Source organism: Actinokineospora auranticolor (genome assembly GCF_002934265.1).
Classification (GTDB): domain Bacteria; phylum Actinomycetota; class Actinomycetes; order Mycobacteriales; family Pseudonocardiaceae; genus Actinokineospora; species Actinokineospora auranticolor.
In genome coordinates, this window is the sequence record NZ_PTIX01000002.1 from 224741 (window position 1) to 340083 (window position 115343).

At 71.1% G+C, this 115343-nt stretch carries 106 protein-coding genes, 3 tRNA genes and 1 riboswitch (2 of these 110 running past the window's edge); of the genes, 37 read left to right on the forward strand and 72 right to left on the reverse strand.

Features of this window, described 5'->3' with window-relative positions; translation table 11 throughout:
- The 5 genes from CLV40_RS04445 to mfd form a co-directional block, all read right to left on the reverse strand.
- On the reverse strand, window positions 1-297 hold the 5' portion of the coding sequence (locus tag CLV40_RS04445; protein ID WP_104477201.1) for a S41 family peptidase. It extends 2910 nt beyond the left edge of the window; the window shows 297 of its 3207 coding nt (coding positions 1-297); the start codon lies at window positions 295-297; its stop codon lies off the left edge, out of view.
- A 211-nt stretch (window positions 298-508) separates the two neighbouring features.
- A complete protein-coding gene (locus CLV40_RS04450) occupies window positions 509-1459 on the reverse strand; it encodes a nucleoside triphosphate pyrophosphohydrolase (RefSeq protein WP_219823920.1) in 951 nt (316 codons plus the stop codon).
- A gap of 35 nt (window positions 1460-1494) precedes the next feature.
- Window positions 1495-2499 carry a SurA N-terminal domain-containing protein gene (locus CLV40_RS04455; RefSeq protein ID WP_181043323.1) on the reverse strand — a complete coding sequence of 335 codons (1005 nt, stop codon included), beginning with the start codon at window positions 2497-2499 and terminating at the stop codon, window positions 1495-1497.
- Between the two features lie 152 nt (window positions 2500-2651).
- Window positions 2652-3461 carry an ESX secretion-associated protein EspG gene (locus tag CLV40_RS04460; protein ID WP_181043324.1) on the reverse strand — a complete coding sequence of 270 codons (810 nt, stop codon included), beginning with the start codon at window positions 3459-3461 and terminating at the stop codon, window positions 2652-2654.
- Window positions 3462-3903: 442 nt separating this feature from the next.
- Complete coding sequence (gene mfd, locus CLV40_RS04465) at window positions 3904-7458, reverse strand: transcription-repair coupling factor (protein WP_104477787.1); 3555 nt, start codon at window positions 7456-7458, stop codon at window positions 3904-3906.
- A 122-nt stretch (window positions 7459-7580) separates the two neighbouring features.
- Here mfd and CLV40_RS04470 point away from each other — a divergent pair, with 122 nt between their 5' ends.
- On the forward strand, window positions 7581-8195 hold the full coding sequence (locus CLV40_RS04470) for an HD domain-containing protein (protein ID WP_104477209.1): 615 nt from the start codon (window positions 7581-7583) through the stop codon (window positions 8193-8195).
- A gap of 258 nt (window positions 8196-8453) precedes the next feature.
- Here the strand turns inward: CLV40_RS04470 and CLV40_RS04475 are convergent, their stop codons facing one another.
- Window positions 8454-9224 carry an enoyl-CoA hydratase/isomerase family protein gene (locus tag CLV40_RS04475; protein WP_104477211.1) on the reverse strand — a complete coding sequence of 257 codons (771 nt, stop codon included), beginning with the start codon at window positions 9222-9224 and terminating at the stop codon, window positions 8454-8456.
- Between the two features lie 112 nt (window positions 9225-9336).
- On the opposite strand from CLV40_RS04475, the gene CLV40_RS04480 reads away from it, so the two are divergent.
- Complete coding sequence (locus CLV40_RS04480) at window positions 9337-10512, forward strand: PQQ-dependent sugar dehydrogenase (RefSeq protein ID WP_104477213.1); 1176 nt, start codon at window positions 9337-9339, stop codon at window positions 10510-10512.
- A 121-nt stretch (window positions 10513-10633) separates the two neighbouring features.
- Here the strand turns inward: CLV40_RS04480 and CLV40_RS04485 are convergent, their stop codons facing one another.
- Together CLV40_RS04485 and CLV40_RS04490 are read right to left on the reverse strand one after the other, a co-directional pair.
- Window positions 10634-11233: a TetR/AcrR family transcriptional regulator gene (locus tag CLV40_RS04485; protein ID WP_104477789.1), complete on the reverse strand. Its 600-nt coding sequence runs from the start codon at window positions 11231-11233 to the stop codon at window positions 10634-10636.
- Between the two features lie 103 nt (window positions 11234-11336).
- Entirely contained in the window at window positions 11337-12287 is a 951-nt protein-coding gene (locus CLV40_RS04490; RefSeq protein WP_104477215.1) for an acyl-CoA desaturase, read from the reverse strand.
- A gap of 332 nt (window positions 12288-12619) precedes the next feature.
- Between CLV40_RS04490 and CLV40_RS04495 the strand changes: the two genes are divergently transcribed.
- From CLV40_RS04495 to CLV40_RS04525, 7 genes are all read left to right on the forward strand, one after another.
- Window positions 12620-12690, forward strand: a tRNA-Gln gene (locus CLV40_RS04495).
- 102 nt (window positions 12691-12792) lie between these two features.
- Window positions 12793-14613 carry a GGDEF domain-containing protein gene (locus CLV40_RS04500; RefSeq protein ID WP_104477217.1) on the forward strand — a complete coding sequence of 607 codons (1821 nt, stop codon included), beginning with the start codon at window positions 12793-12795 and terminating at the stop codon, window positions 14611-14613.
- Window positions 14614-14723: 110 nt separating this feature from the next.
- Window positions 14724-16250, forward strand: coding sequence for a bifunctional UDP-N-acetylglucosamine diphosphorylase/glucosamine-1-phosphate N-acetyltransferase GlmU (glmU, locus tag CLV40_RS04505; protein ID WP_104477219.1), 1527 nt, complete (start codon window positions 14724-14726; stop codon window positions 16248-16250).
- On the forward strand, window positions 16247-17227 hold the full coding sequence (locus tag CLV40_RS04510) for a ribose-phosphate diphosphokinase (protein ID WP_104477221.1): 981 nt from the start codon (window positions 16247-16249) through the stop codon (window positions 17225-17227). The genes glmU and CLV40_RS04510 overlap by 4 nt, the downstream gene beginning before the upstream one ends.
- 370 nt (window positions 17228-17597) lie before the next feature.
- Window positions 17598-18215 (forward strand): 50S ribosomal protein L25/general stress protein Ctc, encoded by a 618-nt coding sequence (locus CLV40_RS04515; protein ID WP_104477223.1) that lies wholly within the window; start codon window positions 17598-17600, stop codon window positions 18213-18215.
- Between the two features lie 73 nt (window positions 18216-18288).
- Window positions 18289-18870, forward strand: a complete 582-nt coding sequence (gene pth, locus CLV40_RS04520; RefSeq protein ID WP_104477225.1) for an aminoacyl-tRNA hydrolase — start codon at window positions 18289-18291, stop codon at window positions 18868-18870.
- A gap of 11 nt (window positions 18871-18881) precedes the next feature.
- On the forward strand, window positions 18882-19415 hold the full coding sequence (locus CLV40_RS04525; RefSeq protein ID WP_104477227.1) for a DivIVA domain-containing protein: 534 nt from the start codon (window positions 18882-18884) through the stop codon (window positions 19413-19415).
- 914 nt (window positions 19416-20329) lie between these two features.
- Here the strand turns inward: CLV40_RS04525 and CLV40_RS04530 are convergent.
- Both CLV40_RS04530 and CLV40_RS04535 read right to left on the reverse strand, forming a co-directional pair.
- Complete coding sequence (locus tag CLV40_RS04530; protein ID WP_104477229.1) at window positions 20330-21982, reverse strand: fatty acyl-AMP ligase; 1653 nt, start codon at window positions 21980-21982, stop codon at window positions 20330-20332.
- A gap of 23 nt (window positions 21983-22005) precedes the next feature.
- Window positions 22006-23778, reverse strand: coding sequence for an ABC-F family ATP-binding cassette domain-containing protein (locus CLV40_RS04535; protein ID WP_104477231.1), 1773 nt, complete (start codon window positions 23776-23778; stop codon window positions 22006-22008).
- A 268-nt stretch (window positions 23779-24046) separates the two neighbouring features.
- On the opposite strand from CLV40_RS04535, the gene CLV40_RS04540 reads away from it, so the two are divergent.
- Window positions 24047-24577, forward strand: coding sequence for a hypothetical protein (locus tag CLV40_RS04540; RefSeq protein WP_146107928.1), 531 nt, complete (start codon window positions 24047-24049; stop codon window positions 24575-24577).
- 129 nt (window positions 24578-24706) lie between these two features.
- On the opposite strand, the gene CLV40_RS04545 is transcribed toward CLV40_RS04540, so the two are convergent.
- The 6 genes from CLV40_RS04545 to metG form a co-directional block, all read right to left on the reverse strand.
- Window positions 24707-25672, reverse strand: a complete 966-nt coding sequence (locus CLV40_RS04545; protein ID WP_104477235.1) for a 4-(cytidine 5'-diphospho)-2-C-methyl-D-erythritol kinase — start codon at window positions 25670-25672, stop codon at window positions 24707-24709.
- Between the two features lie 217 nt (window positions 25673-25889).
- Window positions 25890-26903 carry a methionine ABC transporter ATP-binding protein gene (locus tag CLV40_RS04550; protein WP_104477237.1) on the reverse strand — a complete coding sequence of 338 codons (1014 nt, stop codon included), beginning with the start codon at window positions 26901-26903 and terminating at the stop codon, window positions 25890-25892.
- A gap of 207 nt (window positions 26904-27110) precedes the next feature.
- Window positions 27111-27200, reverse strand: a riboswitch (SAM riboswitch).
- Window positions 27201-27308: 108 nt separating this feature from the next.
- Window positions 27309-28166 (reverse strand): 16S rRNA (adenine(1518)-N(6)/adenine(1519)-N(6))-dimethyltransferase RsmA, encoded by an 858-nt coding sequence (rsmA, locus tag CLV40_RS04555; RefSeq protein WP_104477239.1) that lies wholly within the window; start codon window positions 28164-28166, stop codon window positions 27309-27311.
- A 184-nt stretch (window positions 28167-28350) separates the two neighbouring features.
- Window positions 28351-29898: a resuscitation-promoting factor gene (locus CLV40_RS40205; RefSeq protein ID WP_104477241.1), complete on the reverse strand. Its 1548-nt coding sequence runs from the start codon at window positions 29896-29898 to the stop codon at window positions 28351-28353.
- Between the two features lie 310 nt (window positions 29899-30208).
- Complete coding sequence (locus CLV40_RS04565) at window positions 30209-31060, reverse strand: TatD family hydrolase (protein WP_104477243.1); 852 nt, start codon at window positions 31058-31060, stop codon at window positions 30209-30211.
- Window positions 31057-32847 carry a methionine--tRNA ligase gene (gene metG / locus CLV40_RS04570; protein WP_104477245.1) on the reverse strand — a complete coding sequence of 597 codons (1791 nt, stop codon included), beginning with the start codon at window positions 32845-32847 and terminating at the stop codon, window positions 31057-31059. Before metG ends, CLV40_RS04565 begins: the two co-directional genes overlap by 4 nt.
- A gap of 187 nt (window positions 32848-33034) precedes the next feature.
- Between metG and CLV40_RS04575 the strand changes: the two genes are divergently transcribed.
- From CLV40_RS04575 to CLV40_RS04585, 3 genes are all read left to right on the forward strand, one after another.
- Window positions 33035-33607 (forward strand): PadR family transcriptional regulator, encoded by a 573-nt coding sequence (locus CLV40_RS04575; RefSeq protein WP_104477247.1) that lies wholly within the window; start codon window positions 33035-33037, stop codon window positions 33605-33607.
- A gap of 63 nt (window positions 33608-33670) precedes the next feature.
- Window positions 33671-34654 (forward strand): ATP-binding cassette domain-containing protein, encoded by a 984-nt coding sequence (locus CLV40_RS04580; protein WP_104477249.1) that lies wholly within the window; start codon window positions 33671-33673, stop codon window positions 34652-34654.
- Window positions 34644-35411 carry an ABC transporter permease gene (locus CLV40_RS04585; RefSeq protein ID WP_104477251.1) on the forward strand — a complete coding sequence of 256 codons (768 nt, stop codon included), beginning with the start codon at window positions 34644-34646 and terminating at the stop codon, window positions 35409-35411. The genes CLV40_RS04580 and CLV40_RS04585 overlap by 11 nt, the downstream gene beginning before the upstream one ends.
- On the opposite strand, the gene CLV40_RS04590 is transcribed toward CLV40_RS04585, so the two are convergent.
- From CLV40_RS04590 to CLV40_RS04605, 4 genes are read right to left on the reverse strand one after another with little or no spacing between them, the layout of a single operon-like run.
- Window positions 35383-36393 carry a glycoside hydrolase family 183 protein gene (locus CLV40_RS04590; protein WP_104477253.1) on the reverse strand — a complete coding sequence of 337 codons (1011 nt, stop codon included), beginning with the start codon at window positions 36391-36393 and terminating at the stop codon, window positions 35383-35385. The genes CLV40_RS04585 and CLV40_RS04590 overlap by 29 nt on opposite strands.
- Window positions 36394-36405: 12 nt before the next feature.
- Complete coding sequence (gene rsmI, locus CLV40_RS04595; RefSeq protein ID WP_104477255.1) at window positions 36406-37233, reverse strand: 16S rRNA (cytidine(1402)-2'-O)-methyltransferase; 828 nt, start codon at window positions 37231-37233, stop codon at window positions 36406-36408.
- Window positions 37230-37715: a hypothetical protein gene (locus tag CLV40_RS04600; protein ID WP_146107929.1), complete on the reverse strand. Its 486-nt coding sequence runs from the start codon at window positions 37713-37715 to the stop codon at window positions 37230-37232. The genes rsmI and CLV40_RS04600 overlap by 4 nt, the downstream gene beginning before the upstream one ends.
- A 52-nt stretch (window positions 37716-37767) precedes the next feature.
- Window positions 37768-38607 (reverse strand): helix-turn-helix domain-containing protein, encoded by an 840-nt coding sequence (locus CLV40_RS04605; protein WP_146107930.1) that lies wholly within the window; start codon window positions 38605-38607, stop codon window positions 37768-37770.
- 189 nt (window positions 38608-38796) lie between these two features.
- Between CLV40_RS04605 and CLV40_RS04610 the strand changes: the two genes are divergently transcribed.
- Window positions 38797-40365: a dolichyl-phosphate-mannose--protein mannosyltransferase gene (locus CLV40_RS04610; RefSeq protein WP_104477261.1), complete on the forward strand. Its 1569-nt coding sequence runs from the start codon at window positions 38797-38799 to the stop codon at window positions 40363-40365.
- Here CLV40_RS04610 and CLV40_RS37065 read toward each other — a convergent pair.
- Window positions 40316-40573, reverse strand: a complete 258-nt coding sequence (locus CLV40_RS37065) for a hypothetical protein (RefSeq protein WP_146107931.1) — start codon at window positions 40571-40573, stop codon at window positions 40316-40318. The two genes, CLV40_RS04610 and CLV40_RS37065, sit on opposite strands and share 50 nt — an antisense overlap.
- A gap of 86 nt (window positions 40574-40659) precedes the next feature.
- Between CLV40_RS37065 and CLV40_RS04620 the strand changes: the two genes are divergently transcribed.
- From CLV40_RS04620 to CLV40_RS04630, 3 genes are read left to right on the forward strand one after another with little or no spacing between them, the layout of a single operon-like run.
- Complete coding sequence (locus CLV40_RS04620; RefSeq protein WP_104477265.1) at window positions 40660-41616, forward strand: GlxA family transcriptional regulator; 957 nt, start codon at window positions 40660-40662, stop codon at window positions 41614-41616.
- 31 nt (window positions 41617-41647) lie between these two features.
- Window positions 41648-42040, forward strand: a complete 393-nt coding sequence (locus tag CLV40_RS04625; RefSeq protein WP_104477267.1) for an effector-associated constant component EACC1 — start codon at window positions 41648-41650, stop codon at window positions 42038-42040.
- On the forward strand, window positions 42027-43352 hold the full coding sequence (locus tag CLV40_RS04630; protein ID WP_104477268.1) for a caspase family protein: 1326 nt from the start codon (window positions 42027-42029) through the stop codon (window positions 43350-43352). Before CLV40_RS04625 ends, CLV40_RS04630 begins: the two co-directional genes overlap by 14 nt.
- On the opposite strand, the gene CLV40_RS04635 is transcribed toward CLV40_RS04630, so the two are convergent.
- Together CLV40_RS04635 and CLV40_RS04640 are read right to left on the reverse strand one after the other, a co-directional pair.
- Window positions 43332-44015, reverse strand: coding sequence for a hypothetical protein (locus CLV40_RS04635; protein ID WP_181043326.1), 684 nt, complete (start codon window positions 44013-44015; stop codon window positions 43332-43334). The two genes, CLV40_RS04630 and CLV40_RS04635, sit on opposite strands and share 21 nt — an antisense overlap.
- Window positions 44016-44027: 12 nt before the next feature.
- Window positions 44028-46001 carry a serine/threonine-protein kinase gene (locus tag CLV40_RS04640; RefSeq protein ID WP_104477272.1) on the reverse strand — a complete coding sequence of 658 codons (1974 nt, stop codon included), beginning with the start codon at window positions 45999-46001 and terminating at the stop codon, window positions 44028-44030.
- 256 nt (window positions 46002-46257) lie between these two features.
- Between CLV40_RS04640 and CLV40_RS04645 the strand changes: the two genes are divergently transcribed.
- Complete coding sequence (locus CLV40_RS04645) at window positions 46258-46470, forward strand: KTSC domain-containing protein (RefSeq protein WP_104477273.1); 213 nt, start codon at window positions 46258-46260, stop codon at window positions 46468-46470.
- Between the two features lie 48 nt (window positions 46471-46518).
- Here CLV40_RS04645 and trxA read toward each other — a convergent pair whose 3' ends face one another.
- Complete coding sequence (trxA, locus tag CLV40_RS04650) at window positions 46519-46893, reverse strand: thioredoxin (RefSeq protein ID WP_104477275.1); 375 nt, start codon at window positions 46891-46893, stop codon at window positions 46519-46521.
- A gap of 78 nt (window positions 46894-46971) precedes the next feature.
- Window positions 46972-47565, reverse strand: coding sequence for a TetR/AcrR family transcriptional regulator (locus CLV40_RS04655; RefSeq protein ID WP_245931064.1), 594 nt, complete (start codon window positions 47563-47565; stop codon window positions 46972-46974).
- A 107-nt stretch (window positions 47566-47672) separates the two neighbouring features.
- Here CLV40_RS04655 and CLV40_RS04660 point away from each other — a divergent pair, with 107 nt between their 5' ends.
- Entirely contained in the window at window positions 47673-48239 is a 567-nt protein-coding gene (locus tag CLV40_RS04660) for a TIGR03086 family metal-binding protein (RefSeq protein ID WP_181043327.1), read from the forward strand.
- Here the strand turns inward: CLV40_RS04660 and CLV40_RS04665 are convergent.
- The 6 genes from CLV40_RS04665 to CLV40_RS04690 all read right to left on the reverse strand — a co-directional run bounded on the left by CLV40_RS04665 (window position 48196) and on the right by CLV40_RS04690 (window position 54181).
- Window positions 48196-49035 (reverse strand): putative RNA methyltransferase, encoded by an 840-nt coding sequence (locus CLV40_RS04665; RefSeq protein WP_104477279.1) that lies wholly within the window; start codon window positions 49033-49035, stop codon window positions 48196-48198. The two genes, CLV40_RS04660 and CLV40_RS04665, sit on opposite strands and share 44 nt — an antisense overlap.
- A gap of 1 nt (window position 49036) precedes the next feature.
- The gene (locus tag CLV40_RS04670) at window positions 49037-50398 is read right to left on the reverse strand and encodes a dihydrolipoyl dehydrogenase family protein (RefSeq protein WP_342752246.1); all 1362 of its coding nucleotides are present in this window, start codon (window positions 50396-50398) and stop codon (window positions 49037-49039) included.
- 26 nt (window positions 50399-50424) lie between these two features.
- Entirely contained in the window at window positions 50425-51597 is a 1173-nt protein-coding gene (locus CLV40_RS04675; RefSeq protein ID WP_245931066.1) for a glycosyltransferase 87 family protein, read from the reverse strand.
- Window positions 51598-51620: 23 nt separating this feature from the next.
- Window positions 51621-52526, reverse strand: a complete 906-nt coding sequence (locus tag CLV40_RS04680) for a M48 family metalloprotease (RefSeq protein WP_245931068.1) — start codon at window positions 52524-52526, stop codon at window positions 51621-51623.
- Window positions 52527-52608: 82 nt separating this feature from the next.
- Window positions 52609-53466, reverse strand: a complete 858-nt coding sequence (locus CLV40_RS04685; protein ID WP_104477283.1) for a hypothetical protein — start codon at window positions 53464-53466, stop codon at window positions 52609-52611.
- A 7-nt stretch (window positions 53467-53473) separates the two neighbouring features.
- Window positions 53474-54181, reverse strand: a complete 708-nt coding sequence (locus tag CLV40_RS04690; RefSeq protein WP_245931071.1) for a glycerophosphodiester phosphodiesterase family protein — start codon at window positions 54179-54181, stop codon at window positions 53474-53476.
- A gap of 94 nt (window positions 54182-54275) precedes the next feature.
- Between CLV40_RS04690 and CLV40_RS04695 the strand changes: the two genes are divergently transcribed.
- Window positions 54276-55058 carry a maleylpyruvate isomerase family mycothiol-dependent enzyme gene (locus CLV40_RS04695; RefSeq protein WP_104477285.1) on the forward strand — a complete coding sequence of 261 codons (783 nt, stop codon included), beginning with the start codon at window positions 54276-54278 and terminating at the stop codon, window positions 55056-55058.
- A gap of 597 nt (window positions 55059-55655) precedes the next feature.
- Here the strand turns inward: CLV40_RS04695 and CLV40_RS04700 are convergent.
- The 5 genes from CLV40_RS04700 to CLV40_RS04720 form a co-directional block, all read right to left on the reverse strand.
- A tRNA-Ala gene (locus CLV40_RS04700) sits at window positions 55656-55728 on the reverse strand.
- Window positions 55729-55786: 58 nt separating this feature from the next.
- Entirely contained in the window at window positions 55787-56494 is a 708-nt protein-coding gene (gene sepX, locus CLV40_RS04705; RefSeq protein ID WP_104477287.1) for a divisome protein SepX/GlpR, read from the reverse strand.
- A 178-nt stretch (window positions 56495-56672) separates the two neighbouring features.
- Complete coding sequence (locus CLV40_RS04710) at window positions 56673-57326, reverse strand: GNAT family N-acetyltransferase (protein ID WP_181043328.1); 654 nt, start codon at window positions 57324-57326, stop codon at window positions 56673-56675.
- Between the two features lie 3 nt (window positions 57327-57329).
- The gene (glp, locus tag CLV40_RS04715) at window positions 57330-58553 is read right to left on the reverse strand and encodes a molybdotransferase-like divisome protein Glp (protein WP_104477289.1); all 1224 of its coding nucleotides are present in this window, start codon (window positions 58551-58553) and stop codon (window positions 57330-57332) included.
- Window positions 58554-58617: 64 nt separating this feature from the next.
- Window positions 58618-59505 carry a UTP--glucose-1-phosphate uridylyltransferase gene (locus CLV40_RS04720; RefSeq protein WP_104477291.1) on the reverse strand — a complete coding sequence of 296 codons (888 nt, stop codon included), beginning with the start codon at window positions 59503-59505 and terminating at the stop codon, window positions 58618-58620.
- Between the two features lie 24 nt (window positions 59506-59529).
- On the opposite strand from CLV40_RS04720, the gene CLV40_RS04725 reads away from it, so the two are divergent.
- The 3 genes from CLV40_RS04725 (at window position 59530) to CLV40_RS04735 (ending at window position 61267) form a co-directional block, all read left to right on the forward strand.
- Window positions 59530-60138 (forward strand): 5-formyltetrahydrofolate cyclo-ligase, encoded by a 609-nt coding sequence (locus CLV40_RS04725; RefSeq protein WP_104477294.1) that lies wholly within the window; start codon window positions 59530-59532, stop codon window positions 60136-60138.
- 115 nt (window positions 60139-60253) lie between these two features.
- Complete coding sequence (locus tag CLV40_RS04730) at window positions 60254-60586, forward strand: FmdB family zinc ribbon protein (RefSeq protein WP_104477296.1); 333 nt, start codon at window positions 60254-60256, stop codon at window positions 60584-60586.
- Window positions 60587-60694: 108 nt separating this feature from the next.
- Window positions 60695-61267 (forward strand): SAF domain-containing protein, encoded by a 573-nt coding sequence (locus CLV40_RS04735; protein WP_181043329.1) that lies wholly within the window; start codon window positions 60695-60697, stop codon window positions 61265-61267.
- Between the two features lie 61 nt (window positions 61268-61328).
- On the opposite strand, the gene mscL is transcribed toward CLV40_RS04735, so the two are convergent.
- Window positions 61329-61730, reverse strand: coding sequence for a large-conductance mechanosensitive channel protein MscL (mscL, locus tag CLV40_RS04740; protein WP_104477300.1), 402 nt, complete (start codon window positions 61728-61730; stop codon window positions 61329-61331).
- A gap of 991 nt (window positions 61731-62721) precedes the next feature.
- Here mscL and CLV40_RS04745 point away from each other — a divergent pair.
- Window positions 62722-63591 (forward strand): AraC family transcriptional regulator, encoded by an 870-nt coding sequence (locus CLV40_RS04745; protein WP_104477302.1) that lies wholly within the window; start codon window positions 62722-62724, stop codon window positions 63589-63591.
- Window positions 63592-63663: 72 nt separating this feature from the next.
- On the opposite strand, the gene CLV40_RS37785 is transcribed toward CLV40_RS04745, so the two are convergent.
- From CLV40_RS37785 to CLV40_RS04795, 11 genes are all read right to left on the reverse strand, one after another.
- The gene (locus CLV40_RS37785; protein ID WP_181043330.1) at window positions 63664-63834 is read right to left on the reverse strand and encodes a hypothetical protein; all 171 of its coding nucleotides are present in this window, start codon (window positions 63832-63834) and stop codon (window positions 63664-63666) included.
- Window positions 63824-64324 (reverse strand): MogA/MoaB family molybdenum cofactor biosynthesis protein, encoded by a 501-nt coding sequence (locus tag CLV40_RS04750; protein WP_104477303.1) that lies wholly within the window; start codon window positions 64322-64324, stop codon window positions 63824-63826. Before CLV40_RS04750 ends, CLV40_RS37785 begins: the two co-directional genes overlap by 11 nt.
- 420 nt (window positions 64325-64744) lie before the next feature.
- Window positions 64745-65056 carry a hypothetical protein gene (locus tag CLV40_RS04755; protein WP_104477305.1) on the reverse strand — a complete coding sequence of 104 codons (312 nt, stop codon included), beginning with the start codon at window positions 65054-65056 and terminating at the stop codon, window positions 64745-64747.
- 924 nt (window positions 65057-65980) lie between these two features.
- The gene (locus CLV40_RS04760; protein WP_104477307.1) at window positions 65981-67147 is read right to left on the reverse strand and encodes a S1C family serine protease; all 1167 of its coding nucleotides are present in this window, start codon (window positions 67145-67147) and stop codon (window positions 65981-65983) included.
- Between the two features lie 433 nt (window positions 67148-67580).
- Window positions 67581-68654 carry a galactose-1-phosphate uridylyltransferase gene (gene galT, locus CLV40_RS04765; protein ID WP_104477308.1) on the reverse strand — a complete coding sequence of 358 codons (1074 nt, stop codon included), beginning with the start codon at window positions 68652-68654 and terminating at the stop codon, window positions 67581-67583.
- Entirely contained in the window at window positions 68651-69448 is a 798-nt protein-coding gene (locus tag CLV40_RS04770; RefSeq protein ID WP_104477310.1) for a DeoR/GlpR family DNA-binding transcription regulator, read from the reverse strand. The genes galT and CLV40_RS04770 overlap by 4 nt, the downstream gene beginning before the upstream one ends.
- A gap of 36 nt (window positions 69449-69484) precedes the next feature.
- Complete coding sequence (locus CLV40_RS04775; protein WP_104477312.1) at window positions 69485-70900, reverse strand: sensor histidine kinase; 1416 nt, start codon at window positions 70898-70900, stop codon at window positions 69485-69487.
- A complete protein-coding gene (locus CLV40_RS04780) occupies window positions 70900-71607 on the reverse strand; it encodes a response regulator transcription factor (protein ID WP_104477314.1) in 708 nt (235 codons plus the stop codon). Before CLV40_RS04780 ends, CLV40_RS04775 begins: the two co-directional genes overlap by 1 nt.
- A gap of 67 nt (window positions 71608-71674) precedes the next feature.
- Complete coding sequence (locus CLV40_RS04785; RefSeq protein WP_104477316.1) at window positions 71675-72286, reverse strand: trimeric intracellular cation channel family protein; 612 nt, start codon at window positions 72284-72286, stop codon at window positions 71675-71677.
- Window positions 72287-72336: 50 nt separating this feature from the next.
- Window positions 72337-73464, reverse strand: a complete 1128-nt coding sequence (locus tag CLV40_RS04790; RefSeq protein WP_245931073.1) for a GNAT family N-acetyltransferase — start codon at window positions 73462-73464, stop codon at window positions 72337-72339.
- Window positions 73458-74303: a 3-hydroxyacyl-CoA dehydrogenase family protein gene (locus tag CLV40_RS04795; RefSeq protein WP_104477318.1), complete on the reverse strand. Its 846-nt coding sequence runs from the start codon at window positions 74301-74303 to the stop codon at window positions 73458-73460. Before CLV40_RS04795 ends, CLV40_RS04790 begins: the two co-directional genes overlap by 7 nt.
- Window positions 74304-74430: 127 nt before the next feature.
- Here CLV40_RS04795 and CLV40_RS04800 point away from each other — a divergent pair, with 127 nt between their 5' ends.
- The gene (locus tag CLV40_RS04800; RefSeq protein WP_104477320.1) at window positions 74431-75072 is read left to right on the forward strand and encodes a histidine phosphatase family protein; all 642 of its coding nucleotides are present in this window, start codon (window positions 74431-74433) and stop codon (window positions 75070-75072) included.
- 101 nt (window positions 75073-75173) lie between these two features.
- Window positions 75174-76730 carry a GGDEF domain-containing protein gene (locus CLV40_RS04805; RefSeq protein WP_245931075.1) on the forward strand — a complete coding sequence of 519 codons (1557 nt, stop codon included), beginning with the start codon at window positions 75174-75176 and terminating at the stop codon, window positions 76728-76730.
- Here CLV40_RS04805 and CLV40_RS04810 read toward each other — a convergent pair.
- From CLV40_RS04810 to CLV40_RS04820, 3 genes are all read right to left on the reverse strand, one after another.
- Entirely contained in the window at window positions 76720-77367 is a 648-nt protein-coding gene (locus tag CLV40_RS04810) for a response regulator transcription factor (RefSeq protein ID WP_104477805.1), read from the reverse strand. The genes CLV40_RS04805 and CLV40_RS04810 overlap by 11 nt on opposite strands.
- 137 nt (window positions 77368-77504) lie before the next feature.
- Window positions 77505-78686 carry an ABC transporter permease gene (locus tag CLV40_RS04815; RefSeq protein ID WP_104477807.1) on the reverse strand — a complete coding sequence of 394 codons (1182 nt, stop codon included), beginning with the start codon at window positions 78684-78686 and terminating at the stop codon, window positions 77505-77507.
- Between the two features lie 20 nt (window positions 78687-78706).
- The gene (locus tag CLV40_RS04820; RefSeq protein WP_181043348.1) at window positions 78707-79627 is read right to left on the reverse strand and encodes an ABC transporter ATP-binding protein; all 921 of its coding nucleotides are present in this window, start codon (window positions 79625-79627) and stop codon (window positions 78707-78709) included.
- A gap of 172 nt (window positions 79628-79799) precedes the next feature.
- Between CLV40_RS04820 and CLV40_RS04825 the strand changes: the two genes are divergently transcribed.
- Window positions 79800-79872 (forward strand) — tRNA-Arg (locus CLV40_RS04825).
- Window positions 79873-80135: 263 nt separating this feature from the next.
- On the opposite strand, the gene CLV40_RS04830 is transcribed toward CLV40_RS04825, so the two are convergent.
- The 3 genes from CLV40_RS04830 to CLV40_RS04840 all read right to left on the reverse strand — a co-directional run bounded on the left by CLV40_RS04830 (window position 80136) and on the right by CLV40_RS04840 (window position 82626).
- The gene (locus tag CLV40_RS04830) at window positions 80136-80732 is read right to left on the reverse strand and encodes a hypothetical protein (protein WP_104477322.1); all 597 of its coding nucleotides are present in this window, start codon (window positions 80730-80732) and stop codon (window positions 80136-80138) included.
- An 11-nt stretch (window positions 80733-80743) separates the two neighbouring features.
- Complete coding sequence (locus tag CLV40_RS04835; protein WP_104477323.1) at window positions 80744-81895, reverse strand: sensor histidine kinase; 1152 nt, start codon at window positions 81893-81895, stop codon at window positions 80744-80746.
- 65 nt (window positions 81896-81960) lie between these two features.
- Window positions 81961-82626: a helix-turn-helix transcriptional regulator gene (locus tag CLV40_RS04840; protein ID WP_104477325.1), complete on the reverse strand. Its 666-nt coding sequence runs from the start codon at window positions 82624-82626 to the stop codon at window positions 81961-81963.
- A 413-nt stretch (window positions 82627-83039) separates the two neighbouring features.
- On the opposite strand from CLV40_RS04840, the gene CLV40_RS04845 reads away from it, so the two are divergent.
- The 5 genes from CLV40_RS04845 (at window position 83040) to CLV40_RS04865 (ending at window position 89462) form a co-directional block, all read left to right on the forward strand.
- The gene (locus CLV40_RS04845) at window positions 83040-83759 is read left to right on the forward strand and encodes a Crp/Fnr family transcriptional regulator (RefSeq protein WP_146107932.1); all 720 of its coding nucleotides are present in this window, start codon (window positions 83040-83042) and stop codon (window positions 83757-83759) included.
- A 94-nt stretch (window positions 83760-83853) separates the two neighbouring features.
- Window positions 83854-84585: a hypothetical protein gene (locus CLV40_RS04850; protein ID WP_104477329.1), complete on the forward strand. Its 732-nt coding sequence runs from the start codon at window positions 83854-83856 to the stop codon at window positions 84583-84585.
- Window positions 84582-86639, forward strand: coding sequence for a hypothetical protein (locus tag CLV40_RS04855; RefSeq protein ID WP_104477331.1), 2058 nt, complete (start codon window positions 84582-84584; stop codon window positions 86637-86639). The genes CLV40_RS04850 and CLV40_RS04855 overlap by 4 nt, the downstream gene beginning before the upstream one ends.
- A 13-nt stretch (window positions 86640-86652) precedes the next feature.
- A complete protein-coding gene (locus tag CLV40_RS04860; RefSeq protein ID WP_104477333.1) occupies window positions 86653-88128 on the forward strand; it encodes a coiled-coil domain-containing protein in 1476 nt (491 codons plus the stop codon).
- Window positions 88125-89462, forward strand: coding sequence for a DUF4407 domain-containing protein (locus tag CLV40_RS04865; RefSeq protein WP_104477335.1), 1338 nt, complete (start codon window positions 88125-88127; stop codon window positions 89460-89462). The genes CLV40_RS04860 and CLV40_RS04865 overlap by 4 nt, the downstream gene beginning before the upstream one ends.
- A gap of 32 nt (window positions 89463-89494) precedes the next feature.
- Here CLV40_RS04865 and CLV40_RS04870 read toward each other — a convergent pair whose 3' ends face one another.
- The 10 genes from CLV40_RS04870 to CLV40_RS04915 form a co-directional block, all read right to left on the reverse strand.
- A complete protein-coding gene (locus CLV40_RS04870; RefSeq protein ID WP_146107933.1) occupies window positions 89495-91834 on the reverse strand; it encodes a glycohydrolase toxin TNT-related protein in 2340 nt (779 codons plus the stop codon).
- 83 nt (window positions 91835-91917) lie between these two features.
- Window positions 91918-92418: a hypothetical protein gene (locus CLV40_RS04875; protein ID WP_104477339.1), complete on the reverse strand. Its 501-nt coding sequence runs from the start codon at window positions 92416-92418 to the stop codon at window positions 91918-91920.
- Window positions 92415-93032 (reverse strand): glycosyltransferase, encoded by a 618-nt coding sequence (locus CLV40_RS04880; protein WP_104477341.1) that lies wholly within the window; start codon window positions 93030-93032, stop codon window positions 92415-92417. The genes CLV40_RS04875 and CLV40_RS04880 overlap by 4 nt, the downstream gene beginning before the upstream one ends.
- Window positions 93029-93526: a hypothetical protein gene (locus tag CLV40_RS04885; RefSeq protein WP_146107934.1), complete on the reverse strand. Its 498-nt coding sequence runs from the start codon at window positions 93524-93526 to the stop codon at window positions 93029-93031. The genes CLV40_RS04880 and CLV40_RS04885 overlap by 4 nt, the downstream gene beginning before the upstream one ends.
- On the reverse strand, window positions 93526-94701 hold the full coding sequence (locus CLV40_RS37790) for a glycosyltransferase family 4 protein (RefSeq protein ID WP_181043331.1): 1176 nt from the start codon (window positions 94699-94701) through the stop codon (window positions 93526-93528). Before CLV40_RS37790 ends, CLV40_RS04885 begins: the two co-directional genes overlap by 1 nt.
- Before the next feature lie 2263 nt (window positions 94702-96964).
- The gene (locus tag CLV40_RS04895) at window positions 96965-97510 is read right to left on the reverse strand and encodes a hypothetical protein (RefSeq protein WP_104477346.1); all 546 of its coding nucleotides are present in this window, start codon (window positions 97508-97510) and stop codon (window positions 96965-96967) included.
- Entirely contained in the window at window positions 97494-98885 is a 1392-nt protein-coding gene (locus tag CLV40_RS04900; protein ID WP_104477348.1) for a WXG100 family type VII secretion target, read from the reverse strand. Before CLV40_RS04900 ends, CLV40_RS04895 begins: the two co-directional genes overlap by 17 nt.
- Entirely contained in the window at window positions 98882-99169 is a 288-nt protein-coding gene (locus CLV40_RS04905; RefSeq protein ID WP_104477350.1) for a hypothetical protein, read from the reverse strand. Before CLV40_RS04905 ends, CLV40_RS04900 begins: the two co-directional genes overlap by 4 nt.
- A 197-nt stretch (window positions 99170-99366) precedes the next feature.
- Entirely contained in the window at window positions 99367-99879 is a 513-nt protein-coding gene (locus tag CLV40_RS04910; protein ID WP_181043332.1) for a snapalysin family zinc-dependent metalloprotease, read from the reverse strand.
- A gap of 197 nt (window positions 99880-100076) precedes the next feature.
- A complete protein-coding gene (locus CLV40_RS04915; protein WP_104477354.1) occupies window positions 100077-101480 on the reverse strand; it encodes an MFS transporter in 1404 nt (467 codons plus the stop codon).
- 100 nt (window positions 101481-101580) lie between these two features.
- Here CLV40_RS04915 and CLV40_RS04920 point away from each other — a divergent pair, with 100 nt between their 5' ends.
- Window positions 101581-101967: a MarR family winged helix-turn-helix transcriptional regulator gene (locus CLV40_RS04920; protein WP_104477811.1), complete on the forward strand. Its 387-nt coding sequence runs from the start codon at window positions 101581-101583 to the stop codon at window positions 101965-101967.
- Window positions 101968-102367: 400 nt separating this feature from the next.
- Here CLV40_RS04920 and CLV40_RS40690 read toward each other — a convergent pair whose 3' ends face one another.
- The 7 genes from CLV40_RS40690 to CLV40_RS04955 form a co-directional block, all read right to left on the reverse strand.
- Window positions 102368-102637 (reverse strand): HtaA domain-containing protein, encoded by a 270-nt coding sequence (locus CLV40_RS40690; protein ID WP_219823915.1) that lies wholly within the window; start codon window positions 102635-102637, stop codon window positions 102368-102370.
- 124 nt (window positions 102638-102761) lie between these two features.
- Entirely contained in the window at window positions 102762-103406 is a 645-nt protein-coding gene (locus CLV40_RS04930) for a biliverdin-producing heme oxygenase (RefSeq protein WP_104477356.1), read from the reverse strand.
- 40 nt (window positions 103407-103446) lie between these two features.
- Window positions 103447-104346: an aminotransferase class III-fold pyridoxal phosphate-dependent enzyme gene (locus tag CLV40_RS04935; protein WP_104477358.1), complete on the reverse strand. Its 900-nt coding sequence runs from the start codon at window positions 104344-104346 to the stop codon at window positions 103447-103449.
- A gap of 11 nt (window positions 104347-104357) precedes the next feature.
- Window positions 104358-105767 (reverse strand): aldehyde dehydrogenase family protein, encoded by a 1410-nt coding sequence (locus CLV40_RS04940; protein WP_104477360.1) that lies wholly within the window; start codon window positions 105765-105767, stop codon window positions 104358-104360.
- A gap of 14 nt (window positions 105768-105781) precedes the next feature.
- Window positions 105782-107194, reverse strand: a complete 1413-nt coding sequence (locus tag CLV40_RS04945) for an aminobutyraldehyde dehydrogenase (RefSeq protein ID WP_104477362.1) — start codon at window positions 107192-107194, stop codon at window positions 105782-105784.
- On the reverse strand, window positions 107191-108129 hold the full coding sequence (gene speB / locus CLV40_RS04950; protein ID WP_104477364.1) for an agmatinase: 939 nt from the start codon (window positions 108127-108129) through the stop codon (window positions 107191-107193). The genes CLV40_RS04945 and speB overlap by 4 nt, the downstream gene beginning before the upstream one ends.
- Window positions 108126-109409, reverse strand: coding sequence for a flavin monoamine oxidase family protein (locus CLV40_RS04955; RefSeq protein ID WP_104477366.1), 1284 nt, complete (start codon window positions 109407-109409; stop codon window positions 108126-108128). Before CLV40_RS04955 ends, speB begins: the two co-directional genes overlap by 4 nt.
- 192 nt (window positions 109410-109601) lie before the next feature.
- Here CLV40_RS04955 and CLV40_RS04960 point away from each other — a divergent pair, with 192 nt between their 5' ends.
- Window positions 109602-110231 (forward strand): class I SAM-dependent methyltransferase, encoded by a 630-nt coding sequence (locus CLV40_RS04960; protein WP_104477368.1) that lies wholly within the window; start codon window positions 109602-109604, stop codon window positions 110229-110231.
- Window positions 110228-110776, forward strand: a complete 549-nt coding sequence (locus CLV40_RS04965) for a TrmH family RNA methyltransferase (protein ID WP_104477370.1) — start codon at window positions 110228-110230, stop codon at window positions 110774-110776. The genes CLV40_RS04960 and CLV40_RS04965 overlap by 4 nt, the downstream gene beginning before the upstream one ends.
- Before the next feature lie 4 nt (window positions 110777-110780).
- On the opposite strand, the gene CLV40_RS04970 is transcribed toward CLV40_RS04965, so the two are convergent.
- Window positions 110781-112280, reverse strand: coding sequence for a PucR family transcriptional regulator (locus CLV40_RS04970; protein ID WP_104477372.1), 1500 nt, complete (start codon window positions 112278-112280; stop codon window positions 110781-110783).
- Between the two features lie 192 nt (window positions 112281-112472).
- Here CLV40_RS04970 and CLV40_RS04975 point away from each other — a divergent pair, with 192 nt between their 5' ends.
- Together CLV40_RS04975 and CLV40_RS04980 are read left to right on the forward strand one after the other, a co-directional pair.
- Entirely contained in the window at window positions 112473-114068 is a 1596-nt protein-coding gene (locus tag CLV40_RS04975; protein WP_104477374.1) for an amidohydrolase, read from the forward strand.
- 70 nt (window positions 114069-114138) lie between these two features.
- Window positions 114139-115343, forward strand: partial view of a purine-cytosine permease family protein gene (locus tag CLV40_RS04980; protein WP_104477376.1) — the 5' portion only. Its footprint extends 232 nt past the window's final position; only the first 1205 of its 1437 coding nucleotides appear in the window; it begins with the start codon at window positions 114139-114141; its stop codon lies off the right edge, out of view.

Here is a 115343-nt window from a genome sequence, read left to right on the forward strand (position 1 = left end):
ACGGCCGTCCGGGGTCCAGCCGGTGACGGCGGTCCCCACGTCGCCCCAGTAGCTCAGCCGTTCACTCGGACCGCCCTCGACCGGCGCGACGTGCACCTCCGGCTCGACGTCGCGGGTGCTGCTCCAGGCCAGGTGCGCGCCGTCGGGGGAGAACCGCGGGTTGGTCACCGGTACCTGGTCGGCCGAGAGCCGCCAGGCCCGGCCACCGGCCGCGGGCGCCAGCCACACGTCGTCCTCGGCGACGAACGTGATCAGGTCCGCGTGCAGGTGGGGGAATCTGAGGTAGGCGTCGGTCACGTGGTCAAAGCTAGCCACTGACACCCGGGCCTGCCGCCACTTTTGACCGCATGCCCTGCGGGACCCGCCAAGTGTCGTAACCCGCACCCGGACGGGACGGGCGAAACCCGACCGGTAGGCCCAGCGGGTACGTCCATTCCGGACCCCCCGTTGAGCCGGTCGGCAACCAACCGACCATCCCACCAAAGAGTGAAAACGGGACCAGGGTCCGCTATCCGCCCACGGAGGGCCAAAAGCGGCGCCAGGCGTCGTGGTCCATCCGCGCGGGATCGACCCCCGCGGCCCGCGCCGCGGACTCGGCGGCGCGCACCCGGTCGGCGAACCGGCGGGCCACCCGGCGGAGGTCGTCCTCGGGGTCGGCGCCCGCGAGCCGGGCGGTGGCCGCGGCGTGGAACAACCGGGCGCCGACGCCCTGGTCGCCGTCGTCGAGCAAGTCGGCGGGCAGGCCCGCGCGGGAGGCGCGGTGGACCAGCTTGGCCGCGAGCGCGACCGCGGGCTGCCCGAGCGCCACACCGTCCACACTGGACTCGCGCTGCTTCTCCCGCTGCTTGAGCTCGTCCCAGCGGTGCTCCTGGGTGGTCGCGTCGCGCACCGCGGGGTCGCCACCGGCGAACACGTGCGGGTGCCTGCCCACCAGCTTGGTGACCAGGGTGTCGGCGACGTCGTCGATGCCGAACGGGTCGGCCGGGTCCTCCTGCGCCACCCGGGCGTGGAAGAGGACTTGGAGCAGGACGTCGCCGAGTTCCTCGCGCAGCGCGGCGCGGTCGCCGTCGTCGATGGCGTCGAGGAGCTCGTAGGACTCCTCCACCAGGTACCGGCGCAGCGAGTCGTGGGTCTGCTCGGCGTCCCACGGGCAGCCGCCCGGCGAGCGCAGGACGTCCATCACCCGCGCGGCGGCGACGAGGCCGGCGCCCGGGGTGCGCAGCACGGGCACGCCCGCCGCCACCAGGGGTTCGGCGGCGGCCAAGTCGTCGGTGAGCACCACGACCGGAGCGCTCGCCGCCTCGTCGACCACGTCCGCGGGCGCGGGGCCGTCACCGGCCGCCGGGTCCGCGCCGCCGAGGGTGTAGACCCGCTTGGCCGCGCGCAGCAGCGGCAACGCGGCAGCGGGCAGGGTCGCACCATCCCGCAGGCGGACCGTCTTGGCGGACTCGACCAGCACGACGGCGGAACCGGGGTGCGGGGTCGCCCGCCGGGTCACTGGGCGGGCGCGTTCTTGACCGGGATGACCACGCCGCTGGCCTCGGCCGCGCTGGGCGCGATGTCCATGCCGGTCTCGTCCCAGACCCCGTACCGGGGGCTGATCTTCACGCCGACCTCGGCGAGCAGCGGCTGCAGCAGGCGCGGCCCGAGGGACTGCGCGGTCTGCGGGTCGGCCTTGGCCTTCTCGTCCGGCTTGGCGTTGGTGTCGCGCTTGCGGATCAGCGCCACCACCCAGTTCGCGTTCTCCGGGTTCGGCCGGAAGGCGACCACGGAGTTCTCGGGGGCGCCGAAGAGCACGGTGCCCGCGATGTCCGAGGCGGCGGCCGGGGTCAGGGTCTCGGCCTTGGCCGCCTGCTCACCCGCCGCGATCTCCGCGTCGATGAACGCGTCGGCCTGCTTGAGACCCTCGGCGAGCTTGTTGGCCTTGGCGACCGCGGCCTCGCGCACCGCGCCCTGGCTCTGGTCCTGGCTGACCGCGGTGACCAGCACGAAGTCGAAGGTGACCGACAGCTTGGTCAGCTCCCGGTCGCCGATCTCGCCGAGCAGCAGGAAGTCCCGGGCGACCTGGTTGCGGTCGAGCACCTTGGTGACGGCCTGGCGGCTGATCACCTGCGGGCTGACGCCGCCGTCGACCGGCAGCTCCTGGAACGAGTCACCGATCTGCCCCGCCACCTCGGCGACCTTGGCCGGGTCGACCGTGAGGTTCGCCTTGGCCGCGTAGCGCTCGATCAGCTCGTGCTGCACCAGCTGGCGCAGCGCCTCGCGGGAGAGCAGGTCGAGCTTGCGCTGGTCGGCCAGCACCCGCGCGGCGGGCTCGGCCTTGACGGCCTGCTGGACGAGGTCCTGGACGCGGTCGACCGAGATGGTCCGGTCACCGACGACGGCGGCGGCGTTCACCTGGCTCGGCCCGGTCGCGCAGGCGCCGAGCGCCAGCCCGACGGCGGCGAGCAGCGCGACGAACGGTCCCCGGCGGCGGGTGGCGGCGATGACGGTGGTCACAGTGACCAAGCCTCTCACAGCACCCCCGCCGGGTGGACGCGCACCCGCTCGTGTTACCCGCCGTGACCGGCGACGAGTCAGGCGAAGGCGCCACCCGACCTAGCCAGACCACCACCACCGCGAGATCGCGCCGGTCTCGCCGACTGTGCGGTTCAAAGGCGATCTTGCCGCCGAGGCGGAGCCGAGGCCGTGTTACCGCTAAGGGCGTTTGCCAGCTCGTCGCGCAAGACAGTGCTGTCGGCCGGGGTGAGGTTGACCCATTGCCTGCCGTCGGCGCGCACGGTGCGCAGCAGCGCGTAGCGGCCGTCGCCCGCCACGTCGAACCAGAACAGCGACGGACCGCGCCCACCCGCGGCGGTGACGCCGAGCTGGCCTGCGCGCAGCCGGCGCGCGCACAGCAGTTCGGTCAGCACCGGCACCCGGTCGGCGTGCTCGGCCCGCCAGGAACCGCCTTCGCGGCGACCGGCGCGGTCCGCGGGCAACTCGGCGACCACGGCGGCGGCCAGCGCGGCGGTCGCGGCGGACCCGCCCGCGGCGATGCCCGCCGACATGCTCGCGGTGACGTCGCCGTCGCGGACCAGGACGTCGCCGCCGACGTGCTCGCTGGGGCCGGGCTCCTGGGTGGCGACGACGGCGCGGCGGCCGACCCGGGCGGCCAGCACGCGGTGCGGCGAGTCGGACCCGTCCTCGGCCATCCACACCGAGTCGACGGAGACCTCCGGGGCGTGCAGCATCCGCAGGCAGGTCTCGAGGTCGGGGTCGAGCTTGTCACCGCGGCCGAGCACCCCGTTGGCGCGCAGCCGGGCGCGGACCCGGTCGGTGACCACGGCCTGCTCGCGGCCGGTGAGCCCGGAGCGGGCCACCTGCAGCGGGTACGGGAAGGCCTCGATGCCGAGCTGGTCCCACACGTGCCCGAACTCGTCCGGGCCCAGGGTCCAGCCGAGCTGGGTCGTCAGGCTCACCACTGCTCCCCGATCACGGGCGGTGCGGCCGGGCGACCCGCGCCGAGCACCTCGTCGAAGTCGGTCACGATCCGGTCCGGGCGCGCCCGTCGGGCCGGGGCGGGGCGCCGTAGCGGACACTCTCGCCGCCGCCGTCGCCGCGGTAGGGCCGAACTGCCCTGGTGGCGTGGTCACCGTGCGTATCCCCTCGGACCTCGGGAGCGCGTCCACACCCGTGGACGTTGCCCACCCACCAACCACGCAAGTCCTCATGAGACTGTCCAACTGGAACTCAAGTACGGCGGCGGCGGGGCAAACGGGTGCTTGCCCTTGACGTCGCCGAAAACGCGAGGCGCGTTACGAATCAATCGGAACGGCAGTTGGCCTGCTAACCGCAAGTTTCACTTTGCACGCCTACACGCGGCGACTTTCACGATCACCGCAGCGAGCGCGATCTCGCGGATCAGCCGACCGGGGCGGGAGTCACTTCCAGGGAGGAGAGGAACTTCACGCACCAGTCGAGCAGGTCGCGGTCGCGCAGAACCGGGGCGCCGATCCGGCCGCCCGCGCCGCCCTCGGTCGGCCGGGGCACGGTGACGGTGTTCGTCACGGCCTTGTGGGTGGCCTTGGGGTGCAGGCGCTTGAGCCGGACCAGCTGGGAATCGCGCAGCGGCAGCGGGGCGAAGCGGACGAGGCTGCCCTGGGCGATCACCTCGGTCACGCCGTGCGCGCGGCACTGCTGGCGGAACCGGGCGACCGCGAGCAGGTTGACCACCGGGACCGGTGGCTCGCCGTAGCGGTCCTGCAACTCCTCGCGGACCGCGTCCAGCGTCGCCTCGTCCGGGGCGGCGGCCAGCTTGCGGTACGCCTCCAGGCGTAGGCGTTCGCCGGGGACGTAGTCGTGCGGGATGTGCGCGTCGACCGGCAGGTCCACGCGGACCTCCGCCAACTCCTCCTCGTCCTCCGCGCCCGGGGCGCCCGCGTGCTTGCGGAACGCCTCCACCGCTTCCCCGACGAGGCGGACGTAGAGGTCGAAGCCGACACCCGCGATGTGACCGGACTGCTCGGCGCCCAAGATGTTGCCCGCGCCGCGGATCTCGAGGTCCTTCATGGCGACCGCCATGCCCGCGCCCAGTTCGGTGTTCTGCGCGATGGTCGCCAGGCGGTCGTGCGCGGTCTCGGTGAGCGGGGACTCCGGCGGGTACAGGAAGTACGCGTACCCGCGCTCCCTGGCGCGACCGACCCGGCCGCGCAGCTGGTGCAGCTGGGCCAGGCCGAGCATGTCGCCGCGCTCGACGATCAGCGTGTTGGCGTTGGAGATGTCCAGGCCGGTCTCGATGATCGTGGTGGACACCAGCACGTCGTGCTCGCGCTCCCAGAACCCCTGGATGATCTTCTCCAGCCGTTCCTCGTTCATCTGGCCGTGCGCGGTCACCACGCGCGCCTCCGGGACCAGCTCGCGCAGCCTGCGCGCGGCCTTCTCGATGGAGGAGACCCGGTTGTGCACGTAGAAGACCTGGCCGTCGCGCAGCAGCTCGCGGCGGATCGCGGCGCCGACCTGCTTGTCGTCGTAGGCGCCGACGTAGGTCAGGATCGGGTGGCGGTCCTCCGGCGGGGTCAGGATGGTCGACATCTCGCGGATGCCCGCCAGCGACATCTCCAGCGTGCGCGGGATCGGGGTGGCGGACATGGTGAGCACGTCGACGTGCGTGCGCAGCGACTTGATGTGCTCCTTGTGCTCCACGCCGAAGCGCTGCTCCTCGTCGACGATCACGAGGCCGAGGTCCTTGTAGCGCAGGCCGGTCTGCAGCAGCCGGTGCGTGCCGATGACGATGTCGACCGAGCCGTCGGCCAGGCCCGCGACGGTCTGCTCGGACTCCTGCGGGTCGGTGAACCGGGACAGGCCCTTCACCGTGACCGGGAACGAGTGCATGCGGCCCGCGAAGGTGTTGAGGTGCTGCTGGGCCAGCAGGGTGGTCGGCACCAGCACCGCGACCTGCTTGCCGTCCTGCACCGCCTTGAACGCCGCGCGCACCGCGATCTCGGTCTTGCCGTAGCCGACGTCGCCGCAGATCACCCGGTCCATCGGGACGCCGCGCATCATGTCGGCCTTGACCTCGTCGATGGCGGCGAGCTGGTCGGCGGTCTCGGTGAACGGGAAGGCGTCCTCCAGCTCGCGCTGCCACGGGGTGTCCGCGCCGAAGGCGTGGCCGGGGGCGGCCTGGCGGGCGGCGTAGAGCTGCACCAGCTCGGCGGCGATCTGCTTGACCGCCTTCTTCGCCTTCGCCTTGGTGTTCTTCCAATCCGACCCGCCGAGCTTGTTCAGCGTCGGCAGCTCGCCGCCGACGTAGCGGGAGACCTCGTCGAGCTGGTCGGTCGGCACGAAGAGGCGGTCGCCGGGCTGGCCGCGCTTGGAGCTGGCGTACTCCAGGACGAGGTACTCGCGGGTCGCGCCCGCCACCGTGCGCTGGACCATCTCGACGTAGCGGCCGATGCCGTGCTGCTCGTGCACCACGTAGTCGCCCGCCTTGAGCGCCAACGGGTCCACGGCGTTGCGGCGGCGCGACGGCATCTTGACCGTCATGTCCTTTGTGGACGTACCGTGTCGGCCACCGGTCAGGTCGGTCTCGGTGATCACGACCAGGGCAGAGCCGGGTGCGGTGAAGCCGTCCTCGATCGCGCCGCACACCACCGTGACCACGCCCGCGCGCGGCGGCTCGGGCAGGCCGTCCTCGGCGAACACCGCGGACACCTCGGCGTCGGCCAGCTGCTCCACCGCGCGCTTGGCGGTGCCCGCGCCGGGCACGACGAGCACGGCGGCGCCGCCGGTGGCGGTGTGCGCGCGCAGGTCGGCGAAGGCGCGGTCGACCTCGCCGCGGTAGGACTCGACGGGGTGCAGGTCGAGGGTGACCGCGTCCGGGTCGGGGGTGGTCAGCTGCGAGAGCGTCCACCACGGGTGCTCGCCGTCGCGGGCGTGCGCGGCCACGTCGGCGAGGTCGCGGTAGGCGGAGGCGCCCAGGTCGATCGGGGCCTTGCCGCCACCGGCGGCGGCCATCCAAGAGGCCTCGAGGAACTCCTGGCCGGTGCGCACCAGGTCGTGCGCGCGGGTGCGGATCTTCTCGGGGTCGTTGAGCAGGACGTGGGTGCCCGCCGGGACGACGTCGGTGAGCAGCTGCATCTCGCCGGGCAGCAGCGCCGGGATCAGCGCCTCCATGCCCTCGGACGGGATGCCCTCGGCGAGCTTGGCCAGCATCTCGTGCAGGTGCGCGTCGGACTGGTGCAGCTCGGCCAGCGCGGCGGCGCGGTCGCGGACCTCGGCGGTGAGCAGCAGCTCGCGGCACGGCGGGGCGGTGACCTCGGCGACCTCGCCGGGCAGGGACCGCTGGTCGGCGACGGCGAACGGGCGGATCTCGCTGACCTCGTCGCCCCAGAACTCCACCCGGACGGGGTGCTCGGCGGTCGGCGGGAAGAGGTCGACGATGCCGCCGCGCACCGCGAACTCGCCGCGCTTCTCGACCATGTCGACCCGCGCGTAGGCCAGGTCGGCGAGGCGGGCGACGACGGAGTCGAAGTCCTGCTCCTCGCCGGTCTTCAGGTGCACCGGGGCCAGTTCACCCAGACCGGGGGCCATCGGCTGGATCAGGCTGCGGACCGTGGCGACCACGACCTTGAGCTGCCCGGCCGGGTGCTCCTCCGGGTGAGCGAGCCTGCGCAGCACGGCCAACCGCGCACCGACCGTGTCCGCGCGCGGGGACAGCCGCTCGTGCGGCAGCGTCTCCCAGCTCGGGAACTCGGCCACGGCCCCGCGGCCGAGCAGGTCGCCGACGACCGACACCAGGTCGGCGGCCTCCCGACCGGTGGCCGTGATGGCCAACACGGTGACCTCCGCCGCGAGCGCGGCGGCCACCAGCGGCCGCGCGGCGACCGGACCGTGCAGGGTCAGCGTCGGCGCGCCGACCGCGTCGGCGACCGCGGTCGCGGCGGGGTCGGCGAGCAGGGTTTCGAGCAGGCCGTGCAGCTTCGCCACGAGACGGGTGTCCTTAGAACGCGGTCCAGGGGTGGTTGGGGGTGCGCCCAGGGGGCGGGTCCCAGCCTACGGCGTACCCACGACAGGCGTCGCCGACATATAGCCTCCGCCCCGTGGCACTCGAATGGTGGACACCGCTGGCCGACCGGCTGGGGCTGGCGCGGGAGCTGGGACCGGTGCTGGTGGGGCGGTGGTCGGAGCCGCACCGCCGGTACCACGACTTGGACCACCTGGTGGCGGTGCTGACCGCCGTAGACCGGCTGGCGGCCCACGCGGACGACCCGGACCTGGTCCGCCTCGCCGCCTGGTACCACGACGCGGTCTACCAGGGGCGACCGGACGACGAGGAGATGAGCGCCCGCCTGGCCGAAACCGAACTGCCCCTGGACGCCGCGTCGACCGCGGAGGTGGCCCGCCTGGTGCGGCTGACGCGCGGGCACCGGACCGCACCGGGAGACCGCAACGGCGAAGTCCTCTGCGACGCAGACCTCACCATCCTCGCCTCGGACAACTACGAGGCGTACGCGACAGCCATCCGCACCGAATACGCCCACGTCCCGGACGACGCCTTCCGCGCGGGACGAGCGGCGGTCCTGCGAGACCTCCTGGCCCTACCCACCCTCTACCGCACCCCGCACGGCAGGGCCGCGTGGGAAATTCCCGCCCGCGCCAACCTGACCGCCGAACTAGCCACGTTGACCGCCGAACCTGGTCCATCGGACGGCTAGCCCACCGGCAGATCTGGATGGTGCGCCGGTCTTGCAGGAACGGCCGTGATCTCGGCCGGTGGTCTATCTCGACCGGTGTTGGGCCGAGCACGGTGCGTGCTCGGCCCAACAAAACATCGATGGGCGGTTGTGCCGATCAGGTCTTCGGTTTGTGCTGTAGTCGGGTGTTCATGGGAGTTCCGCGCGGGCGGCCGTGGCCGGACGGCCGCCGTGGTGGGCTTACGCGGGTGTGATGCGGAGCAGTTTGTCGTCGGTGGATCAGAAGCGGGGCGTGCGCTTCTCCAGGAAGGCGGCCACTCCCTCCGCGTAGTCGGTGCTGGCCGTGGACGCCGCGTACATCCGCACGACGTCGTCGTCCTCGTCGTGGCGGCCAGCGACCACGCGTCCCACGATGTCCTTCGCGCCGCGGATCGTGACCTGGGAACGCGATGCCATGACCAAGGCGAGTTCGGTGGCGCGCTTGTCCAGCAGGTCGGTCGCGTGCAGTTCGTTGACCAACCCGATGCGCAGGGCCGTGGGGGCGTCGATGATGTCGCCGGTGAACAGGATCTGCTTGGCCCAGGCCGGACCGACCGCGTCCACCAGCTGCTTGGTCGACGGCAGCGTGAACACGATGCCGAGCTTGGCCGGAGTGATGCCGAAGCGGGCGTCGGCGGCGGCCAGCCGGATGTCGCAGGCCAGTGCCAGCTCGCAGCCGCCGCCGATGCAGAAGCCGGTGATCGCGGCGATGGTCGGTTTGGGCAGGTCGGTCAGCGACTTCACCGCGGCCTCGATGGCGGCGGCGTAGCGGCGCGCACCGTCGGCGTCGCCGCGCACGGTGGCGAACTCGCTGATGTCCGCGCCCGCGGAGAAGGCGTCGTCGGCGCCCCGGATGATCAACGCCCGGAGACGGTCGTCCGCGCGGACGCGGCGCGCGATGCCCGGCAGCGCCGACCACATCTCGAGGCTCAAGGCGTTCTTCTTGTCCGGGCGGTCGATGGTGAGGGTCGCGACCGCTCCGTCGCTGGTCAGGTTCAGGTGCTCGCTCACCCGGACACGGTATCCGGGTCCGGTTCGCCGCACGCCGGGTTCGGCACCACTGGGAATGGCCGGTTTCGGACCCGTTCGGTACGAGGTCCCGATGTGGGGCATTCTTGCGGGTATGCGCCGAAACACGCTGATAATCGCGTCCGCGTTGGTGGTGCTCGCCGGGTGCGCCTCGGCGGCGGTCGTGTCCGCCGAGCCAGGCGGGACGGGTCCGGCCCCCGTTCCCGCGAGCGCGCCCGCCCTGACCGTGGAGACCGTGGCGAGCGGTCTGGTCCACGGCTGGGACGTGGGTTTCCTGCCGGACGGCAAGGTGCTGGTGACGCAGCGCACGGGAGAGATCGCGCTGCTGTCGTCGGCCAGGCCAGGTGCCACGATCACCAGGCTCAAGGCGGCCACCCACACCGTGCAGGTGCGCGGTGAGGGCGGCCTCATGGGTCTGGTCGTGCACCCCGACTTCGCTACGACACGCGAGTTCACCACTTGCCAGACGCACCAGGAGAACGGCCAGCCGGTGGACATCCGGCTCGTCACCTGGCGGCTGACCGAGGACGAACTCGTCGCCACGAGGGTCAAGGAACTGCTCACCGGACTACCGCTGTCGTCCGGTGGCAGGCACTCCGGTTGCCGCACCACGATCGGGCCGGACGGCTCGCTGCTGGTCGGCACCGGCGACACCGCGCAGCCCACCGCTGCCCAGGACAAGAACAACCTGGGCGGCAAGGTGCTGCGGATCGATCTGAAGACCGGGAAACCGTTGCCGGACAACCCGTTCCCGGGTTCGCCGGTGTACAACTACGGCCACCGCAACGTCCAAGGGGTCGCGGTCCGCAACAACGGCCAGGTGCTGACCGCCGAACACGGACCGGACAACAACGACGAGGTGAACCTCTCGATCCCCGGCGCCAACTACGGCTGGGACCCCTCCCGCGGCGGCACCTCGACCCGGTACGACGAGTCGGTCCCGATGACCGACCGGACCCGCTTCCCCGACGCCGTCCCCGCCAAGTGGGAATCGGGCGCCACCACCGAGGCCATCTGCGCCGCCGCGTTCGTCAACGGCCCCAAGTGGGGCACGCTCGACGGCGCGCTGGTCATCACGGCGCTCAAGGGCGCCAAACTCATTTTCCTCACCCTCAACGACAAGGCCGACGTCACGTCGGTGACCATCCCACCGGAGTTCACCAACAAGTACGGCCGCCTCCGCGCCGCCCGAACCGGCCCCGACGGATCCCTGTACGTCACCACGTCCAACGGCACCGACGACAAACTGCTCCGCATCACACCCGCGTAAGCCCACCACGGCGGCCGTCCGGCCACGGCCGCCCGCGCGGAACTCCCATGAACACCCGACTACAGCACGAAATGAAGACCTGATCGGCACAACTCCGGTCGAGGTAGACCACAGGTCGAGATCACGGCCGTTCCTGCAAGACCGGCGCACCATCCAGGTTGGACAGCCCGTTCCAGGCCAGGTTCACCAGGTGGGCGGCCACCTCGACGTTCGCCGGTTTGCGGGCCTCCAGCCACCACTGACCCGTGAAGGCCACCATGCCCACCAGGGCCTGGCTGTACAGCGCCGCCAGCTTCGGTTCGTACCCGCGCTTGGCGAACTGCACGCCCAGGATGTGCTCCACCTGGCTGGCGATGTCGTTGAGCAGGCTGGAGAACGTGCCCGTGGCCGTGGCCACCGGGGAATCCCGCACCAGGATCCGGAACCCGTCGGTGCTGCCCTCGACGTAGTCCAACAGGGACAGCGCGGCCCGTTCGAGCAGCACCCGGGGGTGGGCGTCCTCGGAAAGGGCGTGGGTCATGCCTTCGAGCAGGGTGCGCATCTCGCGGTCCACGACGACCGCGTAGATGCCCTCCTTGCCGCCGAAGTGCTCGTACACCACGGGTTTGCTGACGTGCGCGCGGTGCGCGATCTCCTCGACCGACGCGCCGTCGAAGCCTTTTTCGGCGAAGAGGGCGCGGGCGACGTCCAGGAGCTGTTGCCTGCGTTCCTTGCCGGTCATCCGCACCCGCACGGGTGCTTCCGGCTCCGCTCTTCTCGCCGCCACCGACCCAGCCTAGGGGTTCGGGCCAACCGGAAAACGCGGGCGGCCCGAACCCGCTCGGCTACTTGGTGACCGCGAGCTTGGCCAGGCGGGCCTCGCTGGGCCAGCGGACGTCGGTGACCCAGCCGAACTTCTCGAAGATCCAGATCAGTCGGGCCGAGGTGTCGATCTGGCCGCGCTGGACGCCGTGGCGGGCGCAGGTGGGGTCGGCGTGGTGCAGGTTGTGCCAGGACTCGCCGAAGCTGAGGATGGCCAGGGGCCAGAAGTTGGCGGCCTTGTCGCGGCTGGCGAACGGGCGCTCACCGATCATGTGGCAGATCGAGTTGGTCGACCAGGTCACGTGGTGCAGGACCGCGACCCGCACCAGGCCCGCCCAGAAGAACGCGGTGAACGCGCCCCACCACGACCACGAGATCAGGCCGCCGATGACGCCGGGCAGGACCAGGGTCAGGCCGGTCAGGTACGGGAACAGCTTGTTGACCCGCTGGATGTCCGGGTCGGCCATCAGGTCGGGGGCGAAGCGCTGCTTGTTGGTGGTGTCGTGGTCGAAGATCCAGCCCATGTGCGCGTGCCAGAAGCCCTTGGTCAGCGCCCACGGCGAGGTGCCGTAGAGCCACGGCGAGTGCGGGTCGCCCTCGCGGTCGGAGAACGCGTGGTGGCGGCGGTGGTCGGCGACCCAGGTGATCGGCGGGCTCTGCACCGCCATGCTGCCCATGACCGCGAGCACGATCTTCAACGGCCGCTTGGCCTTGAACGACCCGTGGGTGAACAGCCGGTGGTAGCCGACGGTCACGCCGAGGCCGCTCCAGTAGAAGAAGAACACCGCCAACGCCACGTCCACCCAGCCGATGCCCCAGCCCCACAGCAGCGGGACGGCCGCGACGAGCGCGGCGAACGGCACGAGGATGAACACGTACACCGCGATCTGCGTGGCCAGGTTGCGCCTGCCCTCGATGATCGGTTTGGGGCCCTTCTTGTCCACTCCCGCGTCAGCGTCGAGCGTGCTCGTCATGGATGTCCTTCCCGAAACCGGTCGGAGTCGGCCTCACCTACGGTGCCGTAACTTACGACAGCGTAAGGACTGGACCAGCGCCCGCGCCAGTACCTCCGGCAGGCGTACCCACCGGGAGATTCGACACAACCCGACGAACGGGTGGGACTCGATTCGCCACCGACCGGAACGCACCGCACCCGAATCGCCCCGGTGCGTAACACCGTCGTGGAGCTTGTGATGCCGCTAACACCCGAACGGACGCGACCGGAGTCCAATCGCGCGGGTACTGCTGCCCGCACCACCACGCGCATGCCACGATGTTCCCCACTGTGAGCGAACACCGCGCACGGTCCGCCGTGGTGTAAAGGCAGCACCTTGGATTTTGGTTCCAATGGTTCAGGTTCGAATCCTGGCGGCGGAGCACGGTCACCGGGTACCCCCCGAAGCACGGGTGTCCGGTTAGACCCGTCGACCACCTCCGAGCAGGACAACCGGAGAAGCACAGGGGGGTGCCGCGGGCCACGTGGACGACGAGCAGCGTGACGACACCGAACTGCCCGCGTTGGAGGAGCGCTCCGACGCCTGGCTGGTCGGCCGCGCCCGGGAACTGCTCGCGGTCATCCAGGTCAGCCCGGTGCTCGAGCGGGTCCGGCACACCGCGGAGGTCGACCGCCTGCTCGCCGAGGCGCAGCACCGCGGCGAGCCGCGCATGGTGGCCCAGCTGCTGCGCTCCGCGGTCGCCGTGCGGGTGGTCAACAACGAGCTGGCCGACTCCGCCGAACCGCTGCTCGACGAACTCCTCGCGCACACCCGCAGGCACGGCCTGGTGGTGCTGCAGGCCGACGCGCACGCGCTGCGCGGGCGCAGGCTGCTGCTCGCGGGCGCCGAGGACGCCGCGCTGAGCGAGGCCGCGGTCGCGCTGGCCATGCTGGACGAGGACATCACCCCCGACGCCCAGTTCGGCGGCCGCAACTGGGACATGATCATGGCCGCCACGCTGATGGACATCGGCACCGTGCTCACCCAGCTCGGCGTGTACGAGATCGCCGACCAGGTGATGAACCGGGCGAACAAGAGCATCCGGGCCAGCGCGGGCCCGCACCTGATCTCCGTGCACCTGATCAACCGGGCCCGGCTGCTGGTCGGCTGGGGCCTGCGGCTGGAGCGGATCAGCGAGGACGAGCGCGCCGCCGAGCGCTTCGCCACCGCGGCGGCCATCGCGGTCGCGGTGGAGGCGCCGTTCCGCGAGTCGCTGTTCCCCCGCGACGCGCACCTGGCCGCCGCCGACCAGAACCCGGTCATCGGCGCCGCCCTGGCCCTGGCCCAGCCGTCCGGCACGCACATCGAGCGGCTGCGCGGCCTGACCGAGTCCCGCCGCTACCCGCGCGAGCTGGTGATCGTGGCCATCGCGCTGGCCCGCTGCCTGGAGCACGAGGGCCGCGAGGAGGAAGCCGTCGAGGTGCTGGGCAAGGCGCGCGCGCTGATGTACCACGAGGCCGCCGAGCCGACCCTGCGGTTGTGCCTGATCCGGGAGTACGCGCGGCTGTCCGGACCGGACGGCGGCGAGCGCACCACCAGCGCGCTGGAGCACTACGCCACCGAACTGGAGGCCCAGCTCTGGGACATGCGCGAGTCCCGGATCGCCACGCTCAACACCCGCCGCGAGCACGAGCGGCTGTCGCGGATGCACGGCACCATCACCCGCCAGGCGCTGCAGGACCCGTTGACCGGCCTGCCCAACCGGCGCGCGCTCGACGAGCGGCTGGAGACCCTGGCCTCCTCCCCCGCCAACCACCCGCTGGCCATCGCGCTGGTCGACCTCGACGGCTTCAAGGGCGTCAACGACCGGATGTCGCACGCCGAGGGCGACGACGTGCTGCGCGTCGTGGCCAGCACCCTGCGCGACGCGCTGCGCGGCAGCGACATGGTGGCCCGCTACGGCGGCGACGAGTTCATCGTGCTGCTGCCCGGGGCGCCGCTGACCGCCGCCGAGGCCGCGCTGCGCCGCGCGATCAACGCCGTCTCGGGTTTGCCCAAGGACCTCTCGCACGGCGTGACGCTGTCCATCGGCGTGGTGTCGCTGCGCCCGCAGGAGACCGCGGTGCGCGCGCTGGCCCGCGCGGACGCGGCGATGTACCAGGCCAAGCGCGGTGGCGGGAACGACATCGTCGCGATCAGCGGCAGCGACGCGGACGAGGCGGCGGAGAACCGGTCCGGCCACGGCGCCGACCAGGGCGGCGGACACCGCGCGGGCAACGGGAAGCACCGAAGCGCCCACAGTACCGATGGCGACCGGCAGGCCAAGGCGGACGACCCGGGATGGGTGCTGCGCGAGGCCACGTAGGATCGGCCCCCGGCCGGCGTCGTAGGAGCGATCACCTGCCCGCGAGCGACCGTGCCTCCAACTGGTTTGAGCCGATACCAGGATCGTTGAGCCACATGCTAGGGAGTGCGATGTCGCGAACCACCCCCGATCGGGCACGTCCGGGCCAGGTCACCACGGTCATCCTGGCCGCGGGGGAGGGCACCCGGATGAAGTCGGCCACCCCCAAGGTGCTGCACCCGGTGGCCGGGCGGCCGCTGGTCGAGCACGCCGTGCGGGCCGCCGCCGGGCTCAAGCCGGACCACCTGGTCGTCGTGCTCGGGCACGGCCGCGACGCGGTCGGCGCGCACCTGGCACGCGTCGCCGAGGCGCTGGGCCGCGAGGTGACCACCGCGGTGCAGGAGACCCAGGACGGCACCGGCCACGCGGTCGCCTGCGGGCTGGCCCCGCTCGGCACCATCACCGGCACCGTCGTGGTGACCTACGGCGACGTGCCGCTGCTGGACACCGCGACCCTCGACGCGCTGCTGGCCGAGCACGCCGAGCAGGCCAACGCCGTCACCGTGCTGACCGCCCAGGTGCCCGACCCGACCGGCTACGGCCGGATCCTGCGGGCCGAGGACGGCACGGTGCGGGCGATCGTCGAGCACAAGGACGCCACCGAGGAGCAGCACGCCATCGACGAGGTCAACTCCGGCGTCTACGCCTTCGACGCCGAGGTGCTGACCGACGGGCTGTCGCGGCTGTCCACCGACAACTCCCAGGGCGAGCTGTACCTGACCGACGTGCTGGCCATCGCCCGCGGCGACGGCCGCCGGGTCGGCGCCCTGGTGTGCGCGGACCCGTGGCTGGTCGAGGGCGTCAACGACCGGGTGCAGCTGGCCCGGCTCGGCACCGAGCTGAACCGCCGCGTGGTCGAGGGCTGGATGCGGGCCGGGGTGACCGTCGTCGACCCGGCCACGACCTGGATCGGGCTGGACGTGGTGCTGGGCCGCGACGTGCTGGTCGAGCCGAACACCCAGTTGCGGGGAGTCACCGCCATTGGGGCCAATTCCGTCATTGGACCGGACACCACGCTGACCGACGTCACAGTGGGTGAGCAAGCCTCGGTCGTCCGGACCCAGGGAGCGAGCGCGGAAATCGGCGACGGCGCCACCGTCGGACCCTTCGCCTACGTGCGGCCGGGCACCCGGTTGGGGATCAAGGGCAAGATCGGGACGTTCGTCGAGACCAAGAACGCGCAGATCGGGACCGGTTCGAAGGTTCCACACCTGTCCTATGTGGGTGACGCCACGATCGGTGACCACAGCAACATCGGTGCGGCTAGCGTGTTCGTCAACTACGACGGGGTGAACAAGCACCACACAGTTGTCGGCTCCCATGTGCGGATGGGGTCCGACAACATGTACGTGGCACCGGTCACTGTTGGTGACGGGGCGTACAGCGGTGCCGGAACCGTCATCCGGCGGAACGTGCCGCCGGGTGCGCTCGCGGTCTCCGGTGGTGCGCAGCGCAACGTCGAGAACTGGGTGGTCAGCCGCCGCCCGGGCACCGCGGCGGCCGAGGCCGCCGAGCGCGCCCAGCGCGCACAGCAGGACGCCGACCAGGGCGCCCACCAGGACGCGGTCAAGACGAACAGCGAGGACGAGACCCCATGAGCATCAAGACCGGGACCCCGAAGAAGAACCTCATGCTGTTCTCCGGTCGCGCGCACCCGGAGTTGGCCGAAGAAGTGGCCAAGCACCTGAACGTGAGCATCACCCCGCAGTCGGCGTACGACTTCGCCAACGGCGAGATCTTCGTCCGGTTCGAGGAGTCGGTGCGCGGCTGCGACGCGTTCGTCATGCAGAGCGCCTCCGCGCCGATCAACCAGTGGATCATGGAGCAGCTGCTCATGGTCGACGCGCTCAAGCGGGCCAGCGCCAAGCGCATCACGGTGATCATGCCGTTCTACCCGTACGCCCGGCAGGACAAGAAGCACAAGGGCCGCGAGCCGATCTCCGCGCGGCTGATCGCCGACCTGTTCAAGGTCGCGGGCGCGGACCGGATCATGACCGTCGACCTGCACACCGCGCAGATCCAGGGCTTCTTCGACGGCCCGGTGGACCACCTGTTCGCGCAGAACATCCTGGCCCGCTACATCAAGGACAACTACCCCCAGCAGAACATCGTCGTGGTCTCCCCCGACGCGGGCCGCACCAAGCTCGCCGAGAAGTGGGCCAACGACCTCGGCGGCGTACCGATCGCGTTCATCCACAAGACCCGCGACCCGCTCAAGCCCAACGAGGTCGTGGCCAACCGGGTGGTCGGCGAGGTCGAGGGCAAGCTCTGCGTGGTCATCGACGACATGGTCGACACCGGCGGCACCATCGCCAAGGCGGTGCGCCACCTGCTCGACGAGGGCGCCTCGGACGTGGTCATGGCCGCCACCCACGGCGTGCTGTCCGGCCCGGCCCGCGACCGGCTCTCGGAGTGCGGCGCCCGCGAGGTGGTGTTCACCAACACGCTGCCCATCCCGGACGAGAAGCGCTTCCCGGGGATGACCGTGCTGTCCATCGCCCCGCTGCTCGCGCACGCGATCCAGCAGGTGTTCGAGGACGGCTCGGTCACGTCGCTGTTCGACGGCGACGCCTGAGTCGATTTTCGCCCACCACCCACCCCCCACGTCCCCGCCCGGCGTCGTCCCCGGTTTGGAGGGCCGCGAGCGGGGCCGTTGAAACCCGCGCAGACGCCGCCGTCCGACCAGTCGACAAGCGTCGTTAACCGGCCGGTCACCTCAAGAATCAGCCAGCAGCCGCGCGTGGGGCGCACCCCCGGGTTCGCCCCACGCGCGGTGCGTGCGTAAACTATTCGAGTTGCCTCGGCGAGGCGGGCATCGCGCCTGGCGTGATCGACGTGGCGGACGCAAGAGCCGTACGTCTCGCGCCCTCCGTGCCCCTTGCCGCAGGCTGCCCCGACTACAAGTCGCGCCCCCGCCGCACTTTGATCGCAAGGAGAGCACCACCGTGTCCGAGGTACGTCTGGCCGCCGAACAGCGCACCGAGTTCGGCAAGGGCGCCGCCCGCCGCACCCGCCGTGCGGGCAAGATCCCTGCCGTGCTCTACGGACACGGTTCCGACCCGCAGCACCTGGCCCTGCCGGGCCTGGAGTTCGCCCGCGTGGTCCGCGAGCACGGCCACAACGCGGTGCTCACCCTCAACATCGGCTCGGACACCGAGCTCGCGCTGACCAAGACGGTCACCACGCACCCGCTGAAGAACTACATCGAGCACGTCGACCTGCTGCTGGTCAAGCGCGGCGAGAAGGTCACCGTCGACGTCCCGATCGTGATCAACGGCGACGCCTCCCCCGGCACCCTGATCACCCAGGACCTGACCACGCTGCAGATCGAGGTCGAGGCGCTGCACATCCCCGAGCAGGTCGAGCTGGACATCGCGGGCGCGCAGGCGGGCACCCAGTTCACCGCGGCCCAGGTCACCCTGCCGCGCGGCGCGTCGCTGGCGGGCGACCCCGAGGCGCTGGTGCTGGCGGTCAACACGGCCCCGACGGCGGAGCAGCTGGAGGGCGAGCTCGACACCGAGGGCGCCGGTGTGGTCGAGACCCCGAAGTCCGACGAGGGCTGACGAGCAGATTTCCACCCGGTGCCCCGGTCCCAGTTCGCTGGGCCGGGGCACCGGCGGTTAACCGGGAGTGCGCATGGTCGACGGCGACGCGCCGACGCTGGTGGTCGGGTTGGGCAACCCGGGCCCGAAGTACGAGGGCAACCGGCACAACATCGGCTTCCTGGTCCTCGACGAACTCGCCGCCCGGGTCGGCGGCCGGTTCAAGGCGCACAAGGCGGGCGCCGAGGTCCTGGAGGGCAGGCTGTCGGGCCACCGCGTGGTGCTGCTCAAGCCCCGGTCCTTCATGAACCTCTCCGGCGGCCCGGTGGTCGGCACGGCCAAGTTCTTCAAGGCGGGCCCGGACCGGGTGGTGGTCGTCCACGACGAACTGGACCTGCCCTTCGGCGCCCTCCGGCTCAAGCTGGGCGGCGGCGACAACGGGCACAACGGCCTGCGTTCGATCACCAAGTCGCTGGGCACCAAGGACTACTATCGGGTCCGCTTCGGCATCGACCGCCCCCCGGGCCGGATGGACCCGGCGGACTACGTCCTGCGGGACTTCGGCACGACCGAGCGCAAGGACCTGGCCTTCGAGATCGACCGGTGCGCGGACGCGGTGGCGACCCTGGTGGCCCAGGGCCTGGAAGCCGCCCAGAACTCGTTCCACGCGACCTGACGGGAGCCACCATGACCCTCACCCCGGAGTCAGTGCGCGCGGTGACCTTCGACAAAGCCCCCTTCGGCAGGCGCGGGTACCACGAGGACCAGGTGGACGAGTTCCTGGACAAGGTGGAGGCCGCCCTGTCCGGCAAGGCGCGGCTGACGGTGAAGGACGTCCGCCAGGTCGAGTTCGACGCGGCCCCCCTGGTCAAGCGCGGCTACAACGAGGACCAGGTGGACCACTTCCTGGACACGGTCGTGGCGGAGCTGGAGACCCGGTCGAAGGAGATGGACCCCCGAGAACCCACGAACTCGGAGATCCCCTACCTCCCCCTCCCGCCAGCGCCCCCCACCACCAGGGGCTACCACCCCAACGACGTTGAGCGCCTCGCGCACCTGCTAGACCGAGCCGCCTTCGAACACGGCGCCGGCCCCACCGCCGCCCAGATCAAGGGCATACGACTCGGTCTGGCGGCCTACCCTGGCCAGGGCTACCACCCGGACGCGGTGGACGCCGTCCAAGCCGCCTGGATCGAAGAACTGGAACGCCGCGAACGCTGATCTCCCGGCTCAAGAACCGCACTCGGCAGGCTGAACCAACCAGGACAAACCCGCCACCACCCCTTGGCCATCGACTCCGCAGCAAGCAGACCGATCCACAGCGGGAACGCGGAATCCGGCAGATCAGGTCAGGTCGAACACCCTCGCCGCGATGATCAAGTTCACGCCTCCGGCCCCCAATATCCATTCTACCGAGCGGGACCGACGATTTCCGGCGGTGATGATCAAGCCTGTGGACAACCCTCCGCAGGTTGGGGACGGCCCGCCGAGAGTCGGCAACAGCCGCCGCTGATCCACGAGCTTGGCTGGGTCACCGGCAGCGGGGTGGCAGCGCCGACCGGGAGTGATTCGCCTGCAAGGCGCTAGTGGCTCGCTGAGGAGGGCTGAACTCCGAACAGGCCCGACCACTTTCACCGCACCACCATCGCGCCGATCCCACGGCTCAAACCGCCGCTCGTTCCGGCCCACCGGCCCACCGGCCCACCGGCCCACCGGCCCACCGGCCCACCGGCCCACCGGCCCACCGGCCCACCGGCCCACGAATTTCACTCCGGCGTTCCTTTACTCCAGCCCACCCCTCAACCGCCGCAGAAGCCCAGCCCCCACCAGAACGCAACGCGCCCCTGCCATACGCCTTGATTGGGTGGACTTGCTTTGCGTGGGGGGACGGACCTGCCAAGCTTCCCGGCGGGTGGGGTGGGCTTGCCCATCCCCACCGCTCTTCCCCACCGCAGGTCCGTAGGGGCCCCGCGCAAAGCAAGTTCGCCCAATCGAGGCCGCCCATCTTTTCCGCGAACAGCCGGACAAACCCAACGCGCCCAGCCCACAGATCAGCAACGCCACCCAACCCGCTCACCCGCAGGCCAGCAACGCCACCCAACCCGCCAACCCCACAGGCCAGCAACGCTCCCGAATCACTCAGCCGAGCTGACCAGCGAAGCCACCTGTTCCCCCGCCGCAGCCCGCCGCAACTTCCCCGAAGGCGTCTTCGGCAACGACCCGGGCGCCAACACCACCACCGCCGACGGCCGCGCGTTCACCGACTCGAACACCCGCGCCCCCACTTCCTTTCGCAGCGCCTTCTCCGCGGCCTCATCCCCCGCCAACCGCGACTCCACCACCACCGCGAACCGCTCCCGCCGCGACCCCGCGTCGATCCGCACCGCCACGGCGTTCCCCGCCCGAACACCCTCCACCGCATTCGCGGCCCGCTCGATATCCGTCGGATAGATGTTCCGCCCACCAAGAATGATCACGTCCTTGCGCCGCCCGCAGATCACGATCTCACCCCCGACCAGGTACCCGATGTCCCCCGTGGCCAGCCACCCCTCCGCGTCCTGCGTGTCCACCGGCCCATCCACGGTCAGGTACCCCGGCGTCACCGCCTCGCCGCGCAGTTGGATCTCCCCGACTTCCCGCTCCCCCAACACATCCCCCGAATCCCCCACGATCCGAGCCTCGATCCCCCGCAACGGCTTCCCCAGCACCGCGAAAGCCCGCCCCTCCCCCGGCACCGCCCGGTTCTCCGCCTCCAGCTTCGAAGCGTCGATCCGGTCCAACCGAAGCCCCGTCATCAGCGGCACGAACGACACCGCCAACGTCACCTCGGCCATCCCGTAAGCCGGGAACACGCACTCCGGCCGCAGCCCGAACCGCACCCCTTGCTCCACAAAGGACCCAACCGCCTTCTCGTCGATCGGCTCCGCGCCGTTCAGCGCGAGCCGCAGCGAAGACAGGTCGTACGCATCCGAAGAGTCCACACCGGACAGACGCCGCCCCAGCAGCGCGTACGCGAAGTTCGGCGCCGCCGTGATCGTCCCCCGGTGCCGCGAGATCAGATCAGCCCACACCAACGGCCCGCCGAGGAACTCCACCGGCGTGACCTTCACCAGTTCCAACCCGACGGTCATCGGCACCGTCAGGAACCCGACCATCCCCATGTCGTGGAACAGCGGCAACCACGACACCATGATGTCCCGCTCGACGTCCAGCCCCGCCGACTCCACCATCGCCGTCAGGTTCGAGTACAGGTTCCCGTGCGTGATCCGGACCGCCTTCGGGTCCGCGGTGGACCCACTGGTCAGCTGCAGCAGCGCGGGCGCGTCCTCCGGAACCGATACCACCGACGCCAGCGGCTCACCCGCCCCCAGCTCCGCCAGCTTCAGGTACCCGATCCCGTGCTCGTCGAGCAGCGGCGCCAACTGGTCGAACGGCTCACCGAGCAGCACCAGCTCCGAGCCGATCATGTTCAGCACCCGCACCGTGTCGTGCGCCCACTCCGCGAGGTCGGTCCGCGCCGTCGGCTGGTGCAGCATCGTCACGCTGCCACCCGCCAACCACACCGCCTGGACCGCGGGGGCGATCGTCACGGGCTCCGCGGCCAGCACGGCCACCGCGCCCCGGGGCCGCAGCCCGCCCGCCACCAGCCCACCGGCCATGCGCAGCGCGCGCTCGTGCACCTGCCCCCAGGTGTGGCGGACCGGGGCCTTCGGTTCGCCGGTCGTGATCCCCTTGGCGTCGCCCAGCGAGCGGACGGTTTCCAGCAGCGTGTCGACGAACCTGCTCATGGCAGCAGATCCTAGATCAGGGGTTACTCCGCGGTATCGGCGATCTCGAGCCAGCGCAGCTCCAGCTCACCCTTCTCGGCGACGACCGCGCGCAGCTCGGCGTCGAGTTCGAGCAGCCGGGCCGCGTCGGTCGCGGCGGCGGCGAGGTCGTCGTGCAGCTGGGCTTCCTTCTTGTCCAGGGTGCCCATCCGGCGCTCGACGCGGGCCAGCTCCTTCTGCGCCGCGCGCCGGTCGGCCGCGCTCACCTTGGCCTCGGTCACCACCGGGGCCTTCACCGGCTTGGCGGGCGCCTCCGCGACCACGGCCGCGCGCCGCGTGAGGTACTCCTCGATGCCGCCCACCAGCTGGGTGACCTTGCCGTCGCCGAACAGCGCGACGACCCGGTCGCAGACCCGTTCCACCAGGTACCGGTCGTGGGAGACGACCACGATCGTGCCGGGCCAGGAGTCGAGCAGGTCCTCCAGCTGCTGGAGGGTATCGATGTCCAGGTCGTTGGTCGGCTCGTCGAGCAGCAGCACGTTCGGCTCGGCCATCAGCAACCGGGCCAGCTGGAGCCTGCGCCGCTCGCCGCCGGACAGGTCGCCGATCGGGGTCCACTGCCGGTTCGCCGGGAACCCGAAGCGCTCGGCCAGCTGCGAGGCCGACAGGTCCTGCTTGCCCAGGGTGACCCGCCGGGCGACTTCCTCGACGGCCTCCAGCACCCGCTGCTGGGCGGGCAGCTCGTGCAGCTCCTGGGTCAGGTGCGCCAGCCGGACCGTCTGGCCCTGCACGCGCTTGCCGGTCGCGGGCTGCGTGTCGCCCGCAAGCAGCTTGAGCACGGTCGTCTTGCCCGAGCCGTTCACCCCGACCAGGCCGACGCGGTCGCCCGGGCCGACCCGCCAGGTCTCGTGGTCGAGGATCGGCTTGTCGCCCGCGCTGATCGAGGTGTCCTCCAGCTCGATCACCGTGCGGCCCAGCCTGCGCTTGGCGAAGGCCAGCAGCTCGACGGTGTCGCGCGGGTCGGGCACGTCGGAGATCAGCGCCTCGGCGGCCTCGATCCGGTAGCGCGGCTTGGACGTGCGGGCGGGCGCGCCGCGGCGCAGCCAGGCCAGCTCCTTGCGGGCCAGGTTGCGGCGCTTCTCCTCCAGCGTGTCGGCCAGCCGGGAGCGCTCGGCGCGGGCGTAGATCCAGTCCGCGTAGCCGCCCTCGTACTGCTCGACCTGGCCGTTGACGACCTCCCACGTGCGGGTGCACACGGTGTCGAGGAACCAGCGGTCGTGCGTGACGACGACGAGCGCGGTGCCCCGGGTCAGCAGGTGGTCGGCCAGCCACTGCACGCCCTCGATGTCGAGGTGGTTGGTCGGCTCGTCGAGCACCACCAGGTCCAGCTCGCGCACCAGCGCGGCGGCCAGCGACACCCGGCGCCGCTCGCCGCCGGACATGGTGGCGACCGGGCTGTCCAGGCCGAGGTCGGTTATTCCCAAACCGATCAGCACGGCGCGGGCGCGCGGGTCGGCGGCCCACTGGTGCTCCTCGGTGATGCCCAGCGGGTCGAGGATGGCGGCCCTCGGGGTGTCGCCCGCCAGCTCGGTGCGCTGTGTGACAACCGCCATGCGCAGGTCACGATTGCGACTCACGCGGCCGTCGTCGGCCGGTTCGAGGCCCGCCAGGACCTCCAGCAGCGTGGTCTTGCCGCCGCCGTTGAGCCCGACCACGCCGATGCGGTCGCCCTGCCCGACACCGAGGGAGACCCCGTCGAGCAGCGGCCGCACGCCGAAGCTCTTGCTGACGCTCTCCAGGTTGACCAGATTGGCCATCTACCTGCACTTTCCCTCATGACGCGCGGCCGGATACCCGACAGCGTACCGAGCACGGCGACGGGCCCCGGTCACCGCGGTCGACGAAACTCAAGTGGACGGTCGCAAGATCACATTCCCAGTTTTACCGAATATCCACCGCGCTTGTCCGGCAACGCAAGGTGATCGTTTTCCGGCTGCGCGACGAGTTGGCCACAGAGCGTGTGATTCTTTTGACGTGGTAACAAAAATCGACTAATTACGACGTACAAGTTCGTCTGGAGGTCCAATGTCTTATGTGCGCCGGTCGGCGCGGTTCGCGGCTGCCATCGTGGCGGCGACCGTGTCGCTCACGGCTTGTTCGAGCGAGTCCGATGACACCGCTGCCGACGGAACCCGCGGGGTGGGGCTCGGGCGGCACATCGAGATCCGCGCGGGGGGCAGCCCCGTGCTGGCGACCCTGTGGCTCGACAGCGTGCAGGCGGTGAACTGCACCGAACCGGGCAGTCTGCCGCCCAACAACGGCCACTACCTGGCCGCGACGATCGTGCTGCAGACCAGCGAGGCGTACCAACCGGACTCCGGCTGGTGGATGAGCGCCGAGGACTTCACCACGGAGAACGGCGAGGGCAAGCAGACCGGCAAGGGGATCATCACCTCGTGCCTGCCCAAGCACCGCTACCTGCCGGACGACTTCTACCTCAACGACTCCGGCTACTACGGCATCGTCCTGATCGACTCGGCCAGTGAGCACGGCACCCTGACCTACAAGCCGCGCAACCTGCCGACAGACGTACCCGGCTGGCACTGGAAGTACTGAGGCACTTCCGCCCGCCACCCACCCCCACCCGGCACCGTTCCCGACCTGGCGAGCCCGGGTGGCGTGAGCCGCAGGCACGGACGTCTGAACCGCGACCGGCCTGCCCCCAGTCGTCCGGTCCAGCCCCGCTCAGGCGTGTGCCTCGGGCGGGGCCGGGCGGGGCGCCTCCTCGGTGCTGACCACCTTGGCGCCGGGCACCGGCCCGTGTGCCACCCGGACGGTCCGGCAGACACCGGCGCCGGAGAGTTCAGCCGCCACGCGCAGCGCGGATTCGGCGTCCTCGCACAGGAACGCGCAAGTGGGGCCGGAACCCGAAACGGTGCCCGCGAGGGCACCCGCGGTCACCCCGGCGCGCAACGTGCGGCGCAGGCCCGGTCGCAGCGACACCGCGGCGGCCTGCAAGTCATTGCCCAACAACAAAGCCAATTGGCGTGGGTCCCCCGTGGCCAGTGCCTCTAGTACGGGCTCCACCTCACCGATGCGCGGCGGGTCGCCGTCCTCGCGCAACCGGTCGAGTTCGCCGAACACCTTCGGGGTGGACAGTCCACGCCGGTCGAACGCGAGCACCCAGTGGAACGTGTGCCTGGCCAGCACCGGCACCAGCCGCTCACCCCGCCCGGTACCCAGCGCCGTGCCACCGTGCAGGGTGAAGGGGACGTCGCTGCCGATCCGCGCGGCGATCTTGGCCAGCTCGTCGCGGCCGATCTCCAGCTTCCACAGCGCGGCCAGCCCGACCAGGGTCGCCGCCGCGTCGGCGCTGCCGCCCGCCATGCCGCCCGCGACCGGGATGCCCTTGCGGATGACGATGCGCACCTTAGGCTCGTCGACGTCGCGGCCGACGTGCGCGGCCAACTCCTGCACGGCCCGCCAGGCGAGGTTGCTCGGCCCGGTCGGCACCGAATCGGCGCCTTCGCCGTGCACCTCGACCCCGGGCTCGTCGGTCACCGCGACGGTGACCTCGTCGGTGAGCGAGAGCGCCTGGAAGATGGTGGCCAGGTCGTGGTAGCCGTCCGGGCGCAGGTCACCGACCGCGAGGTGCAGGTTGACCTTGGACGGCACGCGGACGGTCACCGGGGGAGGCACGACAGCGAGCACCAACCCACCTTACTGTGACACGGCCTTGGGTCCGCCAAGGCGGCGAGAGCTGTGACACGGCCCCGGCTCCGCCGAGGCGGCGAGATCGCGCAGGTTGCTCAGGGTCGATCAAGCAGCCGCCGCGATGCCCTGGGAGCACGAACACGCGCGAGGGGCGCCCCCGGTGGGAGCGCCCCTCGTCGTTTTCGCCTGTTCGCGTTCCGGCGGACCGGCCTGGTCAGGCGGCGGCTGCGATGCCGTGGAGGCCGGAAACGCGCTGGCGGACCAGGCCGCCGCGCTCGGCGATCCAGCCCAGGGCGGCGTCGGCGTGGCCACCGGAGACGCCCAGCAGGAAGCGGGCCACCGGGGTCTCGCCGATGCGGGTCAGGCCGCCGCCGATCACCGAGATCGCCGCGCCGTAGCGGGCGGTGGCCTCGGGCAGCAGCGCGCCGACGGCGGCGAAGCCGACCAGCACCACCTCGGCGACGCGGTCGTGCCCGGCCGCGGCCTCCTCCGGCGCGTCGATGGCGGGCAGCAGCTCGCGGGCGACGCGGCTGGTCGGGTCCTGGACCAGGGCGAGCAGGTTGCCGCGCTCGGTGACCTTGCCGGACTCCAGCAGCGCGACGTCGTCGGCGATGCGGCGCACCACGCCCGCGTCGCTGGTGACCACCAGCACGGTCGCGCCCAGCTCGGCGCGGGCCCGGTCGAGCACGGTCAGCACGCCCGCGGCGGCGTCGGTGCCCAGCTCGTGGGTGGGGTCGTCGGCCAGCAGCAGGCCGGGGTCGCCGACCAGGGCGCGGGCGACCTCGACCCGGGCGCGCTGGCCGGGGGTCAGGGTGTCGGGGTAGCGGGCGGCCTTGTCGGTGAGGCCGATCAGGTCGAGCAGCTTGCCGACCTTCTCCCGCCGCTGCGGGCCGTCGACACCGGCCTGCTCCAGCGGGAGCGCGATGTTGCCCGCGGCGGTGCGCTGCGGGAGGAGTTCGCCCTTGGCAACCACGCCGATGCGGCGGCGCGCGGCGCGCAGCCTGCGCGGGTCGAGGGCGGCGGTGTTGAACCCGTCGACGCGGATGACACCGCTGTCGGGGCGCTCCTGGAGCGCGACGAGTCTGGCCAGTGTGGACTTCCCGGAACCGGAGGGGCCGACGACACCGGTGATCGTGCCGGTGGGCACTTCGAGGGTGACGTCGTCAAGCGCGACGACGGGGCCGGTGTTGCCCCAGAAGGACTTGCTCAGGTTCTCGACGGTGATCACGGTTCTGCTCCAAGCTGGCGCGGCGGCATGCCGAAGGATCGGCTCAAGTCCGGTCAGGACTGTCCGATGTGGTGGTGAAAGGGGTGTCGAAGACGTGGTGCTGCGCGAAAATCAGCTAGCTACGCCATGCGACGACATGCCGTCACGGTCCGCCTGCACTGGTCGATGACCCGCCGTGAGGTGAGGATCCGCATCACTTTCTCAACTCCTCCATCGCTCCTGGCGGTAGCACCTGCCCGCGATGGGTGGTTGCTGCGGCGTCAACGAGCCAGGTCTCTCAGCCGCTCAGGATGGATCGCTCACAGAGTAGACCCGACCGGGACCACCAAAAGCAAGTACGAGCGGTCAAGATGGGGTTTGACGTTCCGCACGTCACACGGAGGGAGTAGTGCTCGTGTGACGGGACTACGACAAGCGTGTGAACGCCTGGGCTATCCGGACGTAGTCCCGTACCGACAATTGCTCGCCCCTCAGACCGGGGTCCACCCCAGCCTCGACCAGTGCGCGCTCGGCTACCGCCGGTGACCCGGCCAGGCCAGCGAGCGCCGCGCGCAGGGTCTTGCGCCGCTGTGCGAAGGCGGAGTCCACGACCTTGAAGACCTCGGCCCGCGCCACCCCGGTGGGGACTTCGCGGCGCTTGAGGAGGACGAGCGCGGAGTCGACGTTGGGCACCGGCCAGAAAACCGAACGCGACACGGTGGCGACCCGGCGCGCCTCGGCGTACCAGGCGACCTTGACGCTGGGCACGCCGTAGACGCGGCTGCCGGGGCCCGCGGCCATCCGGTCGGCGACCTCGGCCTGGACCATGACCAGGACCGTGCGCAGGCTGGGCACCTCGGCCAGCAGGTGCAGCACGACGGGGACGGCGACGTTGTAGGGCAGGTTCGCCACCAGCGCGGTGGGCTCGCCGAGCTGCTCGCGGGCCACGCGCATGGCGTCGGCGTGGATGACGGTCAGGTTGCCCGCCAGCTCGGGCGCCCGATCCGCGGCGGTCTGCGGGAGGCGCTCGGCGAGGACCGGGTCGAGTTCGACGGCGACGACGCGCTCGCAGGCCGGGAGCAGGGCCAGGGTCAGGGAGCCGAGTCCGGGGCCGACCTCGAGGACGACGTCGTCCGGCGTGAGGTCCGCGGTGGCGACGATGCGGCGGACGGTGTTGGGATCGTGCACGAAGTTCTGGCCCAGTTTCTTCGTGGGGCGCACGTCGAGTTCGTCGGCGAGCCTGCGGATGTCCGCGGGGCCGAGGAGTGCTGCCGATCCGGTCACCTCCGAAAGGTTACGGGACCGGGGCGCCCGGCTAATCCGCGGCTCCTGGCGAAGCGAACCGAGAGCGCCCGCGATAAACCCTTCACGTTCACCGCGAATATCGTTTCCGCCTGAACGAAAAGACCGCCGGTGCCCGAGGTGGGCGACCGGCGGTCTTTTCGAACTCCTGGCGGGGTTTTCCCGATCAGGTGGGCAGGCCCAGCTTCCGCGCGCAGGCGGGCCAAGCGCTGTAGCCGCCCCGGTCGTCGCGGACCTTGGTGGCGATGGCGATCTGCTGCTCGCGGCTGGCCTGGTGCGGGAGCGCCGCGTACGCGGTGCCGCCGTAGGCGCGCCAGGTGCCCGCGTCGAACTGGAGGCCGCCGTAGTAGCCGTTGCCCGTGTTGATGGCCCAGTTGCCGGTGGCCTCGCACTGCGCGAGGCGGTCCCACGCCGAGCCGTCGGTGACCGGCGGGGTCTCGGGCTGCGGGGGCTTCTTGGTACCGACCTTGACGATCTTCGGCTTGGCCTCGGTCAGCGTCTTGGAGCCGATCTCCTCGCGCTTGGTGACCTTGCCGTTCTTCTCGGTGATCCGGTAGGTCACCATGCGCTCGCCCGCCGCGCCGGGCTCGACGACGGTCTCCTTGCCCTTGTCCGCCTCCGGGTCGTCCACCTTCTGGACCGGGATGGCGATGGGCTCGGACTGGTTGATCACGGTGACGCCGGTCCGGCTGATCTTGACCTCGGCACCCGAGGTGATCTTCAGGTCGGTCGCGGTGTTGAGCGCGTCCTGCGGGCCGAGGCTTAAGTTCTGCTCGCGCAGCAACTCGTCGACGGTCAGCGCGGTGGTGGTGATCTGGCGGGGCTCGTTGCCGCCGTCGTAGACCGTGACGGTCTTGGCGGTCTTGATCTCCACCGAGGTGCCGTTGAGCGGCATGGCGGAGTCGCCCGCCGCGGAGACCCAGGACCCGTTGGTGGGGGCGCCGACCTGGCGCAGCGCGTCGCCGACGGTGCCCGCGCGGACCCAGTGCTCCTGCTGCACGCCGTCCACGGTCAGCATGAGCTGCCTGCCGCGCTGGAGCACGATCCGGCCGTCGTCGCCGATCTCGGCGGCGGGCGACGGGCTCAACGAGTCGTGCTGGCCGACGGAGATGCCCTCTTCGGCGAGCACCTCGCCCACGGTGTCGGCGTAGGTGTTGACCTGGTGGGTCTGGCCGTCGACGTCGACGGTGACCGTGTTGTTCATCGCGATCGCGGCGCCACCGCCGCCGATCAGGGTCACCAGGACCGCGGCGATGGTGGCCTTGAGGAACGTCGCCTTCCACCGCTTGACGGCGGCGACGAGGCCCGGCGCGGGGGCGTCCGGCTCGGCCGTGCCGACCTTCAGCGGCTGCGGCTCGGCGGACAGCTCGTCCGGGATGACGGGCAGGACGGTGGTCTCGGCGTTGATGAGCCGGATCAGCTCGTCGACGTCCACACCCGCGGTCGCCATGATCTCGTCGGCCTGCGGGCCGAGGGCGAACCGGACGTCGTGGTCGGTGATGTTGAGCGACGAGGAGTAGCCGGTGTCGGCGTCGACGTCGGGGAAGCTCGGGTTGCTCGGGAAACTGCCGAAGGCCGGGAGTTCCGCCTGCCACGCCTTGAAGTCGTCGTCCAGCGTGGTGGTGGCGACGTTGCGGACCGGGGTGAACCAGTCGGTATCCGCGAAGCCGTCGTGCCCGGGGCGGTCGAAACCGCCGGTCTGTTTACCGCTCACAGGGTCGATTCCTCCATGAAGGCGCAGAGACCCACCGGTCGCGTCGCAGCGGGCATCGGCTCGGCCTCAGCCGCCAGTGCCCACTCCCTCGCGCGCGCCCGGTCGTCCAGCGCTTTCGTGTGTGTCCGACGACCCGTAGCCAGCCACCCCGACGTGTACCGACTTGCTCCGGGCCGACTCGGGGCTGGTGCCCCTAGTCGTACGGTCACGGGACAGTAACGAGCCCGAGGGGGTTGCGCAAACACATCCTGCGATCTCGTGAGTCCTGTCACACCGCTGGCGGTGTCGACCCATCCCCCGATCATCGCAATCACTCACCGCTCGCAAGGTCAGATGTCACGGAGCGCAGTCGGAACACGCGGTCCGCGGTGGCGGACACCGCACCCGCCAGCTCCGCGACGTCGTCACCGCGCAGCGCCGCGAGGTCGCGCAGCGTGTACGCGGCGCAGTACGGCTCGTTGGGCCGACCGCGGAACGGGTGCGGGGTGAGGAACGGCGCGTCGGTCTCCACCAGCAGCTGCTCGACGGGCGTGTACGCCGCCGCCTCGCGCAGCGCGGCCGCGTTCCGGAAAGTCACCGGGCCGGCGAAGGACAGCACGAATCCGCGTTCCACGCACGCTTTCGCGAACTCGAGATCGCCGGAGAAGCAGTGGAAGACGACCTGTTCCGGCGCGCCTTCCTCGGTGAGGATGCGCAGCACGTCCGCGTGCGCGTCCCGGTCGTGGATCATCAGCGGCTTGCCGACCCGCTTGGCGAGGTCGATGTGCCAGCGGAACGCCGCGTGCTGCGCCTCGGGCGGCGAGTAGTCCCAGTAGTAGTCGAGCCCGGTCTCGCCGACCGCGACGACCCGGGGCGCCCGCGCCAGCTCCTCCAGCGCGGACTTCTCAGCCTCGCCGAAGGTCGAGGTGCGGGTCGGGTGGACCGCGACGGCGGCGAACACCCGGTCGTCCCAAGTGGACGCTTCGGCCGCCCACCGAGCGGAGGCGAGGTCGTCGGCGACCGTGATCACCCGGTCCACACCGGCCGCCGCCGCGCGATCGAGCATTGTGGACACCTCGGCGGAATCCTTGGCACCGCAGGCGTCCAGGTGCGTGTGCGCGTCGACCACCGGCGCCGGGAGTGGCTCCGGCACCGGCGGTCGCTCGCCTCTGCGGGGTGTCACTTGGTGATCGGCGCCCACTCCGGACCGGTCTCGCCGAGCTCCGGGTCGAGCTTGGCGAACAGCGGCTCCGGCTTGTCCAGCGGCCTGCCGACCTCGATCTCGGTCGACTCCCAGCGCGCGGCCTCACCCGCGTAGTCACCGGTCAGGATCGGGTAGCTGATCTCCGGGTGGTCGAGGTCGTCGACCTCCTTGAGCTCCGGCTGCGCCGCCCACACGCCCTTGCCGCCGAGCAGCTCGTGCACCTTCTGCGCCGAGTGCGGCAGGAACGGGGTGAGCAGGGTGTTCGCGTCCGAGACCACCTGCAGCGCGGTGTGCAGGATGGTGTCGCGGCGCTCCGGGTCGTCCTTGCGCTTCCAGGGCTCCTCGTCGGAGAGGTACTTGTTCGCCGCGCCGACCAGCCGCATCGCCTCGGACGCGGCTGCCTTGAAGCGGGACCGGCGCAGGTTGGCGCCGATGGTGTCGAACGCGGCCCTGGACTGGGCCTTGAGCTGCTCGTCGGCGGCGGTCGGCGCGGTCGGCCGGGGCACGGCGCCGACGTTCTTGTGCGCCATCGAGATGGACCGGTTGACCAGGTTGCCCCACTCGTTGGCCAGCTCGAAGTTGGTGCGGCGGACGAACTCGTCCCAGGTGAAGTCGGTGTCCTGGTTCTCCGGGCCCGCGATGGAGATGAAGTACCGCAGCGGGTCCGGCCCGAACTGCTTGAGGAAGTCCCGGACGTAGATGACCGTGCCGCGCGAGGTGGAGAACTTCGACCCGCTCATGGTCAGGAACTCGCTGGAGACGATCTCCGTGGGCAGCGCCAGGTCGCCGAGCGAGCCGGTGGTGCCGCCCTTGTCGCCGCGGCCGTTCTGGCCGAGCAGCATGGCGGGCCAGATCAGCGAGTGGAAGACGATGTTGTCCTTGCCCATGAAGTAGTAGCCCTGGGCCGGGTCGGTCCAGAACTCCTTCCAGGCGTCCTTGTCACCGGTCCGGCGGGCCCACTCGACGCTGGCGGACAGGTAGCCGACGACCGCGTCGAACCACACGTAGAACCGCTTCATCGGCAGGTCGCGCCAGCCGTCGAGGGGGACGGGCACGCCCCACTCGAGGTCGCGGGTGATGGCCCGGGGGCGCAGGTCGGAGACCAGGTTCGTGGCGAACTTGAGCACGTTCGGCCGCCACTCGGTGCGCGTGGACAGCCAGCTGCCCAGGCTCTCGGAGACCGCGGGCAGGTCGAGGAACAGGTGCTCGGTCTCGACGAACTTCGGCGTCTCGCCGTTGATCCGCGAGCGCGGGTTCTTCAGGTCGATCGGGTCGAGCTGGTTGCCGCAGTTGTCGCACTGGTCGCCGCGCGCGCCGTCGTAACCGCAGATGGGGCAGGTGCCCTCGATGTAGCGGTCGGGCAGCGTGCGGCCGGTGGAGGGGCTGATGGCGCCCATCTGCGTCTTGGACTGCACGTAGCCGTTGCGGTGCAGGGCGAGGAACAGCTCCTGCACCACCTGGTAGTGGTTGCCGGTGGTGGTGCGGGTGAACAGGTCGTAGGACAGCCCGAGCCCGTGCAGGTCCTCGACGATGACCCGGTTGTACTTGTCGACGAGCTGGCGGGCGGTCAGGCCCTCCTGGTCGGCCTGCACCTGGATGGGCGTGCCGTGCTCGTCGGTGCCGCTGACCATGAGCACCTTGTGCCCGGACATGCGCATGTAGCGGGAGAAGACGTCCGAGGGGACACCGAATCCGGAGACGTGACCGATATGGCGGGGGCCGTTGGCGTAGGGCCAGGCCACCGAGGTCAGCACGGGGGCGCTCATAGCGGCCAAGCGTACGGAGGCCCGTGGACCGGGAACCACCGGGTTGCGCCCGACCCGCCCGCGGTCCGGGCGCGCTCGCTCGATCAGGTGAGGCCCCGCGGTCGGCGGGGCCGGTCCGGCGCGGCTCCGGCGGCGGAGCGCCACCTAATCTAAAACCGTCCAGGCGGTGCTGCGGTGTGGAGGTCCGATGTCGGCCACGCGGATGTTGGTGCTCGGCGTGGTCTTCTGGGCCGGGAAGGCGCACGGGTACCAGCTGCGGGCGGAGCTGCTGAGCTGGCGGGCGGACAGCTGGGCGCGGGTCAAGCCCGGTTCGCTCTACCACGCCCTGCGCAAGGCCGTGGACGACGGGATGATGGTCGACTCCGTCGAGCCGGGGGACGGCGGGCCGGAGCGGACCGTCTACGCGGTGACCCCCGCGGGCCGGGTCGAGCTGGAGCGGCTGGTCCGCGCCGGGCTGAGCGTGCCCGGGGACCCGACGATGCTCAACGCGGCGGTGGCGATGTTGCCGGTGCTGCGGCGCGAGGTCGCGGTGGAGATGCTGCGGCAGCGGGTGGCGCGGTTGCGGATCCAGCTCGCCGAGTTGGAGTCGTGGCGGTCGGGCGGCGCGGGGGTCAAGCCGGAGCACGTCAACGAGCAGGCCGGGCTGTGGATCGGGCAGACGGTGGCCGACCTGGAGTGGGCCGAGGGGCTGATCGAGCGCATCGACGGGGGCGCCTACACGTTCGCCGTCGGCGACGAGCCGCCAGCTATTCAAATTTGACTAGTAAACGCCGGGCGGGCCATCCTGCGTACGGCACTAGTCAAGTTTGAATAGAGGTGACCCATGATCGAGGCACGCGGTCTCGCCCGGACGTTCCGGACGCGGGGCCGGACCACCGACGCCGTCCGGGGGGTGGACCTGGACGTCGCGGCCGGGGAGCTGGTCGGCTTCCTCGGCCCCAACGGCGCGGGCAAGACCACCACCCTGCGGATGCTCACGACCCTGCTCCGCCCCACCGCGGGCACCGCCACGGTGGCGGGGCGCGACCTGGCGGGCGACCCGCTCGGCGTCCGCCGCCGCATCGGGTACGTCGGGCAGACCGGCGGCACGCGGCCCGAGGCCCGGGTGCACGAGGAACTGGAGGCCATCGGCAGGCTCTACGGCCGCACCAAGTCCGACGCCCGAGCCCGCACCGTCGCCCTGGCCGACCGGCTCGACCTGACCGACCTGCTGCGCCGCCCGGTCAAGGCGCTCTCCGGCGGACAGCGGCGCAGGCTCGACATCGCCATGGGCCTGGTCCACGACCCGCGCCTGGTGTTCCTCGACGAGCCCACCGCCGCGCTCGACCCGCGCAGTCGCGCCAACGTGTGGCAGCACATCCGCGCGCTGCGCGAGCAGCACGGCACCACCGTCTTCCTCACAACCCACTACCTCGACGAGGCGGACGCCCTGTGCGACCGGGTGCTGGTGATCGACAACGGCACCATCGTGGCCACCGGCGCCCCCGCCGAGTTGAAGGCGCGCGTCGCCGGTGACCTGGTCGCCGTCGGGGTCGAGCACCGCGACCTGCCCAGGGTCGCGGAGATCGCGGCGCGCATCCCCCGGTCCAGCGAGGTGGCCACGGTCGAGCGGGGCGTGCAGTTCCGCGTGCCGCGCGGCGATCTGGCGATGCCCGAGCTGTTGCGCGCGCTCGATGTCGCCGACATCGCCACGACCTCGCTGCGGGTGCACCAGCCGACCCTCGACGACGTCTTCCTCACCCTGACCGGCCGCACGATCCGCGACGCCGAGCTGAGCACCGAGCAGGAGGCCCCCGTTGGCGCGTGAGACGTGGCTCGTGTTCTCCCGAGCCCTGATGCTGTCGCTGCGCAATCCCGCGTGGATGATCATCGGCCTGATGCAGCCGGTGCTGTACCTCTTCTTCTTCGGCCCGCTGCTGGAGCAGATGACCGAACACACACCCGGCTTCCCACCGGGCACGTCGTGGCAGATCCTCACTCCGGCGTTGATCGCGCAGTTGGCGCTCTTCGGCGCGGCCTTCGTCGGTTTCGGTCTCTTGGCCGAATTGCGGCTGGGTGTGATCGAGCGCCTTCAGGTCACACCGGTGAGCCGTACGGCTTTGCTGTTGGGACGCGTGCTGCGGGACGCGGTGCACCTGTTGACGCAGTCGGTGCTGATCCTCATCCTCGCGTTCACGGTGTTCGACCTAAGAGCGTCATTCGGCGCGGTAGTGCTGACCCTGACCATGGTGTTCCTCTTGGGAATCGCGCTCGCGTCCTGCTCTTACGCGCTCGCGCTGACCTTGCGCAGCGAGGAGGCGTTCCCCGCGGTGCTCAACACCGTGCTGCTGCCGATCATGCTGCTGTCCGGGATCATGATCCCGATCACCCGGGGCCTGGCCCCGGACTGGCTGTACGCGATCTCGCGCTGGAACCCGTTCACGCACGTCATCGACGCCGAGCGGGCGTCCTTCCGGAGCGAGTTCACCACCGACGCGCTGCTGACCGGCTGGCTCGTGCTGCTCGTGCTGGCCGGGCTCGGGGTGCTGTGGGGCGTCAGGACGTTCCGCCGGGAGAGCGCGTGAGGCGCGAGTGCATGAGGAAGACGTTGTAGGGACCCCACTGCGACATCGTGTAGTGGATGTCCGGGCCGTCGGCGGACGCGGGGTGCAGGAATCCGCCGTAGAGCGCCGGGTAGTCCTTACCGCTCACGAGTACCACTGGCTCCGACCACGGGCCGGTGAGGTGTTCGGCGGTGCGTAGGACAAGAGCGGCCAGGGTTTCGTTGAGGTGCACGGCAAGCCACCGTCCGAAATAGACGGAATAGAGCACCGACAGCTCACCGATCGGACCGCGCATGACCGGTACGGCACGGAACTCGTCACGGGGGTACCAGGTGGCGCCGGTCCAGTACTCGTAGGCGCGGCGGTTGAGCACGTCGGTCGGGGCGACGCGGGCAAGGCACGCGTCGCCCCATCGGCCGTTGGGAACGCCCAAGAGGTACAGGTAGTCACCTTCACGCGCGAAAGCGCCCAACTGGAACGGGTTGTCGTGCCTGCGTCGGTTGACCCACCGCGCGTCGGCGGGTTTGTCCCAGGTATAGCCGCCGTCATGGGACACCGCGATGCCGCCGTAGTTGGTCCACCAGCCGACGGGCCCCTCCCAGCCCCGCACGGACATGTACTGGAGGTAGTGCTTACCGTCGATTGATACGCCGGAACACGGAATGACGGTCTCTTCGCGACGGCTGGACCCTCGGTCGAGGATCTGGCGGGCGTGCCCGTCCGGACGGGTCACCACCGAGGACAACCGCAGGCCGGTGGCGAGATCGCGGTCGTCGGCGAAGGCGAGGAAGTTGTACCGCCAGTCGGCCTCGCGCGGCCCGGCGCCGTTGCCGCACCAGCCCTCGCCGTAGGTGTCGCCGAAGGCGACGAGCGTCCGGCCCCGGTCGTCGTCCCACATGATCCCGAGGTCGGTGCCGTGCACGCCGTAGCGGCGGTCGGTCTCGTTGATCGACTCGCGGCCGGTGACCTTGGCGACCAGCCGGGTGTCCACGACCTCGATCACGACCGGTCCCTCCTAGGCGCGGCTCACCGCGGCGTCGTAGAGGGTCTTCTTGCTGACCCCGGCCGCCGCCGCGACCTCGGCGGCGGCCTCCTTGAGCCGGGTGCCCTCGGCGGTCAGCGCCCGCACGCGCTCGACGAGGGTGTCGAGGTCCGCCGTGCGCGGCTCCGCCCCCGCCAGCACGACCGTGATCTCCCCGCGCACGCCGTCCTTCGCCCACTCGGCCAGTTCGGCGAGGGTCCCCCGCTTGACCTCCTCGTGGGTCTTGGTCAGCTCCCGGCACACGGCGGCCCGGCGCTCGCCGCCCAGGACCTCGACCGCGTCGGCCAGGCAGTCCTCGATCCGGTGGGGCGCCTCGAAGAGGACGGCGGTGCGCGGTTCGTCGGCCAGCTGCGCCAGCCACTTCCGCCGCTCCCCCTGCTTGCGCGGCGCGAAGCCCTCGAAGCAGAACCGGTCGCACGGCAGCCCGGACAGCGCGAGGGCCGTCGTGACCGCGGACGGGCCGGGCAGGCAGGTGACCGCCAGGTCCTCGGCGACGCAGGCCGCGACCAGCCGGTAGCCGGGGTCGGACACGCTCGGCATGCCCGCGTCGGTGATCAGCAGGACCGTCTGCCCGCTCCTGACCGCCTCGACCAGCGACGGCGCCCGGGTGTTCTCGACGGCGTCGTAGAAGCTGACGACCCGACCGCTCGGCGCGACCCCCAGCGCGGACGCGAGGTTGCGCGCCCGCCGGGTGTCCTCGGCCGCGATGACGTCCGCGCTCCCGAGCGCCTCGACCAGTCGTGCCGAGGCGTCACCGATCTCCCCCAGCGGCGTGGCCGCGAGGATCAGCAGACCGCTCACCGGGTCACCGCCGCGGCAATCGGGGAAGTGCGCCAGTCTTCGAAGAAGTAGGACACCGGGAGCCTGCGGTCGCGGAGGCGCCGCACAACCTTGCCGGACGCCCGCCCCCGAACGCGGTCGGCGTTCGCCGAGACGATCTCGCCCTTGCTGAAGCGCAGGGTCTCGGCCGCGAACCACCTGCGCTCGGCGGTCTCGAAGTCCGCCCAGGTCAAGATGACCAAGCTCCCGGGGCGGTACCACCGCACCCCGTCCTCCCCGAGCACCAACCGGTACTCCCGCATGGTGCCGAACCCGACGTAGCCCCACACCACCACGGGCACGAGCACGGCGGGCACGGTGATCGACGCGTCCACGGTCTTCGCCCAACCGCTGATCAACAGCCGGGTGATCAGGAACAAGGCGCCGGTGCCCAGCGCGCCGACGAGGGTGTACGCCACCACAACGGATCGCCGCACCCGGTACTCCCCAGCCATCTCCACCACCCCGCAAGCGTACCCAGCACGGCCCGGCCGGAACGCGGCAACAAGTCCGTGATCAGCAGAGCGCGGCGATCAGGTCCGCCGAGTCGCGCGGGGACAGGGCCAGGTCCTCGATCCGCCGCCAGGCCCGCCGGTGTTCGGCCACCTCGGACTCGTCGTCGAGGAACAGGCTGCGCGAGCGGTGTTCGGTGTGCACGACCCGCCGCCCCTGCGGCAGGTCCATCACCAGGAACGGCCCCTCCAGCCCCGGGTGCGCGCCCCGGGTCTCCGGCACGACCTGGAGCACCACGTGCGGCCTGCGCACCACCTCCAGCAGGTGCCGCAGCTGCGCGGACAGCACCGCGTGGCCGCCCACCGGCAGCCGCAGGGCGGGCTCACCGATGATCGCGTGCAGCGACGGCGGGCTCTCCCGGCTCAGGATCCCCTGGCGGGCGAGCCGGGCCGCGACCTTGACGTCCAGCTCCGGTTCGCCGGGCGTGATCGACGAGGTGTCCCGGATGGCCGCGCGGGCGTAGTCGGCGGTCTGGAGCAGCCCGGGAACCAACGCTCCATGGTGGACACGCAGGGCCACCGCGCGTGACTCCCAGTCGATCAGGGTCTGCCACTGCTCGGGGAGCCCGCGTCCGTGGACCTGGACCCACCCGGGCTCGGCCGCCTGGCGCACCAGGTCGAGGATCTCCGCGGCTCGCGGCTCGGGGACCCGGTACAGGCCGAGCATCGCCTGGACGTCGCGCATCCGCAGGCCGCTGGAGCCCGTCTCCACCCGGCTGACCTTCGCCTGCGACAGGCCGAGCCGGGCGCCGACCTCGCCGGTGGTCATGCCCGCCTGCTTGCGGAGTCTGCGCAGTTCGCCCGCTACCTGCCGTGACCTGATGGTGGGTCGTCCAGGAGGCACCGCGAACCCCGTCCGTGCGCGCGCCGGCGTCCCCGTAACGACAGCGACTCAACACCTCTTCTACCCGCCCTGAACTGGGCAAACAATTACACGATCAGTTGACTTCTAGATCACCCGGCGCACAGCGCGCCACCCGAACGAGGAAGTTCCGACGCGGATCGCACACCGGGCACCCTACGATCTCCCCCCGTGAGCGCCCTCGTAGCCGACGACGAGGCCAGCCGGACCCCGTCACCCGAACCGGTGACACCGGTGGCCGACCCTGCCGACGTCGCGCGCGCGCGACTGCTGGGCAGGCCGATGCCCACCGACCGGCTGCGCGGGTGGCTGGTCACGCTCTTCGTCGGGATGCTCGCGGGCATCGTCCGGTTCCAGAACCTGGGCTGGCCGACGGACAAGGGCACCCCGGTCTTCGACGAGAAGCACTACGTGCCGCAGGCGTGGCAGATGCTGCGCAACAGCGGCGTCGAGGACAACCCCGCCTACGAGCTGACCGTGCACCCGCCGCTGGGCAAGACGCTCATCGCGGCCGGGGAGTGGCTCTTCGGCTACAACGGGTGGGGCTGGCGGTTCACCGGCGCGCTGTTCGGCGTGGTCATGGTGGTGCTGGTCGTCCGGATCGCCCGGCGGCTGACCCGGTCCACGCTGCTCGGCGGGATCGCGGGCGTGCTGCTGATCGCCGACGGCGTGTCCCACCTGGGCTCCCGGATGGGCATGCTCGACATCTTCCTGGCCGGGTTCGTGCTGGCCGCCTTCGGCTGCCTGCTGCTCGACCGCGACCAGGTGCGCGACCGGCTGTGGACCGCGTCCATGGAGGGCTGGGCCACCGAGTCGGCGTTCGGACCACGGCTCGGGGTGCGCTGGTGGCGGATCGCCGGTGGCGTGCTGCTCGGCCTGTCGTGCGGCGTCAAGTGGTCCGGCATGTACTTCATCGCCGCGTTCGGGCTGCTGACGATCCTGTTCGACTACACGGCCCGGCGCACGGTCGGCGTGCGCAAGCCGCTGCTCGGCGCGCTGCTGCGCGACCTGATCCCGGGGCTGTGGGCGTTCCTCGGCATCGCGACGCTCGCGTACCTGTCCACCTGGCTCGGCTGGTTCGGCAGCGAGGTGGCGATCGACCGGCACCTGGTCGAGACGACCGGCGGCAGCCCGTGGGCGATCGCCAAGGGCGCGATCGGGTCGCTGTTCCAGTACCACGACCACGTGCTGAAGTTCCACGAGAGCCTGGTGACCAAGTCCGAGTCGCAGCACCCGTGGGAGTCCAAGCCGTGGGTGTGGCCGATGGGCCTGCGGCCGATGCTCTACTACTACGAGGGTTCGACGACCGGGTGTGGCGAGACCCGGTGCGTCTCGGCGACGATGCTGATCGGCACGCCCGCCATGTGGTGGCTGTCGCTGCCGATGCTGGCCTGGGGCATCTGGCGGATGTTCTCCCGCCTGGACTGGCGCTACGCGGCGGTGGTGACCGCCTACCTCGCCGGGTACCTGCCGTGGTTCCTCAACCTCGACCGGCAGATGTACTTCTTCTACGCCACCCCGATGGCGGCGTTCCTGGTGCTCGGTCTGACGTTGTGCCTGGGGCACCTACTGGGCAAGGACGGGGACGGACCGGAACGCCGTCGTACCGGTCTGCTCGCCCTCGCGCTCTACGTGGGGTTGGTGGTGGCCAACTTCGTCTGGCTGTGGCCGATCCTCAACGGCGACTCGATCACCGAGTGGCGCTGGCAGGCCGAACTGTGGCTGCCGTCCTGGCGCTGACCGCCCGGCGCTCGACCCCCGCGGCCGCCACCCGGTCCACATCGGACCAGGTGGCGGCCGCGGCCAGTTCCGCGGTCGTGCGGGCGAGATCACGGTCCTCGACGTCGGTGGAGCCGGCCAGTCTGGTGTGGAGGGACCTGGAGTGGTTGCGGTCGAGGCCGTAGACCAGGAGTCCGGCCAGGGCGACCAGCAGGAGTGCGGTTGTCATGGCACTAAGTTTGCGGTGGCCACAATCCTGCCAACAGTGGCAGATACGACCTTGTGCGCAAAAATCCTGCCAGCTACCCTACCGACATGCTCCAGACCGTGACCGCGGTGCTCGTCGAGGGCTTCGCGCCGTTCGAGTTCGGCATCCTGTGCGAGGTGTTCGGCACCGACCGCACCGACGACGGCGTGCCACCCATCGAGTTCCGGGTGTGCGGCGAGGTCCCGGGTGCGCCCGTGCGGTCCAACATCGGGGTACCGCTCACCCCGGAGTTCGGGCTCGACGCGCTCGACGGCGCCGACCTGGTCGCGGTCCCCGCGATGACCATCCGCGCCGAGTACCCGCCCGCCGTGCTGGCGGCGCTGCGGGCGGCGAGCGCGCGCGGCGCGACCCTGCTCTCGGAGTGCAGCGGCGCGTTCATCCTCGGCGCCGCGGGCCTGCTCGACGACCGCGCGTGCACCACGCACTGGCGGCACGCGGACGAGTTCGCCCGCCGGTTCCCGCGCGCCCGGCTCAACCCGGACGTGCTGTTCGTCGACGACGGCAACATCGTGACCAGCGCGGGCACCGCCTCCGGCATCGACGCGTGCCTGCACGTGGTGCGCCGCGAACTGGGGGCCGCCGCGGCGACCGCCGTCGCCCGGCGGATGGTGGTGCCGCCGCAGCGCGACGGCGGGCAGCGGCAGTACGTCGACCTGCCGATCCCGCAGTGCACCAGCGACAGCCTGCAGCCGGTGCTGGCCTGGATGCTGGAGAACCTGGCCGAGGAGCACACCGTGGCCGCGCTGGCGCACCGGGCCAGGATGTCCGAGCGCAGCTTCGCCAGGCACTTCGTCGCCGAGACCGGCACCACCCCGCACAAGTGGCTCTCCGCGCAGCGCGTGCTGCACGCCAGGGAACTGCTGGAGCGCACCCCGATGTCGGTCGACGAGGTGGCCAGGCGGTGCGGGTTCGGCAGCGCGGCCCTGCTGCGCCACCACTTCCAACGGGTGGTCGGCGTGTCACCGACGGATTACCGCCGGACGTTCGCCAGCCAAACCGCGTAACCACGGGTGACCGCACCGGTACCGTGCACGCATGGAGATCCTGGTCACCGCCCCCGACACCGACGAGTCCGGCGACACCCTGCGGTCCGCGTTCTCGTGGCTGCGCGAGGAGGACGACCTGCGCGGCCGGGTCCACCTGCGCCAGGCGCCGCCGCAGGCCGGGCAGATGGGGTCGCCGTGGGAGGCCATCGTGGTCGCGGCGCTGAGCGCGGGCGGCGCGGTACCGGTGCTGATCAACACGCTCGGCACCTGGATCCGCAACCAGCGCACCACCCTGAAGCTGGAGGTCAAGATCGGCGAGACCTCGATCGTCATCGACGCCGACCGCGTCAAGGCCAACCCGGACGAGATCGGCCTGCTCCTGGACAAGGCCACCCGAGCCGCCACCCACCTGGAGATCACCAACGGCGATGCGACTGGCTGACCCCACCAGGTCCTGCGCGGTCCTGGTCGGCAGCGCGCACTACACGGACCCCGCACTGCACGACCTACCGGCGGTCCGCAACAACGTAGAAGACCTATCCCGCGTCCTAACCGACCCAACCCTGGGCGGCCTGTCCCGGGAGTCCTGCCACGTCTTCCACGACCTGACCTCCAACCAGACCGCGCGCATCGAACGCCTGGCCCGCACGGCGGAAGACCTGCTGCTGGTCTACTTCGCGGGCCACAGCGTGCTCAACACCGGTGGCCAACTCGCACTGGCCATGCAGGACACCGAACTCGACTACCCCGACTACAACGTCTGGCACCTGCACCAACTCCGATCGGCACTGATCAACAGCCGCGCCACCGTCCGCGTCCTGGTACTCGACACCTGCTACTCCGAGCGCGTCATGGCCCAGTTAGGCGTCATGGGCATGGCGGACGCGCAGTTGTCGGTCAACGGCACCTACACCCTGGTATCCGCACCGGCACACCTGCCTTCCCTCGCCCCACCAGGCGAAAAACACACCGCCTTCACCGGCGAACTCCTCACCCTCTTACGCGAAGGCATCCCGGATAGCGACGACCTGCTCTCCATGCAGACGGTCTACCGAGAACTGAGCCGCCGCCTCATCAGCCGAGGGCTGCCGTCCCCGAAACAACTCAACCGCGACACCGCCGACGAGTTCGCACTGGTGCGCAACCGCGCCCCCAAGCCGAAGCCACCGGAGCCGAAAGACTGGCTCGCCCTGCGCAATCGAGTCCTCGACCGCGCGCTGGACTTCGACGCCCGCATGCACGCCATCACCGACCTGGTGGCCCTCGCCGAGGTCCCCGGCATGGCGTCGGAACTGAAGTGGCTGGCGGCCAACGGCACCTTGCCGATCCTGCTGCGCATCCACCTGGTCCACCAGATCAGCGGCGTCCTGGGCGACGCGGACGCCGAAGACACCCTGGAGACGATCGTCGGCTACGGCCGGGGCAGGGCCGCGTGGCGGCGGCTGCGCGAGTTCATCGACCGGCTGGACGCCTTCGAGAGCGACGACCAGGCCTGGGTCTCGGCGAGCGAGCACTGGGACGTGTCCGATGTGGTCGCCTCCGGCGACCCGGACCGCCTGTGGGGCCTGCTGATGGCGATGATGCTCTTCGCCTGCGGGCTCACGGTCCGGGAGTGCTCCCGCGCCGCGGCGGAGTTGCACGACCTCGGGTACCCCGCGCACGCCCGGCACCTGTTCGAAGGGCTGAAGCTGGACAGGAGCATCGACCCCTACCAGCGCCTGGGACTCCGGTACTCACCGGTTGCGCGGGAGTAGCCGGTAGACCGGGTCCGCGTTCCGGCCCATTTCCACGAGCAACGGACCGATCCCCAGCACGGGCGGCGGCCCGGGATCGACCACTGCGGGGACCTGCACCTCCTCGGTGGCCTCCGCCTCCGTGGTACTCGGGTGCGCCACTTCCGGCCGCCGATTCGCCAGGTGGGTGGCCGACGCGGAGAGGATGGCGCAAGCGCAAACAGCCACCAAGGCGAGCAGGACGAACGCGAGCCAGGGCGGCAGGTCGAACTTGAGGAGCACTACCACGATCGCCAGGGCGAACCCCGCTCCGGTGACGGCGACGAGCGCCGACTCACCCCGGCGTGGGTGTTTGGTCGAACCGGCGAACGCGATCGACGCGCCCAGGGGCAGGAGCGCCAGAGCCAGCGCCGCCCTGTCGAATGCCAGGCTCCGCTCCTTGGTCGGATCCGCCAACAACACCGTCGCCGCGGCGCCCAACCCCAGACCGAGGATCGGCAGACCGAGGACCAGTGTCGGCTTCGCCCCCGAGTCGATGGCGATCAGGCCCGCGCCGAGCGTCATCGCACCCAGGGCGATGGCGAACCACAGTGTGGCCGTGGGCGGCACGGTCGGTAGCCACTGCCAGAACAGGTTGCTCGTGGTGAGCCCGAGGAGCAGGGCGAGCGCACCGAAGAACTTCACCACCGGCCGCTCCTAGCGCACGGGGCGGGTGCGGTCTTCGCCCTCGATGTCCTGGCGGCGGACGATCTGGGTGACCGGGCCGGTCTCGGTGTGGCCCTCGCGGGCCAGCCAGTCGCTGAGTTCTCGGCTGACGGCGGCCAGGGTGGGCCGGCGGCCCGGCTCCGGGTCGAGTGCGGCGAGCAACAACCGCCGGTGGGCGCTGCGCTGGGGGAGTTCCGTGAGGGGTTCCGCCTTGGCCGCTGCCATCAGGGCGGCCATGGCGTTCTCGCGGTTGCCGCGCGGCGGCTTGCCGGTCAACGCGTAGCTCACCGTGGCCGCCAGCTGCCAGGCGTCCGAGGCCGGGGTGGCGTTCGCGCCCGCCGCGGTCTCCGACGCCAGGAAGTCCGGGGTGCCGACCATCATGCCCGTCGCCGTCAGGGTCGAGTCGCCCTTCGAGCGGGCGATGCCGAAGTCGATCAGGTGCGCGTTGCCGTCCGGGTCGATGATCACGTTCGACGGCTTCACGTCCCGGTGCAGCACGCCCTTCGCGTGCGCGGCCGACAGCGCCCCCGCCATGGTGATCCACAGCCGGGCCACCGCCACGTCGTCCAGCGCACCGCCGCTGGTGACGCGGTCGGCCAGGGGCTGGCCCTCGATGTACTCCATGACCAGGCCGAGGCCGTCGGGCTCGGAGACGATGTCGTAGACCCGCACGCAGTTCGGGTGGTGCACGGCGGCCAGCGCGCGGCCCTCGCGCAGCATGCGCTCCTCGGTCTCGACGTCCGGCGCGTGCGCCATCTTCACCGCGACCGTGCGGTCGAGCTGGGTGTCCACGGCCAGCCACACCGAGCCGAACCCGCCCTGGCCCAGCACGCGGACCTTGCGGAAGCGGCTGCCCAGCGGCTTGATCGGCGGGGGCGGGGTGGCGCCGCGCGGGGTGAACGGCAGCGGCCCGGGGTCCGCGGCCAGCGCGCCCTCCGGTTCCGGCGCGCGCAGCGTCGGCGACTTGAGCGCGGGCGGCACGAACGGCTTGTCGCCGGTCACCCTCGTGGTGGCGTCCGCCTCCGGCACGTACTTTGGCACCGGGGGCGGCGGCACGTACGGCGGCGGCTTGCGCGGCCCGACCGGCCCCTGCGGCACCGGTGGCTGGACCGGCGGCGGCACCTGCCGCTGCTGCGCCGACATCTGCTGCGGCTGCCGCTGCACCTGCGTCGGCGGGTGCTGCCGGGCACCCTGGTGCGCGGGCTGCGGCTGGTGCTGGGACGGCTGGTGGTGCGCGGGCGGACCGGCGTCCGGCTTCTGGTAGCTGCGCTCGACCACCGACCAGCTCGGCGGCCCGATCACGTACACCGGGATCAACCCGAGCACGCTGATCGGCAGGAACCCGGCCCACAGGTGCGACACGGTGTTCGCCTCGATCGGCAGCACCAGCAGGATCAGCACCACGAACGGGAGCCAGAACAGCCGCGACGGCCACTTCGGACCGCGCCGCAGCGCCGCCCTGGCCTGCAGCATCACGAACAGCAGGCACAGCGCGGGCACCACGACCAGCATGCCGATGCGCAGCAGCAGCATCGGCCAGGACTCGAAGGAGTGGAACAGCACCTCGTAGCCGTTGGCCCGGCCGCCGAGGTAGCTGGCCTGCTGGCCGACCCAGCAGTGCTCCTCGCCGAACGACCGCGTCTCGGCGGCGCTGAGCGTGACCTCGCCGTCACCGGTGAACACGCTGCGGTAGACACCGCCGATGCCGCCGAAGAGCAGCCACGGGAACAGGAAGGCGGTGAGCAGCCCGATCGCGCCGAACACCGAGATGGTGACGGCGTTGAGGGTGTTGCCGGTGACCTTGCGGACCAGCGCGACGGTCACCGTGCCCAACACCGGCAGCAGCGCGATCAGCGCGCCTGCCGTGCTCGTCGCCCACACCCAGTCCCCGGGGCAGATCCCCGGGCCGAAGATGCTGTGCGCGAAGGACAGCAGCGAAGCAGCCAGCTCCAGCACCGCGTCCACCAGCTCCTCTCGTGGTCGGACCGGGGAACGGCGCACTCCCGCGGCACTTCACCGAATAGGACGCGCCCGCGGGTGTCGAGGTTGTGGTGGTCTCGCCCACGCGGCGTCCGGTGGCGACCAGTTTATCGGCGACCGCGGCCCGGTTCGGCTCATCCGGTGGCTGTCGGCGGTATCGGTGGCGATCTGTGCCCCGGATGCCACACAGTTGCGTCCGGACCGGGCAACCCCCGGGGCCGCGAACGTCGGAGGAGGCGCCATGCACCGCAAGCCGGTGGCCTCGTCCAGCGTCGCCGCCGTCGGCTACGACCCGGACCGGCTGATCCTGGAGGTCGAGTTCCACCACGGCGGGGTCTACCAGTACCTGGACATCCCGAAGCGGGTGTACTGGCAGTTCATGTCCGCGCCCAGCCTCGGCGCGTTCCTCAACCAGGAGATCAAGGGCCGCTACCGGGTCCTGGGCGTGGAGTGAACGCGAAAAGGCCCGGCGGGATCCCGCCGGGCCGGTTGCTGGTCCGTGCTACTTCTGCTGCGCGGCCTCGGCCGCGGCCGCCTGGGCCCGGACCTCGTCCATGTCCAGCGCCTTGGCCTGGGTGATCAGGTCGTCCAGCGCGGCGGCGGGCAGCGCGCCCGGCTGGGCGTAGAGCAGCTGGCCGTCGCGCACCACCATCACCGTGGGGATGCTGCGGATCTCGAACACCGCGGCGACCTGCGGCTGCGCCTCCGTGTCGAGCTTGGCGAAGACGACGTCCGGGTGCTTCTCGGACGCGGCCTCGAAGACGGGGGCGAACTGCCTGCACGGCCCGCACCAGGACGCCCAGAAGTCGACCAGGACGGTGCCGCCTCGGGCGACCACCTCGTCGAAGTTGTCGGCGGTCAGCTCGACCGTTGCCACAGGGCCTCCTCGATCCAGTGCGCGAGAGCTACAGCCGTCCCAACGCGGGACGACCCCCGAACATTCCCCGCGCGCCCACTACACCCCCAACCGGTGGCGGACGCCGGTCTCGGCGCGCGTGTAGGGCGTGTCGTCGCGGGTGGTCAGGCTCTCCTCGTTCGCCGCCCGCCCCAGCGCGTTGACCTCGAAGACCAGTTGGTCGACGTCGGTGTCCGCCGGAAGTTGACCGTCGGCCACGGCGTCGGCGGCCACCGCGACCAGCAGGCCCGCCCACTGCCGGTTCCGCGCGACGACGAGGTCGCGCACCCGCCCGTCGCGGGCGTCGAACTCGGCGCTCACGGCGGAGAAGAAGCAGCCCCCGGGGAAGACCCGCTCGCGGGAGAAGCGCATCCACAACTCGAACAGCGCCATCAGCCGCGGCACGCCCCGCGGCGCGCGAAGGCCGGGCCGCACGACCTGGTCGATGAAGACCTGGGTGGCAAACTCGACGGTGGCGAGCTGCAACTCCTCCTTGGAGCCGAAGTGCGCGAAGACGCCGCTCTTGCTGAACCCGAGCTCGCCCGCGAGCCTGCCCACGGTCAGCCCCTCCAGCCCGTCGACGGTGGCGATGTCCACCGCGCGGGCGAGGGTCGCGCGGCGGGTCTCCTCACCGCGGGCAAGTCGTCCGTCCACGGACCAAATCTAGGCGACGCGCCCGGGTTCCCCCGACACCTGGACGCCGGGCACCGAGGTCTGGAACTATTTGACCGAACGTTCGTATAAAAATCGGGAGGACAACCGTGGACCTCAGGGAGCTGGACCGCCGGGCCGTCGCCGCGACGGGCGCGATCATCGACGGGCTGACCGACGAGCAGTTGGACGCCGAGACGCCGTGCACGCGCTGGGCCGTGCGGGACGTCGTCCAGCACATGGTCGACAACCACCGCACCGCGCTGGACACCTTCGGCGACGGCGCGCCCGAGCCCGGCGCGGACGTCCGGACCGAGTGGCGCCGGACCGCGGCCGCGGTGGTGGACCTGTTCGCCGACGACGCCGTGCTGGCCGCGTCCTACGAGGTGGTCGGCCGGTCCACCAACGGCCGGACGGCGCTGTCGCTGCACTTCGGCGACACCCTGGTGCACGGCTGGGACATCGGCACCGCCGTCGGCCTGCACGTGCGCATCGACGACGACCTCGCCGAGGCGATGCTGGCCGGGATCGCCCGCTGGCCCAAGACAGCGCAGGTCTGGGGCCCGGACGGGTTCTTCGCCCGGCAGCTGCCGGTGGCCGAGGGCGCCACGCCGACGGAGCGGCTGCTGGCCGCTACCGGGCGGGACGCGGCGTGGACACCGGCTGGTAGGTCGTGACCGACACCGAACCGGTCACCCGGACCGGCTCGGGCAGCGCGGCCACCCGCGCGGCGATGGTGTCCCGGTCGGCGTGGAAGGCGCTCGGGCCCATCCCGACCAGGGCGGCGGCGTCGGCGTGCGCCAGGGCCATCTCGAACTCGCAGGTCCGCGTGACCTCGGGGGTGAAGTAGGGCGCCAGCTTGGCGTCCACCTGGTCCCGCTTGCCCGCCCCGACGGTCAGCATGTCCACAGTGGACACCAACTCGGCGAGGTGGCCCGCGGTCGGGGCCACCACCACGAGCCTGCCGTCGGGGTGCAGGACCCGGTGCAACTCGGCCGGGTTGCGGGGGGCGAACACGTTGAGCACCAGGCCCGCCGCGCCCGACCGGATCGGCAGCGGCCGCCACACGTCGGCGAGCACCGCGCCGATCCGGGGGTGGGCGCGGGCGGCGCGGCGCAGCGCGGGTTTGGACGCGTCCACGGCGATGCCCGCGCGGTCGTGCGCGGACAGCACCTCGGCGAGGTAGTGCCCGATGCCCGCGCCCACGTCGACGACGCAGCCCGGCCCGGGCGGCACCAGGCACAGCTCCCACTCGATGAGGGCGTAGTGCCCGGCGCCGAGGAACGCCGCGCGGGCGTCGGCCATCTCGGCGGTGTCCCCGGTGAACGCGGTGGCCTCGCGCAGCAGGCTGACGTAGCCCTGGCGCGCGATGTCGAACGTGTGCCGGTTCGGGCAGCGCAAGGAGTTGCCGGACAGGTCCAGATCGCTACCGCAGTGTGGACAGACCAGGTACGGCAAGACGTCGGTGAGCACCCTATGAGCGCAGATCCGTAAGAGCGGACTCGATGGCGCGATGGAAAGTCGGGTACGCGTAGATCATCCCGCGCAACTCGTCCACGGGCACCTGCGCGTGGACGGCGACAACCAGCGCACTGAGCACCTCACCGCCCGTGGGACCCGCCGAGGTCGCACCGATCAGGACACCGCGGTCGGCGTCCTCGACCACCTTGATCAGACCGTGCGCCTTGTGCAGGAAACCCCGTGTGGACGACGAAAGATCCGTAGTACCGGTGCGGACGTTGAGGCCCTGTTCGCGCGCAGCGGCCTCGGTTAGGCCTACCGAGCCGATTTCCGGGTCGGTGAACGTCACGCGCGGAATAGCGCGGTAGACGGCACCGGGGTGCTCTTCGCCGAGGATGTCCGCAGCGGCGATGGCCGCCTGGTACATCGACATGTGCGTGAAGGCGCCCTTGCCGGTGATGTCCCCGATGGCCCACAGGCCGTCGGTAACGCGCATGTGCTCGTCGACGTTCACACCGCGCGCGGACTCGTTCAGGCCGTACGCACCGACGCCGAGCGCGGCCATGTCCGACTTGCGACCGGCGGCTACCAGGACCTGCGCGGCCACGACCGGTTCGCCGCCCTCGATCTCGAGGGTGAACCTCTCGCCGTCGTGCGCGGCGGAGGTGATCTTGACCCCGGTCCGGACCCGGATGCCCTCCGCGGTGAACCGCTCGGCCAGCAGCGCGCTCGCCTCGGGCTCGTCCAGCGGGAGCAGGCGGTCGTTGGACTGCAACAGCGTGACCTGGGCGCCGAAGCGGGCGAAGACCTGGGTGAACTCGCACCCCACGGGTCCACCGCCGATGACGGCCAGCGACTCGGGCACCGCGGTCGCGCGGACCGCGTCCCGGTTCGTCCACACGGGAGTGTCGGCCAGGCCCGGGACCGGCGGGATGGCCGGGTCGGTGCCGGGGTTGAGCACGATGCCCTTGCGCGCCCGCACGACCCGGTCGCCGACCGCGAGCACCCCGGGCTCGACGATCCGGGCCGCCCCGCGCAGGACCTGGACGCCCGCCGCGGTCAGCCGGTCGACGGCGACCTGGTCGTTCCAGTCGTCGGTGATCTCCGCGCGCACCCGGGCGGCGACCTTGCCCCAGTCCGGGCGCACGTCGGCGGTGCCCGCGAACTCCGGCACCCACCGGGCCTCGGCCAGCGCGTCGGCGGCCCGGATCATCGCCTTGGTCGGCACGCACGCGTAGTACGGGCACTCGCCGCCGACCAGCCGCGACTCGATGGCCGCCACCGCCAGGCCCGCCCCGCCGAGCCGGGTGGCCAGCGCCTCGCCACCGGGTCCGGTCCCGACGACCGCGACGTCCACCACCAGTTCGTCCGCCACCCGCACCAGCTCCTCGTCTCGCCCGGTCAGCCCGGGAGGCCCGCGCCCACCTCAGCACGGCCGGTCCGACCGCGCACGGCCAGTATCGCGATGACCACCGCGGCCGCGAACCCCGCCAGCACGTACGCGTTGCCCAGCAGCCCGTCGCCCAGGGTCCACCGCAGCTCGCTCTTGGCGCCGCTGGGCACGATCGGGAACTGCCAGCCGGTGAACACCGCGACCAGGGCCGCCAACGCCCACCAGCGGGCGTGCGCGATCAGGTACCCGGCGAGCGGGACGATCCACACCCAGTGGTGGGTCCACGACACCGGGCTCACCAGCAGCCCCGCGAACGCGCTCACCAGCAGCGCGCCGAGGTCGTCGCCCGCCCGGTGCAGGCGGTGCGTGAGCCAGGCCGCGGCGGCCAGCAGGACCAGGGCGGACACGCCGTAGAGGACCAGCGCGGCGCGGCCCTCACCGGTCAACCGCTGGAAGATCCCGTTGAGGGACTGGTTGCCGATCCAGGAGTTGGTGGCGGCGTCGTTGCCGTCGAACAGGGCCTCGGTCCAGAACCGGCCGGTGTCACCGGGCAGCAGGAGCGCGGCGACCAGGTTCAGGCAGGCGAACGCGGCCAGCGCGCGGGCCGCGTCGGCCCAGCGGCGGGTGAGCACCAGGTGCCCGACGAAGATCAGCGGCGTCAGCTTGATGGCCGCAGCGGTGCCGATGAGCAGCCCGGCGCCCTTGCGCCCCCGCAGCAGCAGCACGTCCGCGGCGACCATCGTCATCAGGATCACGTTCACCTGACCGAGGCCGATCGAGCGCCAGATCGGCTCCAGCAGCAGCGTCGCGGTCAGCAGCGCGCCGATCGGCCACGCGCCGCGGTACCGCTCCGGCAGGCTCTCCCGCAGCACGAGCCCCAGCCCCAGCGCGGACAGCACGGCCAGCAGGCCCCAGCCGAGCTGCGACGGCAGCGCGGCCAGCGGCAGGAACAGCACCGCGGCGATCGGCGGGTAGGTGAACGGCAGCGCGGGCGCCCAGCTCTCGCCGGTGGTCAGCGGCGAGTAGAGCGAATCGCCGTGCAGCAGGGTCAACGCCCCCGCGCGGTAGACCGCGCTGTCGACACCGATCCCGTGGCCCGCTACCCAGGCCGCGACCGCCAAGCACGCGAAGACCAGCGCCATGACGACCGCGGCGGGCGGCACCCGCCGCACAACCCCCATGTGGCCAGCCTAGTGGCGCGGGATCAGCGGGCGGTCCGCAATCGGCGGATTCGGTCGGCCGTGGCCGGGTGGCTGGCGAGCATCCTGGCGCGCAGCGGCCTGCGGCCCCCGCGCTCGGCGGAGAGCCACGCGGAGAGCACGTCGACCAGCGCGGGCCCGTAGCCGAGACGGGCCGCGGTCGCGTCCGCCCGGTACTCCCCGAGCCTGCTCGACCAGGCCATCAACGGGTTGAGCAGCGGCATCAGCAGCAGCCACGGGTTGAGCACGACCAACCCGAACAGCAGGACCAGGGCCAGCAGCACCGAGGCCAGCACCCCGGAGGCGCTGCCGAAGCGCCCGAACACGTCACCGACCCACAGCACCGCCCGCACCGCCAGCCCGACCAGCAGGATCGACCCGCGCGCGGGCAGCTCGTACCACCAGGCCAGCAGCGACACCCGCGAGTGGCCGGACAGGTGGTGGCCCAGTTCGTGGGCCAGGATCGCCTCCAGGGCGCGGGGCGGCAGCTCCAGTGCGCGACCGGTCACCGCGACCGTGCGCCCGCCCGCGGCGAACGCGTTCAGCTCCCGCGACTGGTCCACCCACAGCGTGAACCGCGCCGGGTCGACACCCGCCGCCGCGCACACCTGCGCCCACAGCGGCGCCATCCGGTCGAGTTCGTGCCGGGTGGGGCGGCGCATGTCGAACATGGCCCGGGCCAGCGCCTGCTCCACGGAGGGCACGAAGGTCAGCGCGCCGGAGAGCAGCCAGACCACCAGCACCGCGCCCACCGCGACGTTGTTGCCCGGCCAGATCAGGGTGGCCACCACGGCGAGCACGACGAGGCTGCTGACCAGCGCCGGGAGGGCGAACAGCACCCCCATCACCGCCGAGGCGTCCGGCCGCGTCCGGCGGGTCGGCCGACCGCTCGGGATCCACCGCTGCTCCACCGCACCCCCAGGGAAGATCGACGTCCGGCCCAGACTGGCCACCCGGTGCCCGGCTGTCCAGCGGGCGCCGCAAATCCGCTCGCTACCGGTGCTTGCGGGTGGGTTTGGCGTGGTTGACCAGGGTGGCCAGGAGGGTGACCAATCCGCTTTCGGGGCGGGCCAGTGAGCGCGGCGGACCGTCGCCGTCGGTGTCGCCGCTGTTGACCCAGTAGACGTGCCCGTCGCCGACGACCCGGCGGGTGACCAGCGGCACCTCGGGGTCGCCGTCCCAGCAGTAGAGGAAGTCGACGTCGCGGTGCCAGGTGCCGACCACGACCTCGTTGTCGCTGAGGTCGAGGGACTCGGGCAGGTCGGCCAGCAGGTCGGCGTACTCGCAGGCGCGCGGACCGGAGTCCACCCGGGTGTAGCGGATGGGGGCGTCGGACCGCTCGAACTTGTCGAGGCTGCACCCGGCGAGCTTCTGCAGCCGCTCGTTGCGGCTGCGGCGCCAGATGACGTCGTGGCCCAGGACCAGGCAGCCGCCACCGCGCACGTAGTGGGCCAGGCGCTTCTGCAGCCGCTCGCGTTCGCGGGGGCGGGAGCTGAGCTGGGTGACGTCGGTGATGAGCAGCACGATCCCCGCGATGGGCCGGGAGAACGGCCACCGGGCGAGGTCGCCACCGTCGCGCACCACGGACACCTTGGTGCGCGTGCCCGCCTCGGTCATCTCGGCCTGCAGGCGCTTGGCCAGGGCGTTGCTGGTGTGGAGTTCGTCGTCGCAGTCGGTGTAGAGCAGGACGGTGTCGGCGCGCCAGAGCCTGCGGGTGCGGACCCGCCCGGCCCGGCCGCCGCGGATGAGGCGGGTGTAGACGTCGAAGCCGAACACCCGGGCGATGAAGACGATGAAGACGGCAACGAGGTTGACCCCGACCTCGTCGACGTAATTGGCGAGTTCGGACACGCTCCCCCTAGGGCTGGATGTGTTCGAAGATCGGCGCCGCCCGCTGCGCCCGCGCGACGGCCAGGTGTTCGGGTGTGCGCACCGTCCACACCAACAGCGGCACCCGCAGCACCCACCGCCAGAACGCGACAACGGGATTGGGCAACGCCCCGACCTCGTAGGCCAGGAAATCGGGCCGGGAAACCGCGTTGAGCACCATGCCGCGCAACAAAACCCGGCGCGACCACGGCATCCGCTCCCCCCGGAACGACCCGGACAACTGCCCCCGCACCACAGCCGGGGCATGCGTCTTCAGCCACAGCACGATACGTGGATCGAAGGACTGGACGGCCACCTCACCGCCGTACCGACCGATTTCCGCCACAACGCCTGCCCCGATCCGCCCCACCGGATTCCCCGCCTTCACCTCCACCAAGACGGGGACCCGCCCAGCCACCAACTCGAAAACCTCCCGCAACAACGGAACCCGCTCCCCAGTCCCCCCCAACCGCAACTCCGCGAGCTCCCCCACCCCAACATCCCGAACGACCACATCCCGCCCCGTCATCCGCAACGCGTTGGCGTCGTGGAAGACGACCACCTGCCCATCCCCGGTCAGGTGCACATCCAGCTCGATCGCGTATCCCTTGGCCGCAGCCGCCTCGAACGCGGCCAAGCTGTTCTCCGGTACCCCGTCGCCGTGCAGTCCTCGGTGCGCGACCACACCGGATGTCAACCACTGACCTCGCACCCCGACCTCCAACCACGTCGAGAAGACCACCTGGTCTCCGTCTTACCCCCGTCACCCTGACCGAGGAACGGAACCCCGCATGTCCCTCTCCCACGACACCTACGCCAACGAGATCCTGGCCCAAACCAAGGCCCTGACCGCAACCATCGCCGACGCCGACCTCACCACCCCGGTCCCTTCCTGCCCAGGCTGGACCCTCAACCACCTGCTCCGCCACATCGGCCACGGCCACCGCTGGGCCGCCGAGATCATCGACACCCGCGCCACCACCCCACCCCCCGACACCGCCCTACGCGACCTGACCCACCACACCAACGAAACCCCGGATTCCCTCACCCCCTGGCTACAAGAAGGCGCCACCCTCCTCTCCACCGCCCTCACAACCACCCCCACCGCCCAGATCTGGACTCCCCTGGTCCCCATCAGTTCCCCCGCCGACGCCCTGTTCTTCTACGCCCGCCGCTTCACCCACGAAACCCTCATCCACCGCGCAGACGCCACCCTCGCCCTAGGCAAGCACTTCACCGCCGCCCCCGAAGTAACCCAAGACGCCCTGGAGGAATGGCTGGTCCTAACCACCCTCCCCCAACTCTTCACCATCCACCCCGAACGCAAAGCACTCCTAGCCCCCAACCGCACCCTCCACTTGCAAACCCCCACCACCACCTACGAAATCAACTTCACCGGCCCCACCCTCACCCACACCACCAACCCCACAACAAGCACCCCCACAGCCACCATCACGGCCCCCGCCCTCGACCTGCTCCTCCACCTCTACCAACGCTCCACCACCACCTCCGTCACCCAATCCGGCGACCAAACCTTCCTAACAACCTGGAAAACCCACTCCACCTTCGGCTAACCCCACCCCACCAAACCCATCTCTCCACCACTCACAAAAAACAACAAGGCGGGTGCTCAACACAAGCACCCGCCTACCTACCAACGGTTTACGCTCCCCACGAACATGATCTGCGACGTATGGCGCGAATCGTGCCGTGGGCGCCCAGGGCCAGGGTGCCCCCAGTACCAGTCAGGTCGGCCACCTACCAACACTCGCCGGCCTGGCGGGCCCATTTCCGTCGATGGTGCGCCCGGGCGGTCGGCGAACGCAGAGGCCCGCTCTGAGGCAGGCGAACGCGCAAGCACCGTCGAAGAAGCCCCCGGGGAGCTGCTTCCACTGCGCTGCCGTACGGCAAGGTCAGACCTGCTGAGGTCTTACTCAAACCTTGCCCCACCCGACGCAACCACTACCGGGGTCCGGGGTCGCACCCCATAAAGAACAACAGGCGATCGACCGTGGACCTGCCAGGGCCTTACTCAAGCCCGGTCCCACCCAACGCAACCATGGTCGGGGGTTCGGGGGCTCGCCCCCGAGCGGGGTTTGGGGGTTGCACCCCCAATGTGATCGCGGAACGCAAATGGTCCGCGCCCTTCGCGGACACGGACCACCTATGCGTGGAGCTGAGGGGAATCGAACCCCTGACCTTCTCGATGCGAACGAGACGCGCTACCAACTGCGCTACAGCCCCTTGGTTGTTGCTCGGAGAGCTTAGCAGTGCCCTCCGAGTGGGCTGCAAACCGGGGTCCTCATTCGCCGACCGCCCGGCGGTAGGTCGGGGCCGTGGGTTCGCCGAGTTCGTCGAACCAGGGGTCTTCGTCGTCGAGTTCCACGACGACGGCGCCCGGGTGGACGACCCGTGCGGGCATGGTGGTGACGCGCTCGCGGCGCTGGTGGGCCTCGTCCTCGTCCTCCACCGGGCGGGCGTGGGAGCGACGGGGGGCGGCGTTGTAGCGGGCGACGCGGCGTTCGCGGATCTCCTCTTCTATCCGCACCTGGCGGCGCAGGTAGGTCAGGTAGGCGACCAGGGTCACGTCGACGATGCCGTGCACCCACCACAGCAGGGGCATCACCAGGCCCGCCGCCACGCCGGTGGCGACGGCGGCGACGATCATCAGCAGCACGATCCGCTGGCGGAAGGCGTACTTGGTGCGGGCGGCGTGGGCCGCGGCCTCGGGGTCGAAGCCGCCGCGGCCGGGGCGGTAGCGCCGGGGGGCGTCCGTCTCCGGCTCTTCCTCGACGCCGGAGTCCACACCGTCGGTTTCGCGCACGGCGAACTCCTCCCGGACGTGCTCCGGCTCCTCGTCGGCGTCGGGAGCGCTACCGCTGCGGACCACGCGGGCGGCGAGGGCGGAGTCGGCCGTCTTGGCGATCTCCTGCCGCTTGCGCACGACCATCGGAACGAGGACGACGAGCCAGGCCACCACCAGCCCGACCACGATCAACGAGCTCGGCATGTCCCGTCACCTCCCCCTGCTCCGACTCCCTCGACGTGCTTCGTTCGCCACGTTAGTCACAACAGTCACACCAGTGGCGGAGGCGCGCCGACTCAGGCCACCCGTTCGGGTAGTTCGCTTGTGGACCTTTCCCCGTAACGGGGGTGATCAAACTTCACTTCGGCAAAACGTGAACGCCTTACACCAAGCTGGCTTTCCCACCCGCCACGAGCCGGTTCACCAGCCCGGTTGGAATGTCCTCTGTGGTCAGGGCGAGGCACAGGTGGTCGCGCCAGCCCCCCGCCACGTCGAGGTAGCGGCGGAACAGGCCCTCCTGGCGGAACCCCAGCTTGCCCAGCACCGCCAGGCTGGCCGCGTTCTCGGGCCGCACGGTCGCCTCGACGCGGTGCAGCCCGGCGTCCACGAAGCAGTGGTCCACGGCCAACGCGGTGGCCGCCGTGGCCACCCCGCCGCCCGCCGCGTCGGCGGCCACCCAGTAGCCGACCCACGCCGAGCACAGCGAGCCGCGCACCACGTTCCCGACCGTCACCTGCCCCACCAGCCGCCCGTCCAGGGTGATCACGAACGGCAGCGTGGCCCCGCGCCGGGCCAGCGCGCGCAGCGTGGACCACTGGCCGAGCCAGGCCGACGGGGAGTTGCGCTCGCCCCACGCGCCGGGCGCGGCGGGTTCCCAGTTCTCCAGGTACGCGCGGTCGCGCAGCCGGACGCGGCTCCACGCGCGCGCGTCGAACAGCCGGGGTACACGCAGTTCCACCACGCCCGCGGGCACCGCCAGCGGCCCGAGCCGGGTGGGCCAACCGGGATGCCGCCCAGCGGGTCGCGGTGTGCTCACGGCCTAGCCGCGCTGCGCGAGGAAACTGACCCGCACCTGCTCGCCGACCGAGACGTCGGTGGTCTCCTCGTCGATGAGCAGCAGGCAGTTGGCCTCGGCCAGCGACGCCAGCAGGTGCGAGCCGGACATCCCCAGCGGCTGCACCAGGTACTCGCCGTTGTGCTCGTCGCGCAGCAGCTGGCCGCGCAGGAAACCGCGGCGGGCCTTGGTGGAGCTGATCGGCGACAGCAGCCGCGCGTTGACCACCCGCCGGTGCGGGTTGCGCTTGCCCTGGGCGGCCCGGATGAGCGGGCGCACCATGACCTCGAAGACCACCAGCGCGCTCATCGGGTTGCTGGGCAGCAGGAACGTGGGCACCGCGTCGGGGCCGAGCCTGCCGAAGCCCTGCACCGAACCGGGGTGCATGGCGACCCGGGTGAGGTCGAGGTCGCCGAGGTCGCCGATGGCCGAGCGGACCTCCTGCGACAGCTCGCCGCCGACCCCGCCCGAGATCACCAGGACCTCCGAGAGCAGCAGCCTGCTCTCCACGATCTCGCGCAGCCTGCGGGTGTCGGTGGCGACGATCCCGACCCGGCTGACCTCGGCGCCCGCGTCGCGCGCGGCGGCGGCGAGCGCGTAGGAGTTCACGTCGTAGATCTGGCCCTCGCCGGGCGTGCGGTCGATGTCGACCAGCTCGTCGCCGATGGAGATCACCGAGACCCGGGGCCGCGGGTAGACCAGCACCTTGGACCGGCCGACGGCGGCGAGCAGGCCGACCTGGGCGGACCCGATGACGGAGCCGCGGCGCACGGCCACGTCACCGGTCTGCACGTCCTCGCCGGTGCGGCGCACGTAGCCCGCCGACGGCACGGGCTGGTTGACCGTGACCCGCGCGTGGTGCCCGTCGGTGAACCCGAGGGGCACCACGGCGTCGGCCAGGGTGGGCAGGGGCGCGCCGGTGGCCACGCGCACCGCCTGCCCCGGCTGGAGCCTGCGGGGTTGGCGGGAGCCGGAGGCGATCTCGCCGACCACCGGGAGCACGACCGGCTCCACCCCGGCGGCCTGGGTGTCGACGCTGCGCACCGCGTAGCCGTCGACCGCGGCCTGGTCGAACCCCGGCAGCGCGCGCTCGGCCACCACCTCCTCGGCGCAGAGCAGGCCCTGCGCCTCGGCGATGGCCACGCGCACCGGGGCAGGCCGGACCGCGGCCGCCAGTGCCCTGGCGAGTTGCTCGTCGACTGACCTCATCCGCCTGTCCTCTTGTCCCGCGCCCGCTGTCCCGGCGCCTGTTGTCCCTGTGCCTCGCGCGCGCCTAGTCGGCGACGCGGTCGCGCAGCCACGCGCGCAGGCCCGGCCCATACTCCGGATGGTCGAGTGCGAAGTCCACGGCGGCACGCAGGAAGCCCCCGGGATTTCCCAGGTCATGGCGGCCGCCGCGGTGCACCACCACGTGCACGGGGTGCCCCTCGGAGATCAGCAGCGCGATGGCGTCGGTGAGCTGCAGCTCGCCGCCCGCGCCCGGGGTGATCCGCTTGAGGGCGTCGAAGATCGCCCGGTCGAGCAGGTAGCGGCCCGCGGCGGCGAAGGTGGACGGGGCCTGGTCGGCCGGTGGCTTCTCCACCATGCCGTTGACCTTCTTGACGTCGTCCTCGCCGATCTCCTCGACGTCGAAGACGCCGTAGGCGGAGACCTCTTCGAGGGGGACGTCGACGGCGCAGAGCACCGAGCCGCCCTTCTCCGCGCGCACCTGGGCCATCCGGGCGAGTACGCCGGTGGGCAGGACCAGGTCGTCGGGGAGCAGGACGGCGACGGCCTCGTCCTCGGGCCGCAGGTTGGGCTCGGCGCAGCCGACGGCGTGCCCGAGGCCGAGCGCCTCCTCCTGGATGGCGGTCTCGGCGGCCAGCAGGCCCGGGGCCCGGCGGACCTTGTCGAGCAGGGCGGTCTTGCCCCGCGCTTCCAGCGTCTTCTCCAGCTCCGGGCGGGGCTGGAAGTACTGGGCGACGGCCTCCTTGCCCGGCGACGTCACGATGATGAGGCGGGTGGCACCGGCCTCGGCGGCCTCGGCGGCCACGTATTCGATACCGGGGGTGTCGACCACCGGCAGCAGTTCTTTGGGGACCGCCTTGGTGGTGGGGAGGAATCGGGTGCCCAGACCGGCCGCGGGCACGATGGCGGCGGTGAATGCGGTCGACGCGCTCATGGACACGCAGCCTAACCTCGTGGTGTGGCCGGGCATGGGAGTGATCTCGATGCGACTCGCGCGTGGAGCAAGGACCAGTGGCGGCGGGCGCTGCTCGCCGAGCGCAGGCGGGTCCCGGCCAGCACCCGCTTCGCCGAGGCGATCCAGCTCACGACCCAGCTGACCAGCGGAAAGGTGGTCGGCCGGGGGCAGACGCTGTGCGCGTACGTGCCCATCGGATCGGAACCCGGCTCGGTCCAGATGCTTGATGAGGTAGCCGATCACGGGGTGCGGATACTGCTCCCGATCGTGGCGGGGGCCGGCCCGCTGGACTGGGCGTGGTATGACGGCAGGGAGTACCTGCGACCCGGCCCGTTCGGGCTGCTTCAGCCGATCGGGGAGCGGCTGGGCGAGGCGGCGTTACGGATCGCCGATGTGGTCCTGGTGCCCGCCCTGGCCGTGGACCGCAATGGCACCCGATTGGGTCGAGGCGCGGGGTACTACGACCGATCGCTGTCGATCGCGGCGCCAGGAACGCCGCTGGTGGCGGTGGTGCGGGACGCGGAACTGTTCGACGCGCTGCCCGCGGAACCGCACGACGTGACGGTCTCCGGGGTGCTGACCCCGGGGCGGGGGTTGCTCCGCTTTCGCTGACCTCTGCCGATTGTGATGTCGTGCGGGAACATTTGCGCTCCGTACCGGCGTTGCCGCAGAATCGGTTAGCACTCATTCACATCGAGTGCCAGGTCGCGAAGAGGAGCTCAGCCCAGTGCCCACGTACCAGTACGCCTGTACGGCATGCGCGCACCGGTTCGAGGCGGTGCAGTCGTTCTCCGACGCCGCGCTCACCGAGTGCCCGGAGTGCGCAGGCCGCCTCCGCAAGCTCTACGGCTCCGTCGGTGTCGTGTTCAAGGGCAGCGGCTTCTACCGCAACGACAGCCGCTCGAACACCAAGGGCACCTCGTCGACCACGCCGTCCACCAGCGCGTCGACGTCGTCCACCGACTCGTCCTCGACCCCGGCTTCCCCGTCGACCTCGACTCCGTCGACGCCCTCGGCGCCCGCCAAGTCGGACTCCGGGACGACCGCCAAGGCCTCCTGAGTTATCCACATAGGGCTGAGTAGTCCACAGGCCCAACACGAGCGCTTCCGGGCACCGGATCTCCCTTTACGGTCGAGTCACCACAAGACTCAAGACCCGGGAGGTCCGGTGCCCGAACTCGTTCCCACCCTGCTGCGCGCCACCACGGTGCGGCGCGTCCTGGCCGCGTTGCTGCTGGTCGCCGCCGTGGTCGTCGCGGCCCGGCCGTCGACGGAGATCGACCTGGTGGTCGCCGCGCGCGCCCTGCCGCCAGGCGTCGCGTTGGCGGACGGCGACGTCGTCATGATCAAAGGACCGCCGTCGCTGCGGTCGCTGACCAGCCCGGCGCAGGCCCGCGGCCGCGTGCCGACCGGTCCGATCGGCGCGGGCGAGCCGATCACGGAGCTGCGGCTGTTCGGGCCGGAGACGACCGCGGCGGCCGCGGGTCCGGACGCGGCGGTGGTGCCGGTCCGGGTGGCCGAGCCGGGCGTGGTCGCCCTGCTGCGGCCGGGGGCGCGGGTGGACGTGCTGGCGGCGGGCAAGGACGTCCACCACCCCGCTGTGCTGGCCCGGGACGCGTCGGTGGTGTCGGTGCGGCCGGGCGCCGAGGGGGACTTGGCGCTGCTGGCGCTGCCGCGCGAGGCGGCGACCGAAGTCGCCGCCGCCGCTTTGACGCGGGCGGTCGCACTCACACTTCGCTGAGCGCGCCCGCGTCCTATTTCCGATGGCATTTCCCGATCGGGGCGGAATCACCCCGGCCCGGTCAGCTCTTCTGCTGCTGCTGGCGGAGCAGGTCGCGGATTTCGATGAGGAGTTCGACGTCCGTCGGCTGCGCCGGACCGGGCTCCTCGCCGCGCTTGCGGCGTTCCTGGATGTGCTTCACCGGCAGGATGATCAGGAAGTAGATGATCGCCGCGACGATGACGAAGTTGATGGTCGCGTTGATCACCGCCCCGAAGTCCAGGAAGGTGTTCTCCTTGCTGCCGATGATCCGGAACCCGAGACCGTCGGCGGCGTGCGTGCCGCCCGCGGAGTTGATCAGTGGTTTGACCAAGCCGTCGGTGAACGAGGTGACGATGGTGGTGAAGGCGGCGCCGATGATCACGGCGACGGAGAGGTCAATGACGTTCCCGCGCATCAGGAAGTCTTTGAAGCCCTTCAGCACTTTCGCACTCCTATCTCGGTGGGACGGTTCAGACGCCCGGGTGGCTGGGCTGCGGGGAGCGTAGCCGCTACCCCGAAGCACCCCGATCCGCCCAAGGGGTGACCGCGGTTGACCTCGAGGTCGCGGCTCACGGGCTCCTCGACCGCGGGCGTCCTCGCCCACTACGGCGCCAGGCGACCCTGGGGAACGGCGTCGACGGCCGAGCTGGGGCAGGCTCTCACCGCCTGCCGATCGCGGGCTCGGCGAGGTGGGACCGGACATGCCGGAAGCCGCGTCGGACTCCGCGTGCGCAGGTCGGGCGGTACCGGGTTCGACGTGCTCGGGTGGGGTGACAAACGGACTCGGTGTGATCAGGTTCGGTGGGCATGCGCCGGCTGGGTCAGCCGAGGCTGGGCCGGGCGCCCCCAGGTCGGGCGCCGTCGAGCTGGGAGTGGACGGCTTTGGCGGGCCGGAGCGGGGGGCTGGTCGGGTTGGGCCATCTCGAGCCGGGCGTCGGCGGGTTCGGTGTGGACGGTCCAGGACTCGGGCTGTTGGTCACCTGGACCGGGACACCGACCTGATCATGCGCCAGGCCAGGCCGCTGCTCGGTGGATCGCGTCCTCGGCGCACGAGGTGACTGTTCGTCGAACCGGCAGGTCGCCTGGTCGCAGCCGACGGCGGCTACCAGGGCAACCCCACGGCGTGGTCATGCCCGTCGGCACGCCCTGCTCGACCGGCGGGAAGACCACAACGCCGTCCATCGCGCCCACACGCTGCTGCGTCGAACACGCCCTCACCCGCTTGGAGAATTGGCAAATACCGCGCGACTATCGCGGCGGGCATCGCCTTCTTGCTCAACTTCACCACCACCGGCTGTACAGCAACCACCGGGCAGACCCGCAAGATCAGTTACGAGACAGCACCCTGGCACGGGAGCCGATCGAATCGGTTCTCAGCGGTCGGGCGCGGTCGGGGCGTGCTCCACGAGGGTTGTGGGGCGAAGGGAGACCACGTGATCGCGGCACTCAACCGGCTGGTCGACCTGGTCGAGGAGCACCTCACCGCGGAGTTCGACATCGGCGGGACGGCCAGGGCGCTCGGCACGACCGAGTACCACCTGCGCCGGATGTTCTCGTCGCTGCCGGGCATGCCGCTGTCGGAGTACGTGCGGCGGCGGCGCATGACCGTCGCCGCGGGCGAGGTCGTGCGGGGTGAGCGAGACCTGCTGGCCATCGCCGTCCGGTACGGCTACGGCTCGACCGAGGCGTTCGGGCGCGCGTTCCGGGCGGTGCACGGCGCGAGCCCCGGCGAGGTCCGCCGCGCCGGGGGTCCCCCTCGCGCACAACCGCAGGTCAGGTTCCGCCTGACCGTCGAAGGGAGCACACCCATGGACACCCGCATCGTCGAGCGGTCCGCGTTCCGGCTCATCGGGCACGCGGCCCGCGTCCCGCTCGTGCACCAGGGCACCAACCCGCACATCGAGCGGCACATCGCCGCGCTACCGGAGGAGGCACACGTTCGGCTGAAAGCTCTCGCGGGCGGTGAACCGGGCGGGTTGTTGCAGGTCTGCGACGACCTCGACCCCGACAGCGCCGAGGGCAGCGAGTTGACCTACCTGCACGGGGTCGCCGTCTCCCCGGACACGCCCGCGCCCGACGACCTCGACGCCATCGAGGTGCCCGCGGGCACGTGGGCGGTCTTCCGCACCGAGGGGCCGCACCCCCAGGCGTTGCAGACGGCCTGGGCCACGACGGCGACCGAGTGGTTCCCCGCCAACCCGTGGCGGCTGCGGGCGGGCCCGTCGATCGTCGCGGTCTTGGCGCGGACGACCGACTTCCGCACCGCGACCTGCGAGCTGTGGCTGCCGGTCGAGGCCGGGTGACGGGCCGGTGAAACGCGTTCGCCCGGTCGGTACCGAGGTACCGACCGGGCGAACAGGAACGGGTAAGACGGGTCAGCCGCCGTGGTGCGGGGGGCGGTTGGACAGGTACCAGTCGTCCGGGTTCGGGGTTTCCGGGTTCCGCAGCTGCTCGTCGCGGGTGATCTCCGGCAGCACGTCGCCGAAGATCTCGTCCAGGTTCGGGCGCTTCTTCTCCGGTTCCGGCTCGCGCGGGTCAGTTGCCATCGAGACCGGACAGTTCGCCGATGACGTAGGGGACCAGCGCCGAGAGGGTGGCCATGCCGTCGCGGACGGCGGCGCGGGAGCCCGCCAGGTTCACCACGAGGGTGCTGCCCGACACGCCCACCAGGCCGCGCGAGATGCCCGCGTCGACGGCGGCCGCGGCCAGGCCGGAGGAGCGGATGGCCTCGGCGATGCCGGGGATGGGGCGGTCCAGCACGCCCTGGGTGGCGTCGGGGGTGACGTCGCGCGGGGACACGCCGGTGCCGCCGACGGTGATCACCAGGTCGGCGCCGCCGATGACCGCGGTGTTGAGCGCGTTGCGGATGGCGACGGTCTCGCCGACCACGGACACGATGCCGTCGACGATGAAGCCCGCCTCCTCCAGCAGCTCGGTCACCAGCGGACCCACGGTGTCCTCGTGCTCCCGGTGCGCGACCCGGTCGTCCACAATCACGATGAGGGCCCTGCCGAGCCGCTGCACGCTGCGTTCCATGCTGTCACCGTAGCCGTACGGGCCGGGGTGGGCCGCTGGAGGTGGAGGCCGTCACAGCGCGCCCGCGGTGGCCGCCGCGGGTGCGCGGTCGGTGGGAATCCGCCGGGAATCACCTCTCGAAACCGCCATCCGGCGTAAACGCTCCCCCATTCCGACGACACGCCGGAGCGCGGGTACGTCAACACGCGTGGACAATGCGGGCGAAACGGTCCGCTTCTCGGAGGGAATCGCCGAAGCGGCGCGAGTGGACGGTCACTGTGGACACGGGAATCGCCCAGCCGGATTGGCCCGACAACTGAGCGAACGTCGAATACCGTCGCCCACCTGGCAATTCACCGGCAAATGCACGAAGTCGAGCGCACGTCACTTTTCCCGGCCACCCACCCGGCGCCCCCGCCCGACGCACCCGCACGTGAACCCTCAGGCGAACCCGAGGGACAGCAGGAAGGTGAAGTACAGCCCGATGGCCAGCATGGCGGTCCTGGTCAGCACCACGCGCTCGGCGCGCAGGGCGTACTCCAGGCAGATCGCCCCCAGCACCACCCAGACGGCGGGATGCGCCCAGCGGACCAGGAACTCGTGGAACGCGGCCAGCCCCACGGGCGCCCGGACGGTAAGCACGGTCGCGTGCAGGACGGCCACACCCAGGCACAGCACCGCGGCCGCCACCCCGAGCGGCAGCCGGATCGGCCCGCTGAGGGTGTCGCGCAGTCGGCGCAGCGGCGAGGACATGCCCCCATTGTCAGGGCAGCGACCCGCTCCGCGCTCGCCACCCCCGCCTTCTCCGGGCGGACTCCCCCAGGTCAGAGCCCACCTCGGCCGTCCCGGTAGGACTCCACAACAAGAGTTTGACTGTCCACGGCGCGATGGACCGGACCACCTGGTCGCGCTCCCAAAGTCCACAGTGGAGAATCGGGAAAGTCTCCGACCAGCGACGAAAGATCATCGGAGCCGGATCTGCATGTTGCATTCCGAAAGCAGGGCAACCACCTCGGGGAAACCGGGACGGGGTGTCCGCACCGGACAACACAAACCGATCACATTTCCGCGACACCGCCCTTCCGGCCCCGAAATCAGCCCTTCGCGGGCAACGAACCCCCTCCGGATCGCCCTTCCCCGGCGCCGGACCGAACGGTCGCCGACCACCGACCTTCAGGCGGAGTTGAGAAACACTTGGGCGACGTCCGCATGTCGTACACCTACCCCGTCGCCCATTCACACCGCGTTCGCCGGAGTTCACACTCGTTCGCCAGGTGGGCACCACCTGGCGAACAGGGCGAGGCCCCGCCAGCGGACAATCGCGGAAACCCCCGAACCGGAGGCGGACCGACGCACTTCTCCCGGAAGTCCTGCCCCGAGCTTTGAGCACAGCTGTTGGCGGCGCCCTACCGGATGAGCGAACCGGACAACGCGATCCGGGCCGCGCACACCGTCGCACGGATCGTCACGGGCCGTTGGGAAGCAGAGTCCGCGGCCCGGGTCGGCTCCGGTTCGGCACTGCCGCAAAGCATTGGAGCCGCACCTACCGGATGAGGGGATTTCCGGTGGTGCGGCTCCAGTAGCGGGAGCTCCCTGGGGGTAGAGCTCCGGCTCACCGGTTCGGGGGCAACTCGAACCGGGGTTGGTCTCGGGCGCGGGGCGCCCGAGCGTTCGGGGTTACTGCGGTTCCACGGTCTGGCCGCCGAGGGTGGCCTGGACCGTGCGGTTGTCGCTGAGGGTCAGCGTGACCTTGTCGCCGGGGGACTTCGAGCGGACCGCGGCGACCAGCGCGTCCGAGCTGTCGATGCGGCGATCGTCCAACTTGGTCACCACGTCGCCCGCCTTGAGTCCCGCGCCCTGGCCCGCACCGCCCGCGACGACGTCCGCGATCAGCGCGCCGCCGTCCTGGTTGTCGCGGACCGAGACGCCGAGCACGGTCTGGGTGGCCTTGCCGGTCTTGACGATCTCGTCCGCGGTGCGGCGGGCCTGGTCGATCGGGATGGCGAAGCCGATGCCGACCGAGCCGCCCTGGCCGGTGGCGCCGGTCTGCGGGCTGTAGATCGCCGAGTTGATCCCGATGACCTGGCCCTGCGTGTTGACCAGCGGGCCGCCGGAGTTGCCCGGGTTGATCGCCGCGTCGGTCTGGATGGCGTCCATGACCGTCGCCTGGCTGCCGGACTCGCCGCCCGCCCGGGTGGGCCGCTGCAGCGACGACACGATGCCGGAGGTGACCGTGCCGGACAGCTCGTACGGCGAGCCGATGGCCACGACCGCCTGGCCGACCCGCAGGTCGTCCGAGCGGCCGAGCTCGGACACCGTGAGCTTGTCCACGCCCTGCGCCTTGACCACCGCGACGTCCGACGTCGGGTCGCGGCCGACGATGGTGGCCGGGGCGGTGCGCCCGTCCTGGAACACCGCCTTGATCTGGCCGCCGCCGCCCGCCGCCTCCTCGATGACGTGGTTGTTGGTGATGATCAGGCCGTCGGCGCTGATCACGAAGCCGGACCCCTCCCCTGCGGAGGACCGGCCGCGCACCTGCAACTGCACCACCGTGGGCAACACCTTCTGCGCCACGGCCTCCACCGAGCCCGCGGGCGCGGCGGCGGCCTGCTTGGCGGGCGCGGGGGTGTCGAGCGCGGTGACCGAACTCGACTTCGTGTCGGCCGCGACGTACCCGCCCAGGGCACCGGCGGCGCCACCCACGACCAGCGCCAGCACCGTCATGCCCACGAGCATCCCGGTGCCCCGCCGCGACTCCCCGCGCGGCTGCGGCACCTGGTGTTGTCCCGGGTACGGCCCGGCGGGGAGGCCGTAGCCCTGCCCGCCCGCCGGACCGTGATTCACCCTGTCCCCGGGGTGCCACTCCTGCCGCGCCCATGAAGCTGTCCCGTGCTCCGCGGGCCGCGCCTGCCAGGAGGTTCCCGACCACGCCGGGGATCCCTGGACCGCCTGGTCCGAGGCGCCTGCCCGCGCCTGGGACCCGGCCGTTCCGGGCTGGGCGGAGTCTCCGGCCCCCGGCGCGGCGGGGCCCTGCTCCCCGCGCGCCTGAGGACCGGACTCCGGTCGGGTGGGGCCCTGTTCCCCACCCGGCGTCGACTGGCCCGACCCCGGCTCGGGCAGCGGGTTCGCCGGGGAGCCCGAGGCTCCCTGGGCGGACCACGGGCTGACCCCGCCGGTTCCTTCGTCGGGCTTGTTCTCCGTCATGTGCACAACGATGCGCCCCGCGACTGAGAGGGACCTGAGACCGTCCTGTGCGCTTCCCGAGGATTTCCGGTCTTCAGCGGCCGTAGCGGGGTGTGGCCGCGCGCAAGCGCTCCGCGAGGTCCTCCGGGGCGACGTCGTTGATCCACACCGCCATGCCGGATTCCGAGCCCGCCAGGTACTTCAGCTTGTCCGCGGTGCGCAGCACCGAGAACACTTGCAGGTGCAGCCAGGACAGGTCCCGGCCGACGCGCACCGGGGCTTGGTGCCACGCGGCGATGTAGGGCAATTCCCGGTCGTACAAGCCGTCCAGGCGTCCCAGGACCCGCAGGTAGAGACCGGCGAAGTCGTCACGCTCGTCGGCGGTAAGAGCGGGCAAATCGGGAATCTGCCGGTGTGGTACCAAATGCACCTCTACGGGCCACCGCGCCGCTGCGGGCACATAGGCCGTCCAGTACGCGGACTCCGCGACCACTCGGGTGCCCTCGGCCCGCTCGGCCGCCAAGACGTCCCCCACCACAGATCCGCCCCGGGCCGCCGCGACGGCCAGCATCCGCTCGGTTCGCGGGGTGACGAACGGGTAGCCGTAGATCTGGCCGTGCGGGTGGCCGAGCGTCACGCCGATCTCGTCGCCCCGGTTCTCGAACGGGAAAACCTGCGCTACACCGGGAAGCTCCGACAGCGCGGACGTGCGGTCCGCCCACACGTCAACGACCGTCCGCACATGGGAAGGGCTAAGCGTCCCGAACGACGCGTTGTGGTCCGAGGTGAAGCACATGACCTCGCACCGCCCCACCCCCGGTGCGCGCGGTACGAGCCCTTGGACGGCCTCACCGGTCGCCCGCTGTGCGAAGGCCGGAAAGCGGTTCTCGAAGACCACGACGTCGTAGTCGCTCTCCGGGACCTCGGTGGGCCTACCCGGCGTAGTCGGACACAGTGGACACAATCCGACAGGCGGTTTGTAGGTCCTTGTTTGCCTATGCGCGGCTAGCGCTACCCATTCACCGGTTAGCGGATCGCGCCGGATCTGCGAGGTGGGTTCCGTGCGCGGTAGGTCGCGTGTGTCGACGGCCGAGCGTTCCGGTGCATCCGGGCGGTCGTAGTAGAGGATCTCCCGACCGTCGGCCAACACGCGGGAGGTCCGCCTCACGCCTCCGCCTCGGCGAACTCCGGCGCCTCGGCCACGATCAGCTCACCGACCCGCTCCCGCAGCACCTGCACCGCCTCGACCGGCAGGCCGTCGTCGGTGACCAGCACGTCGGCCTCCTCCAGCGCGGCGATGGTGGAGATGCCGACGACGCCCCACTTGGTGTGGTCGGCGATGACGACCAGCTTGCGCCCGGCCTCGACCAGCGCCCGGTCGGTCTCGCTCTCGTTGATGTTGGGGGTGGTGAAGCCCGGTCCCTCGGCCATGCCGTGCACACCCAGGAAGACCATGTCCAGGTGCAGCGACCGCAGCGTCTGCACCGCGACCGGCCCCACCAGCGCGTCGGACGGTGTGCGCACCCCGCCGGTGAGCACGACGGTGCGGTCGCCGCGCCCGCCGCTGCGCAGCACGTCCGCGACCCGGATCGAGTTGGTGACCACGGTCAGGTCGGGCACGCCCTCGAGGAACCTGGCGAACATCCACGTCGTGGTGCCCGCCGAGATGCCGATCGCGGTGCCCGGGCGGATCAGGCCCGCGGCGCGCGCCGAGATGGCTTCCTTCTGCGGCAGCGAGCGCACGGACTTCGCCTCGAAGCCCGGTTCGTGGGTGCTGCGGCCGACCGCGGAGGTGGCCCCGCCGTAGACCTTCTCCACGAGGCCGCGCTTGGCCAGCACGTCCAGGTCGCGGCGGATGGTCATGTCGGACACGCCGAGCCGGGCGACGAGGGCGTGCACCTGGACGGCGCCGGTGCGCCGTATCTCCTCCAGGATCACTTCCTGACGCTGACGAGCGAGCACAACACAATTCTACGCAGTCAAACGCGCGATTTTGTTTTACTCGCTCCGCGCCCAGGTGCCCGGCAGCCGCATCGCCATCAACGCGCCACCGTCGGCCGAGCGACCGGCGAACACCGTACCCCCGTGCCGTTCCGCCGCCTGCTTGACGATGGAGAGCCCGAGCCCGGATCCGGGCAGGGTGCGGGCTTCCTGGGAGCGGTAGAACCGGTCGAACACGTGCGGCAGGTCCTCGTCGTTGATGCCCGGTCCCGCGTCGGCGACCTGCAGGAAGGCGTAGCCGTCGCCGGAGGGCACCAGGTCCACCCGGACGGTCCCGCCGGGCGGGCTGAACTTGACGGCGTTGTCGAGCAGGTTGAGCACGGCCCGCTCCAGCGCGGCGGCGTGGCCGATCAGGTGCCACGGCTGCAACCGGACGTCGAAGTGCACGTCACCGGCGCGCCTGCGGGCCCGGTCCAGCGCCTGCTCGACGACCTCGACGAGTTCCACGTGCTCCTGCACGGCGGGCGCGGCGTCCTCCCTGGCCAGTTCCACGAGGTCGCCGATGAGCTGGGTGAGCTCGTCGAGCTGGGCGCGCAGGTCGTCCTGGATCTCGCGGCGGTCCTGGGCGGAGAGCTGCGGGGCGCCCGGGGCCTCCGAGGCGAGCAGCAGCTCGAGGTTGGTGCGCAGCGAGGTGAGCGGGGTGCGCAGCTCGTGGCCCGCGTCGGCGACCAGCCTGCGTTGTCGCTCCTGGGCCTCGGCGACGGCGCCGAGCATGGTGTTGAAGCTGTGCGTGAGCCGGGACAGCTCGTCGTCCCCGGCCACCGGGATCGGCCGGAGATCACCCGTTCGCGTGACGCGTTCGGTGGCCGCGTTGAGCCGCTGCACCGGTCGGAGGCTGGCCCGGGCGACCGCGGTGCCCGCCAGCGCGGCCACCATGATTCCGGACCCGCCGATGACGATCATGACCACGGCCAGCTTGCCGAGCGTGCTCTTGGTCGACTCCAGCGGCTGCGCGAGCACCAGCGCGGTGTTCTTCAGGAACGGGTACGGCCGGGCCAGCACCCGGGTGTCGGTGGCCGTGTCGGTGCGGATGGACTCGTCGGTGAGCCCGGCGGCGACCTTGAGCTCCTCGCCGCCGATCGCGGGCCGGGTGATGTCCGAGTTGATCGCGGACTGGCCGTCCGGGTCGACCACGTCGAACTTGAGGTCGGACAGGTCGAGCAGGATGCGCGGCAGCTCGGTCCGGCGGCCCTCCTCCACCACGCGGGTGTTGTTGAGCAGCGCGTCCGCGCGGGCCCGCAGGTCGTCGTCGACCTGCTGGTAGAGCCCGCTGTAGACGGTGATGTAGGCGCCGAGGGAGACCAGCGCGACCGCGCCGCCGACGCAGAACGCGGCCAGCAGGCTGATCCGGGCGCGCAGCGAGACGCGCTGCGGCTGGTGGTGCTCCACTCCGGTTCCGGTGGGGACGCCCATCAGGGAGGGGTCTCGCGCAGCACGTAGCCCACACCGCGCACGGTGTGGATCAGCCGCGGTTCGCCCTCGGCCTCGGTCTTGCGCCGCAGGTAGCCGACGTAGACCTCCAGCGCGTTGCCGGAGGTGGGGAAGTCGTAGCCCCAGACGTCCTCCAGGATGCGGCCGCGGGTGAGCACCTGCTTGGGGTTGGCCAGCAGCAGCTCCAGCAGCGCGAACTCGGTGCGGGTGAGGCTGATCGCGCGCTCGCCGCGGCGCACCTCGCGGGTGCCCGGGTCCATCTCCAGGTCGGCGAAGCGCAGCGCGGGCGCGGTGCTGACGGCCTGCTCCGGGGTGGCCCGGCGCAGCAGCGCGCGCAGCCGGGCCAGCAGCTCCTCCAGCGCGAACGGCTTGGGCAGGTAGTCGTCGGCGCCCGCGTCGAGCCCGGCGACCCGGTCGGACACCAGGTCGCGCGCGGTGAGCACGAGGATCGGCAGGTCGTCGCCGACGCCGCGCAGCCGCCTGCACACCTCGAGGCCGTCGAGCCGGGGCATCATCACGTCGAGCACCATGGCGTCCGGCCGGACCGCGTCGGCGCCGCCGGTGCCGAGCACGGACTCCAGCGCCTGCTGCCCGTCGGTGGCCAGGTCCACCTGGTAGCCGTTGAACTGCAACGACCGCCGCAGGGACTCCCGCACGGCACGGTCGTCGTCGACTACGAGGATGCGCATGCCGCTCAGTGTTCCCCCCGCTGCTGAGACGCGCCTGAGAGCAGCCCGTCAGTTTCCAACACCGATTTCACCTCTCCACGCCCCGCGCGACCGGCGCGTGCCACTGCCGCCACAACGTGACCACCCGGATGAGAACTACCAGGACCGAACCCACGACCGCCACCAGTCCCGCCGGCCACGCCAGCCGGTGTCCCACCACTACGACCACGGCTCCGGCCAAGGCGGCAAGAGCGTAGATCTCCCGTCGGAGCACCAAGGGGATCTCCCGCAGCAGGAGGTCGCGTAGTGCGCCGCCCCCGATGCCGGCGGTCATCCCGATAAGACACGCGGTATAGGCGGGGACGTCCATCGCGAGCGCGGTGGCTGTACCCGAAACGGTGAACAACCCGAGACCCACCGCGTCGGCCAAGAGGACGGCGCGGCGGAGTCGGGCCACCTGGGGGTGGAAGGCGAAGACGATGAGCGCGGCCACTACGGGGACGACGAGGTAAGGGAGGTTCCTCAGGCTTGCGGGCGGGTGCACGCCCAAGAGGACGTCACGGATGACACCGCCGCCCAGGGCCGTCGTGAGACCGAGGACGACGACACCGAAGGCGTCCAGCTGGGCCCGGACGGCCGCCAGTGCCCCGGAAGCCGCGAAGACCGCGAGCCCCGCCAGTTCCAGGACGACGAGCAGCACGAACGCGCACGTTACCTCGCCGACCGCGGCGGCGAAGAGTCGTCCAGGGTCTAGAAGGCCTCCACCATGTGCACCGGGTGTGGCGCGCCCGTCAGCCGGTCCAGCCTCTCCGCGATCTCCCGGTCTCCTTCGAGCAGTCCCGCCCGGCGGAGGGTCGCCGCCGTCGCCGAGCCCGCGTACCAGGGACCCAGCGCGCGCGACGCCAGTCGCACGGCCCCGGTCCCGCCGGGTTCGCACGTGACCACGCCGTCGTCCGCGACCAGGCGCCACCGACCCGCGTTCCAGGGCGCCTGGTCGTCGGTCACCTCGATGTCCACCTCGAACCGGCCGTCGACCGACCACCCGCGCGCCGCCACCGCCGCGGGCAGGTCCACGACCCGGAACATGAACGGGTCACGGCTCAGGGTCACGCCGCCCGGGGCGACGAGGTCGAGCAGCGTCCCGTCGAGGACCCGGACCTCGGCCTCGGTCATGCCACCGGCCCAGCTGGCGAGTTGCCGCAGCAGGGCCGACATGGTGGCGAGGTCCTCGGCGACGAGATCGCGGACCATCAAGCGTTTGCCGTCGGGCCGGTCGGCGACCAGGTGGCCGTGCGGCGCCACCGTGACCACGTCGTGGTCGAGTACCAGGGCCGGGTCGAACGCGGGGGCCGCGCGGTCGAGCATCCCGTTGATGCCCGGCGCGACGCGCAGGTAGGACTCCCGCATTCCCTCGACGTCCTCGGGAGTCGCGGGCCGCAGCGGCACGTCGACGCGTGGGACGGCGCTCAACGCGGCCAGGGACAGGTTCGCGTAGAGCCTGGTGCCCGTGTGTTCCCAACCGTGGTTGCGGTAGACGGGAATGACGTAGGGGTACAACGTCGACACGTGCTGCCCTGACGCGCGCATCACCCGCAACGCCTCGGTCAGCAGTCGACCCGCGACGCCCTGTCCGCGCGCATGTGGGTGAACGGCAACGCTGGCCACCCCACCCATCGGTACGGCCGCACCGCCGAAGAACTGGTTGTAGCGCCAAATCCGCAAGAACCCCGCGACAGCGCCATCCGACTCCGCGACAAGCCCGTTCCACGCACCGGGTAGATCAGGCACGGATGTCTCGCGTGGTCCACCGAACGACAAGCGGCGCAAGCGCCAGGCGGCCTCCGCGTCCTCTTCCCGGTACGCGCGAATGGTTACCACGTGAAGAACCCCTGACCGCTCTTACGCCCCAGTTCCCCACGGGCGACTTTGTCCCGTAGTAGCTGCGGCGCCGCGAACCGCGCCCCCAGTTGCGTCGCCAGGTGATCCGCGATGGACAACCGCACGTCCAGACCCACCAGGTCCGTGAGCCGCAACGGCCCCATGGGCCACCCGTAGCCCAGGCGCATGCCGGTGTCGATGTCCTCCGCCGTGGCCACGCCCTCCTCCAGCATGCGGATCGCCTCCAGTCCGACCGCCACGCCGAGGCGGGAGGTGGCGAACCCCGGCGAGTCGCGGACCTCGATCACCGTCTTGCCCAGGGCCTCCGCCCAACCGCGCACGACGGCCACGGTTTCCGCCGGTAGACCCGCGTGCACGACCAGTTCCACCAGGGCCTGCACCGGAACCGGGTTGAAGAAGTGCATGCCGATCACCCGCTCGCCGGGCAACCCCTGGGCCAGTTCGGTGATGGACAGTGACGAGGTGTTGGACGCCAGCACCGCCTCCGGGCACCGTTGCGCCACCTCGGTGAACACCGCGCGCTTGAGGTCGAGGTTCTCCGGCACCGCCTCCACCACGAGCGCGGTCTCCACCGGCAGCGCGCCCAGGCTCTCCACAGTGGACAAACGGGTCAGGGCTTCCTCGGCCGTACCGGCGAGTTTCCCGCGCTCCTCGGCCTTGCGCAGCGACGCCGCCACGTTGCGCGCACCGACCGCCGCGCGTTCGGCGTCGGCCTCCGCCAGCACCACCGCGCTCCCGGCGGCCAGGAAGACGTGCGCGATGCCCGCGCCCATGGTGCCGCCGCCGACCACCGCGACCGTTCCGGGGACGCCGCTCATGCCCGGACCCCCGCCACGCGCGCGGAGATGTGGTCTCGGTCACTGAAGTACCTGGTCACTGGTTCGCACTCCCGGGTCGCTCGGTTGCCCGCACTGTGGTGCGTGGACATTGGGCACGATAGTGAGTGTGCGGATAATCCTGCTGCGGCACGGCGAGAGCCTGGGCAACGTCGACGAACTCGCCTACTGCCGCATCCCAGACCACGCCCTGCCCCTGACCGCGCGCGGCGAGGAGCAGGCCCGGGCCGAGGGCTCGCGGCTGCGCGACCTGCTGCGCGACCGACCCGTCGCGGCCTACATCAGCCCATACGTGCGCGCGATGCGCACCTTCGAGCTGCTCGGCGTGCCCGTGGTGCGCCGCGTCCAGGAACCCCGCCTGCGCGAGCAGGACTGGGGGAACCTGCAGGACCCCGTCGGCCAGCAGGTGCAGAAGCAGAAGCGGCACGAGTTCGGGCACTTCTTCTACCGGCTCGAGCACGGCGAGTCCGGCGCGGACGTGGACGACCGGGTGGCCAGCTTCCTCACCGAGCTGGAAGCGCGGATCCGGCACGACCCGACGCACCCGGACACCACGCTCGTGGTCTCGCACGGGCTGACCATGCGGCTGCTGTGCAGGCGGATGTTCTCGTGGAGCATCGAGCTGTTCGAGTCGCTGTCGAACCCGCCGCACTGCGACCACCGGGTGCTCACCCTGGAGCACGGCCGCTGGCGGCTGGACCGGCCGTTCGCGCAGTGGCGGGACTCCCCCGACGCGACGACCCAGACCTGAGCGGGTGGTACTGGATCAATCACATTCCGTTAACCATTGGTTCGCGATACCACTACTCCGTTCGGGCCACCCCGCCAAACCCTTGTAGCCTGGCTACTACCGTGTCGCAGGCCACGTTCGGGCCGTTCGCAGGGGACATCGAGGACGGTGTGGGCGCTGTGGGGCTGGACGACCGAGTGGCCGCGACCGAGGCGCTGCGCGCCGACCGGGAGGTCCGGCTGCTCATCGACGCGGGTCGCGACGAAGAGGCCAACAGCCTGTTCGACCAGCAGCTCGCCAAGGTCCCGCCGGGGCTGGACCCGTGGACGCGGGCGGCGATCCTGACCAGGCGCGCGGTGGCCGCGTGGCGGCTGCGGCGCATCCCGCTGGCGCTGGAGCTGGCCGCCGAGGGCTGGAGCGACATCGACGCCGAGCAGCCGCGCGGGTCGTTCGCCGCCGACACCCTGGGCCGCCTCGGGTACCTGCTGGAGGGCATCGGTCACCGCAGGGCGTCGCTCGACATCTGCCGGGTGGCGGTGGAGGTCGCCCGGACAGGTGACGACCGGGAGATCCTGGCGCACTGCCTGCAAGGACTGGCGGGCACGCTGAACTTCCGCGCGTGCGAGCAGGAGGCCGAGGCGGCGGAGGCGACCTTCCGGGAGGCCATCCCGCTGTTCGAGGAGGGCCTGACGCTGGTCGCGGACGGCCGCGTGCACCTCGCCCTGCTCTCCGCCTACGGCGCCGCGCTGGCCGGGATCGGCGAGCTCGACCGCGCGGAGCGCACCGCGCACGACGCCATCGCCCTCGCCGCGGCGCAGGAGAACCGGTGGGCGCGGTCGGTCGCGAACTGGGTCCTGTCGATGATCCGGCGCAGGCAGGGCGCGATGGGCCAAGCCGCCGACTACGGCAAGATCGCGGTGGACGAGGCCGCGCGCATCAACGACACCTCGCTGCTCCAGCGCTACTCCGCGGATCTTGCCGACATCTGCCACGAGAGCGGTGACACCGCCGGTGAGGCTGCCGCGCTGCGGTTGAACATATCCGCGCGCCACACCGCCATGGAGACGTTGCAGGAGGGGCTGGGTCAAGCGCTGGAGCAGCGCAGACTGGCCATCCGGGCGCAGCGGCTCGCCATGGCCGCGCAGGAAGCCGCCGCGCTGGACCCGTTGACGGGCCTGGCCAACCGGTTGGGGCTGGAGCGGACCGCGCCGCAGATCCTGGAGCGCGCGGTGGTCGGCGGCCGGGTGCCGTGGCTGGTGCTGATCGACGTCGACTGGTTCAAGAGCGTCAACGACGCCGCCGGGCACGCGGCCGGAGACGCCGCACTACGGGAGATCGCGCAGCTGCTGCGCGCGGAATGCCGTGGGGGTGACGTGATCGCGCGGTGGGCAGGCGACGAGTTCGTAGTACTGCTCACCGAGGCGCCCATGGACCACTCCGAGGGCCGCACGAGTCCCGTGGGCGTCGCGGTGGCCGAGCGCATCCGGGTCGCGGTGGACATGCACGACTGGACCGCGGTGCTTGGTGGCACACAACGACCCACGGTCAGCGTGGGTGTCGCCACCGGCGACAACACGCTGGAGCGGTTGTTCGCCAACGCCGACGCCGCGCTGTACCGAGCGAAGAGGCACGGTCGCAACCGGGTCGAGGTGCACGCGCCCGCGCCCACTACGCGATGAGACCGCCCCTATAGGCGACCAACGCCGCCTGCACGCGGTTGGCCGCACCCATCTTCCCCAGCACAGCAGAGACGTATCCCTTAACCGTGGCCTCGGATAGGTGTAACCGGTGCCCGATCTCGGCGTTGGACAAGCCTTCGCCGACCAGCCCGACGACCTCCAACTCGCGGTCGGACAGCATCGACAGCAACCGGCGCGCAGGTTCGGCCACCCGCGCACCATCGGCGACCGTGTTCACCACGCGCGCGGCGACCTTCGGGTCCAAAACGGCCCCACCGCGCGCGAGGTCCCGCACGGCTTTGACGATGTGCCCGGGTTCGGCGTCCTTGAGGAGGAACCCGTTCGCGCCCCAGCGCAGGGCTTCGCGGACGTACTCGTCGACGTCGAACGTCGTGAGCATCGAGATGGCCGGGGGACGCGGGAGGGTCATGAGGGCGCGGAGGGCGTCGATGCCGTCGGTGGTGCGCATCCGGATGTCGAGCAGGACGACGTGCGGGCGGTGCAGGCGGACCAGGTCCAAGACGCGGACGCCGTCGTCGCAGTCGGCCACGACGTCTATGTCGCCCGCGCCGCGCAGGATCGTCCGCAGGCCCGAGCGGACGAGCTCCTCGTCGTCCGCGATGAGCACCTTGATCACGCGCACCTCCCGACCTGCGTCAACGCGTCACCAACAACACGTCCATGCGGTTGGATTCTACCGTCGGGCCGCCCGGACGTGCTGACACACCCGTGGGGCCCCTCGAAGCCGAGGAGCCCCGCGGTGTCGATCTCGGGTCAGGCGGCGCGGAGGGCGTCGACGAGCTTCACCTTGGCACCGCTGCGCATGACCGCGTTGCGGTAGATCCGGCCGGAGAGCCAGACCAGCGCCGGGATGAGCGCGAGGACCAGGACCACGGCCAGGCCCGCCTCCCACACCGGGACACCGCCCATGGCCATCCGCATCGGCATCAGCGTCGGGGCGAACAGCGGCACCAGCGAGAGCACCTCGACGAGGTGGTTGCCCGGGTCGCTGGGCAGGATCGAGATGCCGAGCACGTAGCCGAGGATGACGAACATCAGCGGCGGGGTGATCACGCCGCCGACGTCCTCCTGGCGGGAGACCAGGGCGGCGAGGGCGGCGAAGACCAGCGAGTAGGCGAAGAAGCCGAGCAGGAACCACACGATCAGCCAGACCACCGTGCCCACCGCGGCGGACAGCGAGATCGTCAGCACCCCGGTCGCGAGCCCGGCGACGAGGCCGAACCCGCCGATCGCGACCATCTGGACCAGGCCGACCACGCCGATGCCCAGCACCTTGCCCGCCATCAGCTGCCACGGCTGGATGGTGGCCAGCAGCAGCTCGACCACCCGGCTGGACTTCTCCTCCACCACGCCCTGGGCGACCGACTGGCCGTTGATCAGCAGGGACATGTAGATGAGCACGCCCGCGATCATGCCCATGACCAGTTGTTGCCCGTTGTAGTCGAACGGCGGCTCCAACGGCTCGACCACGGCCTTGGCCTCGGCGACCGCCTGGCTGATCGCGGCCGGGTCGCCGTTGAGCTTGACGATCTCCTGGTTGAGCGCGAGCCTGCCCGCGAGCACGTCGAGCGCGGAGCGCAGCTTCCCGTCGATGTCCTTCTTCACCACCACGACGATCTTCGAACCGTCGCCGACCAGCAGCGCGTCCAGGCTGCCGTCGTCGACCTGGCGCCGACCCGCGGCCTCGTCGACCGGGTGCACGTCGATGGTCTGGCCGAGCGTCTCGGCGGTGCTCTTGAGCGGCGCCTCGAGGGCGGTCGAGCCGCCCGCGACGCCGACGGAGGCGTCCGAGCCGCCCTGGACGAGCTTCATGACCAGGGTGAAGCCGATGAGCAGGACGATCGTGACGGCGGTGGTGGCGAGGAACGCCTTGGACTTCAACCGGGTCTTGACCTCGCGACCGGCGACCAGGCCGACCGCCTCCCACTTGCCCATGCGCACGTCGGGGGTGGTGTTCACGCGGCCACCTCCGGGGTGTGCTCGGAGACGACGTTGCGGAACAGCTCGGTCAGCGACTGCCTGCGCCTGCTGAACTCCAGCACGGGCCCGGTCGCCAGCGCGGCGCGCAGCACGGCCTGGTCGTCGGCGCCGTCCCGGAGCTCCAGCACGGTCCGACCGCCGAACTGCTCCTCCACCACCACCCCGGGCACCCCGTCGGCCCACCCCGGCTGCGCGTTCGGTGCGTCCACCACCAGTCGAACCGTCCCCCCGGCCTGCAACGCCTCGACGGTGTCGCACGCCACCATATGTCCACTGCGCACGATGCCGACCCGGTGGCACAGCCGCTCGACCAGCTCCAACTGGTGGCTGGAGAAGACCACGGGCACCCCCTCGGCGGCCTTGTCCTGCAAAACCTTGCTCATCACGTCCACCGCCACCGGGTCCAACCCGGAGAACGGCTCGTCGAGCACCAGGATCGACGGGTTGTGCACCAACGCGGCGGCGAGTTGCACGCGCTGCTGGTTGCCCAGGCTCAGCTTCTGCACCTCGTCATCCCGACGCGAGGCGACCCCCAACCGCTCGGTCCACTCCTCCACCGACCGCCGGGCCGTCACGGCGTCCAGCCCGTGCAGGCGGGCCAGGTAGACCAACTGCTCCCCGACCTTCATCTTGGGGTAGAGCCCGCGCTCCTCCGGCATGTACCCGATATGGCGGCGCGTCTCCAGCGTGATGGGCTCCCCACCCCATCTCACCTCGCCCCCGTCCGCGGCGAGCACCCCCAACGCGATCCGCATCGTCGTGGTCTTGCCGGCCCCGTTCGAGCCGACAAACCCGAACAGCTCCCCAGCCCCCACCTCGAACGTCATCTCCCGCAAAGCCACGACGTCCCCGTACCGCTTGGAGACCCCGACGATCTCCAGCCGCCGCTGCGCCACCACCGTCACCCCTCAACAACCTCTTGATCGGACTCGCCGAGTATCACCCGCTCACAAGCGGACCGACATCCGGCATCCCCCCTAGTGGACCACCCACCCCCACCCCCCGGCGTCAACCCAGGGGACCACCGGCACCCACCCTTCGACCCCACCCGGTAGGGTGTCACCGCCAGCCCTCGTAGCTCAGGGGATAGAGCATCGGTTTCCTAAACCGTGTGTCGCAGGTTCGAATCCTGCCGGGGGCACTCGCTCTGGGCGAAGTGTGTTCGCGGAAAGCGCGAACCAGGTCGCTCGTCATTTTCTCTGGGGTGCAACCCCAGACCCGCCCGGCGGGCTTCGCCCCCGGACCCCCAACCGGTGCGTGCGTGAGTGGTGGCGTGTGTGGGCGCGGGTGCGGTGTGGGTGCGGGTGTGGGGTGTGGGTGGGTTGGAAGGTCGTTGTATCAGTGGTCCCGCTGCCGGTTCGGGGGGCGAGGGGATCATTTGGGCGGTTTTCGCCATATTTGGGGTCAGGGTCGTGGTCGGTCGCGGAAGGCCCGGTAGTAGGCGGTGATGACCAGGACTAGGAGGAGTGCGTAGGCGGTGGCCATGGTGTAGAACAGGGTTCCGGGGCGGACGTAGGTCACCAGCAGGTGTGTCGTGTATAGGCCGACCAGGACCCAGGGGACTACGTAGACCACGGCGATGATGATTCGGTAGGGCCACGGCGCCAGTGTCGGGTTCACTATGTACTCGCCCGCTTTTGAGCCGACCTGGTTTTGTTTCTTCGGGTCCATGCCGGTGTGGCTGAACAGGGCCTTCTCGACGATGAGGGCTGAGGATCCACGTCTGCCTGCGAGTGCGACGAGCACGGTGCTGTAGAGCATGCCGACCCACAGCGGGATGGGGACGAGGCCCGCTGCCACGCGGGGTAGTTGTGGGACCTTGTCGAGGAAGGCTACCGACGCGGCCGCGTAGGCCAGGACGGCGCCGAGGAGGGCGATGTTGGTGTTGAGGAGGGAGACGTTCTCCGACCGCTCCGCCTGGTACATCGAGCCGAGGGCGGCGACCTCGATGGGGGCGCCCGCCTGGGTGTTCGGGAGCGGGACGTTGTTGCGTCTCTTCATGGCGCTCTCCTTTAAGCAGAAGGGTTGGCAGGTAGGAGGATCTCTACGACTGTGCCCCGTCCGGGGCCGCTGTCGATGGACGACGTCGCCCCTACCTCGGCCAGCCGGGCGGTCATGGAGCGGCGCAACCCGGTGTCGTCCGGGATGGTTGCCGGGTCGAAGCCGCACCCGTGGTCGGTGACGGTCACCGTCACCTCACCGTCCGGTTCACCGGTGGCCACGACCCAGGCGCGTGTGGTGCGCGCGTGTTTGGCCACGTTGTTCAGCGCCTCGGTGACGGCCGCCGATAGGGCGCTGACCGTCGCGGCTGCCATCTCGGGAGGCAGGCCGTCCGAGCTGTAGTGCACTTCGAGGGCGTGTGCGCCTTGGAGGTAGACGACTTCGGCCAGTCTTGAGTCCAAAGTGGTCCCTTCCGCACCGGTTCCACCGTCCACTATGGCGCGCAGGAACCTGGCCTCGCGCGCGCACTTGGCGCGGACCGCCTCCGGTAGGGCGGGCTGACTCGCCAGCAGGGCAAGGGTGTTGAGGACGTTGTCGTGCAACACCTCGTACTGGCGGACCCGCTCCTCCGCGCGGGCCGTGGCCTCACGGGCCCGTAGCGCGCCCTCCGCTTCGGCGTCCGCCTGCCGGGCGGTGCCCAGCAGCTTGGCCGCGACCAGTCCGCCAGCGAAGGTGAACACCACCAACTGACCCGTGACGCCGAGCAGCGTGCCAGCCTGGTCTAGACCGTGGCCGCGCAGCCCGGTCGCCAGATACGCCCCGCCCAGCGCCACCACGGCGCTCGCGCCCCAGCGGTACCCGCCGTAGACGTGGGCGAGCACGGCAACCCCGGTCGCGGGAGACGGCGTCCAGTTCTGCCAGGTGGACACCGCCTCCGCCGGGAGGACGAGACCGACGAAGATCTCCGCGGCCGTCATCACCGCGATCGCGACGGTGATCTGGACCCGGCCGACCGACGGGCGCTTGATCACCCATCGGAGGAGTCCCGCCGCCCACAACAGGTACAGCAGGTAGGACACGACCACCGGTACCGGCGCCCGTGAGGACTCCGAACCCGGCCACAGCAGCAACACCCCCCACGGCACGACTTGCGCGAACCACAGCAGCGCGAGCGCCCGCATCAGCCAGGCCCGTACTTGTTCTTCCACTCCACCCTTGCGCATGCGGGAAACGATGCCCGATCGAGCGCTCTCCCGGTGACGGGTGTTTCCCCCTCATTTCCGCCTCGTCAGAGTTCGGCGCCGTCCTCGCGCAGGCGGTCGCGCAGTTGCGCGGCGGTGTTGTAGGGCCGGTCGGCGTCCTGGTACTTGGCCTTGACCCGTTCCAAGTAGCCTTCGACAGTCTTGGGCGTGACGTTCATCCGCTTCGCGATCTCCTTCACCTGCAGACCCCGACCACGCAGCATTGCCGCCTCCGTTTGCCGCTCCGACAGGTCCGGGCTGCCAGGACCGCGATCACGGCTGATCGCGAACGCCAGTTCCTGGCCGAGCACATAGCGGTTCGCGGCGATGTCGGCCACCGCCTGGACCAGGCCGACCAGGTCGCCCTTGGGGTGGAAGTCGACCGCGCCCGCGCGGATGGCGTCGAGCTTGACGTCGCGGCTGGTGTGCGCGGAGAGCAGCAACACCGCCGTCCCGTACTGGACGAGGCGGGAGATGTTGTCGACGAACCTGGTGCTGTCGTCGAGTCTGAGATCGAGCAGCACCAGGTCGTCGGCGGGTTCGAGGGCCAGGTACTCGGCCACCGTGCTGGCCTTGTGCTCGATGCGCATACCCGGCGCGTTGGCCGCGAACCAGCCCTCGGTGGTCGCCAACAGCATCCGGTCGTTGTCGATGAGCCCGAGCCGGATCAGCCCACCGCCCGCCGATCCGCGGGGCTCGATTCCCGTAGTCATCCCATACTTATATCCCGCGTGTCACCTGTCGTGGTGCGCGGATTCAGCGATGACAGTTCTTCAACTATCCGGACAACACGGCCCGCCCAGCTGCCGTATCGCATAAACCCTTCAGCGGTCAAGGACAGATCCCGGTCAAATTGGGATCCCGGACAGCAAAAACACGTCAGCACCGCAGTGCGCTCCGGGTCGGCGTGCCATATTTGATAGTGTCCGCCCAGCAGGTTCAATGGCGCGGCGCTGGCACACCGAGGTGAGGCGGGTCCTCTTGCGCGCCAACACAAGAAGTGTGCGAACGTCTGACGGAGCGTCGAATCGTGTGCATCTGCCCTCATTGCCCGTGTAACAGTGTCAGGGACACCGTCGAACTACCGGAAGTGCAACCTGAACATTGCACGACAGGAGACCCCGCATTGACCGGCAGACCTCAGCCTCCAGGGTCGTGGCTGCGTGGAACATTTCTCGCCCGCCTCGATACCGATACGCGTGGTGAACTCCTGCGGCTGGGCACCTCGCGCACGATCTCGGCGGGAGCCTCCTTCATCACCCAAGGCATGCACGGGTCCGATGTGTTCCTGCTGCGCGCGCCGACCGGGCCGCGGGCGGCGTTTGCAAAGGTCAGCGGCGTGATGGCCAACGGGTCGGAGACCTTGCTGGCGATCCGCGTGGCGGGTGATGTTGTCGGCGAGGGTGCGATGTTCCACGCCGACGGCACGCGCTCGGCAACGGTGACCGCCTGCGCCGACATCGCGGTGCAGTCGATCGCCCGGGACACGTTCCTGGGGTTTCTGAGCACGTACCCGAAGGCGTATTTCGCCTTGTGCGCTCTGATCAGCGAATGTCGCGACTTCGCGAACCGGCGCAGGCTCGACTTCGCCGCCTACAGCGTCAAGGCTCGGTTGGCGCGGGTGATCTTCGAACTACTCACCGTGCACGGCGTACCCCACGGTCATGGCAAGAAGTTGGGGATCGAGCTGTCGCAAGAGGAACTTGGCAAGCTCGTCGGCGCCAAGCCGGACTCGGCAAGGGACGCTATGCGCAGGCTCCGCGCAGAAGGGCTGGTTCAGGTGCGGTACCGCGGGGTATCCGCGCCGGACCTCGACGCGTTACTCGCCGCGGCTGAAATGGATTGATCATCACAACCGGGATTTCTGCGAAGTTCGCCTTCTCCCTGTCGGACAGACTCCCGACGACACCACCTCCGACATGACGTGAAGGACTCGTACCTTGAACGAATTCGGACGCCACGGCCTGATCGACTCCGATTCCGAGAGCTACAGCTCCCGTACCGACGTCGACCAGCACGAGTTGCAGCAGGTGCGGGTAGACGTCTGCGAGCAGGCGGCGGGCGACGCCGGGCTGGACCGTTCCGGCTGGGACATCCAGCAGGGCGGGGACGGCGAACTCGCCGTCCTGCCGCGCAACCAGCTGATGACCTCGGTGATCGACGAGTTGCCGGAGTCGTTGTGCGACGCGCTCACCACGCACAACAGCACGGCGCGCCCGGCGATGCGGCTGCGCATGCGCATGGCGATGCACGAGGGGATGGTCCGGCCCGCGGCGGGCGGGTTCGCGGGCACCGGCGTGGTCACCGTGTCCAGGATGGTCGCCAGTTCGGTGGCGCGGCAAGCGCTCATCGCGTGCCCCGAGGCGAACCTCGTCGTGCTGCTGTCGACCACGCTCTACAACGAGTACGTCCGGCAGGGGCACACCGCGATTCCCGCGGAGAGGTTCCGCAAGGTCGCGGTGAGCGTGAAGAAATTCAACGAAGCCGCGTGGCTGTACGTGCCCCGCTACGACGTCCACTCGTTGAACCTGGACGACGCACCGCCTCCCGCTGATCGGCCCGCGGCGAACGCGTCCGTGGCGAACCAGCACGCCACTACCATCACGAACGTCCAGGGGAACATCACCGGCGACAGGCACGTGTTCGGCGTGTCGTACCAGAACAACCGATGAGTGAAGAGGCCCAACCCGAGACCCGGTCGGACGGCGAGGACAAGGGTGGCGAGCCGGCGAGGGACAAGGCCGCCAACTCGTACGACATCGGAATGGTCAACGACGTCCGGCAGAGCTTCAACGGTCGGATCGAAACCGCGTACATCGGTGTGCACTCCTCGGACGGCGCAGGTGAGCGGGCGCCCAAGGTGACCACTTCCACCGGTCTCGTCGACGACAGCGACATCGAGGCACTGGGCCGGTTCGTGCAGCCGGACTGCTTCGACGACGGCTTGTCCCAGCTCGCCCGCGATCAGATCCTGGTCCTGTGCGGCCCGGCCGACACCGGCAAGCGCTCGTCCGCCTTGTCGTTGTTGCGCGAGGTCACCAACGAGACGCTATACATGTTGTCACCACACGTATCCGTCACGGAGCTGGCCGAGTACGAGTACGAAGCGGGCTGCGGTTACGTCGTGTTCGACCGGGTGGTCGACCGGGGTGCCAAGGAGTCGGACTTCGACTGGCGGCTCGCCCGCGACCAGGTGGTGAAGAACGGCTGCTACCTCGTCGTCACGCAGCCGCACGAGGTGACCGAGCGCTTCGGGCACACCACCTGGCAGGCACCCGCCGCGGAGAAGGTGCTGCGCGCGTACTGGGACCAGGAGTGGTCGCCGGACCAGGCGGCGGTGCTCTCGGAGGTGCTGTGCACGGTCGACCGCGTGCGGGACCTGGTCGGACTGGCCCAGCAGCTCGCCGGTGGCAGCACGTTGGAGGACGCGCTCAACCACCTCGACTCGCGGGTGCGCGCGGTCGTGGAGAACTGGTTCGACGAGCACACCGATGACCACGCGCGGATCTCGGAGATCACCACGCTGGCGTTCACCGTCGGCGTCGACGAGCGCACGTTCGAAGCCGCGCACCTGCGGTTCAAGCGCTTGCTGGACAAGTACATGCCGCCCGCCGAGCCGAAGGCCGCCGAGGGTGAGGCCCAGGAGGGCGCAGCCGAAGCGAAGCGCTTCTACAGCACGCGGGCGTTGTGGCGGGAGAACGACCTCGTCGCCACCGTGGAGATCCGCACGGAGCTCGGTACGCGCAACGCGATGGTCTTCGCCAAGTCCGGGTACCACCGGCACGTGCTGGCGCAGCTCTGGCGGCGGATGGGCGTGGCGTTCTGGGACGCCGTGAAGGACTGGCTGGACGAGATCGTGCTCCGCACACAGGGCTACGAGTTCTCCGCCGCGGGTGGGTTGGCCGAACTCGGCGCGGTCGCGATCGGCGAGGTGGTGCCGACCCTGGACCACTGGGCGCGGGGCAACCGCGGCACCGCCGGTCAGCGCGCCGCCGTCTACACCCTCTACCTGATGGCACAGGACGACTCGCTCGCCCCGACCGCGCTGAAGATCGCCACCGAGTGGATCACCCGCGGCGAGCCGACGCACCGGTGGGTGGGCACCATGGCGTTCATCGGCGAACTCGGCGTTCGCTACCCCCACGACGCGCGCAGGCGGCTGTGGCAGGTGTGCATGCAGTCGCACACCGTCGACGGTGATGTCGAGAAGGTCTTCGGTGAGCTGTTCAGCACCCTGGTGCGCTCGTCCGGGAACGCGCACCTGGTGCTGAACTTCCTGGTCGAGCGGGTGAAGCGGTTCATCCGCCCGGGCGCGCGGCCCAAAACGCGCACGATCACCGCGCGGGTGGTGATCGCGGTGATCGCGTCGAGGGACGAGAACACCAAGCGCTCCACCGTGCTCGCACACCTCACCGAACGGCCGGAGCACACCGATCTGATCGCCGAGCTGCTGGCGGGCGTGCTGATGCACCGCCCGACCAGGGAGCAGGCCCTGCGGGCACTGCACATGGTGCTCGAAGACCTGGCTCGCGACGCGGAAACCGCGGGCACCCGCGCGCACGCGCTCGGCGAGGCACTGCGCGCCCACCTGCCGCGCGACGAACACGGTGCGCTGGAAGAGGACCTCCGGACCGTGGCCGCGCGGCGGACCAAGGGCATCGACATCAAATCCCTGATCAACGCGATCCTCGACGCCCTGCAGGGCCGCGGCGACAACGACGAGTAGAGCGGAACACCTGATGGACAAGCAAACCTACCCGGTGGTCAACGAGCGGGCGCTCGCCCCCGTCTCGCCGAAGCGGCTCTTCGGCAAGGCGCCCCGCAGGTCGAGCACCGAGGTTCCGGTCCCGATGGTGGGGCAGTGCCTGGTCTACCGCACCCACGGCCAGTACACACTGGACACCGCCAACCTGCCACTGGACTCGGCTACCGTCGTCGAGGCCGCGCATGTATCCCTTGTGGACATTACACCGGACACCGAGGTGCCGGTCGAGGTTCCGCTGCCGTCGAAGGACGGCTCGTTCTTCACCATGAGGGTCACGTTCCTGTGCACCGTCGAGGACCCGGTCGAGGTCGTCCGCGCCGGTGGGAGCAACGCGGCCCACATGCTGACCGGCTACCTGCGCGGTCACCAGCGGAACTTCGAGATCGGCCTGAACTACGCGATCGACCACATCAACGACGTCCGGCTCAAGCTGAGCGCACAGGTGCGCGCCTACGCCACCGTGAGCCCGCCCGGCCTGCAGGGCATGCGGACGAGTCTCGCGAGCGTCGAGGTCCGCACGCCCGACGAGGTCGTCGAGTTCCAGGGCAAGATGCGCGCCACGCAACGGGACCACGCGGTGCGGACCGAAGAGCTCACGAACTCCGAGATGCTCGACGACCTCAAGGAGCGCCACCAGCAGCGGCGGGAGCAGCGCGGCGGCACGCACCTGCGCGAGATGGACGCCGCGCAGAAGGAACACGAGCGGACGGAGCTGCAGCGCACAGCCGAAGCCGTTGGTATGGACCCCTTCGCCGTGCTGACCCTCGCCTACACCTCGGGCAAGATCGATGCGAAGGAGTTCGCGGACCGGGCCGCGGCGGTGCGCGAGGACGAGATCGCGCAAGACCGCGAGGATATGCGCAACCGCGTCCAGTACGACCGGCAGCGGGACACGCAGCGCTGGGACGCCGAACGCGAGGACCTCAAGCAGGAGCTGGAGCAGCGCCGGATCGCGCTCGACGACCAGCGCCGGGAACTCGCCGCGCGCAACGACTTCGACCGGGAGCGCGAGCGGAGCCGCTGGGACGCCGAGCGCGAGGACATCAAGCACCAGCAGGAGATGCAGCGGCGCCGGGAACTCGACCACGCCGAGGCGAACCGCGAGTTCGAGCGGGATCTGGAGCGCGCCCGGTGGGAGGCCGAGCGCGCCGACCGGCTCCAGGACGCCAAGTGGGACCGGGAGGACCGGCGGCTGGCGCGGGAGTCGGGCTTCAAGGAGGTCGAGGCGAAGCTCGAGGTGTTGCGCGAGCTGGCCAAGCACGGCCAGCTCGACATGCTGAACCTGCGGCTGGACAAGTTCGTGAACGACCTGCTCGGGCAACGGCACACCCCGACCATCGAGTCGAAGGAATCCGCCGAGACGACCGCTATCACCGCGTCGGACGACGAGCCGGTGGACGACGACGGCGAGTTCGACGACGAGGAGCGCAACACGAAGGTGGAGGCATGACAGGTCTGCTGGACCGGCCGGTCCGCTCGTCGCTGCCGAACGACACCGCCGTCGGCGCGCTGCGGCCGGTGCTGCCCAAGCGCGGCCTGCCGCAGCTGATGCGCAGGCTGATCGGCGTCAACGAGGGCGTGCTCGACTGGGTGCCGGAGGACCGCCCGAGGTACACCCGGCTCGGTTTCATCGTGCTCAACACCGGTTTGCTCGCCGGGGTTTCCATGCACATGGCGTTGTCCACCGTGGCCGGGAACCACTGGTGGCTCGTGGTCGCCGACCTGGCGTGGGCGGCGATCATCATCACCCTCGACAGCTGGTTGATCTCCAGCACCCACGGCGCGACGCGCACCTCGCTGGCCGGGACGTACCTGCCGCGGCTGGTGCTGTCGGCGCTGCTGGGGTTGGTGATCGCCGAACCGTTGGTGCTCAGCGTGTTCCACCAGCCGATCAGCAACGAGATCAAGGAGTACCGCAAGGCGGAGATCGACGGGTACCAGTCGGCGTTGGTGCGGTGCAACCCCATCTCCGGGGCGCGGAACACCGACCAGTCGTGCGACGGCTACGCCGTGGCGTTCAGCAAGGGGCCGGATTCCGTGCGGCAGGAACTGGATCGCGCGGTGGTCGTGCGCGACCAGCTCAAGGCGAAGGTCGCCGACGTCGACGGCAAACTCGCCGAGCTGGAGCGGCTCGCCAGGGACGAGTGCGCAGGCCGGGCGGGCCCCGGCCTGAGCGCGGTGCCGGGTGAGGGTCCCGAGTGCAAGCGCAACCGCACCAAGGCGGACGAGTTCCGCCGGGACGGCCAGGTCGAAGCGCTGCACCAGCAGCTCGCGGGGGCCGACCTCCGCATCGAGCAGCTGAACGGGGAACTGGCCGAGGCGAGCGGCGCCACCGAGCGTGAGATCAACGCCGCCATCGACGCCGCGGTGGCGGAGAAGCGCGGCAACCTCACCGACAAGGGCCTGCTCGACGAGTTCGACGCACTGGGCAGGCTCTCCGCGAAGAGCGCCATGATCCTCCTGGCCCACGTGCTGTTGGCTTTGTTGTTGATAGCGCTGGACTGCATGCCGGTGCTGAGCAAGATGCTCAGCGGCAGAACCGCCTACGACGAGGTACTACGGCAACAGGTCCACACGTCGACACGGCTGCACGAACGACAGCTGCGCGCCAGTGAGAAGCGCGATGCCGTGGGCTTCGAGCTGCTGGAGCTCCGCGCGACGCAGAAGCTCCGCAGCGGCATCGAGGAGATCAGCGGCGAGGACAGGTCCGCCCAGGAGCGGCGCAAGATCGAGATAGCGACCCAGATCGACCGGCTGGCCGCGGCGCTGGAGCGGCAGCACTGAACGGCCGGGGCCTGGTTACGCCGCCGGTGGGGTCAGGGGTGTTGGGTGGCGCGGACCAGGTCGTCGCCGGGGAGTTTGATGCCGAAGTCGGCGCCGGGGTTGACGATGACGGTGGTCCCGGACACGGCCCGGGCGAGGGCTCGGCCTTCGGCCTGGATCACTCGCGGTGCGTTTTGCGGGACGTAGCGGGGGGAGGAGTAGACGGCGAGGAGGCGGGTGCCGGTGGCGTTGGTGGCGATGCGCGGGTTGCCTGTGCTGTCGGGTTCCAGGATGAACGTGGATTGCAGGAAAGCGTGTGGTAGGCGGGCGTGTGGTAGCCAGCCGGCGGCGGCGTAGCCGAGGACCAGTTCGAAGTAGGTCTGCGGTTCCGGGTATCCGCGGCGGCGGGGGCTCGGGCGGTAGTCCTCGTTGAGGTAGGTCTCGCCGGTGAACCGGCCGTCCTGGCCGACCTTGTAGCCGCCCAGCAGGACGGGTAGCGGCATGCCCTCGATCACCCGGGGGTCGACGTCCGGGTCGGCGCAGTACACCCAGCCGCCCGGGGTTCTGGCCGCTTCGGCGCGCATCGCGTCGGTGATCGGTGGCAGGCCGGGATGGCTGGGGTGAGCGGAGGGGGTCGCGTGGGCGGGGTGGGTGATCTCCACCATGTGGCCGGAGCGCAGGTACTCGTTGATTGCTTGTGGCAGAACGTAACCGCGGCCGCCCGCCGCCGAGGTCACCGCGACGACCTGCCAGGCGCCGCCGGCGAGGCGGTACCGGTGCAGGGGACGGGAGGCGAAGTCGGCGGGTAGGCCGCGTTGGTCGAACGGGGTGTCCGCGACGAACACGAGGTTGCCGTCCGGCTCGCCGTACCGGTCCACCTCCACGTCCTCGAGCACCACCGGCGTGACACCGGCGAACGACTCGACCGGCGGGTCGTCGGACAGCACGGCCAGCGGCGACTGCCACGCCGGGATCTCCTCGCCCAGCTCGATCCCGAGTTCGGCGGCGTTCGCGGACAACTGCCCCGCCAGGTACGCCGCAGCCTGCCGCACGTCGTCGAAGCGGACCGCGCCCGACCGGTCCGACGACCACTGCACGCGGTACCGGTCGCCGTCGCGGACCAGGCACCAGGCGCCTTCCCGCTCGGCGAACACGCTGTAGTACCGGGGGCTGATCCGCTTGTCGATGATCACGTCCTCCAGCGGTACCATCGCCTGGCGCGCCTTGGCCTCCACTTCGGACTCATCCCACGGTCGGCCGACGGCCATCGCCGCCGCCCGGTCCAGCGCGACGGCCGGGACACCGTCCGGCAGCCGGTACCGCGCCGCCCTGATCCACTCCACCAGCGGCAGCACCGGCGGCACCCCGTGCGCCCTCAGGTAGTACGCCACCGCGCTCGGCCAGACGAACCGGCCGTCGGTGTGGAAGCCCATCGGCACCACGTCCTCGGTGCCCAGCGCGTCCCGGGTCGTGCCGCGGGCGGACAGCACGAGCGGCGCGCCCTCCAGGTAGGCCAGCACGGCTTCGCGTTCGAGTTCGCCGAGCACCGGGCGGTACCAGGTCGGTCGGCCTCCGTCGGCCACGCCGTCGAACAACCGGACCAGTTCCGGCGGGCCGGCGGGTGCGGGTTCGATCCGTTGCGCGGCAAGGGTCTGCTCCCCGCGCACGGCTGCCGCGAGCAGCCAGTCCGGGGTGGTGGCCGCGCTACGGGGAAGCATGCGCAGCTCGGCGGCGGCGACCTCGGCGTCCTCGTCGGTGGTCAGTTCCAGGGGTTCGACGAGGTAGGTGATCTTGGCCAGTGCGCCCTGCCGCACCTCGAACTGGGCGCGCCACCACGTGCCCCGGGTGGGGTGGTAGTCCCGCATCCGCTGCCGGTGCAGCCACTGGCCGACAATCGCGGGCGGCGACCAGTACCACATTTCACCGTTCTCGTTCTGGATGACGCCCCCGATCCGCATCCGGGTCCCCATGGCCTCGCAGTCGACGAGAAGCCGGTGCCATCCCTCCGGCATGGCACCGAGGAGCGCGCGCTCGAACCCGGGGACCACGTCGAGGGGGGCCGTGCCCGGCTTGGTACCCGCCGCGGGTTCGGTCAGCACCGACGCGAAACCGGCCACCGGGCGGCCGTCCGGGATGTCCGCACGGATCTGCCGGACGGCCGCCTCAGCCAGGAAGCCCACGTCCGGGTCGATCGCGAGAACGTCCATCTCGGACGGGCGGATGCTCGTGGTGAACACGGACTCGAACTCGCTCAACGGCAGCCGCTTGACCTCCCGCCCGTCGGGGAGGGTGACGACCTGCCCGTCCACCGGGGCGTCCGCCGCGACGTGCGCGGTCCAGTCGGGCCCCATCTTGACAAGAAGCGTCGCGTCGCCGATTACCCCGATGCGCATGGTCACGATCTTCCTCCCCGACGGCAGTCGGCGCCCACGAACCCCCGGCCGGTCATCACAGTCCTATCAGGACCGAAGAGCGGTCACAGGGAAGTCATGTTGATCAGTTTCTCGGAGAGCTCCGTCGCCAACGCGGCGAGGTCACGACCGGCCTCCGCCATACCGACGGCGGGCCCCGGAGCGAGTCTGTCCGCCACCTCCTGGAGGAGCTGGCCGATCACCAACGCCCGCAACTCGGACACATGCACATCCCGGAGCGGCTCACCCCGCAGGCGCTCCCCGCGAGCGCGATCACCCGCCAGATCCGCACGGAGCTCAGCTGCCAACTCCACCAAACCGTACGGGGCCGACGACCCGTCGTCCCGGAAGTCGGTGAACGCCAGGCTGAACCGCGTCGGATCGGGTGAACCCGCCTGCGACTCCACCCGCGTAGCCGAACCCTGCTCGGCCAACAGCAACTGGTACAGGTCATCCAGCTCAGCCGTATACGGCACCGGGGGATCGTGCGGCGTTTGGTGGTGGACCAAGTCGGCCGCAGCCGCGCGCAGGGCTTCGTACCGCGCCGCCAAGTCGTCGCCGGTCATCGCTTCTCCTCGCGCACGGTCATGATGGACTTGATCAGATCACCAGCCGATTGCCCCGCGCTCTGCAACGTCCGCAGCGCGGCCACCACCGCACCGCGCAGTTCCGCCGCCCGCCGCCGGGCCGCCCGCGGATCGTCCACAACTGCCGCGAGTTCGGCCACCCACCGGTCGATCGGCGCCACCGCTTCCCCCTCGGCGCGCCGGATTACCGAATGCTCGGCCACCCGCGGGTCGATTCGGCCGCTCTTGACCAGGAAGTTGCCCACGCCGCAGGTGTCCGGTACCAGCACCGGCACGTCCGCCATGATCGCGTCCAGTGCGGTCATGCCGACGTTCTCCGCGTGCGCGGGCACGATGACCAGGTCCGCGGCGCGGACCAGCTCGCGCTGCGCCTGCTTGTCCGCGGAGTAGGCGCGCACTTCCACCGCTCGCCCGGCGACCTGCGACAACAACCGCCGGGCCGCCCGCACCGTTTCCGGCGGTGCGCCGTTCACGACCATGCGCACCGGTCGCTCAGGCCCGATACCGCGCACCATCAACGCGGACTCGTACGCACCGTGCTGCGTGAGGTCGCTGCGCCCGGAATAGACCACCACCGGCCGCGCGCCACTCATCGCTGCGCCCCAACGAACGTCGGCTCCAGCACCTCGTCGGCCAACTCCCCCACCACAACCGCCAACTCCCGACCACCGGGGTCACCCGTGGCAACCAGCCGCGCCGCCAACTCTCGCAGCAGCGTCCCCACCACCATGGCCTGCACCTCCGTCAACGTCGGGTCCCACACATTGGGCCACTCCCCGGGCGGCTCCTCAGTCGCGTCGTCAAGGGCCAGGCTGTCCCGAATGCTCTGCGCTTCGCCGGCAAACGGGCGCGGCGCGCCATCGGGCGTGCCGCCCTGGTAATCCCGCGAGCACAGCAGGTGCAGGGTGGGATCGACAAGCTCCCTGGTGGTGGTATCTGCGGCCTCGGACTCCGCCAGCGCCGCCGCCAAACGATCCAACTTCCGCCGGTGTACCACAGATACCTCGGCAGCCGCAGTCACTTCAAGCAGCGCAGCGGCAGCCCGCCGCAACCGCGCATAGCGGTCCGCGAGTTCGTCACCGGACATCACAGCCTCCCAAGAGCCTTGACCAACTTCTCCACGGTGCCGGGCCAGGTGGCATTCTGGTCTTTGAATTCCTGTTGCAACGCCAGGGCACGGTTCTGCGCATCGTCGTAATTGTCCGCCACGTTCCTCAGCGCCTCCAACCAGCGGTCCTCCGGCACCCGGTCCTCGAAGCCCTGGTCGACGATGCTCGGTCCGGCGTTGGCCGCCGAGAACTCGTCGCCGAGCCAGCGGCCGAAGCCACTGCTGGACGGGACCACGACGGGCACACCCGCCCCGGCGGCCTCCTGGGCGGTGAGCCCGAAGCCCTCGGCGCGCGAGGTCATGACCATCACATCGGCATCGTCCAAGTCGGTGTAGAGGTCAGAGCGGTCCGTCGTGAACGGGCGGACCTCGACGTCGGTTTTGGCGATGTTGGCGAGCTGCCTCTGCTGGTACACAACTTGCGCTGGGGGCACACCGCGTACGGTCAGCTGCACGGGCCGCCCCTCGAACTGCAACCTGGAGACCACTCTCGCCGCCTCCTTGGCACCCTTCTGGCCGACGTCGGCGCGGCCGAACAAGAGCACCTTCATCGGGCGTCCCTCGATAGAGCGTGGTCTGCGGTCCACGAACTCCATCCCGGGGATCAGCTCGTGCACGTCCTTCGTCGCCACCGGTCCTCCCGCCGCTCTGGCCTGCTCGACCATCTCCCGCACGTTCTCCGCGATGGCCGGTCCGACGCCGACCGCGAGGTCCGCGTTCGCCACCAGGGCGCGCTCGATGGCGTGGTTCTTGATGCCCGCGGCCAGGTCGCTCGGATCGTCGTCCGCCTTCACCCGACCGAGGGCTTCCGGCACCATGTGCACGAAGTGGATCAGCTTCGCGTCCGGGTACCTGGCGTCGCGGGTCGCCGCGGCGTCCGGGCCGGAGAAGCGCGTGTGCCCGATGACGAAATCGACGTGGTCGGGCATGTCGTGGGGATCGTCCGCGGTCCCGAGCAGTTTGCGCGAATCGGGTGCGTCGGGCAGGTCGCGTGGACCGAGGATCCGCAGGTTGGGCCGCTGGGCGTCCGCGTAGCGGGAGGCGTCCTCGCCGATGCGCACGATCACGTTGTGCCCGGCGTCGGCCAGCGCCTCGGCGAGCGCCCGGTTGAAGACCACTACGCCGCCCTTCTCCGGGCTGTACTCCGTGCACACCAACAGGAAGGTGTAGGTGGCGTCGTCGACGTCCTGCTCGTCCGCGGTGTCCCGGCGCTCGTCGGGCGTGAGCCCCTGGTCGGTCGGCCGGTCCGGCTCGGCCCCGTCCTGGTCCCTCCCGTGATCCGTGGTCGGGTTCTGGTCCGAGGGCCGGTCGTGGGCTGTGTCCTGGTCCTGGCTCCGGCCCGGGTCGTCGCTGGTGCGTTCGCCGGTGGTGTTCGGGTCGGTGCGGTCGCGCTGGTCTCGCGTCTGCTCCGGGCGCCCGGGGTGGTCCGGACGACGTGGTTCGGGCCCCGGGTCCGGCGCTGCCTGCTCGCGCCGCGCCGGCGTGTGGTCCCGGTGGGGACCGTCGCCATCCGGAGGCCGCGCGGTCGGTCCGGTCGACGGTTGCCCGTGCGGACCGGTGCCCGGTCGTGGCGAACCGGGGGTGGGCGGCGGCCCCTGGTGGGACGGTCCAGCGCCCGGCTGCGGGCGATGACCCGGCGGGGGCTGACCATGGCCCTGCGGCGGCGCGTCGCCCGCTCGGGGTGGGGCGCCGTGCGGCGAGCCCGGGGAGCGTTGCGACGGAGTGTCAGTCCCTTGGGGCGAAGCGCCGTGCGACTGAGGCGAGCCGCTGGGCGGCGAACCCGGGGAGCGTTGGCTCTGCGACGGAGCGTCACCAGTCCGGGACGCAGCGCCATGTGGCTGGGGCAAGGCCGGTGACCGTTGGCTCTGTGGCCCGCCGTGGCCTGGCTGGGGCGGTGTGCCTGCCGCCTGCCTCGGACGGTCGCCCGTATTCGACTCGTGCCCACCCCGCTGCGGCTGGCCCGGCTCCGGTGAACCTTGTGCGCGGTGTCCCTGGTGGGGCCGGGCGCGGTCCTGCTGCGGCGAACCTTGCCCCGGACCCTGTCGATCCGACCGCGGTGACGCGTTCGCCGGGCGCTGCTCCCCGTGCAGACCCGACTGCGGTGCGCCGTGCGCTTGCTGGGGTGGGGCCTGACCCGCTCTCGGCGAGCCCTGTCCCTGGGACGGGGTGCCGCGGTCTTGCCCGGGCGAGCCAGGTCCCTGCGCAGGCTGCCGACCAGGTGCCTGCTGAGGTGGTGCGTGGCCGGGCTGCCCCTGCCCGGACGTGGCAGGCGACCCACCCGGGCGCCCGGTGGGCGGCCCCGACGGCGTGCTCGGAGTCGAGCCCGGCCCGCCAGACGACGACGCCGGGCGGGACCCTGCCGGGCCCGGGCCGGACGACGTGGCGGGCGTCGGTGACGTGGGAGCAGGGGGCGAACTGGACGGGCGCGCAGGCGCACCTGAACTCGCGGCTGGAGCGCCCCGGTCACCGGGCGTGGTCGGGGACCCCGACGGACGCGCGGGCGTCCCCGAACGCGGAGCGTTCGTGCCGTCGGACACGCTTGGTGAGCGTGATGGGCGGGCCCCTGGGGTGTCGGAACGTGGGGGCGGGGTGTTTGACGTGCCTGCGGTGGTCGGGGCGCCGCGCGGTGTGGACGCGGGCGTCCCGGAGGTGCGGGGAGTGGCGGTGCTCGCGCTCCCGGAGGTGCGGGGCGCGGACTTGCCCAGGCCGTCGCCGGACTGGCGGAGGGTGGACGCGTTCGACTGGTCGGCGCCCCGGGCCGCCTGGGCGGTGTCCTTGACCTTCTGCCCGCTGGTCTCCGCCGAGGCGGCCGCGCGGGCCACGCCATCACGGGCGGTGCGGATGGCTTCGTCGGCCTTGACCATTGCGACCTGGCCGAACACGCCCGCGCTCTGCGACGACGCGCCGATGTTCAGGCGGCCGCCGACGCCGTCGCGGATCTGGTCCGCCCGGTTGGCGAAGCGGCTGCCCGCGGAGTCCAGGGCGTCGGGGTCCACGCCCGTGCCCGACGCGCCGCCGGGGCTACCGGGGCCGGCCGGGGTCGGCGTGCTCGAACCGCTCGAACCGCCGTGGTGGGGCGAGTCGCCGTGCCTGCGTTTCATGGGCCGGTCAGCCGACGTGGGCGGGCGTCAACGCGTGGTGGCGCACCCGGGACCCCGACGCACTCGCACGACTCTGTCACAACCCATCCCCCGCGGCGGTCAGCTCGGCCGGCGACGTTCCCCCGGACGGGCCGTCACCGGGCAAGACTGTCACATCGCGACCGACCGCACGCCGTGAACGCCGAACACCACCTCGGCGACGCCCCAGTGGAAGGCCGGTCACCACCGGACCGGCACGGCGCGGGCGCGATGTGCGGTAGGCCACCGGTAGGTGCAGCGGGTCGGTGGAGTCGCACGTGAACCGCGTTTCTCGGCGTCAGCCTGGGTCCGGCGTGCAGACGGTCAGGAAGGATTTGCCGTTTTCCCGTTGTACGTCTGCTGCGTTCATCCAGCCGCGTTGGCCGAAGAGGTAGGTGTTGGGTGGGTGTTGGGGTGATTCGACGAGGACTTGGGGGATGGTGAGTCGGGCGCCGTTGGCGGGTGGGCCGCTGACGGCGAAGTTGAGGGAGTCGGCTTTGGTCCAGTCGTAGGTTGTGGGGAGGGGGGTTTGGACTTCTAGGGGGGTCGTGGTGGGTTCTTTGGTGCCCAAGAGGTCCATGTGTTCCAAGAGGACTCCTGGGGGCGGGGCGGTCCAGGTTTGTTCTGTGCTTTTCGCGGTGCCGGTGTCGAAGATCAGGGTTATGCCGGTGACGCCTTGGCAGGGGGTGCCCGTCCACAGCTTCAGGACGCCGTCGTCCACGCGGAAGCCCGCGGCGGGGGGTAGGGATGGTGCGAACTGGGCTTTGGTTTCGCACGCCGCGAGGGTTGCCGCGACCAGGATGGTGGCGCAGGTGACGCGCGGCCAGTTAGCGGTATCCGCCATCGGAGAGTCCTGCGTCTTCCTCTGTCTCGTTGCCACCGGTGATCTGCTCCCACACGTAGGAGGCCAGGAAGCCGCTGTAGCCCTCGCGGGCCCATTGCTGGGAGTGGCGTTCCTCGTGGTGGAGCAGGCGGTCCATGTCCAGGCTGCCCTGGTACGGGCCGTCATCTCCCTCGTACCACGCGTGGCCGGACTTCGCCACGTCGCGGAGTTGTTGGGCGGGGTCCGACGGGTCGTCGATGTTCAGCATGAACGTGTCGCCCCAGGTCGTCCCGCCGCGTTGGCTGAACTGGTCCTGGATCAGGTTGCCGCCCAGGCCCATCATCATGCCGTTCGGGGTGGTGACCAACCGGCCGCCGTTGCCGTGCACGAAGCCGACGTCCTCGTTGTAGCTCCAGGCGTTTTCCTTTTGGCGTTCGGTGATTCGGCGCAGTTCGTCGGAGCCGTACGGGGTTGGGGTGAAGTCGCCGCCCGGGCCGTAGTCGGTGCCCGCGTTCATGATGTAGGTCATCCGGACCGCCTTGGCGGCGTCGTCGCCGCTGATGTCAGTCGGCATCAGGAAGTACGACTTGAAGGTGCCGTCGCCGTCCGAGTCTTCGCGGATCTCCTCCATACCGTCGAGGACCTTGAAGTCCTCCGGCGTGATGTGGTGGTCGACGATCATCTGCTTGATCGTGTCGACCGACACGCCCCGGCGCACGGCGTTCTCCAACCACTGCCGGTAGTAGCCGGACGCGGGTGGGCCGGTCAGCAGGCCCGCGTCGCGCAGCGACTGCTCCATCTCGGCGACCTTGGCATCGATCTCGCCGCCCTGCCTGGCACCGTCCAAAGTCGTCGCGCCGTGGTCGCTGATCTTGCGCTCCTGGGCGAGCTGCACGACCTTGGCGAGGGCGGCGTCGATGTTGTTGGCGGTGGTCAGGATTCCCTTGGTCTCCTGCGCCAACTGGTTCCTGATGGTCTCGCGGTGCCGCCGGGCCTCGGCGCCTTCCTCGGCCTCGAACCGCGACCTCGGCGGCGGGTCCGGGGGCTTGTTGTCCACGATCGCACCGTCGGGGGCGATGCCGAACTGGTAGGTGCCTGCGAGGGAATCGTTGTTGGCGACCCGCGTCTTCAGCGCGGAGACGTCGTCCGACGCGTTCTGCAGCGCGGTTTCGACGGCGGACAGCTCCGCGATCAGGATCTCGGCGTTGTTGCGCGTGGTGCCGAGCGAGTTGCGCGCGCTCTCGCCCGCCGGACCGTGCCAGTCGGGCAGTCGCCTGGCGTCGTCGAGCTCGTCCTGGAGCCCGATGAGCTTGTCCCGCCGCCCGCGCAGGTTGGTGGCCGTCGTGTCGAGCGCTTCCGCGTCCCACTTGCGGACGTCGTCGTAGCCGATGGTCATCCCCGGAAGGCCCTCTCCGCGGTGTTCTCGTTCTCGGCGTACGCCTTCGCCGACGAGTTGACCGAGTCGCCCCACTGGTCGATCTCGCCCGCCCACCCCTGGGCGCGCTCGTTGAACGTCGACGCCAGGGTGGGCGCGTTCTTCGCCGCCTCGCCACCCGGCAGCGCCGCCGCGACCGCACCCAGGCCGGTACCCGGCTCGACCGCTCTGGCCTGGTCCGCGGCGGACCAGGCGGCCTTGGCCGCGCTCCGCAGCTGGCCTATCTCGACCTCGTACCCGCTCACAGTCCGTGACCACCACCCTCGCGTCGGCCGTCAGGCGGACTGTACTTGAGCGCGGCAGCGGCCACACCCGATTCGCGCAAGAGCTGCCCGAGCGACCTGGCGGTGTCGTATGCGCAGGTCAGCGGCTCCGCGAGTCCGGTGTGGCCGGTGGGTGCGTCCCGGCTACCCCGCACGGGATAGCCGGGAGTGGACAGCCGTCAGGCGACCAGGCCGACGGTCGGCGCCGCCACCCGCCCGGTCCAGAACCGTTGCACGGCGGCGAGTTCCGCGGCGCTCGGCTGCGCGTTCTGGCACCGGCCACCGGCCATCACCTTCGCGCAGTTCCCGATGTCCGACGGGTGGTTCAGGCTCAGGACGTGCCCGAGCTCGTGCACGACGACGCGCAGCGGGGCGGCGCCGGAGCTGGTGATCTGGGCGCGGTAGAAGTAGATCTGGCCGCGGGTGCAGCCGACGCAGCTGGCGGTGCCGGGGGCGGAGCCGCTCTGGGCCGTGGTGATGCTGACCCCGCCGGTGCCCTTCACGAGCTTGACGCTGGTGACGCCGGCGTTCCAGATCTGCGCGGCCTGGTCGACCTCGTCGGCCAGCTCGGCGGCGCGGGTGGTGTCGTAGTAGATGGTGCGGACCAGCGACGTCGACGCGGTGGCGGGGGACGCCATCGCGAACGCGGCCAGGATGCCGAGCAGGGCGGCGAGGACTTTGGTGCGGGACATGGGCACAGCTCCTTTGTGCTGGGACATTCCCAACGTAAGTGCCGCTGTCTCGCGGATGGCACCCACCAGGACGCTATAACCCTTCCCAAGGCTTCCCACCCACGCGTGCGTGCGCGTGCTGCGACCCTTGTGGACATCGCGGGGCAGGCAAGGTGAAGCCGCGCAAGGGGGCCGCCGGTCCGGCGACCCCCGTCGGTTCAGGCGCGGCGGCGGATCAGGGGGACGAAGTTGAGCAGGAAGCCCGCCACGGCGACGGCGGTCACCAGGTTCAGGCCGGGGCGGAAGAAACTCAGGTCGGTTGGGGTGAACGGGCTGGCAATCAGTGCCGTGACGACCGCCAGGACCAGGGCGGAGCCGACCTGACCCGAGGTCTGGACCAGACCCGCGGCCAAGCCCTGTTCGGCGTCGTCGATGCCGTCGGTGGCCTGGGCCATGATCGCGCTGAAGCCGAAGCCGAAGCCGCCACCCAGCAGGAGCATGGTCGGGAGGATGGTGAGCGGGTAGTTGGGGGTGGTCCCGGCGGTGGCGAGGAACCAGAGGTAGCCCAGGCTGAGGGAGACCATCGAGGCCAGGATCAGGCGCGCGGTGCCGTAGCGGTCGATCAGCTTCCCGACCAGGGGCGAGCCGATGACGACGACGATGCCCGCGGGGAGCAGGGCCAGCGCCATGGCCAGTGGTGTCCAGCCGAGGACGTTCTGCAGGTAGATGGTCATGACGAACTGGAAGCTGATGTAGGAGCCCATCAGCGCGACGACGCTCAGGTTGGCGCGGACTACCGTGCCGATGCGCAGGATCCCCAGGCGGATCAGCGGGTGCGGGATGCGGTTTTCGATGACGAAGAACGCGGTCAGCAGGGCGGCGACGACCACGACCGACGCCAGGGTCAGCGGGTGCAGCCAGCCGCGTTCGGGTGCGGTGACCACCGTGTAGACGGCGAGGAGCATGCCGCCGGTCAGGGTGATGGCACCCCAGATGTCGTGGCCGCCTTCGGCCCGGGCGGTGTCCCGGGGGATGAGGCGGATGCCGACGATCAGGGCGGCGAGGGCCACCGGGACGGGGGTCAGGAAGGTCCAGCGCCACCCCGCGCTGGTGAGGAGGCCGCCGAGGATGAGGCCGGAGGAGTACCCGCTGGCCCCGAACACGGTGAAGATCGAGAGGGCGCGGTTGCGGGCCGGGCCCTCGGGGAACGTCGTGGTGAGGATGGACATCGCGGTCGGCGCGGTGAACGCGGCGGCGAGGCCCTTGATGAAGCGGGTCGCGACGAGCAGGACGCCGTTGTCGACGAGGCCGCCGACCAGCGAGGCAGCGGCGAAGGCACCGAGGGCGATGAGGAAGACGCGGCGGCGGCCGAGCAGGTCCGCGGTGCGGCCGCCGAGGAGCAGCAGACCGCCGTAGCCGAGCACGTACCCGTTGACCAGCCATTGCAGCGACGACTCGGCCATGCCCAGCTCCGCGCCGATCGACGGCAGCGCGACGCCGACCATGGAGACGTCCATCCCGTCGAGGAACAGCACCAGGCACAGCACGGCCAGGACACCCCAGAGCCTGCCGGACCAGACGGGGGCCCGCGTGGGTGCGGGCGCTAGATCGGTGAGAGTCACGTGCTCAAACTACATGCGACCACATCTAGTGCGGCAACATAATATTCCAGCAAATAAGATGCGTTGGGGTTAGATGTCCTCGCATGATAGGATGCGCGCCATGTCCACGGAGGCAGAGCTCATCGACGAGTGGCGATCGCTGGCGCAGCGCTACCACAAGCTCGCCTGCGCACTGGACCGCGCACTGGACGAGACCCACGGCGTGAGCATGAACGAGTTCGAAACCCTGGACCGGCTGCTGACGCAGTCGACCCAGCCGTGCGACACGCGCATGCAGGACCTGGCCGGTCAGATGTACCTGAGCCAGAGCGCCCTCTCGCGCACGGTGGCCCGGCTCGAGAAGGCCGGGTTTGTTGAGCGGACGCTGTGCGAGGCAGACCGTCGTGGTGTCTTCGTGCGGGTGACGGACGCGGGCCGCGAGCTGTACCGCGCCGCGAGCCAGACCCGTCTCGCCATCCTCGGGTCAGGCGTCCCCGAGAACGCCTGACCGGAGCCTGGCGCCACACCCCGACCAGGCACGCCACTCGGGCGGCCCCAATCCCGGCGCCAGGTTCGCGATGGCCCCGTCCACCCGGGGCAGGCCCCGCCTTGAGCCTATCTGCCGAGGCCAGATCGGTAAAAGCTGGTGAGTGCGGACGGTGGATGGATTGCCGACATGTGGGCAACCTGATCACATTCCGCCACAGGTGGGCACGCTCGTCTGGCTTGACGTCGGGGATTGGTTGTCTGTGTTCGGCTGCGAGGTTTCTACCGGGCGGCGGCGGGCGGTGCGGTTGACGGGGATCAGCGGCGGGCGGGGCGATAGGTGGCCAGGAGGAGGGCCAGGCCCGCCAGGAAGAGGACGACTCCGGCCCACAACGTGTGCTCCGCGTCTACGCCCGTGGACGCTAGGGATTGTGTTGCGCCGGGCGGAAGCGGGCCTCTGGGACGAGGTTCTGGGTTGGGGTGACGGCAGGGGGTGCGGCCGGGTTGGCAGCGGGCGGTGTCGTCGGCGGGGTCGCGCAGTGGGCGGCGAGGACGAGGGTTATGGGGTCCAGGTCGGCGCCTGCTTGGTAGAAGCCCGCGAACGCTTCTGAACTGGCGAGGGTCGCTGGGGTGTTTTGCCAGGTGAGGACGCCGTTGGTTGGGGTCGCGGACGGGCGGGTGATGGTGGCCAAGGCTAACCTAAATACACGGTTCGACGGTTGGCAAGGGCGACGCCCGACACACTGTCCACAGTGGTATCTCAGGCACGCCGAAGCAGGGGTCCCGCGTTCGGAACCCCCTACCCGGCGGGAAAAGTCAGCAGTAGACCCCGGACAGTTCGTCGAACACGGCGCGGTTGAGCCGGAAGGCGGTGTTGGCCTCCTCGACCAGGGCCGCGCGTTCGGCGTCGCTCCAGGGGGCGCCGTCGAGCAGGGACCGGTAGTGGTCGCGGAACGGCTTGGGCCTGGCGATCCGGTCGAAGACGTAGAAGCGCACGCCGTCCTCGCTGAGGCCGAAGACCTCCTGCATGCGGCGCCGGATGACCTGGCCGCCGGAGAGGTCGCCGAGGTAGCGCGTGTAGTGGTGCGCGACGAACGCGGCGCGGTCGGTGAAGCAGGCTTCCTCCAGGCGGTCCACATAGGACTGCGTGGCGGGCAGCGCGCTCAGGCCGTCGCGCCACCGCGGGCCGAGCAGGAACGCCAGGTCCCGCTCCAGCGCGCCCCGGCGCAGCAGCCCGTCGATGACGAACCCGCCGATGACGGGATCACCCCGCCACGACTCGCCCGCGTCCTCGAGGACGCCGTAGAAGAGGTAGCTCTGCGCGAGCAGCCCGGCGTAGGCCTCCCGCCCGAGGCCGCCGCCCAGCAGCGCCTCGACGAACACCGAGCGCTCGGCCCGCTCGTGCTCGTCCCGGGTCCCCATCCGCAGTCGAGCCGCGAACCCTTCGTCCACCGCAGTCATCGCCCACCGTTCCACTGAGGGTTGCCTACCTAAACCTAGGTCACCCATCGGAGTGAAACCAGCGCGAATTTCGCCACAGGGTCAGGCCCTCGTCGAGGATGGGTGCGGGGATGACGAGGGGTGGGATCAGGCGGATGACGTTGGCGTAGGTGCCGCAGGTCAGGACGATGACCCCCGCCCGGTGGCAGTCGGCGGCGACCCGGCGGGCGACCTCGGGAGCCGGGGCACCACCGGGGCCGACGAACTCCAGACCGACCATCGCGCCCCGACCGCGGACCTCCGCGAGGGCCGGGTGGCCGAGCAGCGGGGCGAGGCGGGACCGGATCGCGGCGCCGATCCGGTTCGCGGCGTCGGCCAGGTGGTCCGCGCGCATGGTGTCGACGGTGGCCAGGGCGGCGGCGCAGGCCAGGGGGTTGCCGCCGTACGTGCCGCCGAGGCCGCCGGGGTGGACGGCGTCCATGAGCTCGGCGCGACCGGTGACCCCCGCCAGCGGGAGCCCGCCCGCCGCGAGGGTCAGGTTCGTGCGGCCGTGGTAGGCGTGGTCGAACACCGCGACCGCGGAACGTCCGGTGGCGTGCCGGGCGATCTTGACGGCGTTCTCCACGGCCCCGGCGCCGGAGTTGAACAGCGCCGACCGCTTCTCGTGCGCGCCCGGCGTCAGCTCGTTGAGCCGCTCGCACACCGCGACGTAGCTCTCGTACGGGTTCACCATGAAGCAGGCGTGCGTGAACTCGGCGGCCTGCCGCTGGACGGCGGCGACGACGGCCGGCGCGGCGTTGCCGACCGAGGTCACGCCGATGCCGGAGCCGAGGTCGATCAGCCGGGTACCGTCCTGGTCGCGCAGGGCGCCGGGTTCGGTGTGGGTGGCGAAGTGGCCGGGCAGCAGGCTGGTGACACCGGCGGCGACCGCGGCGGCGCGGCGGTCCACAAGGGACGTCATGGCCGGCCTCTCTAGAGCGGGACGCCGGTGAGCACGAGGACGCGGTCGTCGGTGAGGTCGTGCATGGCGGAGCGCACGCCTTCCCGGCCGGTGCCGGAGTCCTTCACACCGCCGTAGGGCATCTGGTCGGCGCGGTACGACGGCACGTCGCCGACGATCACGGCGCCGACCTCCAGCCGTGCGTGGGCGCGGAAAGCGATGTCGAGGTCGCGGGTGAACAGGCCGGTTTGCAGGCCGAAGCGGGAGTCGTTGACGGCGGCGAACGCGTCGTCCAGGGAGTCGAACGGGTCGACCGTGACGACGGGTCCGAAGGCCTCCTCGCGGTAGACCGCCGCCGTGTGCGGGACGTCGGTGAGCACGGTCGGCGCGAAAGTGTTGCCGTCACGGCGATTACCGGTCCGCGCCACCGCACCCGCGTCGACGGCTCCCGCGACCCAGCGCTGCACCCGGTCCGCCGCGGCCGTGTCGATCAGCGGCCCGACGTCCTCCCCCACCGACAGCTTCTCGACCTCCGCCACCAGGATTCGGACGAACTCGTCGTAGTGCGCGCGGGGGACGAAGACTCGTTGCACGGCAATGCACGACTGCCCCGCCGAGTACATGGCGAAGGTGGCGATCCGGGTCGCGGCCTGGGCCAGGTCGGTGTGGTCGGGGCAGATCACCGCCGCCGCGTTGCCGCCGAGTTCCAGAACGACGTGCTTGCGCGGGACCGCGTCCCGGATCCGCCAACCGACCGGCGCGGACCCGGTGAAGCTGACCACCGGCAACCGCGGGTCGGCGACCAGCTCCGCAGCGACCTCGTTGGTGGTGGGCAGGATCGACCACGAGCCAGCGGGCAGGTCGGTCTCCGCCAGGATCTCGCCCAGCACCAAGGCGGACAACGGGGTCGCGGGCGCGGGCTTGAGCACGAACGGCGCGCCGACCGCGATGGCGGGCGCGACCTTGTGCGCCACCAGGTTGAGCGGGAAGTTGAACGGCGTGATGCCCAGCACCGGTCCACGCGGCACCCGCCGGACCAGCGCCACGCGACCGGCGCTGCCCGGATCCGTGTCCAGCCGTTGCAGGTCCCCCGCCCACCGGCGGGCTTCCTCCGCGGCCCAGCGGAACGTGGACGCGGCTCGCGCGACCTCGACGCGGGCCCACCGGATCGGCTTGCCGTTCTCGGCGGTGATCAGCCGCGCCAACTCCTCGCCGCGCTCGGCGATCCGCGTGCTGACGTGGGTCAGCGCCGCGGCGCGCGCGAACGCGGGCAGTTCGGCGGTTTCGGCCCGCGCGCCGACCGCGCCGGTGATCGCCGCTTCGACGTCCGACGGGGTGGCGAGGCTGGTGGTGGCCACGAGGCGGCCGTCGACGGGGTCGCGCACGTCCAGGAGCGTGGGACCGGTCGCCGGTGTGCCCGCGACCCAGTAGGGCACGGTCATGGGGTTCTCCGGTGTCAGTGCTTGTGCATGACGTGCTTGACGCGGGTGTAGTCCTCGAGCCCGTAGTGGGAGAGGTCCTTGCCGTAGCCGGACTGCTTGAAACCGCCGTGCGGCATCTCGGACACCAGGGTCAGGTGGGTGTTGATCCAGACGCAGCCGAAGTCCAGGCGCGCGGACAACCGCAGCGCCCGCCCGTGGTCGGCGGTCCAGACGCTCGCGGCCAGCCCCTGGTCGACCCCGCAGGCCAGGCGCAGCGCCTCGGCCTCGTCGGCGAAGGTCTGCACGGTCAGCAGCGGCGCGAAGTTCTCCTGCTGTACCAGGTCATCGTCCTGACGGACACCTGAGATCACCGTCGGCGCGAGGAAGTACCCCCGGTCGCCGACGACCTCTCCCCCGGTGAGCACGCGCGCGTGGTCGGGCAGGCTGTCGAGGATCGAGCGGACACGGGCGAACTGCTCGGCGTTGTTGAGCGGTCCGTAGTCGGCGGTCCTGTCGGATGGAGGTCCGGTGTGGACGTTCTTCGCCCGCTCGACGAGGAGTGCCGTGAACTCCTCGTGGATCGCCTCGTGCACGAGGATCCGGGACGCCGCCGTGCAGTCCTGTCCCGCGTTGAAGTAGCCCGCGGCCAGTACTCCGTCCACAGTGGCGTCGAGGTCCGCGTCGGGGAAGACGAGCACGGGCGCGTTGCCGCCGAGTTCGAGGTGCGCGCGGGCGACGCGGTCGGCGGCGGTGCGGGCGACCTCGATGCCAGCGCGGGTGGAGCCGGTGATCGAGACCATGGCCGCGGCCGGGTGCGCGACGACCGCGCGACCGGTGTCCCGATCACCGCACACCACGTTGAGCACCCCGGCGGGCAGGAACTCGGCGGCGAGTTCGCCGAGCAGCACCGCCGTCACCGGTGTCGTGTCTGCGGGCTTGAGCACGACGGTGTTGCCCGCGGCGAGCGCGGGGGCGATCTTCCACGCCGCCATGAGCAGCGGGTAGTTCCACGGCGCGACCTGGCCGACCACGCCGACGGGCTCACGCCGGACGTACGAGGTGTGGCCGGGCAGGTACTCCGTGGCGGCGAGGCCCGGCAGCAGCCGCGCGGCGCCCGCGTAGAAGCGCAACGCGTCGACAGAGGCCAAGACCTCCTCGGTGCGGGTGGTGGCGCGCGGCTTGCCGGTGTTGCGGCACTCCGCCTCGACGAACTCGTCCGCGCGGCTCTCCAGTGCGTCCGCTACCCGGAGCAGGGCTTCCTGGCGCTGCGCGGGTGTGGTGTCCCGCCAGGTGTCGAAGGCCGCGACAGCAGCACGGTATGCGGCATCCACATCCTCCGATGTGGACAGTGGTGCGGTGTCGAACACCTCGCCGGTGCACGGATCCACCAGGTCGGCGGTGGCGTCCGTGTCCCGCGAGACTCCGTTGACGAGGTTGCGCACGGTCACCGTTCCTCCTGGGGCAGCACACTCAACAGCTCGTAGACCACGTGCGCGGCGGCGATCCCGGTGATCTCGGCGTGGTCGTACGCGGGCGCGACCTCGACGACGTCCGCGCCGACCACGTTGAGCCCGGCCAGGCCGCGCAACACTTCCAGCAGCTCCCGGCTGGAGAGCCCGCCCGCCTCCGGTGTGCCGGTGCCCGGCGCGAAACCCGGGTCGAGCACGTCGATGTCGACCGAGACGTACACCGGTCGGTCCGCCAGTCGGGCGCGGACCCGGTTGATGATGTCGTCTATCGACGCGCGGGCGAAGTCGCGGGCGTGCACGGCGGTGAACCCGAGGCGTTCGCTCTCGTCGAGGTCCAGCCGCGAGTACAGCGGCCCGCGGATCCCCACGTGCACCGAGTGTTCCTCGTCGACCAGGCCCTCTTCGCTGGCCCGCCGGAACGGGGTGCCGTGCGTGTGGGCGGCGCCGAAGTAGGTGTCCCAGGTGTCGAGGTGCGCGTCGAAGTGCAGCACGGCGATCGGCCCGTGGCGGCGGTGCTGGACCCGCAGCAGCGGCAACGCGATCGTGTGGTCCCCGCCGATGGTGATGAGCCTGCGCCGGGTCCCCGCCAGGTCGGTGGCGGCGGCCTCGATGGTCGCGACCGCCTCGGCGATGTCGAACGGGTTGACGCCGACGTCACCCGCGTCGGCGACCTGGCGGACCGCGAACGGCTCGGCGTCCAGCGCCGGGTTGTAGGGGCGGAGCAGGCGGGAGCTCTGCCGCACGTGGCCGGGTCCGAAGCGGGCGCCGGGCCGGTAGCTGACGCCGGTGTCGAACGGGACGCCCCAGATCAGCGCGTCGGCGTCGGGGACGTCGGCCAGGCGCGGCAGGCGGGCGAAGGTGGCGTCCCCGGCGTACCGGGGGACGCGGGTGGCGTCGACGGGACCGATGGTCACGGGAGCACCGCCAGGATCTCGGCGGCGGCGCGCTTGCCGCTGTCGATGGCGCCGTCGATGAACCCGGGCCAGCGCCGGGCGGTGTGCGCGCCCGCGAAGTGGACCCGGCCCTCGGGGGTGGCGAGGTCCCGTTCGTAGCGGGAGATCTGGCCCGCGCGGAACGTGGTCCACGTACCCCGGGACCACTCGTCGTCGACCCACCGGTGCGTGGCGGCCCGGGTGACCTCGGCGTCGGGGGCGAACTCCCGCACGGCCCGCTGGACCGCGTCGAGGTCGTCGGCGTCGACGCGGTCGTGCTCCGGCGCGAAGCAGACCAGGACGACCCCTTCGGGCAGGGTGCGCATGGCGCCGACGTAGTCGAAGGCCGTGCCCCAGCCGAAACCGCTGAGGTCTTCGGGGACGTTCCGCGCGAGCGCCCAGACCTTCTGGCCCTGCCCGGCGTGGTTCTCGGCGGAGATGGCCAGCTTGGCCGGGGCGAGGCCGGGCTGGAAGTCGATGTGCCGCAGGACGCCGATGGGCACGGTGACCAGGAGCCGCGCGGCGGTGAACTCGTCGTTGACGACGACGTGGTCCTCGGCTTGCCGGACTCGCCGCACGGGGGTGTCCAGCCGGATGTCGACGTCCCGTGCGAGGGCGGCCGCGAGGGCGGCGGTGCCGTTGTCGAAGGTCTGCCCGAGGACGCTGGCCTGGACCATGCCCCAGACGGAGTTGTCCATGGCGGCCAGCCAGCGCAGGATGTCGAGCGCGGAGCCGGTGTCGGCGGCGGCGTTCCCGCAGCCGCAGAACCAGGAGATCAGCAGCTCCCGGGCGTTGCCCTTGAGGTTCGCGGCACCGGCCCAGTCGCGGATGGGGACGTCGAGGTCCGCGAGGTCCTGTTCGGACAGTGGGCGGTCGACGTCGAGGCGAGCCCCGGCGGCGATGAGCGCGCGAACGGCGTGTTCGAGGTCGCCGAGTTCGTCGGGCGGGACTGGCAGCAGGGTGTCGAGGACCGTGCCGTGGTCAGACCACGTCATCCGGGCGGGCAGTTCGCTGTCGGTGACGGGGATGCCGTAGCGGCGGACCTCGGCGCTGACGTGGGCCTGCTCCGGGACGATCCAGGTGCCGCCCATCTCCAGGCCGAAGCCGGGGAACAGGTCGGTCCGGTACCAGGTGCGGCCGCCGATCCGGTCCCGCGCCTCCAGCACGCGGACCGAGCGGCCCGCCGCCACCAGGTCGCGGGCGGCGGTCAGCCCGGAGAAACCCGCTCCGATGATCGCGACATCCACATCCGGAGTTCCCATCACGCACTCACCTTCCGCCGGTTGCCCGGCGCCGAGAACCGTGCCGGAACCGTACGATCGGCGCAACGGATGGGTCGATGGACGCCATGTCCAATTCCACAGGCGGGACTGGACAGGATGTCCAGCCCACAAACCCCTGGGTACGATACGGACGGTGACGCCCGAGGAGCGGGTGGGGAAACTGGGAACGGGATGTTGGGGACTCACTATTTCGACGAGGCGCCGAGCAGCGGCAGCGACCGCAAGTCGATCCCCCTCACGTTGCCCGACCTGTCCCTGGAACTGACCACCGACGTCGGCGTCTTCTCCCGGGACCACCTCGACACCGGGACCAGGGTCCTGCTGGAGCACGCGCCGCCGCCGCCCGTGCGCGGACCGATCCTCGACCTGGGCTGCGGCTACGGGCCGATCGCGCTGACCTGGGCCACCCGGCGCAAGCGCCTGGAGGTGTGGGCCACGGACGTGAACACCCGCGCACTGGAGCTGACCCGGCTCAACGCCGAGGCCGCGGGACGGGGCAACGTCCAGGTCGGCACCCCCGACGAGGTCCCGGCGGACGTCCGGTTCGCGGCGATCTACTCCAACCCGCCGATCCGGGTCGGCAAGTCCGTGCTGCACGACATGCTGCGGCACTGGCTGCCCCGTCTGCTGCCGGACGGCGCGGCGTTCCTCGTCGTGCAGCGCAACCTCGGCGCCGACTCGCTGGCGAAGTGGCTCATCGGCGAGGGGTTCCCGACCACGCGCCGCAATTCGACCAAGGGCTTCCGCATCCTGGAGGTCCGGCCGCGGCCCGAGGTCGCGGCGGAAAGCGGTGGGGCATGAAGCAACTGGGTGAGACCGATCTCAAGCGCCTGCACCGCACGTGGCGCCGCAAGGACCACTTCCGCCTCGCGCTGATGCTGGAGAACCTGCAGTCGCCGTTCAACGTCGGCGCGATCGCCCGGACCGCGGCCGCCATGGGCGCGGAGGCGCTGTACCTGGCGGGTTCGGCCGTCGACGTCCGCTCCGCCGCCGCGCAGAAGGCCGCCATGGGCAGCGACCGGTTCCTGCGCACCGAGCGCCTGGAGACCACGGCGGAGGCGGTGGCGCGGGCCCGCGCCGACGGTTTCCTGGTGGTGGCGCTGGAACTGGCCGACGCGGCCGTGCCGCTGCCCGAGGTCGACCTGGCCCGGGACGTGTGCCTGGTGCTGGGCCACGAGGACCGCGGCGTGTCGGCCGCCTGCCTGCTGGACTGCGACGTGGTCGCGTTCGTGCCGCAGCTGGGCAAGATCGGCTCGCTCAACGTCGCCTCGGCCGCCGCCGTCGGCTGCTACGAGGTGCGCCGCCAGGGTTTCGCGGCCGGGGACGCTCCATCCACTGCGGACTAGCCGCCTACGCCGTCGAGTGCGCGTAGGCCAAGGCGTCGCGGGCCTCGAGGGCGAGCCACAGTTCGTAGCGGGCCGGGGCGGTCGTCAGGTCGCGGCCGGTCAGGGCCTCGACGCGGTCTATCCGGTTGCGGACGGTGTGCCGGTGCACGCCGAGGGTTTGCGCCGTGGTGTCCCACGCCGCGTTGGCGTCCAGCCAGGCCCGGAGCGTCGGCAGCAGCTGGCCCTTCGGGTCGGCGGCGTCGATGGGGGCCAGGGCGGTGTCGGCGAAGGACGCGAGGAGTTCGGGCGGACCGAGGGACAGCAGCAGTCGACTCGTGCTGTGCTCCCCCGCCTCCGCCGGGCGGCCGAGGCGTTCGCTGCTGGGGAGCAGGGCGCGGGCCTGCCGGAGTGAGACCGCGACCGCGCCGGGGTGCACGGCGGCGCCGATGCCCGCCGCGCGGGCCGGGGCGAAGCGGTCGAGCAGGGCGGTGAGGTCGACTTCCGCCGCCGCCAGCGCCTCGACGGTGTCCGCCGCGCACCGGACCAGGCCGCCGGGGAGGACGAGGGCGAGGTCGGCGGCCAACTCGTCCGCCTCACGCGGGCGGGCCAGCACGGCGACACCCCGGATCCTCGGGGCGGTCAGGCCGAAGGCGGCGAGCACGGGACCCGCCTGGTCCTCCGGCAACCCGGCGGCCAGCCTGGTCATGGCCTCGGTGCCCGCCCGCCTGCGCGGCTCGTCGGCGAGGTGGCGGCGTTCGAGTTCGAGGGTCAGCAGGGAGACCAGGGCGGCGTCGAGGGTGCTCGGGCGGTCGGGTCGGGCCAGCAGGAGGTGGCCGCGCAAGCGCTTGGCGCCGATCGGCTGCACACCGACCGCGAGGCCGTCGACCTCGACCGCCGCGCTGCCCAGGAGCCCTCGGGCGGCGACCTCGTCGAGGACCGTCCGACCGGCGGCGAGCAGCGCGGGCGCGGTGGGGCCGACGGCGGCCAGTTCGCGGCCGAGGAGGTCGGTGACCACAGCCGCGCGGCCGGTCGCGGCCTGCCAGACCTTGAGGATCCCGGTCGGCCCGGCACCCGAGGTCGCCGCGACGGTGAGCTTCCGCTGTACCTCGATCGTGTGTTCCAGCGCCCGGCGGTCCTCGGCGGCGAGCGCGGCGAAGACGGCCTTGGTGACCGCGATGAACGGCACCTCGTCCGGCACGACCAGCAGCGGCAGCCCCGCTTCCTCCGCCGCGGCGACCAGCCCGCCGGGCGGCTCCCGGTGCGGCTGGCCGTGCCCGACCCCGAACGCCAGCGCCGCCGCACCGCCGTCCACGACGTCCTGGACGTAGTCGCGGCACGAATCCGGGTCGACCGGCAGGACGACGCCCGCGGTCATGAGCAGTTCGCCGCCGTGCAGCCACTCGCCGGGCCGCGCCAACTCCGAGACGTGCGCCGCCGTCACGACGCGCTCCCGACCCGCCGCGCCCGCGACCAGCGTCAGGCGGAGGTCGCGGTGGGCGAGCAGGGCATCCACGGTCAGCGGCATGGACACAGTGTCCACACAGCCCGGCGAAGTTCAACCCCGCGTCCATCGACCGTCGGGGCGACGGCCACCTACTGTCCCCTCCCACGTGACCCACGCCTCACCCGTTGGAGGTCCCGCGGTGATCGACCACCGACGTCATCCGTCCACTGTGGCTAGTTTGAGTGCCGCCACCCGAGCGGACGGAGCACCCCGATGACCGCGGCCGACCTGGTGATCCTCGGCGCGACCGTGCACACCATGGACCCGAACCGGCCGACCGCCGACGCCGTCGCCGTGCGCGGCGGGGTGATCGTGGCCGTCGGGGACGTGCGGGCGCACCTCGGTCCGCGCACCGAGGTCGTCGACACCCCGGGCCTGGTCGTCACCCCCGGGTTGGTCGACTCGCACCAGCACCCGATGCACGGCATCGCCGACACCCGGGCCACCAGCGCCGCCGGGCTCACCGGCCCGGACCAACTCGACGAGCTCCTGCGCCGCACCGCCGCCGCGCTGCCGCCGGACGCCTGGGTCGTCGTCAACGGCGTGGAGTACGGCGCGCTGCCCGCGCACGTCCTCCCCCGCGCGTTCCTCGACGACGCCGTCGGTGGTAGGCCCGCGTTCCTGTGGTTCGCCGACTCCCACAACGCGGTGCTGAGCACCCGGGCGCTGGGTCTCGCGGGCATCACCGGACCGGTGGATTTCGGCGACCGCTCGGAAATCCTGGTCGACGAGGACGGCGTGCCGACCGGCCTGCTGCACGAGATGACCGCCGTGCTGCACGGGTACGCGGCGGTTCCCCCGCCGTCCGCCGACGAGATCGCCAGGCTGGCCGGGGAGCTGTTCGCCGCGCAGGCGGCGTGCGGGATCACCGGGATCCACGTGCCGGACAGCTGGCCGGGCACCGAAGGCGTGCTGGACGCGTTGGAGGCGCGGGGCGGGCTGCCGCTGCGGATCCGGTTGGCGCCGTGGATGTTCCCGAACGGCGTCGAGGACACTTTGGACTCCGTGCGCGAGCGCCGCTCCGGTGGCCGCTGGCGGACCGGGGCGGTGAAGTTCTTCCTCGACGGCACCGTCGACGGCGGCTCGGCCTGGCTGGGGCACCCGGACTGCGCGGGCGACGGGACCCGTCCGATGTGGATCGATGTGCGGCGGTACGAGGCCGCGGTGCGGCGGGTGGTCGACCTCGGGCTGCCGTGCCTCACGCACGCGATCGGCGACCGCGCGGTCTCCACCGTGCTGGACACCTACCAGGCCGTGGGGCGCCCGAAGTCCGGTCGGCACCGGGTCGAGCACATCGAACTGCTGGCCGACGAGGACGTCTCCCGGTTCGCCGAACTGGACGTCGTGGCCTCGATGCAGCCGACGCACATGGACTGGACCCTGCCCGACCACACCGACAACTGGTCGCGGCGGCTCGGTTCCCCGCGCTGCGCGCACGGCTGGCGGTGCGCGGACATCGTGCGAGCGGGCGGCCGGATCGCGCTCGGCTCGGACTGGCCGGTCGCGCACTACGACCCGCGCGTCGTCATGGCGGGCGCGCGACTGCGGCGGCCCGCGGCTGAGCACGACCGCGCGCCGGTCGGCTTGGACCAGGCGTTGTCCGCGCGGCAGAGCCTGGCCGGATACACGACCTGGGCCGCTTACGGCGTCGGCGAGGAACAGGTGGCCGGGCGGGTCCAAGAGGGCTTCCGCGCCGACCTGACCGTCTTCGGCGGCGATCCCCTCGCCTGCCCCGGCGGAGAACTGGCCGACCTCCCGGTGGCGATGACCATTGTGGACGGTCAGGTCGCGCACCGCTCCGCTCGCTAGTTCGCAGGCGGGCACTTCCCGCCCCACCCACGTCCACTCGTCGGGGAGTGCGGCACTCCGGAGGTTTGGCATGACATCGACTCCCGCGTCCCCGCCCGCCGACGCGCCCCGGGCACCGGCCGGGTCCGGCCGGGCGGGGCGCGTCGAGGCCCACGGCATCGACGTGATCGGCGACGACGAGCGGCACGGCCGCGCGCGCGACCTCGTCGGCGTGTGGGCCGCGCCGAACGTGAACTACCTGGCCCTGGTGGTGGGCGGGGCGCTGGTGGTGATGGGCCTGCAGCTGTGGCAGGCGCTGCTGGTGATCGTGGTCGGCAACCTGTGCTGGGTGCTGGTCGGTGTGCTCGCGATGAGCGGGCCCGCGGCGGGCGCGCCCAGCGAGGTGATCACGCGGGCGGTCTACGGGACCCGGGCGAACCGGGTCGTCATCGGGGTGAACGGGTGGTTCATCTCGGTCTGCTACGCGGCGCTTAACTGGTCCGCCGCCTCGGTGACGACCTTCAGCCTGTTCGCCCGCTACGGCATCGAGTTGAACACCGCCGGGAAGGCGGTCGTCATCGTCGGCATCGCGGCGGCGACCCTGGTGATCAGCGTCTACGGGCACGCGATGATCGTGCGGCTGTACCCGCGCCTGACCCTGGTGCTGACCGTGGTGTTCGCCGTGCTGGCCGTGTTCGTCTTCGGTCACACCGACTGGTCGTACCACCCGCCGGTGGCGCCAGCCGGGACCGAGCTGTGGGCGGCGCTCGCGGGCGGTCTGGCCCTGGTCGCCTCCACTGCCCTGTCCTACAACAACAGTGCCGACTTCGCCCGTTACCTCCCCCGGTCCGCCAAGGGCTCGTCGGTCGCCGGGTGGACCGCCCTGGGCGCGTACCTCCCGAGCACGCTGTTCACCGCGCTCGGCGCGCTGGCGGCGACCACTTTGGACATGAGCGACCCGCAGACCGCGCTGGCCCAGGTGCTCCCCGGCTGGTTCACCCCCGTCTTCCTGATCGCGGTGGTCCTGGGCGCCATCGCGAACAACGCGATGACCATCTACAGCGCGGGCCTGGCGATCCAGGCGATCGGGCTGCGGATCCGCCGCTCGCGCAGCGTGCTGCTGGACGGCACCATCGGGGTGCTGATGACGATGTACGCGCTGCTGGTCTCGAACTTCCTCGAGGCCGTGAGCACCATGTTGCAGCTCATGGTGGCGGTGCTGTCCCCCATGATGGCGATCTACGCCAGCGACGTGCTGCTGCGCCGCAACCGCTACGACGGCCACGCCCTGAGCGA

Excerpts from the sequence above, each read along its gene's own strand:
- CLV40_RS04480 (WP_104477213.1), top strand. The coding sequence starts at position 9,337 with ATGCGCCGAAACACGCTGATAATCGCGTCCGCGTTGGTGGTGCTCGCC.
- CLV40_RS04485 (WP_104477789.1), bottom strand. The coding sequence starts at position 11,233 with ATGACCGGCAAGGAACGCAGGCAACAGCTCCTGGACGTCGCCCGCGCC.
- CLV40_RS04490 (WP_104477215.1), bottom strand. The coding sequence starts at position 12,287 with ATGACGAGCACGCTCGACGCTGACGCGGGAGTGGACAAGAAGGGCCCC.
- glmU (WP_104477219.1), top strand. The coding sequence starts at position 14,724 with ATGTCGCGAACCACCCCCGATCGGGCACGTCCGGGCCAGGTCACCACG.
- CLV40_RS04510 (WP_104477221.1), top strand. The coding sequence starts at position 16,247 with ATGAGCATCAAGACCGGGACCCCGAAGAAGAACCTCATGCTGTTCTCC.
- pth (WP_104477225.1), top strand. The coding sequence starts at position 18,289 with ATGGTCGACGGCGACGCGCCGACGCTGGTGGTCGGGTTGGGCAACCCG.
- CLV40_RS04525 (WP_104477227.1), top strand. The coding sequence starts at position 18,882 with ATGACCCTCACCCCGGAGTCAGTGCGCGCGGTGACCTTCGACAAAGCC.
- CLV40_RS04530 (WP_104477229.1), bottom strand. The coding sequence starts at position 21,982 with ATGAGCAGGTTCGTCGACACGCTGCTGGAAACCGTCCGCTCGCTGGGC.
- CLV40_RS04535 (WP_104477231.1), bottom strand. The coding sequence starts at position 23,778 with ATGGCCAATCTGGTCAACCTGGAGAGCGTCAGCAAGAGCTTCGGCGTG.
- CLV40_RS04540 (WP_146107928.1), top strand. The coding sequence starts at position 24,047 with ATGTCTTATGTGCGCCGGTCGGCGCGGTTCGCGGCTGCCATCGTGGCG.
- metG (WP_104477245.1), bottom strand. The coding sequence starts at position 32,847 with ATGAGCGCCCCCGTGCTGACCTCGGTGGCCTGGCCCTACGCCAACGGC.
- CLV40_RS04575 (WP_104477247.1), top strand. The coding sequence starts at position 33,035 with ATGTCGGCCACGCGGATGTTGGTGCTCGGCGTGGTCTTCTGGGCCGGG.
- CLV40_RS04580 (WP_104477249.1), top strand. The coding sequence starts at position 33,671 with ATGATCGAGGCACGCGGTCTCGCCCGGACGTTCCGGACGCGGGGCCGG.
- CLV40_RS37065 (WP_146107931.1), bottom strand. The coding sequence starts at position 40,573 with ATGACAACCGCACTCCTGCTGGTCGCCCTGGCCGGACTCCTGGTCTAC.
- CLV40_RS04620 (WP_104477265.1), top strand. The coding sequence starts at position 40,660 with ATGCTCCAGACCGTGACCGCGGTGCTCGTCGAGGGCTTCGCGCCGTTC.
- CLV40_RS04625 (WP_104477267.1), top strand. The coding sequence starts at position 41,648 with ATGGAGATCCTGGTCACCGCCCCCGACACCGACGAGTCCGGCGACACC.
- CLV40_RS04630 (WP_104477268.1), top strand. The coding sequence starts at position 42,027 with ATGCGACTGGCTGACCCCACCAGGTCCTGCGCGGTCCTGGTCGGCAGC.
- CLV40_RS04645 (WP_104477273.1), top strand. The coding sequence starts at position 46,258 with ATGCACCGCAAGCCGGTGGCCTCGTCCAGCGTCGCCGCCGTCGGCTAC.
- CLV40_RS04675 (WP_245931066.1), bottom strand. The coding sequence starts at position 51,597 with ATGGGGGTTGTGCGGCGGGTGCCGCCCGCCGCGGTCGTCATGGCGCTG.
- CLV40_RS04695 (WP_104477285.1), top strand. The coding sequence starts at position 54,276 with ATGTCCCTCTCCCACGACACCTACGCCAACGAGATCCTGGCCCAAACC.
- sepX (WP_104477287.1), bottom strand. The coding sequence starts at position 56,494 with ATGCCGAGCTCGTTGATCGTGGTCGGGCTGGTGGTGGCCTGGCTCGTC.
- glp (WP_104477289.1), bottom strand. The coding sequence starts at position 58,553 with ATGAGGTCAGTCGACGAGCAACTCGCCAGGGCACTGGCGGCCGCGGTC.
- CLV40_RS04720 (WP_104477291.1), bottom strand. The coding sequence starts at position 59,505 with ATGAGCGCGTCGACCGCATTCACCGCCGCCATCGTGCCCGCGGCCGGT.
- CLV40_RS37785 (WP_181043330.1), bottom strand. The coding sequence starts at position 63,834 with ATGGCAACTGACCCGCGCGAGCCGGAACCGGAGAAGAAGCGCCCGAAC.
- CLV40_RS04750 (WP_104477303.1), bottom strand. The coding sequence starts at position 64,324 with ATGGAACGCAGCGTGCAGCGGCTCGGCAGGGCCCTCATCGTGATTGTG.
- CLV40_RS04755 (WP_104477305.1), bottom strand. The coding sequence starts at position 65,056 with ATGTCCTCGCCGCTGCGCCGACTGCGCGACACCCTCAGCGGGCCGATC.
- CLV40_RS04775 (WP_104477312.1), bottom strand. The coding sequence starts at position 70,900 with ATGGGCGTCCCCACCGGAACCGGAGTGGAGCACCACCAGCCGCAGCGC.
- CLV40_RS04780 (WP_104477314.1), bottom strand. The coding sequence starts at position 71,607 with ATGCGCATCCTCGTAGTCGACGACGACCGTGCCGTGCGGGAGTCCCTG.
- CLV40_RS04795 (WP_104477318.1), bottom strand. The coding sequence starts at position 74,303 with ATGAGCGGCGTCCCCGGAACGGTCGCGGTGGTCGGCGGCGGCACCATG.
- CLV40_RS04815 (WP_104477807.1), bottom strand. The coding sequence starts at position 78,686 with ATGGGCAAGTGGGAGGCGGTCGGCCTGGTCGCCGGTCGCGAGGTCAAG.
- CLV40_RS04830 (WP_104477322.1), bottom strand. The coding sequence starts at position 80,732 with ATGAAGAGACGCAACAACGTCCCGCTCCCGAACACCCAGGCGGGCGCC.
- CLV40_RS04835 (WP_104477323.1), bottom strand. The coding sequence starts at position 81,895 with ATGCGCAAGGGTGGAGTGGAAGAACAAGTACGGGCCTGGCTGATGCGG.
- CLV40_RS04840 (WP_104477325.1), bottom strand. The coding sequence starts at position 82,626 with ATGACTACGGGAATCGAGCCCCGCGGATCGGCGGGCGGTGGGCTGATC.
- CLV40_RS04855 (WP_104477331.1), top strand. The coding sequence starts at position 84,582 with ATGAGTGAAGAGGCCCAACCCGAGACCCGGTCGGACGGCGAGGACAAG.
- CLV40_RS04860 (WP_104477333.1), top strand. The coding sequence starts at position 86,653 with ATGGACAAGCAAACCTACCCGGTGGTCAACGAGCGGGCGCTCGCCCCC.
- CLV40_RS04865 (WP_104477335.1), top strand. The coding sequence starts at position 88,125 with ATGACAGGTCTGCTGGACCGGCCGGTCCGCTCGTCGCTGCCGAACGAC.
- CLV40_RS04870 (WP_146107933.1), bottom strand. The coding sequence starts at position 91,834 with ATGCGCATCGGGGTAATCGGCGACGCGACGCTTCTTGTCAAGATGGGG.
- CLV40_RS04875 (WP_104477339.1), bottom strand. The coding sequence starts at position 92,418 with ATGACCGGCGACGACTTGGCGGCGCGGTACGAAGCCCTGCGCGCGGCT.
- CLV40_RS04880 (WP_104477341.1), bottom strand. The coding sequence starts at position 93,032 with ATGAGTGGCGCGCGGCCGGTGGTGGTCTATTCCGGGCGCAGCGACCTC.
- CLV40_RS04885 (WP_146107934.1), bottom strand. The coding sequence starts at position 93,526 with ATGTCCGGTGACGAACTCGCGGACCGCTATGCGCGGTTGCGGCGGGCT.
- CLV40_RS04895 (WP_104477346.1), bottom strand. The coding sequence starts at position 97,510 with ATGGCGGATACCGCTAACTGGCCGCGCGTCACCTGCGCCACCATCCTG.
- CLV40_RS04900 (WP_104477348.1), bottom strand. The coding sequence starts at position 98,885 with ATGACCATCGGCTACGACGACGTCCGCAAGTGGGACGCGGAAGCGCTC.
- CLV40_RS04910 (WP_181043332.1), bottom strand. The coding sequence starts at position 99,879 with ATGTCCCGCACCAAAGTCCTCGCCGCCCTGCTCGGCATCCTGGCCGCG.
- CLV40_RS04920 (WP_104477811.1), top strand. The coding sequence starts at position 101,581 with ATGTCCACGGAGGCAGAGCTCATCGACGAGTGGCGATCGCTGGCGCAG.
- CLV40_RS04930 (WP_104477356.1), bottom strand. The coding sequence starts at position 103,406 with ATGACTGCGGTGGACGAAGGGTTCGCGGCTCGACTGCGGATGGGGACC.
- CLV40_RS04935 (WP_104477358.1), bottom strand. The coding sequence starts at position 104,346 with ATGACGTCCCTTGTGGACCGCCGCGCCGCCGCGGTCGCCGCCGGTGTC.
- CLV40_RS04940 (WP_104477360.1), bottom strand. The coding sequence starts at position 105,767 with ATGACCGTGCCCTACTGGGTCGCGGGCACACCGGCGACCGGTCCCACG.
- CLV40_RS04955 (WP_104477366.1), bottom strand. The coding sequence starts at position 109,409 with ATGGGAACTCCGGATGTGGATGTCGCGATCATCGGAGCGGGTTTCTCC.
- CLV40_RS04960 (WP_104477368.1), top strand. The coding sequence starts at position 109,602 with ATGTTGGGGACTCACTATTTCGACGAGGCGCCGAGCAGCGGCAGCGAC.
- CLV40_RS04965 (WP_104477370.1), top strand. The coding sequence starts at position 110,228 with ATGAAGCAACTGGGTGAGACCGATCTCAAGCGCCTGCACCGCACGTGG.
- CLV40_RS04970 (WP_104477372.1), bottom strand. The coding sequence starts at position 112,280 with ATGCCGCTGACCGTGGATGCCCTGCTCGCCCACCGCGACCTCCGCCTG.
- CLV40_RS04975 (WP_104477374.1), top strand. The coding sequence starts at position 112,473 with ATGACCGCGGCCGACCTGGTGATCCTCGGCGCGACCGTGCACACCATG.